The following is a 115,343-nucleotide window of genomic DNA, read 5'->3' as shown; positions in this document are numbered from 1 at the left end:
TGCCGGAGCTGCCGGAAGCGGAACTGCCGGACATCAACCCGGCGGATCTGCGCATCGACACCTTCCGTTCCTCCGGCGCGGGTGGACAACACGTTAACACCACCGATTCCGCCATCCGTATTACCCACCTGCCGACCGGCATCGTGGTGGAGTGCCAGGACGAACGTTCGCAGCACAAAAACAAAGCCAAAGCGTTGTCCGTGCTGGGTGCGCGCATCCACGCGGCTGAAATGGCGAAGCGTCAGCAGGCGGAAGCCTCTACGCGTCGTAACCTGCTGGGCAGCGGCGATCGCAGCGACCGTAACCGCACCTACAACTTCCCGCAGGGCCGCGTGACCGACCACCGCATCAACCTGACCCTGTACCGTCTGGACGAGGTGATGGAAGGGAAGCTGGATATGCTGATTGAGCCTATCGTGCAGGAATACCAGGCCGACCAGCTGGCGGCGCTGTCCGAGCAGGAATAATGGATTTTCAGCGCTGGTTACGCGAGGCGGCCGGTGAGCTTTCAGAAAGCGAAAGCCCGAAGCGTGATGCCGAAATTTTGCTTGAGCATGTGACGGGTAAAGCCCGCCCGTACCTGCTGGCATTCGGTGAGACGCTGCTGACCGCTGAGCAGGAAGTACGGCTCGCCGCGCTGCTTGCCCGCCGTAAAACGGGCGAGCCGGTGGCGCACCTGGTCGGTGAGCGCGAGTTCTGGTCGCTACCGCTTTACGTCTCGGCGGCAACGCTGATCCCGCGTCCGGACACTGAATGTCTGGTGGAGCAGGCGCTGGCGCGTTTACCAACAGCTCCCTGCAGCATTCTCGATCTCGGGACGGGAACAGGTGCTATCGCGCTGGCGCTCGCCAGCGAGCGCCCCGATTGCGATGTGACGGCGGTGGATGTGATGCCCGACGCGGTGGCACTGGCGCAGCGTAACGTGGAACGTCTCGGTCTCCGCAACGTGACGGTGCTGCAAAGCAGCTGGTTTGCCGCGCTGGAGAATCGCTCATTTGCGATGATTGTCAGCAATCCTCCTTACATCGACGAACATGACCCACACCTTGCGCAGGGAGATGTTCGCTTCGAACCGCTGACGGCGCTCGTTGCCGCCAACGCGGGATTAGCCGATCTTGATCACATTGTGACAATGTCACGGAAACATTTACTTCCTGGCGGCTGGCTGCTCGTGGAGCATGGCTGGACGCAGGGAGAAGCCGTGCGGTCACTGTTTACGCAAGCAGGCTACGCCGCAGTCGAAACCTGCCGCGACTACGGCGGCAACGAACGCCTGACGCTGGGGCAGTGGGCTTGAATGCCGGGTATCTGCCATTTACTGATAAAGGCGTAAGGCTGACTGAAAGGCAGTTTGGCGTTATCATCTACATCGTTTTGAGTTTTATCGCGCCTGAGCGTCCTTGTTCGCTCAGTCGTAACTGGGGTAAGTCATGAAGTCCTTAGCCGATTTCGAATTTAATAAAGTGCCGCTTTGCGATGGCATGATCCTGATTTCGGAGATGATACGCGACGATTTTACGTCGCAGTACGTCTACGATGAGCTGGAGAATCTGGTCAGCCTGGCGCGTGAAGAGATCAATCAGGCGCGCCCGCAGGACTGGCAATTAGAGAAGCTTCTGGAACTTTTCTACGGCGAATGGGGTTTCTGCGACACGCGTGGCGTGTATCGCCTGTCTGACGCATTATGGCTGGACCAGGTCTTAAAAAATCGTCAGGGCAGCGCTGTTGCGCTGGGCTCTATTTTGCTGTGGGTTGCGCACCGGCTGGATATTCCGCTGGTGCCGGTCATTTTTCCGACGCAGATGATCCTGCGTGCGGAGTGGCTGGACGGTGAGATGTGGCTCATTAATCCGTTTAATGGCGACACGCTGGATGAGCATACGCTGGACGTCTGGCTGAAGGGCAACATCAGCCCGGTGGCCGAGCTCTTTAACGAAGATCTCGACGAAGCCGACAACGCCGAAGTCATCCGCAAGCTGCTGGATACGCTGAAGTCAGCGTTGATGGAAGAGCGTCAGATGGAGCTGGCCTTGCGTGCCAGCGAAGTGCTGCTGCAGTTTAATCCGGAAGATCCGTACGAGATACGCGACCGCGGGCTTATCTATGCCCAGCTCGACTGCGAGCACGTGGCGCTGAACGATCTGAGCTATTTCGTCGAGCAGTGCCCGGAAGATCCGATTAGCGAAATGATTCGCGCGCAGATCAACGCGATCTCGCACAAACAAATTACACTGCATTAATCTTAATTCCGATTCACACCTGAATAAGGCGATCCTATGAAACAAAAAGTGGTTAGCATTGGTGATATCAACGTGGCAAACGACCTGCCGTTCGTGCTGTTTGGCGGTATGAACGTGCTGGAATCCCGCGATCTCGCCATGCGTATCTGCGAGCACTACGTGACCGTGACCCAGAAGCTGGGCATTCCGTACGTGTTTAAAGCCTCTTTTGACAAAGCCAACCGCTCCTCCATCAACTCTTACCGCGGCCCGGGCCTGGAAGAGGGGATGAAAATTTTCCAGGAGCTGAAGCAGACGTTTGGCGTGAAAGTGATCACCGACGTGCATGAGTCCTGGCAGGCGCAGCCTGTGGCAGACGTGGTAGACGTGATTCAGCTTCCGGCGTTCCTGGCTCGCCAGACCGATCTGGTTGCCGCAATGGCGAAAACCGGTGCCGTGATCAACGTGAAAAAACCGCAGTTTGTGAGCCCAGGCCAGATGGGCAATATCGTTGATAAGTTTATCGAAGGCGGTAACGACAAAATTATTCTGTGCGATCGTGGCGCTAACTTCGGTTACGACAACCTGGTTGTGGACATGCTGGGCTTCAGCGTGATGAAAAACGTCTCTAACCAGTCCCCGGTGATCTTCGACGTGACCCACGCGCTGCAGTGCCGCGACCCGTTTGGCGCCGCGTCCGGCGGTCGTCGTGCCCAGGTGACCGAGCTGGCGCGTGCCGGTATGGCGACCGGCCTGGCGGGTCTGTTCATTGAAGCGCACCCGGATCCGGCTAACGCGAAATGCGATGGTCCTTCCGCGCTGCCGTTGGATAAGCTGGAGCCATTCCTGAAGCAGATCAAGGCGATTGACGATCTGGTGAAGAGCTTCGACGAGCTGGATACCAGCAACTAATAAAAAAACCCGCTTCGGCGGGTTTTTTTATGGGGCATATTGCCGGGTGGCGCTGCGCTTACCCGGCCTACAAAACCCGTAGGCCCTGCAAGCGAAGCGCCGCTGGGCAAAAAGGCTACGCAAAAATCGTCATCAAATACGCTACAAACAGCGCCATATGCGCAGCGCCGTTCAGCACATTGGTGCGGCCAGTGGAGAATGAAATCTGGCACAGCAGCAGCGAGGCCACCATCACAATCATCTCCGGCGCGCCCAGCGCAAACTGCAGATCGTTACCCGTCATAAAGGCAATCAGCGTCACCACCGGTACGGTGAGGGAAATGGTGGCCAGCACGGAGCCGAAGAACAGGTTCATTGCGCGCTGCACCTGATTGTTCAGCACCGCCTTGAGTGCGCCCAGCCCCTCAGGAGACAGGATCAGCAGCGCCACCAGGAAACCGGTAAAGGCCACCGGGGCGTTCAGCTCGGTTAACAGCGTCTCCAGCGGGTTGGCGTTCATCTTGGTGACCGCGATAACCGCGATCAGATGCACGATCAGCCAAACCGTATGCCACGCGCTGCTGTGGGCCGACGGCTTACCGTGGTGCGGGTCATCATCGTCGCCGTCATCTTCATGCTCGTACACAAACAGGCTCTGGTGCGTTTTGGTTTGAATCAACAGAAACACGCCGTACATGGCGGCGGAAATCAGCGCGACCAGCAGTGCCTGACCGGTAGAAAAATTCGCGCCCGGCAGCGCCATCGGAAAGACCAGCACGATAATGGCCAGCGGGAAGAGGGCAATCAGATACTGTTTAATACCGAACAGGTTCATATACTGGGTCGCAAATTTGCCTCCGCCCAGCAGAAGGGAAAAGCCCACCAGGCCGCCCGTCACAATCATAATGATGGAGTAGAGCGTGTCGCGCATCAGCGTTGGGGCGGCATCGCCGGTCGCCATGAGCGCGGAAATCAGGCTGACTTCGAGAATAACGACAGAAAGGCTGAGAATTAACGAGCCGTACGGCTCGCCCAGACGGTGGGCCAGGACGTCCGCATGGCGAACGACGCTAAATGCGCTGGTTAAGATGCCGACCAGAGCAAGAATATTGATACCAACCACCACTGGCAGTGACTGACTGCTTCCCCAGAAGAGCAGCACAGCCAGTGCCAGAACCGGGAAAATGAGTGACGTCTCCTTGTGGCGGGTCTTTACCGCCTCGTGTGTTGCTGTCATGTGCTTCTCCATCAATGCAGGTGCTTGTAATTATAGATAGATTTTGAGGGCATTAAACTAACAGAAATCTGTTAAACACCCTTTATTTTTTACTTAATTTTACCCTTTGCCATAGTTTTCATGCTTGATGCCTGTAATAAGATATTTAATTTAAATAGTAATTAAATAACAATGGATTATGAATTTAGTTTAATCAGTATCTATTGCCGGGTGGCACCATGGCGTATCGTCGTCCACAATTACTCTTTAGCCAAAAGAGAGGTTAGTGATGCCATATAAAACGAAACGGGAATTACCCGATAACGTGAAAAACGTCCTGCCCGAACACGCACAGGATATCTATAAAGAAGCGTTTAACAGCGCATGGGATCAGTACAAAGATAAGGACGATCGGCGGGATGATGCCAGCCGGGAAGAGACGGCGCACAAAGTCGCCTGGGCCGCAGTAAAACATGACTATGAGAAAGGAGACGATGATAAATGGCATAAAAAGAAATAGCCGTGAAATTATTCGCTGCCTTCATTTTGACTTTTCAGGCGGTTAAACTTCCGTTGTATTGCAACTGGTCCGCTAATTGCTTATCGTTATTTGACTGCTGGCAAAATGACCAGCACAGAATGTCGGGAAGGCGAATTACAGATGTCGCAAGGAAGCATGCAGTGGCGGAGGTGTAAAGTGTTAACGCGTGATTTCTTAATGAAGGCAGATTGTAAGACGGCATTTGGTGCTATTGAGGAATCGCTTCTCTGGTCAGCTGAACAACGTGCGGCGTCGCTCGCTGCCACGCTTGCCTGCCGCCCGGATGATGGCCCGGTATGGATTTTTGGCTACGGTTCACTGATGTGGAACCCGGCTCTCGAATTTGTTGAATCGGCAACGGGTACGTTGCCCGGCTGGCACCGCGCATTTTGCCTGCGCCTGACGGCCGGACGCGGCAGCGCCTGTCAGCCAGGGCGCATGCTTGCACTGAAAGAGGGCGGGCGCACCACGGGCGTGGCGTATCGCCTGCCGGATGCCACGCTCGAAGAGGAGCTGACGCTGCTCTGGAAGCGCGAGATGATCACCGGCTGCTATATGCCGAGCTGGTGCAAGCTGGAGCTTGACGACGGACGCACCGTAAACGCGCTGGTGTTTATTATGGATCCGCGCCATCCGCTGTATGAAGCGGACACCCGCACGCAGGTGATTGCCCCGTTAATTGCCGCCGCCAGCGGGCCGCTCGGCACCAACGCGCAGTATCTCTTCTCCCTCGATCAGGAGCTGACCCGCCTCGGCATGCAGGACGATTGTCTGAATGAGCTGGTGGTAAAGGTGAAGGCGTTGCTGGAAGGGAACCCGCTCAGCAGCACGCTGCGACCGGGTTTTGCCTGAGAATACGCCCGGCTCGCCGGGCGTTTAAATTACGCTGCCACGTAACTGACCGAATGTTCCAGCGACTGGCTGTGGCTGTCGATCAGAACATCCCACGTGCCGGTATACGGCACGGTTAGCCAGGCCTTATCATCCTGAACGGTCAGAATATCCGCCTGGGACTGCTTCTGTGCTTTCGCACTCATCAGATGAATACGACAGCGCTCTGAGCAACGCACCACCACCGTATCCCCGCCAAAGAGTTTCAAACTTGTTTTCACCAGTGCCATTTATTTACCCCGTCGATTTTGCCCATCCCGAGCGTGATATTGTTCACAAAATACTCATTGCATAACACCAAAGAGGGAGGCGAGGGATGCTGATTTTGATCAAAAAATGGCATAACGTTTAAACAAAAATGACAAAATGCCTGAAAGCATTCAGCTGGCGCGGGTTTTACCCGGTAAACCCGCGCGGAAATAAAATTAAATGCGGAAATGGCCGGCAGTTTCAGCAAGGTCGCCCGCCTGGCTTTGCAATGCGCTGGCGGCCGCGGCGGACTGCACCACCAGCTCGGCGTTCTGCTGCACCATCCGGTCGAGATGGGTTACCGCGTGGTTGATCTCGTGAATGCCTTTCATCTGTTCGCTGGTCGCAATAGATATTTCGCGCATGATGCCGGAGACGCTGCCGATGCTGGATCGGATCTCATCCATGCTTTCCCCGGCCAGATGCACGTAGCGCGAGCCGGTGGCCACGCTGTCGGTGGTAGAGTCGATAAGCGATTTGATCTCTTTCGCCGCCTGGGCGCTGCGGCTGGCGAGGTTCCGCACTTCGCCGGCCACCACAGCGAACCCGCGCCCCTGCTCACCGGCACGCGCCGCCTCGACGGAGGCGTTCAGCGCCAGAATGTTGGTCTGGAAGGCGATGCCGTCGATCACACTGGTGATATCGCCAATTTTTGCAGAAGCCACTTCGATGGACTGCATGGTGCTGATGGCCTGCGAGACCACTTCACCGCCGCGCGCTGCGGCCGCAGAGGCCCGGCTTGCCTGGTCGTTGGCTTCTGCTGCCGATTCATTCGACTGGGTGACGGAGGCGGTTATCTCTTCCACGGCGCTGGCGGTTTCGCGAAGGCTGGACGCGGCCTGCTCGGTACGTCCGGAGAGATCCTGGTTGCCTGCCGCAATCTCCTGCGCGGCGTTTTTCACCGAGGCGCTGGCGTCGCGAAGCTGGACCATCACCACCGAGAGCTTATCGCTGAAGGCGTTAAACGCCTGCGCAATTTGCGCCACTTCGTCATCGCCGCTGTCCGGCAGGCGCTGGGAAAGATCGTTGGTGCCGTTGGCAATGCTGTGCATCGCGTCGCGAATGTCGGACAGGCGCTTAAGCAGGCGTGCAATCAGGACGTGAACAATAGCGCCGCTCAGGAGTGCCAGGATCACCAGCGAAATCGCCGACGCTTTCAGCAGGGAACGCATGCCGGAGGTGGCGTCGCTGCTGTCGAGGGCGACGACCAGCAGCCAGTTCGTGCCCGGCACGGCTGAGGCGATAAAGGTTTTTTCCTCGTCATTCAGCGTTCCGTCGACCGGGTTACCACTTTTCAGCGCTGCAAGGTCGATGCCTTTGATCGTCTCGGCAAACGGCTTCAGCGTCAGGGCCGGCTCGTTGGCGGCAATCACCGTGCCGTCGGTGTTCAGGAGTAACCCGCTGCTGGCAGGCGTGGGGTGGATACCGCGCACGTTCGCCACCACGCTATCCATGGCGACATCGCCCGCCACCACCGCTTTCAGAGCGCCATTCTCCTTCACCGGCACGGCAAATGTCACCACCAGCTTCCCGGTCCCGGCATCAACGTAGGGCGCCGTCACAACCGGGCCGTCCGTGCTCACCACCTGCTGGTACCAGGGGCGTATGGTCGGGTCATAATCCGCCGGGACGCCCGCCGGGTCGGAGAATTTCGCCGTCTTGCTGGCGTAGCCCACGTAGACGTTGGTGAAGCCGCCAGCCTGGGCAAGCTGCTTAAATACCGGAACGGGATCGTCAGCCAGCGCGATGCTCTGCGCGGAGGCAATCACCGTCATTTTGCTTTTGACCCAGTCGGCAATCGCCATGTTGTGGCTGGCGCTGGTGCTGGTCAGAATATCGCGCTGGGACTGCTGGTTATCCTGGCGCGTCACCTGGAAGTTAATAACGGTATTGAGAAGAAGGGCGACGACAAGGCAGCCTGTCGTCGCGGCGATAATGCGTGCGCGAATGGATCTGAACATAAGTGAAATACCTGCTGTGTTGTTTCCATGCCTATCGGCAACCCCGCAGGTAAACTTGATGCTGAAACCGCGTCCATAAGAAAATAATATTTTTACGGGTTTATTATTAAAAAGTTAATACTTTATCCGCGGTCAGCGTCCATTCGGCCAGTTCCACCAGCGTACCGATTTCCACGCCATCGATCAGCGGCAACCCGGTAATACCTCGCCCGTCGGTGCAGGTCTTGCACAGTTTCACCGGTACATTTTGCGCGGTCAGGATCTCCAGCATCTGCTGAATGTTATAGCCCTCTGCCGGTTTTTGCCCCTTCAGCCCGGCGGTGACGGCGTCCGACATTAAAAAAAGCCGTAACGCCAGGTCGCTCTCTTTTTCGCGTAGCGCGATCGCCAGGCGCAGGCTGTTGAAAAGGGATTCGCTGCCGTAGGCCGCACCGTTGGCGACGATCACAATCTTCTGCATGTTGACTCCTGTTCTTTAAAAGGCACGAATATTGCTTAATTCCCCGGAGTTTCGCTGTCCGGGAGAGTAAGCATGACATTAATGGCCGGCATTTCGCCAGGTGCAACCGAATGGCTCCAGCGAGCAAGGCGTATGCGCCGGGAGCAGCTCAGCAGGCTGGCGCAGCTGAACGTGCTGGTGCACGGCATTAGCCAGCTGGTGCATATGCTCCAGTGCGAGCGCGGGGCGTCCAACGTCTGGCTCTGCTCACAGGGTAAGCTCTACGCGCCTGAATGCAAAGCCAGCCGGGCGCTGGTGGACGAAAACCTTGCTGCACTGAATGACATTCTTGGAAAGCACTCCGCCTTCCCGGGAAGCGCCGTTTGCGAACGTATCGGCAATGCGCTGCTCACGCTGGAGACGCTTCCCGCGCTGCGCGACGGTGTAAGTCGGCAAACGCTGACGGCTCCGCAGGCAATGGAGCACTACTCCCGTATGCTGCGCCACCTGCTCAGTATCGTGCCTCAGCTTAATGACAGCATTGACGACCCGCAAATCGCGGGCCGTTTCGTCGCGCTTTATAGCCTGATGCAGGGGAAAGAGCTGGCAGGACAGGAGCGGGCCCTGGGGGCGATTGGCTTTACGCAGGGCTTTTTCGACGATGTGACGCGCCAGCGGCTGGTTGACCGCATTGACGGGCAGCAGGCCTGCTTTGAGATCTTTCTCTCCCACAGCCAGGCTGACGTGCAGACTATATTCTCACTCAACTGCCAGCCCGATCGTGAGACGGAGCAACTCCGGCGCGTGGCCTGTACCCGCCAGCCTGCCGCAGACAATGGCCATACCGCGCTCGCCTGGTTTGCGCTGCAAACGGCGCGGCTGGAGCATCTGCGCGCGCTGGAAGAGACGATCATCGCCGATCTGATGGTCGCGGTGGATGAGCGTATTCAGCGCGACGAGGCGTACCCGCTTCCTGGGGATGAAGAGGACGATCCGCTTGCACACTACCCGGATAAACCGCTGCTGACCCTGGTTCGCCAGCAGGCGCGTGAAATAGAGCAGCTGTCCCGCCAGCTCGCGTCGCTGCGCGATACGCTTGAGGAGCGCAAAACCATTGATAAAGCCAAAAGCGTGCTTATGACCCATCAGCATATGAGTGAAGAGCAGGCCTGGACGACGCTGCGCAAAATGGCGATGGACAAGAACCAGCGCATGGTGGATATCGCCCGCGCGCTGCTTACGGTGAAGAGCGTGTGGCAGGTAACACCTAAGGAGTAGCTGCACAATCAGCGGGCATTTTATGCCTGATTGAGGTGCGTGGTCGCGCGCAAAACCCGGCTTCAGGCCCTGAAACAGAGTCTTCAGACCTGGCATTAGCTTTGCATTATTCAATTAACCATTTTTGACGGTGCGCCAACGGCGGTGCATCAGTCTTCGGGATAAAGGCGTCCAGCGGTGCTTCGGCACGGCGGGCGCTTTTTTTTGGCTTTTTTTGGGAGCGGTTATGGCGGATTTGTCGAGACGGCGATTTTTGCAGGCCAGCATGCTGGCGAGTGGCGCAGTGCTGTTACCGGGTGTAATGCAGGCCGCCTGGGCGGCAGGCTCGGATAAACCGGAACAGGAGACGGTGCGCGTCGGGTTTATCCCGCTGACCGACTGCGCGCCGGTGGTTATCGCAGCCCTGAAAGGCTTTGATAAAAAATACGGTATCACCCTTGTTCCCACCAAAGAGGCGAGCTGGGCGGCGGTGCGCGACAAGCTGGTGGCGGGGGAACTTGATGCCGCACACATTCTTTACGGCCTGCTGTACGGCCTGGAACTGGGCATCGCCGGCAAACCGCAGCAGATGGCGAACCTGATGACCCTCAACCAGAACGGTCAGGCCATTACGCTCTCCAGCGATCTGGCAGAGAAGGGCGTTCGCGACCTCGATGGGCTGAAAACGCTGATCGGGCAGCAAGCGCCGGGAACCTATACCTTCGCGCACACCTTCCCGACCGGGACGCACGCCATGTGGCTCTACTACTGGCTGGCCAGCGCGGGTATTAATCCGTTTGAGGACGTGCGCACGGTCGTCGTGCCGCCGCCGCAGATGGTGATGAACATGCGCATTGGCAACATGGTGGGCTTCTGCGTCGGCGAGCCGTGGAACGCGCGGGCGATTAACGACCGCATCGGTTTTACCGCCGCCACGTCGCAGTCTATCTGGGCCGATCATCCGGAAAAAATCCTCGGTACGCGCCGTGACTGGGTGGAGAAAAATCCGCACACCGCGCGGGCGCTGGTGAGCGCGGTGCTGGAGGCCGCGCGCTGGATCGAGGCGTCCCCGGAAAACAAACGCGAAACCGCGCAGATCCTCTCCCGCCGGGCGTGGCTCAACTGCAAAGAACAGTATCTTACCGGACGGATGCTCGGCGAGTACGACAACGGCCTGGGCCAGCGCTGGCAGGACGCGCACCCGATCCGCTTTTTCAACGAGGGGGCCGTCAGCTACCCGTACCACTCCGACGGTATGTGGTTCTTAACCCAGTTCCGCCGCTGGGGCTTGCTCAAAGCCGCGCCGGACTACGCGGGCATCGCGCAGCGCATTAACCAGACCTCGGTCTGGCAGGATGCCGCCGCCGCGGTCGGCGGCATGTCCGCACCGTCATCACCGTACCGCAGCAGCACGCTGATGGACGGCACCGTCTGGAACGGCACCGATCCGGAAGGGTACGCCAGCCGTTTCGCTATTCACCGTAAAGGGGCCTGATTATGCCGCATCTGCAAAATACGAAACCACAACAGACGTCAGAGAGCGGGGAAGTGATTGTCCTGCCTCCGGTACAGGTTCGCCGCCGCCCGCCCGCATTTGCGCGCCGGATGAACGATTTTTTACAGCGCGTGATTCCGGCGCTGCTCGGTCTCGGGCTGCTGGTGGTGCTCTGGCAGCTGGCAGCGATAAACAGCAAAGGTTTCCCGACGCCGCTCAGCACGCTTGATTCCGCTATTACCCTTTTCGCCGATCCGTTTTATCGCGACGGGCCTAACGATATGGGCATTGGCTGGAACGTGCTTGCTTCACTGCAGCGCGTTGCCATCGGCTTTGGCCTGGCGGCGCTGGTGGGCATACCGCTGGGTTTTTTGATTGGCCGCTTCACCTTTTTCGCGCGCATGTTTAACCCGCTGATTGCGCTTCTGCGCCCGGTCAGCCCGCTGGCCTGGCTGCCCATCGGCCTGCTGCTGTTCCAGAAGGCGGAGCCCGCGTCGAGCTGGACCATTTTTATCTGCTCCATCTGGCCGATGGTCATCAACACCGCCGAAGGCGTGCGCCGCATTCCGCAGGATTACCTCAACGTCGCCCGCGTATTGCAGCTTTCCGAGTGGACCATTATGCGCCGCATTCTTTTTCCGGCGGTGCTGCCCGCTGTATTGACCGGGGTGCGCCTCTCCATCGGCATCGCCTGGCTGGTGATTGTCGCCGCCGAGATGCTTACCGGAGGCCTCGGCATCGGCTTCTGGATCTGGAACGAGTGGAACAACCTCAACGTCGAAAACATTCTCATCGCCATCGTCATCATTGGCGTGGTCGGGCTGCTGCTGGAGCAGGGGCTGATGCTGATCGCCCGTCGCTTTAGCTGGCAGGAAAAATAAGGAGCGAACATGAAACCATTAATTCAGGTCCAGGCCGTGAGCCAGCGTTTTTCCACCGCCAGCGGCGAGTTTCTGGCGCTGCAAAACGTCTCTTTTGATATCCACGAGGGCGAAACCGTCAGCCTGATCGGCCACTCCGGCTGCGGCAAATCAACGCTGCTGAATCTCATCGCCGGCATTACGCTGCCGACGGAAGGCGGGCTGATTTGCGACAACCGCGAAATAGCCGGGCCGGGGCCCGAGCGCGCGGTGGTGTTCCAGAACCATTCGCTGCTGCCGTGGCTGACCTGTTTCGACAACGTGGCGCTGGCGGTGGATCAGGTGTTCCGCCACACCATGAGCAAGGCCGAGCGCAAAGCGTGGATAGAGCACAACCTTGACCGCGTGCAGATGGGCCACGCGCTGCACAAGCGTCCGGGGGAGATCTCCGGCGGCATGAAGCAGCGCGTCGGCATTGCCCGCGCGCTGGCGATGAAGCCGAAAGTGCTGCTGATGGATGAGCCGTTCGGCGCGCTGGATGCGCTGACGCGCGCCCACCTGCAGGACTCGGTGATGCAGATCCAGCAGGCGCTGAACACCACCATCGTGCTCATTACCCACGATGTGGACGAGGCGGTGCTGCTTTCCGATCGCGTGCTGATGATGACCAACGGCCCGGCGGCCACCGTCGGGGAGATCCTCCGCGTAGACCTGCCGCGTCCGCGCAACCGGGTTCAGCTGGCGGACGATAGCCGCTATCACCACATGCGTCAGCAGATCCTTCATTTCCTCTACGAAAAACAGCCGAAAGCGGCGTAGCGAGGGGGCTTTGATGCGACTGGTCATTATCGGGAATGGCATGGCGGCAACCCGGCTGATTGCTTCGCTCACCGGGCGTGCTTCCGGTCGGTTCGCTATCACCGTCATCGGTGATGAGCCGGAGCATGCCTATAACCGTATCCAGCTTTCGCCGGTGCTGGGCGGTGAAAAAACGGCTGCGGGCATCTGCCTTCAGGATGACCGCTGGTACCAGGAGCGGGGCGTAACGGTGCTGCGGGGCGAAAAGGCGCTCGCTGTGGACCTGGACGCGCGGGAAGTGCAAACCACCGCCCGCACGCTGGGCTGGGATGCGCTGGTATTTGCTACCGGGTCAACGCCCTTTGTGCCGCCGATCCCTGGCGGTGATGCGCCGCATGTCTTCACGTTCCGTACCCTGGAGGATACCCGGGCCATTCAGGCGATCGCCGGTCCGGCGGTGGTGCTGGGGGGAGGCGTGCTCGGCGTAGAGACGGCGGCAGCGTTGGCGCGTTCAGGTGACAACGTCACGCTCGTTCATCGCGGTCCGTGGCTGATGGAGCAGCAGCTGGACCAGCAGGCGGGAATGCTGCTGGAAGAGGCGCTGGCGGCGCGGGGCGTTAGTTGTGAACTCGCCTCCGGTATCGCGGCGATTGACGGGAATAGCGTGACGCTGCTGAACGGACGCCTCGTCACCGCCGCGCGCGTGGTGCTGGCGACCGGTGTGCAGCCCAACGTCGCGCTGGCGCAGGCCAGCGGCATTCGCTGCGCGCGCGGCATCGTGGTGGATCACCAGATGCGGACTTCCAGGCCGAACGTCTACGCCATTGGCGAGTGCTGTGAGATTGACGGCCAGACGTTTGGCCTGGTCGCCCCCTGCCTGGCGCAGGCGGATATTCTCGCCGCGCGGCTGGGCGGGGACGTTACCGCGCCGTTTGCCCTGACCGACAACGGCATGCGCCTCAAGGTGACCGGCGTGGAGCTGTTCAGCCTCGGGCGTGCGGAAGCGCTGGAGAGCGATGTGGTCTGGAGTTCATGGGATCCGCTGACCCGTCACTATCGGCGTTTACTGATCCATCAGGGGGCGCTGGCTGGCGTGCTGCTGATGGGCGACTGCCGCAGCGCGGCAACATTTACCGATTTACTGGCAACGGCTGCGCCCGCCCACGCGGACTGGCTGTTCGATCGTTTCACTACGCAACCGCAGGTTGCAGGACAGAACGCTATGACAAAACCTACTCTGGTGGTGGTTGGACACGGTATGGTCGGCCATCATTTCCTCGAAGACTGCGTTAACCGCAATCTGCATCAGCAGTATCAGATCGTTGTCTTTGGCGAGGAGCGCTATGCGGCCTACGATCGCGTGCATCTCTCGGAATATTTTGGCGGACGCAGCGCGGCGTCACTCTCGCTGGTGGAAGGGGATTTCTTTGCCAACAACGGCATTGAGCTGCGCCTGTCGCAGCAGATCGTCGCTATCGACCGCGACGCGCGCGTGGTACGTACCGCCAGCGGGCATGAAACGCACTGGGATAAACTGGTGCTGGCGACCGGCTCATACCCGTTCGTCCCGCCCGTGCCGGGCAACGATCTGCCGGGCTGCTTTGTCTACCGCACCCTTGACGACCTGGACAACATTGCGGCCCACGCCGCGGGCTCGCGCCGCGGCGTGGTGATTGGCGGCGGCCTGCTCGGGCTGGAGGCGGCGAATGCCCTCAGGCAGCTCGGGCTGGAAACCCATGTGGTGGAGTTTGCGCCCAACCTGATGGCGGTGCAGCTTGATAATGACGGCGCGGCGATGCTGCGCAGGAAAATCGAGGCGCTGGGCGTCGGCGTTCACACCAGTAAAGCCACCACGGAAATTGTCTCGACGGTCGACGGGCTGACGCTGCGCTTTGCCGATGGTGAACAGCTGGAAACGGACATGGTGGTCTTTTCTGCCGGCATTCGTCCGCAGGACGCACTGGCACGCAGCGGCGGGCTGGCTGTCGGCGAGCGCGGCGGGATCTGCATTGATGACGGCTGCCGGACCTCCGATCCGGACGTGCTGGCCATCGGTGAATGCGCGCTGTGGGAAGGGAAAATCTTCGGCCTGGTGGCGCCGGGCTACCAGATGGCGCGCGTGGCCGCCGCCGCGCTCGCGGGCGAAAATAAAACCTTCACCGGGGCAGATATGAGCACTAAGCTCAAGCTGCTCGGCGTGGACGTGGCGTCCTTTGGCGATGCCCACGGGCGCACGCCGGGAGCGCTAAGCTACCAGTGGACGCACGGCCCGCAGCAAATCTACAAGAAAATTGTGGTCAGCCACGACGGCAAAACGCTGCTGGGCGGCGTGCTGGTGGGTGATGCCAGCGAATACGCCACGCTGGTGCAGATGATGCTTAACGGCATCAGCCTGCCGAAAGAGCCGGAATCACTGATTTTACCCGCGTTGTCAGGCAGCGCGCCGAAAGCGCTGGGCGTGGCGGCGCTCCCGGAAAGCGCGCAGATCTGTTCGTGTCATAACGTCAGTAAAGGCGATATCTGCCGGGCGGTGAGTGCGGGCGCAGCGGATATCGGCGCCGTTAAGCAGTGCACCAAAGCGGCAACCGGCTGTGGCGGATGCAGCGCGCTGGTGAAGCAGGTGATGGAGTTCCAGCTTGCCGAGCAGGGCGTGGAGGTAAAAAAGGATATCTGCGAACACTTCCCGTACTCGCGTCAGGAGATTTACCACCTCGTGCGCGTCAACCATATCCACACCTTCGACCAGCTCATCAGCCGCTACGGTCAGGGCCACGGGTGCGAAATCTGTAAGCCGCTGGTGGGATCGGTGCTGGCCTCCTGCTGGAACGAGTACCTGCTGAAGCCGGCGCATCTGCCGCTGCAGGACACTAACGACCGCTACTTCGCCAACATCCAGAAAGACGGAACGTATTCCATTGTGCCGCGTATGCCCGCAGGGGAAGTGACGGCAGACGGACTGATCGCTATCGGTCAGATTGCCAAACGCTACGGCCTGTACAGCAAAATCACCGGCGGGCAGCGTATCGATCTGTTTGGCGCCACTCTGGAACAGCTGCCGGAAATCTGGCAGGCGCTGGTGGAGGCCGGGTTTGAAACCGGGCACGCCTACGGGAAATCCCTGCGCACGGTGAAATCCTGCGTCGGGTCGACCTGGTGCCGCTACGGCGTGCAGGACTCCACCGGCCTCGCGGTCCGGCTGGAACACCGCTACAAGGGCCTGCGCGCGCCGCACAAAATCAAAATGGCGGTTTCCGGCTGCACCCGCGAGTGCGCGGAGGCGCAGAGCAAAGACGTGGGGGTGATTGCCACAGACAAAGGCTGGAACCTCTATCTGTGCGGCAACGGCGGCATGAAGCCGCGGCATGGGGATCTCTTCGCCAGCGATCTGGACGACGAAACACTGATCCGCACCGTCGACCGTTTCCTGATGTTTTATATCCGCACTGCGGATCGCCTGCAGCGCACCAGCACCTGGATGGACAACCTGGAGGGCGGCCTCGACTATCTTCGTGAGGTGATCCTCAACGACAGTCTCGGCATCGCCCACGAGCTGGAGCAGGAGATGGCCCGGGTAGTAGAGACGTACCAGTGCGAGTGGCAAACCACGCTCAACGATCCTGATCGCCTGGCGCTGTTCCGCACCGCGGTGAACCACGCACCGTCGGACGAAAGCAAGCGCTGGCAGGAGATCTGCGGCATTGACGATATCCCGGAGCAGGCGGGCATCGGCGCGCGGCTTGGCCGAAAACCGATTGCGCTGTTCCGCTTTGGAACGTCCGTTTATGCCCTGGACGATCTGGAGCCGGGCAGCAGCGCGAACGTGCTTTCGCGCGGCATCCTTGGCGATGCGGCGGGCGAGCCGGTGGTAATTTCCCCGCTCTACAAGCAGCGCATTCGTCTGCGCGACGGTTGTCAGGTGGAGAACGGTGAACCCGCGGTGCGCGCCTGGCCGGTAAAAATTGAAAACGGCCAGGTGTGGGTCGGAAACGAAGAGCTGGTAATGCGTGCGGAGGCCTCATGACGGATACCCGGACAACGTGCCCCTACTGCGGGGTAGGCTGCGGCGTGGTCGCCAGCGTGGAGGATGGCGCGGTCAGCGTTCGTGGGGATGAAACCCATCCTGCGAACTTTGGCCGCCTGTGCGTGAAAGGATCAGCCCTGGGGGAGACGATGGGTTTGCAGGGGCGGCTTTTGCGCCCCGTTGTCGACGGAATTGAGGTTGACTGGGCGCAGGCGCTGAACGCGGCGGGTGAGCGGCTGCGGGAGATCGTCGACACATGGGGGCCGCAGGCGGTGGCGTTTTACGCCTCCGGCCAACTGTTAACCGAGGATTACTATGCCGCCAACAAGCTGATGAAAGGGTTTATCGGCGCGGCGAACATTGATACCAACTCCCGGCTCTGCATGTCCTCGGCGGTGGTGGGCTACAAGCGTGCCTTCGGCGAAGACGTGGTGCCGTGCAGCTATGAGGATGTGGAAAACAGCGATCTGGTGGTGCTGGCTGGCTCGAACGCGGCCTGGACGCATCCGGTGCTCTATCAGCGCCTGGTGCAGGCAAAGCATAACAACCCGCAGATGAAGGTGGTGGTGATTGACCCGCGTAAAACCGCTACCTGCGATATTGCCGACTTGCATCTGGCGCTTAAACCCGGCAGCGACGCCGGGCTGTTTGTGGGGTTGCTCAATCTGATTCAGGGCACCGATGAGTGGCCGGTTGCCCGCGTGGCGGCGTTTTGCGACCTTCCTTCAGAGAAGGTGGGGACTTTTTATGACTGGTTTGTCACCGCACCGCGGGCGATAACGCTCTACACCATGGGGATCAACCAGTCCATCAGCGGCAGCGACAAGTGCAGCGCCATCATTAACGTTCATCTTGCCAGCGGGAAATTTAATCGTCCGGGCTGCGGCCCGTTTTCGCTGACCGGACAGCCAAACGCCATGGGCGGCCGGGAAGTGGGCGGGCTGGCGAACCAGCTGGCGGCGCATATGAACTTCGAGCCGGACGATCTCTCTCGGGTGGCGCGTTTCTGGGGAACGGAACGGCTGGCGCAGACGCCGGGCCTGATGGCGGTGGAGCTGTTTGACGCCATCGCCCGCGGCGAGGTGAAGGCTGTGTGGATCATGGGCACCAACCCTGCCGTGTCGCTGTCGGACAGCCACGCGGTGTGTCAGGCGCTGGCAATGTGCCCGCTGGTGATGGTTTCTGAAGTGATGAAAGATACCGACACCAGCCGGTTTGCCCATATCCGTTTTCCGGCGCTGGGCTGGGGGGAGAAGGACGGCACGGTGACCAATTCCGAGCGGCGCATTTCGCGCCAGCGCGCGTTTCTGCCCGCGCCGGGCGAAGCGAAGCCTGACTGGTGGATCGTGGCTCAGATTGCAAAACGGCTGGGCTACGGCGAGGCTTTTGCCTGGGAGCATCCGCACGAGATTTTTTGCGAGCATGCGGCGCTGACGGCCTTTGAAAACGACGGCGCGCGGGCATTGAACCTGCATGAGCTGGCCGGGCTAACCCGTGAAGCGTGGGAGCGACTTGAACCTTATCAATGGCGAACGGGGGATTTCCCGCGCCGAAACCTGGTGCCGGTCGAGCCGCTGCCGCACGGCGCAACGACCACCGCGCTCTACCCGCTGATCCTTAACTCCGGGCGCATCCGCGACCAGTGGCACACCATGACCCGGACAGGATACGTACCCCGGCTGATGCAGCATATCGCGGAGCCGTTTGTTGAGGTCTGCGCCGCAGACGCGATCCGATTTGCCCTGTGTGACGGCCAGCTGGCGCGCATCAATTCCCCGCGCGGCGTCATGGTTGCCAGAGTGCGAATCAACGATGGAATACGGGAAGGCGAAGCATTTGCCCCGATGCACTGGAACGCTGAGTTTGCCCGCCAGGGTAAGGTGAACGCGCTGGTGGAAGGGCGCTGCGATCCGGCTTCGGGCCAGCCGGAGAGTAAACAAACCGCCGTCAGAATCATGCCCTGGCAGCCCGGCTGGCAGGGGGAGCTCTATGCCCGGGAATGGCCGGAAATACCCTCTTCGGTTCACTGGTGGCGTAAACCCTCGCGAATGACGATAGCAGGTGATAAGCCGCTGCTCCTGTGGGTCATGGATTATGCCAGCGGGCGCGGCTGGCAGCTGCAGGTTGCGCAAACCGGGGAACGCAGCAGCGTGCTGGCCTGGCACGAAGGCCATCTGATGCTCGGCTTCTGGGAAGGCACCGCGTTGCCCGAGCTGGCGCACCCGGTGATTGACGCCGCATTTCAGTCGCCACCCTCGACGCCCGCAGCGCGGCATGCGCTGCTGAACGGGCAGGGCGCGGGGAAGAGTGCCGATCCGGGGCGCATCATCTGCAGCTGTTTCAGCGTGGGAGAAAACGCGATACGGGAAGCGATTGCCGGAGGGTGTGATTCCGTAACCATGCTGGGGGCGCGGTTACGCTGCGGAACGAACTGCGGTTCGTGCGTGCCTGAGCTCAAAACAATGTTTCAGGAAATTCCGGAAAATTCCCCTTAAAGCTGCAAATGGGGAGAAATCGCGTTAAGGTAACTGGTGTTCTTACGTAAGCACCGGGTAATTCTTACGACATTGATGACTGTTTCTCCCCCTTTCCGAACGCTTGTTTTACTCTCCCTTGTTACTGTCGGAGCCGTTCATGGTGCTCCGAATTCCTTTATCCAGCAGGCACAAAATCCCTTTGATAATAACGGGGACAGTCTGCCCGATCTCGGCATGGCCGCCCCAACCGGGGAAGGGGAAAAGCATCTGGCCGAAATGGCGAAAGCCTTTGGTGAAGCCAGTATGACCGACAACGGCCTGACAACGGGCGAGCAGGCGCGGCAGTTTGCCTTTGGTCAGGTGCGCGACGCGGTGAGCGGCGAGGTGAACCAGCAGATTGAATCCTGGCTGTCACCGTGGGGGAATGCCAGCGTCAATTTGCTCGTGGATAACGAGGGCAAATTCAACGGCAGCAGCGGGAGCTGGTTTATCCCCTGGAACGATAACAACCGTTATCTGAGCTGGAGCCAGCTAGGCCTGACGCAGCAGACGGATGGCCTGGTCAGTAACGCCGGAATCGGCCAGCGCTGGGTGGCCGGGAAATGGCTGCTGGGCTACAACACCTTTTACGACAACCTGCTGGATGAGAACCTGCAGCGTGCCGGGCTGGGTGCGGAGGTGTGGGGAGAAAATCTGCGGCTGTCGGCTAACTACTATCAGCCTTTTGCCAGCTGGCGCGACAGCTCTGACGTCCAGGATCAGCGCATGGCGCGGGGATATGACGTTACCGCCAAAGCCTGGCTGCCGTGGTTTCATCACCTGAACACCAGCGTCAGCGTCGAGCAGTATTTTGGCGAAAACGTCGACCTCTTCAACAGCGGAACTGGCTATCACAACCCGGTAGCGGTCAATCTCGGGCTTAACTATACCCCCGTGCCGCTGGTGACGCTGACCGCCGGGCATAAGCAGGGCGAAAGTGGTGAGAGCCAGAATAACCTCGGGCTGAAGCTTAACTACCGCTTCGGCGTGCCGCTGGTGAAGCAGCTCTCCGCCGGGGAAGTCGCCGCCACGCGTTCCCTGCGCGGTAGCCGCTATGACTCCCCCGAGCGCAACAGCCTGCCGGTGATGGAATTTCGCCAGCGAAAAACGCTCTCCGTCTGGCTGGCAACCCCGCCGTGGGACCTGAAGGGGGGCGAAACCGTTATGCTGAAGCTACAGGTGCGCAGCACCCACGGCATCCGCCAGATCCACTGGCAGGGTGATACCCAGGCCTTAAGCCTGACGTCACCGGGGAAAAGTAACAGCACCGACGGCTGGAGCGTGATTATGCCGGCCTGGAATGACGGCGAGGGGTCGACAAACCGTTGGCATCTTTCGGCGGTGGTGGAAGATGAGAAGGGCCAGCGCGTCTCGTCCAATGAGATCACGCTTGCTGTGGTGCAGCCGCTGGCCGCATTACCTGACGACGACCCGCGCTGGAAGCTGCTGCCGGATGAGTAATGCTTAAAAAATGCGTTCCTGATGGACCCACACCGCGGCTTCAACGCGGGATTTTAGCTTCATTTTCTTCAGCATATGCTTCACGTGCACTTTGACCGTGCTTTCGGTGATATCCAGACGGCGGGCGATCATTTTGTTCGGCAGGCCCTGAGCGATCAGTTTAAGAATATCGCGTTCGCGCGGCGTTAACTGGCTGACGTCACGGTCAGACGTGGCGCGGTTCGCCCGCAGGCTGGCGGCCAGCACCGGCGTCAGGGCCTCGCTCAGCACCATCTCGCCTGCGGCCGCCTGCTGCAGCGCCTTCAGCAGGTCTTCCGGCTCCATATCCTTCAGCAGATAGCCATCCGCGCCGCGCTTCAGCGCCGTGACCACATCCTCTTCGTGATTGGAGACGCTAAAGACCACCACGCGACCGGAAAGGGATTTCTCGCGCAGCTTGTCGAGCGTTTCCAGACCGTTCATGCCGGGCATGTTGAGATCGAGCAGGATCAGATCGGGATCGAGGGATTCGGCAAGCTCAATGCCCTGTTCACCGTTACTGGCTTCGCCAACCACGGTAATATCGGGTGCCATGCTGACCAGCTGTTTTACGCCAGTACGCAGCATCGGATGGTCGTCGATCAACAGGATGGATGCCGGTTCCTGATTAGTCATGGGTTTCTCCTTGAGCAGTTGTAAGCGGTTTTTCGGGAATGAAGGTGACCACGACTTCCGTGCCCCCCGTCTCTCTCCGGCGAACCTGGCAATCACCGCGCAGGCTTTGGGCGCGGTCTCGCATAATGATTAAACCGTAGTGGTTAGTGCGTTCGGCGTTTTCCGGCACGCCGCGGCCGTTGTCGTAAACCGTCAACCTGACCTGGTTAGCGTGCTGGCTGACGGTAACCGTAACCGCAGTCGCTTCAGCGTGTTTAAGCACGTTGCTCAGTGCTTCGCGGGCGATCTGCAGCAGATGAATCGCCTGATGGGAAGGGACAAACCGCGGGGGGAGCTGGTAATCCAGCTTCACCGGGAAGCCCAGCCGGGCGCTAAATTCCTGGCAGCTGGATTCCAGCGCCGGGCGCAGGCCCGGCTCGGTCAGCTGCAGGCGGAAGGTGGTCAGCAGCTCGCGCAGCTGTACCCAGGAGGTGTTCAGCTCGTTGCGGATCTGGCTCAGCAGCTGTTTATTGCTTTCCGGCATCTCCGCGTCCTGCATCTGCAGGCAGCTCACCTGCATTTTCATACAGGAGAGCGACTGGGCGATAGAATCGTGGAGCTCGCGGGCAATGGTCGCACGCTCTTCCATGACGATCAGCTGCTGCTGCTTTTCCTGATGTCGGTCAAGCGCCAGCGTGGCCGTTAGCTGTTCAACCAACGTATCAACCAGCTGCTGCTGGTCATGGCTCAGATGGCGCCCGGCTGGCAGCGTTGCCAGCAGAATACCGTACTGGGTATGGCTGTCCGTCAGCCGCCACTTCAGGGTAGTTCCGCCAGACGTCTGCAGCGGCAGGCCGCGCGGGCACAGGTGACAGCCTTTATCATCGCAGGACATGTCGGACTGACAGGTAAACTCCTGATGATTATCTTCATCTTCCACATCGTAAACCCGCAGCTCCAGACCATGCAGCAGGGTCAGATTTTGCAGGCCGTTCAGCACCGGCGAAAGGCGTTCACATAACGGCACCTGCATGTGCAGCCGACGGTTGGCCTGCCACAGGAAGGAGAGGATTTCGTTTTTCTGCTCCAGCCCGGCCGTTTTTTCCTGCACGCGCTGCTCCAGCACCGCATAGCTTTCAGAGAGCTCCGCCGACATGGTGTTCAGTGCCTGGCCGAGCATTGCCATCTCGTTGCGACCGCTGATGTGCGTACGCTGGGTAAAATCTCTGTTCGTCACGGCGCGCGCCATCGCCAGCAGTTGTTTCCACGGATTCAGCAGCCGCGCCCGGAGCCAGATAATGGTAAAGATCAGCAGCAGGCCCATAAACAGCGCCATGGCACGGTGTACCATCACCACCCGGTCGATGCGTAATTCGGTGGTTTGGTCGAAAGAGGAGACCAGCGCGTCAATACGGGATACGAAACCCGCTACGTCCTGCGCAACGGTTTCGGCGCTGCGCGCCTGTTTCAGGCCGGGTTCCAGTTGGGTGTGCCAGTAGCCCTGCAGGGCTTTAAGCTGGGATTGCTGGCCGGCGCGGATGGCGGCGTTTTCCAGTTCAGGGCTGAAGGCCGTGCGCTCCATTTCATCAATCAAGGGCCGATCGTCCTGCGTCAGGGGGACCGACGCCAACAGACGATAACTCTGCATGCGTAGCGAGCCTGCCTCGTTGATGGCATGTGCATTACCCTGTACTCCCTGTACCAGCCAGCCGGAAATCGCCATGCCGGTCACGCCAAGGGCGGTAGACAGCAAAACAATCAGGGCTAACTGATTCACGAGAGTCAGCGGTGATAAACATCTTTTTAACATAGAGTTGCCGGGCTCCTGACGTGGCCTGCTTGCAGGAATGGCGTTATTCTGGTGCATACCCTGGAGTATACCCATACCAATAAAGGATTACCCCTAAATTGCCAACGGAGTATAGGCGAAGAAGCGGTGGTAGCAAGGAACCGTCAGTACAGTGAAAAACCACGTCTTTTTTACCGAATTATTCTACTCACTAAGGATAAGCCCTTTTTTTGCGCCGCAAATCCCCGAACTTTTCCTTTGATTTATATCAACTTACCGCCGCCCTAAAACCCTAATGTTTGCAGCATCATTCGAGAATCAGAGGTGTCTATGAGTCACTCATCCGCTCCCGAAAGGGAAAATGGTGCCGTTATTACAGACTGGCGTCCAGAGGATCCGGCGTTCTGGCAACAGCGCGGCCATCGTGTAGCAAGCCGGAATCTTTGGATTTCCGTTCCGTGTCTGCTGTTAGCGTTTTGCGTATGGATGTTGTTTAGCGCGGTCGCGGTAAACCTGCCGAAAGTTGGGTTTACATTTACGACCGATCAGCTGTTTATGTTGACCGCATTGCCGTCGCTGTCTGGCGCGCTGCTGCGTGTTCCATACGCGTTTATGGTGCCGGTCTTCGGCGGCCGCCGCTGGACGGCGTTCAGTACGGGCATCATGATCGTCCCTTGCGCGTGGCTTGGCTTCGCGGTGCAGGATACCTCCACGCCGTTCAGCGTGTTCGTGATTATCTCCCTGCTGTGCGGTTTTGCGGGGGCTAACTTTGCCTCCAGCATGGCGAACATCAGCTTCTTCTTCCCGAAAGCGAAGCAGGGCGGCGCGCTGGGCATTAACGGCGGTCTGGGCAACATGGGCGTGAGCGTGATGCAGCTGATTGCGCCGCTGGCGATCTCTGTTTCTATTTTTGCCGCCTTCGGCGGCGGTGGCGTCGAGCAGGCGGATGGTTCTTCCCTCTACCTGCAGAACGCGGCCTGGATTTGGGTCCCGTTCCTGGTGGTCTTCACCCTGGCAGCCTGGTTCTTTATGAACGATCTGAGCGCGTCGAAGGCCTCTTTGAGCGAGCAGCTGCCGGTGCTGAAGCGTGGACACCTCTGGGTGATGGCGCTGCTGTATCTGGCTACCTTCGGTTCGTTTATCGGCTTCTCAGCAGGCTTTGCGATGCTGTCGAAAACCCAGTTCCCGGACGTTCAGATCCTGCAGTTCGCCTTCTTCGGCCCGTTCATTGGCGCACTGGCGCGCTCGCTGGGCGGTATGATCTCTGACCGTCTGGGCGGTACCCGCGTGACGTTGGTGAACTTTATTGTGATGGCGGTCGTCTGTGCGCTGCTGTTCCTGACGCTGCCTGCTGACGGGCAGGGCGGTAGCTTCATCGCCTTCTTCGCCGTGTTTATGGTGCTGTTCCTGACCGCCGGACTGGGGAGTGCTTCCACCTTCCAGATGATCTCCGTGATCTTCCGCAAGCTGACAATGGATCGCGTGAAAGCACAGGGTGGAAGCGAAGAGCAGGCCATGCGTGAAGCGGCGACAGATACGGCTGCGGCGCTGGGCTTTATCTCTGCGATTGGCGCCATTGGCGGCTTCTTTATCCCGAAAGCGTTCGGTATCTCGCTGGACCTGACCGGCTCTCCGGCAGGCGCCATGAAAGTCTTCCTCGTCTTCTATATCGCCTGCGTTGTGATTTCGTGGCTGGTATATGGCCGTAATACCAAGAAAAATAAGTAAGTGTGATTATCCGTTTGCGCGGCCTTCGGGCCGCGTTTTTTTTGGTCGAATAATAGTTACAACATACTGAAAGCTTTTACAGCAGTCACCTGCGGGTAACATTGTGATCGCCATCGCGTTGCAGGCAGGTCTACCCCTTAATACCTGAGATGTTAAATTTTGCCCGGGTTATTGTACGATGAATGAAAAATGTCTTTATAAATCATTTATTTATTCATTTTAAAAATATACCGCTTTGGTGGTATTTAGTCTAACCCCTCCTTTTAAAGTCCCTCTTCGTCTTGATCGTTATCAATTCTCCTCCTCTTTCAGGGCGTTACCTTCGCTGCAAATCAGCAATGTCGATTTAGAGAGCCACAGGCTCCATACAGGAGATACCCGATGAGCAAATTTTTGGACCGGTTTCGCTACTTCAAACAGAAGGGTGAAACGTTTGCCGATGGGCACGGCCAGGTTCTGGATACCAACCGGGACTGGGAAGACGGTTACCGCCAGCGCTGGCAGCATGACAAAGTCGTCCGTTCTACCCACGGCGTAAACTGCACTGGCTCATGTAGCTGGAAGATTTTCGTTAAAAACGGTCTGGTGACCTGGGAAATGCAGCAGACCGACTATCCGCGCACCCGCCCGGATATGCCAAACCACGAACCGCGCGGCTGCCCGCGTGGCGCCAGCTACTCCTGGTATCTCTACAGCGCTAACCGTCTGAAATACCCGCTGATGCGTAAGCGCCTGATGAAAATGTGGCGTGAAGCGAAAGTGCAGCACAGCGATCCGGTGGATGCCTGGGCGTCCATCGTTGAGGACGCCGACAAAGCGAAAAGCTTCAAGCAGGCTCGCGGTCGCGGTGGCTTCGTTCGCTCTTCCTGGAAAGAGGTGAACGAGCTGATTGCCGCCTCCAACGTCTACACCGTCAAAACCTACGGTCCTGACCGCGTGGCGGGCTTCTCGCCAATCCCGGCGATGTCGATGGTCTCTTACGCCTCCGGGGCTCGCTATCTGTCACTTATCGGCGGTACCTGCCTGAGCTTCTACGACTGGTACTGTGACCTGCCGCCTGCGTCTCCGCAGACCTGGGGCGAGCAGACCGATGTGCCGGAATCCGCGGACTGGTACAACTCAAGCTACATCATCGCCTGGGGCTCTAACGTACCGCAGACCCGTACCCCGGACGCGCACTTCTTTACCGAAGTTCGTTACAAAGGGACCAAAACCGTTGCGGTCACCCCGGACTACGCCGAAATCGCCAAGCTGTGCGACCTGTGGCTGGCGCCGAAACAGGGTACCGACGCCGCGATGGCGATGGCGATGGGCCACGTCATGCTGCGTGAATTCCATCTCGACAAGCCAAGCCAGTACTTTACCGACTACGTGCGTCGCTACACCGACATGCCGATGCTGGTGATGCTGGAAGAGCGTGAGGGCTACTATGCCGCGGGCCGCACGCTGCGCGCTGCCGATCTGGTGGATTCGCTGGGCCAGGAAAATAACCCTGAGTGGAAAACCGTTGCGTACAACAGCAACGGCGAGCTGGTAGCGCCAAACGGCTCTATCGGCTTCCGCTGGGGCGAGAAGGGCAAGTGGAATCTTGAGCAACGCAACGGCACCACCGGCGAAGAGACGGAGCTGCGTCTGAGCATGCTGGGCAGCCAGGACGAGATTGCCGAGGTCGGCTTCCCGTACTTTGGTGGTGAAGGTTCCGAGCACTTTAACAAGGTCGAACTGAAAAACGTTCTGATGCACAAGCTGCCGGTTAAGCGCCTGCAGCTGGCCGACGGCTCAACTGCACTCGTCACCACCGTTTATGACCTGACCATGGCGAACTACGGCCTGGAGCGCGGTCTGAACGATGAAAACTGCGCAACCGGCTATGACGACGTGAAGGCGTACACCCCGGCCTGGGCGGAGCAGATCACCGGCGTACCGCGCGCGCAGATCGTTCGTATTGCCCGCGAGTTTGCGGAAAACGCCGACAAGACCCACGGTCGCTCCATGATCATCGTCGGCGCCGGTCTGAACCACTGGTATCACCTCGATATGAACTATCGCGGTCTGATCAACATGCTGATCTTCTGCGGCTGCGTTGGTCAGAGCGGCGGCGGCTGGGCGCACTACGTGGGCCAGGAAAAACTGCGCCCGCAGACCGGCTGGCAACCGCTGGCGTTTGCCCTCGACTGGCAGCGTCCGGCACGCCACATGAACAGCACCTCCTACTTCTATAACCACTCCAGCCAGTGGCGCTACGAAACGGTCACCGCGCAGGAGCTGCTGTCGCCGATGGCGGATAAATCCCGCTACAGCGGCCACCTGATTGACTTCAACGTGCGCGCTGAGCGTATGGGCTGGCTGCCTTCTGCGCCGCAGCTGGGCACTAACCCGTTGCGCATTGCACAAGAGGCGAAGCAGGCGGGGATGTCGCCGGTGGATTACACCGTGAAATCACTGAAGGATGGCTCAATCCGCTTCGCGGCAGAACAGCCTGAAAACGGTAAAAACCATCCGCGTAACCTGTTCATCTGGCGCTCCAACCTGCTGGGCTCGTCCGGTAAAGGCCACGAGTACATGCTGAAATACCTGCTCGGTACCGAAAACGGTATTCAGGGTAAAGATCTCGGCAAGCAGGGCGGCGTGAAGCCGGAAGAGGTGGAGTGGAAAGATAACGGTCTCGACGGCAAGCTGGATCTGGTGGTGACCCTCGACTTCCGTCTGTCCAGCACCTGCCTGTACTCCGACATTGTGCTGCCAACTGCGACCTGGTACGAAAAAGACGATATGAATACCTCGGATATGCATCCGTTTATTCATCCGCTGTCTGCGGCCGTTGACCCGGCGTGGGAATCGAAAAGCGACTGGGATATCTACAAAGACATCGCGAAGAAATTCTCCGAAGTCTGCGTGGGGCACCTGGGCAAAGAGACCGACGTGGTGACGCTGCCAATCCAGCACGACTCCGCCGCCGAGCTGGCGCAGCCGCTGGACGTGAAGGACTGGAAAAAAGGCGAGTGCGACCTGATCCCGGGCGTAACCGCGCCGCACATTATTCCGGTTGAACGCGACTACCCGGCAACCTACGAGCGCTTTACCTCTATCGGCCCGCTGATGGAGAAAATCGGCAACGGCGGGAAAGGGATCGCCTGGAACACCCAGAGCGAAATGGACCTGCTGCGCAAGCTCAATTACACCAAAGCGGACGGCCCGGCGAAAGGCCAGCCAATGCTAAACACGGCGATTGATGCGGCAGAGATGATCCTGACCCTGGCCCCGGAAACCAACGGCCACGTGGCGGTGAAAGCCTGGGCGGCACTGAGCGAGTTCACCGGCCGCGACCATACGCACCTGGCGACGAATAAAGAGGAAGAGAAAATCCGCTTCCGCGATATTCAGGCGCAGCCGCGCAAGATCATCTCCAGCCCGACCTGGTCAGGTCTGGAAGATGAGCATGTGTCCTATAACGCGGGCTACACCAACGTTCACGAGCTTATCCCGTGGCGCACCCTGTCCGGCCGTCAGTCGCTGTATCAGGATCACCAGTGGATGCGCGACTTCGGCGAAAGCCTGCTGGTGTATCGTCCGCCAATCGACACCCGCTCCGTGAAAGCGGTGATGGGCGCGAAATCCAACGGTAACCCGGAGAAGGCGCTGAACTTCCTGACGCCGCACCAGAAGTGGGGTATCCACTCCACCTACAGCGACAACCTGCTGATGCTGACCCTGTCTCGCGGCGGTCCGATTGTCTGGATGAGCGAAACGGACGCCAAAGATCTGGGTATTGAAGATAACGACTGGATCGAAGTGTTCAACAGCAACGGTGCCCTGACGGCGCGTGCGGTGGTGAGCCAGCGCGTACCGGCCGGGATGACCATGATGTACCACGCGCAGGAGCGTATCGTTAACCTGCCGGGGTCCGAGATCACCGAGCAGCGCGGCGGTATTCACAACTCCGTGACGCGTATTACGCCGAAGCCGACCCACATGATCGGCGGCTATGCGCAGCTGGCATACGGCTTTAACTACTACGGCACCGTAGGATCGAACCGCGATGAGTTCGTGGTGGTACGTAAGATGAAGAATATTAACTGGTTAGACGGCGAAGGTAATGACCAGGTACAGGAGAGCGTAAAATGAAAATTCGTTCACAAGTCGGCATGGTGCTGAATCTGGATAAATGCATCGGCTGCCACACCTGCTCGGTCACCTGTAAAAACGTCTGGACCAGCCGCGAAGGTATGGAGTACGCCTGGTTCAACAACGTGGAAAGCAAGCCGGGCACCGGCTTCCCGACCGACTGGGAAAACCAGGAGAAGTGGAAGGGCGGCTGGATCCGTAAAATCAACGGCAAGCTGCAGCCGCGCATGGGCAACCGCGCGATGCTGCTGGGTAAAATCTTCGCTAACCCGCACCTGCCGGGCATCGAGGATTACTACGAGCCGTTTGATTACGACTACCAGAACCTGCACAACGCGCCGGAAAGCAAACACCAGCCGATCGCCCGTCCCCGTTCGCTGATCACCGGGAAGCGCATGGACAAAATTACCAGCGGTCCTAACTGGGAAGAAATTCTGGGCGGCGAATTCGAAAAACGCGCCAAAGACCAGAACTTCGAGAACATGCAGAAGACGATGTACGGCCAGTTCGAAAATACCTTCATGATGTACCTGCCGCGCCTGTGCGAGCACTGCCTCAACCCGGCGTGTGTGGCGACCTGCCCAAGCGGCGCCATCTACAAGCGTGAAGAAGACGGCATCGTGCTGATCGACCAGGACAAGTGCCGCGGCTGGCGCATGTGCATCACCGGCTGCCCGTACAAAAAAATCTACTTCAACTGGAAGAGCGGTAAATCAGAGAAGTGCATCTTCTGCTACCCGCGTATCGAAGCCGGTATGCCGACCGTTTGCTCTGAGAGCTGCGTAGGCCGTATTCGCTACCTCGGCGTGCTGCTGTACGACGCGGACGCGATTGAAAATGCCGCGAGTACCGAGAACGAGAAAGACCTGTACCAGCGTCAGCTGGACGTGTTCCTCGATCCGAACGATCCGAAGGTGATTGAGCAGGCGCTGAAAGACGGCATTCCGCAGAGCGTGATTGACGCGGCGCAGCAGTCTCCGGTGTACAAAATGGCGATGGACTGGAAGCTGGCCCTGCCGCTGCACCCGGAATACCGCACCCTGCCGATGGTCTGGTACGTGCCGCCGCTGTCACCGATTCAGTCTGCCGCTGACGCGGGCGAACTGGGCAGCAACGGCATTCTGCCGGACGTGGAAAGCCTGCGTATCCCGGTTCAGTACCTGGCTAACCTGCTGACCGCAGGGGATACCCAGCCGGTACTGCTGGCGCTGAAACGTATGCTGGCGATGCGTCACTTCAAACGTGCGGAAACCGTTGACGGCGTTAACGATACCCGCGCGCTGGAAGAGGTGGGCCTGACCGAAGCGCAGGCGCAGGAGATGTACCGCTACCTCGCGATTGCCAACTACGAAGACCGTTTCGTGGTACCGAGCAGCCACCGCGAGCTGGCCCGCGAGGCCTTCCCGGAGAAAAATGGGTGTGGCTTTACCTTCGGTGACGGTTGCCACGGGTCTGACAGCAAATTCAACCTGTTCAACAGCCGCCGCATCGACGCTATGGATGTGACCAGCAAAACGGAGCCGCACCAATGATTGAACTCGTCATTGTTTCGCGTCTGCTAGAGTACCCGGATGCTGCGCTTGCGCAGCATCAGCAGGAACTCTTTGATGCACTCGCGTCATCTGAAAACCTGGACAAAGAGGACGCCCAGCGGCTTGGCGTTTTCCTCCGCGATCTGCTGGCGCGCGACCTTCTGGATGCCCAGGCGGACTATAGCCAGCTGTTTGACCGCGGGCGCGCGACGTCGCTGCTGCTTTTTGAACATGTTCACGGGGAATCCCGCGACCGCGGTCAGGCGATGGTGGACCTGATGGCTCAGTACGAGCAGCACGGCCTGCAGCTCGACAGCCGCGAGCTGCCGGATCACCTGCCGCTGTACCTTGAGTATCTGGCACAGCTGCCGAAAGAAGAGGCGCTGGGCGGTCTGCAGGACATCGCGCCGATTCTGGCGCTGCTCGGCGCGCGTCTTCAGCAGCGCGAGAGCCGCTATGCGGTACTGTTCGACCTGCTGGTGAAGCTGGCTAACGCCTCTGTAGACAGTGAAAAAGTGGCGGAGAAAATCGCGGATGAAGCCCGCGACGATACCCCGCAGGCGCTGGATGCGGTCTGGGAAGAAGAGCAGGTGAAATTCTTTGCTGACCAGAACTGCGGGGAGTCTGAAATCTCGGCTCACCAGCGTCGTTTTGCCGGCGCGGTTGCCCCGCAATATTTGAATATCTCTAACGGAGGACGGCACTAATGCACTTCCTGAATATGTTCTTCTTTGACATTTACCCGTATATTGCGGGCACCGTGTTCCTGGTGGGAAGCTGGCTGCGTTATGACTACGGCCAGTACACCTGGCGTGCTGCCTCCAGCCAGATGCTGGATCGTAAGGGGATGCACGTCGCGTCTAACCTGTTCCACATCGGGATCCTGGGGATTTTTGCCGGTCATTTCCTGGGGATGCTTACGCCGCACTGGATGTACGAAGCGTGGCTGCCGATTGAGGTGAAGCAGAAGATGGCGATGATCGCCGGCGGTGCCTGCGGCGTGATGACCCTGGTAGGTGGCCTGCTGCTGCTGAAGCGTCGTCTGTTCAGCCCGCGCGTGCGTGCGACCACTACCGCAGCGGACATCCTGATCCTCTCCCTGCTGATGGTGCAGTGCGCGCTGGGCCTGCTGACCATTCCGTTCTCGGCGCAGCATATGGACGGCAGCGAGATGATGAAGCTGGTGGGCTGGGCGCAGTCCGTGGTGACCTTCCACGGCGGAGCGTCTGAGCACCTGGACGGCGTGGCGTTTATCTTCCGCGTTCACCTGGTGCTGGGGATGACGCTGTTTGTGCTGTTCCCGTTCTCCCGCCTGGTGCACATCTGGAGCGCGCCGGTGGAGTACCTGACGCGCAAATACCAGATTGTGCGTGCCCGCCGCTAATTCAGCGTTTTGATACTCACCCCGCATTCGCGGGGTTTTTTTTCGCCCCAGCCCAGGTTATTGCCCGCCGCAGCAAACAGGATCAACGCGCCGCCCGCCAGCTGCGTCAGGTTCAGCGAGTGTCCGAACACCAGATTATCGACAACAATCGCCACCACCGGATAGATAAACGACAGGGAACCTGTTATGGGGGTAGGCAGCTTCTGAATCGCGCTATACAGCAGCTGGTACATTATGCCGGTATGGACGATGCCGAGCGTAAGCAGGATCGGCCAGGGGAAATCACCGGAAAAAGTCGGCAGGCTGGCAAACGGCAGAAGCATCACGACGCCCGTCAGCACCTGAATAAAGGCAATATGCTTCGGTGCGATGGTTTTCAGTTTGCGCGCAATGATTGCCGTCAGCGCGTAGAAGAAGGCCGCGGCCATGGCCAGACCGATACCGGTGAGCCATTCAGTGCCGTGGGCACCGGTCAGTTCGCTGGAGAGCAGTATTACCACACCGCCAAAGGCGAGGAACAACCAGCCCCATTTCACCAGGCTGACGCGCTCGCCTAAAAACATCCCCATCAGGACCAGCATAAACGGCTGGGTGTTATAGACCACGGTAGAGAGGCCAATAGAGATGCGTTCATAGGCTGCGAAGAGCAGCAGCCAGTTCACTACTAAAGCCACACCGCCGAGAATCGCCAGCAGCAGCGTGGTGCGGGTAAGGGGACTAAAGGGCTTTTGACTTACCCGGATAAAAATAAAAAGCGCCATTGCCCCAATAAGGCAGCGCCAGAACACCACTTCCGCTACCGGCAGACCGCTGAGCAAAACAAACGCCCCGATAGAGCCGGAAATTAACATCGCCAGGCTCATTTGCCAGACGCCTTTATGGAAATCGCGCATCATCCACCTCCTGATTGAATGACGCTATTGTCGAAAAATGCTGTCGGGTTTTACAGGGGTGATATAAGGTTGAAAGTGTTAACTGCTTTTTAAAATTAGGTGAAACGAGTGGAATACCTTATTGATGATATCGACCGGCAAATTTTATCCTGCCTGGTAGAAGATGCGCGCATGTCTTTGAAGGTGCTCAGTGGCCGCATCGGTCTGACCTCACCCAGCACGGCAGAACGTTTGAAGCGGCTGGAAGAGCGGGGCGTGATTCAGGGATATGGTGCGCGGGTGAATCTGGCCGCGCTGGGGTATACGCTGCAGGCGCTGGTGCGCGTGCGGCCTCTGCCGGGGCTGTTGCATAAGGTGGATAAATACATTCAGGCGATGCCGGAGTGTATTGAGAGCGACAAGGTGACCGGGGAAGACTGCTTTGTGATTAGGCTGGTGGTGCGATCGATAGAGCAACTGGATGCGCAGCTGGACGGGCTGGCGGAGCATGCCCAGTGTAATACGTCGATTGTGAAGAGTTCTCCGGTGAAGCGCCGGTTGCCGCCGATGTAGATTTCTGTTGCCGGGTGGCGGCTGCGCCTTACCCGGCCTACGAAGGCGGACGCGGTTTAGTTTTAAAATGATTTTTAAGGTTATTCGGGAAATGATGGTGGTGGGGGAAGGATTACTCGGCGCGTTGCGCCTCGCCCTTCGGGTCGTTGCCTGCGGCAACGCTTTCTCGCTACGCTCGAATCGAACCTTAGTCGAAGCTTCTCATCCTTCCCCGTTATGGGAATACATGATGTCCGGTGCGAATGGAAAGTTTAGAGTTATTTGAAAGCGATGGTGGTGGGGGAAGGATTCGAACCTTCGAAGTCGATGACGGCAGATTTACAGTCTGCTCCCTTTGGCCGCTCGGGAACCCCACCAGGGGTAATTCAAATTTTGAGGTCGTGCTGAGAGATGGTGGTGGGGGAAGGATTCGAACCTTCGAAGTCGATGACGGCAGATTTACAGTCTGCTCCCTTTGGCCGCTCGGGAACCCCACCACGGGGTAATGCTTTTTAACTGGCCTGCTTCCTGCTGGAAGCGGGGCGCATCATATCAAATGAGACGCCCCTGTAAAGCATTCCTTTAGGGAAATGAAGTTGTTTGCCTGCTTTTTATCCGTAAAGGCGCAAAGCTAATCAATTCATTTTCCGAAAGATTAAAGAATGATGGTTCTGTTACCGTAGACAAAGACACGCTGCGCCAGCACCTGATACAGGGCACGACTCAGTACGTTCTTCTCAACGTCACGTCCGGCGCGCATCATATCTTCCGCGGTATAAGTGTGATCCACGTGAATCACGTCCTGCATGATGATTGGGCCTTCGTCCAGATTATCATTCACGTAGTGTGCGGTAGCGCCAATGATCTTCACGCCGCGCTCGTACGCCTGATGGTATGGGCGGGCGCCAATGAAGGCCGGCAGGAACGAGTGGTGGATGTTGATAATCTTGTTCGGGAAACGCGCCACGAAGGAAGGCGTCAGCACGCGCATATATTTCGCCAGCACCACGTAGTCCGGGTTATGCGCTTCAATGGCAGCAGCCATCAGGTTGTCATGTTCTTCACGGGTATGGCCTTCATGGCTCACCAGCTCAAACGGAATATCAAAACGCTCAACCAGCGTGCGCAGGGTTTCGTGGTTGCCGATAACAGCGGCGATTTCAACGTCAAGACCGCCGTAATTGGCCTTCATCAACAGATCGCCCAGGCAGTGAGCCTCTTTCGTCACCAGAATCACAATGCGACGACGGCCCGCTGGATTCAGCTCACGCACGGAACCTTCCGGCAGCGCGCTGTCCAGATCGGCCAGCAGGGTGGTGTCGTTGAAAATGCCTTCCAGCTCGGTGCGCATGAAGAAGCGACCGGTACGGTGGTCAACGAACTCGTTGTTCTGCACGATATTCAGTTCATGCTTGTAGCAAATGTTGGTAATTCGTGCGATCAGCCCTTTTTGATCGGGACAGATAGTGCGCAGAACTTTACGTTGTAATGATTGCATCGCCGGGAAATCCTGTTTGTATTTGCGAAGTCTGGGTTGTCAGGCGTTACTGCCCGCAACACTTTTTGAATTTTTTTCCTGAACCACAAGGGCAGGGATCGTTACGACCAAACTGTGGGCGCGTACCGTCAATATAATACCATTGCCCGCTTTCCTTTAAGAACCGGGAACGCTCGATAATGGCGCCAGGCCTGGCGTTCTCGGTAAAACGGGCAACAAAGCTGACAAAGCCTTCGTCGTCGTGGCTGCCTGGTGACGATTCAAACACGGTAAGCCCAAGCCAGTGGGTGTTGGCGAACCCGGTTTCGATCTCCTGTCTGAAATCGGCGGCGTGGCAGGACGGGTGCCAGGTTTTTATCAGGTAGTCTGCGTCTTTGATCACAAAAGCAGTATACCGTGAACGCATGAGGTGTGACGGGTCCGGTGCAACCTGATTGCCAGAAAGATATCGCTGGCAACATAGGCTATACTCCAGAGCGCTACCACAAGGGCAGAGTTGAGACACGATTCTCTTCCTGGAAAAAAATAAGGGCGTAAAACGCTTCGGGTAGCACTATGTTAACTGAGCAGTTGCGTTGACGCTATGTCAGGAATCCAGGGGAAGTAAAACAGGGCTAATGAGAAAGGTTAAAATTGGACTGGCGCTGGGCTCAGGTGCAGCCCGCGGATGGTCTCATATCGGCGTGATTAATGCCTTAAACAAAATGGGTGTTGACGTTGATATCGTTGCAGGATGTTCAATAGGATCGCTGGTCGGCTCCGCTTACGCGTGCGGCAAACTCCCTGAACTCGAAACCTGGGTACGCTCCTTCAGTTACTGGGACGTGCTGCGTCTGATGGATCTCTCCTGGCAGCGCGGTGGGCTGCTGCGCGGTGAACGCGTCTTTAACCAGTTCCGCCGGGTGATGCCTCTCGAAGATTTTACTGACTGCCGGATGCCTTTTGGCGCCGTCGCGACGAATCTCAGCACAGGCCGTGAACTCTGGCTGACCGAAGGGGATATTCACCTTGCGGTGCGTGCTTCATGCAGTATTCCAGGGCTTATGGCGCCCGTGCCTCATAACGGCTACTGGCTTGTCGATGGTGGCGTCGTGAACCCGGTTCCCATCTCTCTGACGCGTGCCATGGGGGCCGACATCGTCATCGCCGTGGATTTGCAGCACGATGCTCATCTGATGCAGCAAGACCTTATGCCGGTCAATCTCCAGAGCGAAAGTGCCGAAGTCGAAAAGCTTGCCTGGCATGAGCGCCTGCGCGGAAGAATCGGGCGTATGGCCGCACGGCGATCGGTTGCCGCGCCGACAGCCATGGAAATCATGACCACCTCAATTCAGGTTCTTGAAAATCGCCTCAAACGTAACCGTATGGCCGGCGATCCACCGGATATTCTTATTCAGCCTTACTGTCCGCAAATCTCTACCCTTGATTTCCATCGGGCTGAGGCCGCCATCGCAGCGGGCTCGCTAGCCGTCGAAAAGAAAATAGACGAGTTGCTGCCGTTTGTGCGAACAGCACGTTAAGCACCTTTTTTTGACTACTTCAGCAAAATCTGACAGGCGATAGTGCCGATAGCATGCCACTATTTAGTAACTGTCAGCCAGGGGAGGAACCATGACGCAGCCATTGGCCGGAAAACACATTTTGATTGTTGAAGACGAGCCCGTTTTCCGATCGCTACTGGATTCGTGGTTATCCTCGCTGGGAGCAAACACTTTACTGGCCGAAGATGGTGTCGACGCGCTGGAAAAAATGACCGGTATGACGCCCGATCTGATGATTTGCGACATCGCGATGCCGCGAATGAATGGGCTGAAACTGGTTGAACATTTGCGCAACGAGGGTGACCAGATGCCCATTCTGGTGATCTCCGCGACTGAGAATATGGCGGATATTGCCAAAGCATTACGTCTTGGCGTTCAGGATATTCTGCTTAAACCCGTCAAAGATCTGAGCCGGTTACGTGAAACGGTATTAGCGTGCCTTTATCCGAATATGTTTAATTCTCGCGTTGAGGAAGAGGAACGTCTTTTTCAGGACTGGGACGCGCTGGTGAGTAATCCGCCAGCGGCGGCGAAATTGCTGCAAGAGCTTCAGCCTCCCGTTCAGCAAACTATTTCCCACTGTCGCGTAAATTATCGCCAGCTGGTGGCGGCCGATCAGCCTGGGCTGGTGCTGGATATTGCACCTCTGTCTGATTCCGACCTCGCATTTTATTCTCTGGACGTAACCCGGGCAGGGGATAATGGCGTATTAGCTGCGTTGTTACTTCGTGCGCTCTTTAATGGATTATTGCAGGAACAGTTATCACATCAGGGACAACGGCTCCCTGAGTTAGGCAGTTTACTCAAACAGGTAAACCAGCTTTTTCGTCAGGCTAATTTACCCGGACAGTTCCCGCTGCTGGTTGGTTATTACCATAGCGGTTTGAAGAATCTTATCCTCGTTTCAGCAGGTCTCAACGCGTCATTGAATACCGGGGAGCACCATATTCAGGTGAGTAACGGTGTGCCGCTTGGAACACTGGGAACGGCGTATCTCAATCAAATTAGCCATCGCTGTTCTTCCTGGCAGTGCCAAATTTGGGGTGCCGGGGGAAGGCTACGCTTAATGTTGTCCACGGAATAAGCAATTGGATCTTAATTTTAAGATTGCTTTACCTGTGTTTTCTCGGGAGTGCTACTATCGCTGCCCAGATTCATGCGTATTTGTCCTAATTGATCGGCAACGCGTTCTTTTCAGACCCGGACTGCGGGGCGAGGCTGATATACTCAACGCGTTATTTATTGCATAAAAGTTCAAAACTTGAACAGCTCAGGAGAATTTGAATGGCTGCCCTAAATTCGAAAGTCAGAAAGGCCGTCATCCCGGTAGCGGGATTGGGGACCAGGATGTTACCAGCAACTAAGGCGATTCCTAAAGAGATGCTGCCTCTGGTTGATAAGCCATTAATCCAGTATGTCGTTAATGAGTGTATCGCGGCCGGCATCACTGAAATTGTGCTGGTTACGCATTCATCTAAAAACTCTATCGAAAACCACTTCGATACAAGTTTTGAACTCGAAGCCATGCTGGAAAAACGCGTTAAGCGTCAGCTGTTAGAAGAAGTTCAGTCTATTTGCCCTCCGCACGTTACCATCATGCAGGTCCGTCAGGGGCTGGCTAAAGGTCTGGGCCACGCGGTTATGTGCGCACACCCGGTTGTGGGTGATGAGCCTGTCGCGGTTATTCTGCCTGACGTTATTCTGGATGAATACGAATCCGATCTTTCCCAGGATAACCTGGCTGAGATGATCCACCGCTTCGACGAAACGGGCTGCAGCCAGATCATGGTTGAGCCTGTTGAAGATGTGACCGCTTACGGTGTGGTTGACTGCAAGGGTGTGAACCTTGAGCCTGGCGAAAGCGTGCCAATGGTTGGTGTCGTAGAGAAGCCTAAAGCCGACGTAGCGCCGTCTAATCTGGCGGTGGTGGGTCGCTATGTCCTGAGCGCTGAAATCTGGCCTCTGCTGGCGAAAACGCCTCCAGGAGCAGGGGATGAAATCCAGCTGACGGATGCCATTGATATGCTGATCGAGAAAGAGACCGTTGAGGCTTACCACATGAAAGGTAAGAGCCATGACTGCGGTAATAAGCTCGGTTATATGCAGGCGTTCGTTGAATATGGCATTCGCCATAATACGCTGGGTGAAGAATTTAAAGGCTGGCTCAAAGAGAGTATGGGTATTAAGAAATAACCCGGGCGTAAATCTCTGAAACCGGTGTGGCGCTGCCCACCGGTTTTTTTATGCCCATGAAACGCCATCACGAGCCTGTTTGTAAGCAAAACTAAATAGCCGAATAACGCTTTATGACGGAGTGTAAGAGGATGTTTGTGATAAATTGCGGGCAAAAAAAATCCCGCCAGAGGCGGGATTTTTCTGAATTCGGCGTGATTAATCCTTGATCAGGAAGTCATCCAGCTGTTTACCTTGCTCATCCATGGCTTTCTTGATTACAGCAGGAGTACGGCCCTGGCCGGTCCAGGTTTTAGTTTCGCCGTTCTCATCAACATAGCTATATTTAGCAGGACGGGCAGCGCGTTTTGCTTTGGTACCGGTTTTTGCAGCAGCCATGCTGTTCAGCAATTCATTTGGATCGATACCATCAGCAATCAGCATTTCACGATATTGCTGCAGTTTACGCGTACGTTCTTCGATTTCAGCAGCAGCAGCGCTTTCTTCTTCGCGACGTTCATTAACTACAACTTCTAATTTTTCCAGCATTTCTTCGAGCGTTTCAAGGGTACATTCTCTTGCCTGCGCACGAAGAGTACGGATGTTGTTCAGAATTTTAAGTGCTTCGCTCATTGTAGTAATCTCAAACTTATAATGGGGGGTGGTTTGTTGACCTAATAATAGAGCCATAAATTCAGATGTGCAATAGCCAGGAATGTAAGGAATTCAAAAAATACTAAATAAAGCCGCTATTATTAATTACGCTAACTTAAATTTCCTCTTCGACAGTCTCGCTTGTTATCACGATAACCTGCTTAACCCCGCCGCTTGCATCTTTTTTTGTGACATTTACCGCAGGAATTATAGTTTCGGCGGATAAATATCAGCCTTTTGTATTAGTTCCAGGCTACGGCGCTAAGGCAGGAATAGTTAATAAATAGTGAATTTTAATGAACGCGGATTCCACTATAAAAAGAAGTGTTATGTTTGGCTAACCATATAACCTATTCATCAGCATGAGCTCCATTACTCTCTGTTTTAACGTATTATTTTTGCGAAAAGAAGGTGTTTTACACCTTTCAGCACGGCATCGTTTGTGCGGCGTGTCGCTGATGACCAGACAAAATATGGTACAATGAATCATCGGGAATATTACACATTGATTAGGGTTTGACGGCCAATGGCACAACTTTATTTCTACTATTCGGCAATGAATGCCGGTAAATCCACCGCGCTGCTGCAATCCTCATACAATTACCAGGAACGAGGAATGCGTACCGTTGTTTATACTGCTGAAATCGACGATCGCTTCGGTGCAGGGAAGGTGAGTTCCAGAATAGGCCTCTCTTCGCCAGCCAGACTTTTTAACCCGCAAACTGACCTGCTGGAGGATATCCGCGCTGCGCATGCGTCAGAGCCTATTCACTGCGTTCTGGTTGATGAAAGCCAGTTCCTGACGCGTGAACAGGTGCACGCGCTCTCTGAAGTGGTTGATGAGCTCGATATCCCCGTCCTGTGCTACGGGCTGCGTACAGACTTCCGCGGGGAACTGTTTGCCGGAAGCCAGTATCTGCTTGCCTGGTCAGATAAGCTGGTTGAACTGAAAACTATCTGCTTCTGCGGACGCAAGGCCAGCATGGTGCTTCGTCTCGACCAGGCCGGAAAACCTTATGCGGACGGTGAGCAGGTGGTGATTGGCGGCAATGAACGCTATGTGTCGGTCTGTCGTAAGCATTATAAGGAAGCGTTGTCCGTAGGCTCGCTCACGGCGATCCAGCACGACAACAGAAAATAATATCTGCCGTTGTTCAGACATAAAAAAACCCGCCACGAAGGCGGGTTTTTTCATCAGGCTGTCAGTTAAGCGCTTTTCTTCGCTTTCTTGTCAGCTTTAATGACCGGAGCTTCTGTTTTCACAGCAGCAACGTCACCTTCCTTGAACTCACGACCGTAGTAGGTATCCAGCAGGATCTGTTTCAGCTCGGAGATCAGTGGGTAGCGCGGGTTAGCACCAGTACACTGGTCATCGAAGGCATCTTCAGACAGCTTGTCTACGTGAGCGAGGAAGTCAGCTTCCTGAACGCCTGCTTCACGGATAGATTTAGGAATACCCAGTTCAGCTTTCAGGCTTTCCAGCCATGCCAGCAGTTTCTCAATCTTCGCAGCAGTACGGTCGCCCGGTGCGCTCAGACCAAGGTGGTCAGCGATTTCAGCATAACGACGACGCGCTTGCGGACGGTCGTACTGGCTGAAAGCAGTCTGCTTGGTTGGGTTGTCGTTAGCGTTATAACGGATAACGTTGCTGATCAACAGGGCGTTCGCCAGACCGTGAGGAATGTGGAACTGTGAACCCAGCTTGTGCGCCATAGAGTGGCAAACACCCAGGAAGGCGTTCGCAAAAGCGATACCGGCGATGGTTGCTGCACTGTGGACACGTTCACGTGCTACAGGGTTTTTAGAACCTTCGTTGTAGGACGCTGGCAGGTTTTCTTTCAGCAGTTTCAGAGCCTGCAGAGCCTGACCGTCAGAGAACTCAGACGCCAGTACAGAAACGTAGGCTTCCAGGGCGTGAGTGACCGCATCCAGACCACCGAATGCACACAGAGATTTCGGCATCTCCATAACCAGGTTGGCATCAACGATAGCCATATCTGGGGTCAGCGCGTAGTCAGCCAGCGGATATTTCTGGCCTGTTGCGTCATCCGTTACCACCGCAAATGGTGTCACTTCTGAACCGGTACCGGAAGTGGTAGTGACGGCGATCATTTTCGCTTTCACGCCCATTTTCGGGAACTTGTAGATACGTTTACGGATGTCCATAAAGCGCAGCGCCAGTTCTTCGAAGTGGGTTTCCGGATGCTCGTACATAACCCACATGATTTTCGCGGCGTCCATTGGGGAACCACCACCCAGTGCGATAATCACATCTGGTTTGAATGAATTCGCCAGCTCAGCACCTTTGCGTACAACGCTCAGGGTCGGGTCAGCTTCAACTTCGAAGAACACTTCAGTTTCGACGCCAGCCGCTTTCAGTACAGAGGTGATCTGATCAGCGTAGCCGTTGTTGAACAGGAAACGGTCAGTCACGATGAGCGCACGTTTGTGGCCATCAGTAATCACTTCATCCAGCGCGATTGGCAGAGAGCCACGGCGGAAGTAGATAGATTTCGGAAGTTTGTGCCACAACATGTTTTCAGCTCGCTTAGCAACGGTTTTCTTGTTGATCAGGTGTTTTGGACCAACGTTTTCAGAGATGGAGTTACCACCCCAGGAACCACAACCCAGAGTCAGGGAAGGTGCGAGTTTAAAGTTATACAGGTCGCCAATACCACCCTGAGAAGCAGGGGTGTTAATCAGGATACGGGCTGTTTTCATCATCTGACCGAAGTGGGCAACACGCTCTGGCTGGTTATCCTGGTCGGTGTACAGACATGAGGTATGACCGATACCGCCCATGGCAACCAGCTTCTCGGCTTTCTCTACCGCGTCTTCGAAATCTTTCGCACGGTACATAGCAAGCGTTGGAGACAGTTTTTCGTGAGCAAACGGCTCGCTTTCGTCGACAACTTTAACTTCACCGATCAGGATTTTGGTGGTTGCCGGAACGGTAAAGCCTGCGAGTTCAGCGATCTTATAGGCTGGCTGACCCACGATAGCGGCGTTGAGCGCGCCATTTTTCAGGATAATGTCCTGAACCGCTTTCAGCTCTTTACCCTGCAGCAGGTAGCCACCGTGGCTGGCGAAACGTTCGCGTACTGCGTCGTACACGGAATCGACAACAACAACAGACTGTTCAGATGCACAGATAACGCCGTTATCGAAGGTTTTAGACATCAGAACAGACGCCACAGCACGTTTGATGTCAGCGGTTTCATCGATAACAACTGGGGTGTTACCTGCACCCACACCGATAGCTGGTTTACCGGAGCTATATGCCGCTTTAACCATGCCAGGACCACCGGTCGCCAGAATCAGGTTAATGTCCGGGTGATGCATCAGTGCGTTGGACAGCTCAACAGAAGGTTGGTCGATCCAGCCAATCAGATCTTTTGGTGCCCCAGCGGCAATTGCAGCCTGCAGAACGATGTCTGCTGCTTTATTTGTCGCGTCTTTCGCACGTGGATGTGGAGAGAAGATGATTGCGTTACGGGTCTTCAGGCTGATCAGTGATTTGAAGATAGCCGTTGAAGTTGGGTTAGTGGTTGGAACAATACCGCAAATGATACCGATAGGTTCGGCGATGGTGATAGTCCCGAAGGTGTCGTCTTCAGACAGAACGCCACAGGTTTTCTCATCTTTATAGGCGTTGTAGATATACTCAGAAGCAAAGTGGTTTTTGATCACTTTATCTTCAACGATACCCATGCCAGATTCGGCAACGGCCATTTTAGCGAGAGGGATTCGAGCATCTGCAGCAGCCAGAGCGGCCGCGCGGAAGATTTTATCAACCTGTTCTTGGGTGAAATTGGCATATTCACGCTGGGCTTTTTTAACGCGCTCGACGAGGGCGTTCAGTTCAGCGATATTAGTAACAGCCATAATGCTCTCCTGATAATGTTTAAACTCTTTTAGTAAACCAGCGCTCGATACGTCAGACAGTATAGACAGTGCCAATACGACTTGCGTTACATAAAGTAAAACAAAGGGTTACTTTATGCTCCAGTACACTAATTTACTAAAAGAGCCTTACCTTAGCATCATCCCTTTTTGTCAGGTGACCTCCCTGGGGGCGTAATCAAGATTACTCACTTCTGAGTACAGAAATCATGATCTGCGTCAATTTTCCACTAAGCTGATACCTTTCAGCAGGGTTATTTAATGGATATATTTCCACTGTTAATTAATTAAGTAACTATTGGAAGTGGCGCTATCATTGTCTCAACATATGTTTAACATTATGAAATGCTAACGTTTTGGCACAGATTTCTGGTGAAGTATGCTAATAAAAAGCGTATCTTCAGCGCGATTTTTCATGACAACGTACCAGTCCCGGGCATACGCAAAAGCGGAGCAAAACGTGATCCAATCGCTCTTTGATTTTCCTACGTATTTCAAATTTTTTATTGGTTTGTTTGCCCTGGTCAACCCGGTGGGGATCATTCCTGTCTTCATTAGTATGACCAGTTACCAGACGGCGGCGGCCCGGAACAAAACAAATCTCACCGCTAACCTGTCTGTGGCGATCATTTTGCTCACCTCGCTTTTCCTGGGAGATGCCATTCTCCAGATCTTTGGCATCTCGATTGACTCCTTCCGCATTGCGGGCGGAATCCTGGTGGTGACCATTGCCATGTCCATGATCAGCGGTAAGCTGGGAGAGGATAAGCAGAACAAGCAGGAAAAGTCAGAAACCGCTATTCGCGAAAGTATCGGCGTGGTTCCGCTGGCGTTACCCCTGATGGCCGGGCCGGGTGCCATCAGTTCGACGATTGTCTGGGGCACGCGTTACCATAGTCTCATGCACCTGATTGGCTTTTCCGTCGCAATTGCCGTTTTCGCGCTCTGTTGCTGGGGTGTATTCCGCATGGCGCCGTGGCTGGTGCGCTTGCTGGGGCAGACGGGCATTAACGTCATTACGCGTATCATGGGGCTGCTGTTGATGGCACTCGGGATCGAGTTCATTGTAACGGGTATTAAAAGCATTTTCCCCGGCTTGTTGCATTGATATTTCATATGAAAGAACGGCGCTGCGGCGCCGATTTTTTTATGTAATTATCAGCAAATCATATAAATAAAGTTGAAATGCTCACATATCATAATAAATTCTACTAATAATGTTCATTGCTTGTATTTCATAGAGTTATGAATTCCCCTCCAGTCCACCTGCGCAGAAAATCTTCGAACGCTCTGTTATTTTACTCACACGATAGTCTGGGGCTTGCTGAGTGATAACCGAAATGATATTAGTAATTTCAACATTCATGTAGATGAATGTGCTAAATAATAACCAGTTGTTAAATTTTTGTACAAAATCACGCGACGATAGCGCAGCGACGCGCTTGTAGAGAAAACTTTCTCTATCATTTTGAATATTATTGGTTTTTCTTAATGTTCAACGTCTGGCAGGGCCGCCACCAAAGATACGGCACTCACCGTAAAAGAGAATTGCTTAACAAATTTGCAAAATGTATTGGCGCGTGTTTACGCCATTTGATACTTTCCGGCCTAATATTTTGCAGCATAAAACAACCAGATGAGAATTATTTTCATATAGTCCTCTTCTCAGATATCCGGCACAGGTCTCAAACAGGGGAGGCCTGGCAAGAATCGACGCAAGACGGCCATACGAGCGGTCAGTAATAAAAAAGTCGGTGATAGCAAGAAGTAAAAAAAGAACCTGACAGCAGCAAAAAAAAACTCCTGCGCTGTACAGGCCCCAACAGGGGATTAAACAGCTGGCGAAAGCCAGTAATTATAATGAGTGGAGTACCAACACAATGTCCATCATCACAAAAAAAAATCTGGTAGCGGCGGGGATTTTAACTGCGCTAATCGCGGGCAACGCTGCAATGGCTGCGGACGTTCCGGCAGGTGTTCAACTGGCGGAGAAACAGACGCTGGTTCGTAACAATGGTGCGGAAGTGCAATCTCTCGACCCGCACAAAATTGAAGGCGTTCCTGAGTCGAACGTTAACCGCGACCTGTTCGAAGGCCTGCTGGTGACTGACGTAGACGGCCACCCGGCACCGGGTGTGGCAGAAAAGTGGGAAAACAAAGATTTCAAAGTCTGGACCTTCCATCTGCGTAAAGATGCCAAATGGTCCGACGGTACACCGGTTACCGCCGAAGATTTCGTGTATAGCTGGCAGCGTCTGGCGAATCCAAACACCGCTTCTCCGTATGCGAGCTATCTGCAGTATGGCCACATCGCCAATATCGATGACATCATCGCTGGTAAAAAGCCGGTCACCGACCTGGGCGTGAAGGCGATCGATGCTAATACCTTTGAAGTGACGTTGAGCGAACCTGTTCCGTACTTCTATAAGCTGCTGGTTCACCCGTCCGTATCGCCTGTACCAAAATCCGCTGTCGAAAAATTTGGTGAAAAATGGACACAGCCTGCCAATATCGTGACCAACGGTGCCTATAAGCTCAAAGACTGGGTGGTCAACGAACGTATGGTGCTGGAGCGTAACCCGCAGTACTGGGATAACGCTAAGACCGTTATTAATCAGGTCACCTACCTGCCAATCTCTTCCGAAGTGACCGACGTTAACCGCTACCGCAGCGGCGAAATCGACATGACCTATAACAACATGCCGATTGAACTGTTCCAGAAGCTGAAGAAAGAGATCCCGAAAGAAGTTCACGTCGATCCGTATCTGTGCACCTATTACTACGAAATCAACAACCAGAAAGCACCGTTCACCGACGTGCGCGTTCGTACTGCGCTGAAGCTGGCACTGGATCGCGATATTATCGTGAACAAAGTGAAAAACCAGGGCGATCTGCCAGCGTATAGCTACACGCCTCCGTATACCGATGGGATGAAGCTGGTTGAGCCTGAGTGGTTCAAGTGGTCACAGGAAAAACGAAACGAAGAGGCGAAAAAACTGCTGGCTGAAGCAGGATACACCGCAGATAAACCGCTGACGTTTAACCTGCTGTACAACACATCAGATCTGCATAAGAAACTGGCGATTGCGGTCGCGTCTATCTGGAAGAAAAACCTGGGCGTGAACGTTAAGCTGGAAAACCAGGAGTGGAAAACCTTCCTCGATACGCGTCATCAGGGGACCTTCGACGTGGCGCGTGCGGGCTGGTGTGCGGACTATAACGAACCGACCTCATTCCTGAACACCATGCTCAGCGACAGTTCCAACAACACGGCGCACTATAAGAGCCCGGCGTTCGACAAGATCATCGCCGAAACGCTGAAAGTGTCTGACGATGCGCAGCGCGCAGAGCTGTACGCGAAATCAGAAGAGCAGCTCGATAAAGACTCTGCAATTGTACCGGTTTACTACTACGTTAACGCCCGTCTGGTGAAACCGTGGGTAGGGGGTTATACCGGTAAAGACCCGTTGGATAATATTTCCGTTAAGAATCTCTATATTATCAAGCATTAATGGCAATACGTGGGGCGAGCCTGGCTTGCCCCACTGTGTCTACTTTGTAACATTCATCAGGCACACGCCAGAAGGTACGGGCAATGTTGAAATTTATCCTGCGTCGCTGTTTAGAAGCGATACCAACGTTATTTATTCTAATTACGATTTCCTTCTTTATGATGCGTCTCGCGCCGGGGAGTCCATTTACCGGTGAACGCACGCTGCCGCCGGAAGTTATGGCGAACATCGAGGCGAAGTATCACTTAAACGATCCCATCACCACCCAATACTTCAACTATCTGAAGCAGCTGGCGCACGGTGATTTTGGACCGTCATTTAAATATAAAGACTATTCCGTTAACGACCTGGTGGCCTCCAGCTTCCCGGTGTCGGCAAAACTGGGTGCTGCAGCATTCATTCTGGCCGTCGTTCTCGGGGTCACCGCAGGCGTTATCGCCGCGCTCAGACAAAATACCAAATGGGATTATGCCGTAATGGGGGTGGCAATGACCGGGGTAGTGATACCCAGTTTCGTTGTCGCGCCATTGCTGGTGATGATATTTGCCATCACGCTGAAATGGCTGCCCGGGGGCGGCTGGAACGGCGGGGCATTGAAGTTCATGATTTTACCGATGGTGGCATTATCGCTGGCATACATCGCCAGTATTGCGCGTATCACCCGTGGTTCTATGATCGAAGTGCTGCACTCAAACTTCATCCGTACCGCACGCGCGAAAGGGCTGCCGATGCGCCGGATCATCTTCCGCCACGCGCTCAAGCCGGCGCTGCTGCCAGTGCTTTCCTATATGGGACCGGCATTCGTCGGCATCATTACGGGTTCAATGGTTATCGAAACGATCTATGGCCTGCCGGGCATTGGTCAGCTGTTCGTTAACGGGGCGCTTAACCGTGACTACTCGCTCGTTCTGAGCCTCACGATCCTCGTGGGCGCGCTGACCATTCTCTTTAACGCCGTTGTCGATGTGCTGTATGCCGTTATCGACCCGAAAATCCGTTACTAACGCTGGAGCACGCCATGATGTTGAGTAAGAAAAACAGCGAGGTGCTGGAAAACTTCAGTGAAAAACTGGAAGTAGAAGGTCGTAGCCTCTGGCAGGACGCGCGCCGTCGCTTTATGCACAACCGTGCCGCGGTCGCCAGCCTGGTGGTTCTGGTGATCATCGCGCTTTTTGTGACCCTGGCACCTATGCTGTCGCAATTTACCTATTTCGATACGGACTGGGGCATGATGTCCAGCGCGCCGGATATGGAGTCTGGCCACTATTTTGGTACCGATTCATCCGGCCGTGATTTGCTGGTGCGCGTGGCGATTGGTGGTCGTATTTCCCTGATGGTCGGTATCGCCGCTGCGCTGGTGGCGGTGATTGTGGGGACGCTTTACGGTGCGCTCTCCGGCTACCTTGGCGGCAAAGTAGACTCAGTGATGATGCGTTTGCTGGAAATCCTGAACTCCTTCCCGTTTATGTTCTTCGTGATTTTGCTGGTGACCTTCTTTGGCCAGAACATCCTGTTGATTTTCGTGGCTATCGGGATGGTTTCCTGGCTGGATATGGCGCGTATCGTGCGCGGCCAGACGCTGAGCCTCAAACGCAAAGAGTTTATCGAAGCGGCGCAGGTAGGGGGCGTATCAACCAGTAATATCGTGGTTCGTCATATCGTGCCTAACGTGCTGGGCGTGGTGGTGGTCTATGCATCACTGCTGGTGCCAAGCATGATCCTGTTTGAATCCTTCCTCAGCTTCCTGGGGCTGGGTACGCAGGAGCCACTGAGCAGCTGGGGCGCGCTGCTGAGCGACGGCGCAAACTCGATGGAAGTTTCACCGTGGCTGTTGCTTTATCCGGCGGGTTTCCTGGTCGTCACCCTGTTTTGTTTTAACTTTATCGGCGATGGCCTGCGTGATGCCCTCGACCCGAAAGACCGTTAAGGAGCGCCGTCATGACAATAATTGAAACGGCCACCGCGCCTCAGGCGCAACAGCAGAGCAACCTTCTGCTGGATGTGAAAGACCTCCGCGTGACCTTTAAAACGCCGGACGGGGATGTGACCGCAGTCAACGATCTCAACTTTAACCTGAGCAAAGGTGAAACGCTGGGGATCGTGGGGGAATCAGGTTCCGGAAAATCCCAGACCGCCTTTGCGCTGATGGGCCTGCTGGCCGCGAACGGCGTGATTGGCGGTTCGGCAAAATTCAACGGCCGTGAAATCCTCAACTTACCGGAGCACGAGCTGAACAAGCTTCGCGCCGAGCAGATCTCAATGATTTTCCAGGATCCGATGACTTCGCTGAACCCGTATATGCGCGTCGGCGAGCAGCTTATGGAAGTTCTGATGCTGCACAAAGGCCTGGGCAAAGCGGAAGCCTTTGAAGAATCCGTCAAAATGCTGGATGCGGTGAAAATGCCGGAAGCGCGCAAGCGCATGCGCATGTTCCCGCACGAGTTTTCCGGCGGTATGCGTCAGCGCGTGATGATTGCGATGGCGCTGCTGTGTCGGCCGAAGCTGCTGATTGCCGATGAACCGACTACCGCGCTGGACGTGACCGTTCAGGCGCAAATCATGACCCTGTTGAACGAGCTTAAGCGTGAGTTCAACACGGCGATTATCATGATCACCCACGATCTCGGTGTCGTGGCAGGTATCTGTGACAAAGTGCTGGTGATGTATGCCGGGCGCACCATGGAATACGGCAAAGCGCGTGACGTGTTCTATCAGCCTGCCCATCCTTACTCCATTGGCCTGCTGAACGCGGTGCCGCGTCTTGATGCGGAAGGGGAATCCCTGCTCACCATTCCTGGCAACCCGCCAAACCTGCTGCGTCTGCCGAAAGGCTGTCCATTCCAGCCGCGCTGCCCGCACGCAATGGAAATCTGCAACAGCGCGCCGCCGCTGGAAGAATTTGCCCCAGGCCGTCTGCGCGCCTGCTTTAAGCCGCAGGAGGAGCTGGTATGAACGCAGTAGATGAAAAACGCAACGTGCTTCTCGAAATCGCTGACCTTAAGGTGCATTTCGACATCAAAGACGGCAAGCAGTGGTTCTGGCAGCCTCCGAAGACCCTGAAAGCGGTGGATGGCGTCACGCTGCGCCTGTACGAAGGGGAGACCCTGGGTGTGGTGGGAGAGTCTGGCTGCGGTAAATCCACCTTTGCGCGTGCGATTATCGGACTGGTGAAAGCCACCGGCGGCAAAGTAGCCTGGCTGGGTAAAGATCTGCTGGGCATGAAGCCCGACGAGTGGCGCGACGTGCGCAGCGATATCCAGATGATTTTCCAGGATCCGCTGGCGTCATTAAACCCGCGCATGACCATCGGTGAGATTATCGCCGAGCCGCTGCGCACCTATCATCCTAAGATGTCGCGTCAGGAAGTGCGCGACCGCGTGAAGGCGATGATGCTGAAAGTCGGCCTGTTGCCTAACCTCATCAACCGTTATCCGCACGAATTCTCCGGCGGCCAGTGCCAGCGTATTGGTATTGCTCGTGCGCTGATCCTCGAACCTAAGCTGATAATCTGTGATGAGCCGGTTTCCGCGCTGGACGTGTCTATTCAGGCGCAGGTGGTGAACCTGCTTCAGAAGCTGCAACGAGAAATGGGGCTGTCGCTGATCTTTATCGCGCACGACCTGGCGGTGGTAAAACACATCTCAGACCGCGTGCTGGTGATGTATCTCGGCCATGCCGTGGAGTTAGGTACCTACGATGAGGTGTATCACAACCCGCTGCACCCTTACACCAGAGCGCTGATGTCGGCGGTGCCGATCCCTGACCCCGATCTGGAAAAGAATAAAACGATTCAGCTTCTGGAAGGGGAATTGCCGTCGCCAATTAACCCGCCGTCGGGCTGCGTGTTCCGCACGCGATGCCCGATGGCGGGGCCGGAATGTGCGAAAACGCGACCGGTTCTGGAAGGCAGTTTCCGACATGCGGTTTCCTGCCTTAAAGTAGACCCGTTATAATCGTAAGGGCTGACATGATGTCAGCCCTTATTTTTTTGCGAGGTTATCGTGTCGCGTTTATTCACCTCAGCCCGTCGTCGGCTCTATCATCTTTTATTCGATCCCGAAACGGTATCAGGACGCCGTTTTGAAGGTCTCTGCGCGCTCTTTGCGCTACTCAGCGTAGTGGTCATATTTATTGAATCGGGTGTTGGTACGCAGTATCACCTGACATTTGAGGAATGGCATGCCTTTGTCTGGCTGGAGCTGATCATCACCCTGGTTTTTACCGCTGAGTATATTTTGCGGGTAGTTTGTTGGCCCAACCCGGCAAAGTACGTCTTCAGCTTCTGGGGCTTCATTGATTTAGCCACTATCCTGCCGCTCTATGTGATGTGGTTGTGGCCGGAGATCAGCCTCAACTATGTTTTCGCCTGGCGAGCGATGCGCGTTATTCGGGTATTACGTATCCTGAAATTGCTGCGCTTTATGCCGTCGCTGCGGGTATTCTGGAGCGCGATCGTCAGCGCACGACACCAGCTTATTCTTTTCTATTCGTTTATTGCCATTGTCATGATTGTTTTCGGCGCGCTGATGTATTTGATAGAAGGGCCGAAATATGGCTTCGCGACGCTCAATGCGTCCGTCTACTGGGCGATAGTGACCGTTACGACCGTGGGGTATGGCGATATCACGCCCCATACGCCGCTGGGGCGGATAGTGGCATCCGTGCTGATTCTGATTGGGTACTCGGTTATTGCCATCCCGACGGGGCTTATCACCACGCACATGAGCAGCGCGTTTCAGAACCATAAACAGCGGCGCAAATGTCCGAACTGCCACCAGGCCGATCATGAACACAGCGCGCGGTTTTGCAACCGCTGTGGAAGTGCGTTACCGGATTAAATAAAAAAGGCTGCCATCGCAGCCTTTTTTATTATTCGCGCCAGAGTATATGGCACAGCTTGTGGTCTTTCTCGCGACACAGCAGGACGCGGGCGAAGATGTCGTTAATTTCCCCACCGTCTTCATCAGCCAGCCCAATTACCACTTCGGCAAAGAAGTCAGGATTCAGGTCGAAATCCACATGTTCGGCCCAGTCCTCTGAAGGGTCGAACAATTCGGCACCGCCGCGCTCTTCGAACTGCAGATTAAAGAGGATCACGTCTGCGGGATCGAGGTTATCAACCGCCAGTTCGAGAAAAATGTCATAGGCCTGCTCGAGCGTTTCGTCTTCGGTCAGGCGATTGTTCAGATCCATTTCCATGATGACTACCTGTTTAACATCGTTGGGCACGTTTTACAGCAACGGACTAAAGAAGTAAAACAGTCGTTCAGCTATTCGCTGCCATAGCGGACGTTTTACCCAGAGCCTGGCATCCAGCAGCCGCGAGCGGGAGATATAGTCATCCTGAACCGCCGCCAGGTCACCGCCAAAGCCGGCGTCATCAATCACCAGGGTGATTTCAAAGTTTAGCCACAGGCTGCGCATATCAAGGTTAACCGTGCCCACCAGGCTTAACTCGCCGTCAACCAGCACGCTCTTGGTGTGCAATAGCCCGCCTTCAAACTGATAAATTTTCACCCCGGCAGCCAACAGTTCGCTAAAGAAGGCACGGCTGGCCCAGCCCACCAGAAGGGAGTCATTTTTGCGCGGCAGAATGATACTCACATCGACACCGCGCTGCGCTGCGGTACAAATCGCGTGCAGCAGGTCATCGCTGGGGACAAAGTAGGGCGTCGTCATGATCAGATATTCACGCGCGGAGTAGGTTGCCGTCAGCAGCGCCTGATGAATCAAGTCCTCCGGGAAGCCTGGTCCGGAGGCGATGGTATGAATTGTATGGCCGCTGGCCTCTTCAAACGGCATGATATTGCCATCCGGCGGCGGCGGCAGGATACGCTTGCCGGTCTCTATCTCCCAGTCGCAGGAGTACACGATGCCCATCGAGGTGGCAATCGGCCCCTCCATTCGCGCCATCAGATCCACCCATTGCCCGACGCCGGAATCCTGTTTAAAGAAGCGCGGGTCAACCATGTTCATACTGCCTGTGTAGGCAATATAGTTATCGATCATGACCATTTTACGATGCTGGCGAAGGTCCATCCGGCGCAGAAACACGCGCAGGAGATTAACCTTCAGCGCCTCAACCACCTCGATACCGGCGTTACGCATCATGCCCGCCCAGGGGCTACGGAAAAATGCCACGCTGCCCGCGGAGTCCAGCATCAGACGGCAGTGGATCCCCCGGCGTGCGGCCGCCATCAGCGACTCAGCGACCTGGTCAGCCATGCCGCCGGGCTGCCAGATATAAAACACCATCTCAATATTATGGCGAGCCAGCTGAATATCGCGAATCAACGCTTGCATGACATCATCGGACGACGTCAGTAGCTGGAGCTGATTGCCCTTCACGCCGCCAATCCCCTGGCGGCGCTCGCAGAGCTTAAACAGCGAGGAGGCGACGCTACTGTTCTCCTCGGCAAAGATATGCTTGCAGGCTTTGAGATCGTTAAGCCATTTCGCGGTGGAAGGCCACATGGCACGCGCCCGCTCGGCCCGGCGTTTACCCAAATGAAGCTCACCGAAAGAGAGATAGGCAATAATTCCCACCAGTGGGAGGATATAAATGATCAGAAGCCAGGCCATGGCAGAGGGTACGGCTCTGCGCTTCATCAGGATGCGTAACGTCACACCCGCGATTAACAGCCAGTATCCCAGAATGACCAGCCAACTCACCACGGTGTAGAAGGTTGTCATAGTTAAAAAAATCCTTTTGAAAGCGTATTGTTATGAGTGTACGCATCAGGATTCATCTGGCAAATAAAAACGCCAGGTAAAAGCGCTGGTTTGCTGCCGGGTTGGGTTTATAATGGCGACTCTGTTTGAGAAAGAGTTGTAGACATGAAGCGCAGTAGAACAGAAGTAGGGCGCTGGCGCATGTTGCGACAGGTGAGTCGTCGTAAGGCTCGTTGGCTGGAAGCACAATCCCGCCGCAATATGCGTATCCACGCCATCAGAAAATGTGGATTGACCCGGCACCGCAATGCGTTGCTGTTCGCAGTCCAGGATATCTGAAACCCATGAGGGCACCGCAAGGTGCCCGCTGATTATATAGTGTCTGATTTTGCGAATATCGTTATTGCGGCGATATTCCGGTTATTTTTAGCAAAAGGAGGGAGAGGTGTTTGCGGAGTTTGGTGTACTGAATTTCTGGACGTATGTTGTTGGCGCATTTTTTATCGTGCTGGTTCCCGGGCCAAACACCCTGTTTGTGCTGAAAACCGGGATTGGTCACGGAGTGAAAAAAGGGTATCTTGCCGCGACCGGTGTGTTTATCGGTGATGCGGTTTTGATGTTTCTGGCCTGGGCGGGGGTTGCGGCATTGATCCAGACGACCCCCGTACTCTTTAATATCGTGCGCTATCTTGGGGCCTTCTATCTGCTGTGGCTGGGGGGCAAAATGCTCTGGTCGGTAATTACCCGTCAGAATAACGCTCAAGAAAGCGGAACCGAGCCGGCCAGCACGATCATGAAACGCTCCCTCGTCCTGAGCCTGACCAATCCAAAAGCGATTCTGTTCTACGTTTCGTTCTTTGTGCAGTTTATTGACGTGAATGCGCAAAATACCGGGACCTCTTTCCTGATTCTTGCCACCACGCTTGAGCTGATTAGCTTTATGTACATGAGCTTCCTGATCTTCTCCGGGGCGTTTGTCACGCGTTATCTGAAAACCAAAAAGAAGCTGGCAAAGTTGGGGAACGGGCTGATAGGGCTGCTGTTTGTCGGATTTGCGGCGCGGTTAGCGTCGCTGCATTGATGTGAAAAGAGGCTCCTCCCGGAGCCTTTTTACATCAGAACACTTTCTTATATGGTCGCACCGTCACTTTCGCATACACACCCGCCGCAACGTATGGGTCTGCGTCAGCCCAGGCCTGCGCCGCTTCCTGAGACTCAAACTCCGCAATGACCGTGGAGCCAGAGAAACCGGCGGCGCCAGGGTCATTGCTGTCAACAGCAGGCATTGGACCTGCGGTCAACAAACGGCCTTCGTCCTGGAGCAGCTGCAGGCGAGCCAGATGGGCAGGGCGAACCGAGAGACGTTTTTCGAGGGAATCAGCGACATCTTCAGAGTAGATCACGTAAAGCACGGTGAAGCTCCTTAAGCGTAATAAAGTGTCAGTTACGTTATGTGAAAGGGCAATTAACTGCAATGTAAAGATAAAAGCAACGTTAATCCCCCGATCTGAGTGCCCCTTTTTTGACCACTCCAGCGCTTAAATTGCGCCAGAACAAAGTGTCTTATTGAATATGATTGCTATTTGCATTTAAAATCGGAGTTCGGTTTTTTAACGTTGATGATTATGACTTCGATGACCCTTGATTTACCTCGCCGCTTTCCCTGGCCGACGCTGCTGTCCGTCGTGATTCACGGTGCCGTCGTGGCGGGTTTGCTCTACACTTCGGTTCATCAGGTTATTGAAATGCCCGCACCCGCCCAGCCGATCTCGGTGACCATGGTCTCGCCAGCGGATCTCGAACCGCCGCAGGTTGCGCCGCCCCCGCCACAGCCTGTTGCTGAGCCTGAGCCGGAACCCGAGCCTGTCCCGGAACCACCGAAGGAAGCACCGGTGGTGATCCATAAACCTGAACCAAAGCCAAAACCTAAGCCGAAGCCAAAGCCGGTTAAGAAGGTTGAAGAGCGTCCAAAACGTGAAGAACGCCCGGTTGAACCGCGCGCGACCCAGCCGGTCGAAAATGCGGCGCCTTCGCGTCCGGTTATGAATAACAGCTCGCCGGCCGCAAAGCCGACGGTTGCCGCACCGGCAGGCCCACGAGCGTTGAGCCGTAATCAGCCTCAGTACCCGGCGCGAGCTCAGGCCTTACGCATTGAAGGCCGCGTACGGGTGAAATTTGACGTCACTGCGGATGGCCGCGTTGATAACGTGGAAATCCTGTCTGCTCAACCTTCTAATATGTTTGAGCGCGAAGTGAAATCGGCGATGCGCAGATGGCGCTACGAACCCGGTAAACCGGGTAGCGGACTGATCGTGAACATTGTTTTCCGCCTGAATGGCGGGGCGCAGATGGAATAAGAAAAGCCTCCGGAAGGAGTAATGCCGATCAGTTAAGGATCGGTTGACCGATCCAGTGGCTGTGTAAGAATCCGGAAATGCTCACCCGTTTCCGGATTTTTTTATGCACATTGGACAGGCTCTTGATCTGGTATCCCGTTACGATTCTCTGCGTAACCCTCTGACTTCTCTGGGCGACTGTCTTGACCCGGAACTGATTTCCCGCTGCCTTGAAAAATCCGGCACCGTCACGTTACGCAAACGGCGCCTTCCTCTGGAAATGATGGTCTGGTGCATTATCGGTATGGCCCTTGAGCGCAAGGAGCCGCTTCATCAGATAGTTAACCGGCTGGATATCATGTTACCCGGCAATCGTCCGTTCGTTGCCCCCAGCGCCGTGATCCAGGCCCGTCAGCGGCTGGGAAGCGAAGCCGTCCGCCGCGTGTTCACGCAAACAGCGCAGCTCTGGCATAACGCCACGCCGCATCCGCACTGGTGCGGCCTGACCCTGCTGGCCATCGATGGTGTGTTCTGGCGAACACCGGACACGCCGGAAAACGACAGCGCCTTTCCCCGCCAGACGCATGGCGGAAACCCGGCACTCTACCCGCAGGTAAAAATGGTCTGCCAGATGGAGCTGACCAGCCATCTGTTGACGGCAGCGGCCTTCGGCACGATGAAAAACAGTGAAAATGAGCTCGCGGAGCAACTGATAGAGCAGACCGGCGATAACACCCTGACGTTAATGGATAAAGGCTATTACTCGCTGGGGTTGCTGAATGCGTGGAGCCAGGCGGGAGAACACCGTCACTGGATGCTCCCTCTCAGAAAGGGAGCACAGTATGAAGAGGTCAGAAAGCTGGGTAAAGGCGACTATCTGGTGAAGCTGAAAACCAGCCCACAGGCACGAAAAAAATGGCCGGGTCTGGGAGATGAGATGACAGCCCGCCTGCTGACCGTAACACGCAAAGGAAAAGTCAGCCATCTGCTGACGTCGATGACGGACGCCATGCGCTATCCCGGAGGAGAAATGGCAGACCTGTACAGCCATCGCTGGGAAATAGAGCTGGGGTACAGGGAGATAAAACAAACGATGCAACTGAGCAGGCTGACGCTGAGAAGTAAAAAGCCGGAGCTTGTGGAGCAGGAGTTATGGGGCGTGTTACTGGCGTATAATCTGGTGCGATATCAGATGATTAAAATGGCGGGCCATCTGAAAGGATACTGGCCGAATCAGCTGAGCTTCTCAGAATCATGCGGCATGGTCATGAGAATGCTGATGACGCTGCAGGGCGCTTCACCAGGGCGTATCCCGGAGCTGATGCGTGATCTTGAAAGCATGGCGCAACTGGTAAAGTTGCCGACAAGAAGGGAAAGGGCCTTCCCGAGGGTGGTAAAGGAAAGGCCCTGGAGATACCCCACAGCCCCGAAAAAAAGCCAGTCAGTTGCTTAACTGACTGGCATTACTCCGGAAGGAGGCTTTTTTTTGCCTGTCGTTCAGGCTGGCGGAAGCTGACGAGGTTTACCCTCGCTATCGACTGCCACATAAATAAACAGCGCTTCAGTTGCTTTATAGCGCTGTCCAATCGGTTCAGAAGAGACTTTCTTCACCCAGACTTCAATGTTGATGGAGATGGAGGTATTGCCGCGTTTTACGCAACGGGCGTAACAGCAAACCACATCACCTACCGCAACCGGGCGCAGGAAGGTCATTCCATCCACCCGCACGGTCACCACGCGCCCATGAGCAATCTCTTTTGCCAGAATTGCGCCGCCCATATCCATCTGCGACATCAGCCAGCCGCCAAAAATATCGCCATTGGCATTGGTGTCTGCGGGCATTGCCAGTGTGCGTAAAACCAGTTCGCCCTGAGGGGCGTTATTTGTTGTCATTGTTTTAACTCATAACGGAAGACTTCAGGCGGGATGCTACTATGATTTCACAGCGGAGAGAATAGACCAGAACGCCTGTCGAACACGTTCTGGTCAGTCAGCAATCAGTGCTTATCGTCCTGCGGCATGTGGCGATAAATATAAACGCCGCTTAGCAGGGTGAAAATCAGCGTCAGGGCCGTCAGGCCGAAGACCTTAAAGTTGACCCAAATGTTTTGCGGCAGCCAGAAGGCAATATAGATATTGGCAAGACCGCAAAGGATAAAGAACACCGCCCAGGCGATATTCAGGCGAGACCAGACCTCCTGAGGCAGCGTCAGCTCTTTGCCGAGCATGCGCTGAATCAGAGGCTTTTTCATCACCCACTGGCTGATCAGTAAGGCACCCGCAAACAGCGCATAGATCACCGTAACTTTCCACTTAATGAATTCATCATTGTGGAAGAAAAGGGTTAGTCCACCGAATACGGCGACCAGGACGAACGTCACCAGCGCCATTTTTTCAACTTTACGGTAGCGCACCCAGCTGTAGATCAGCACAACCGCAGTCGCAATAATCAGCGCCGTGGTCGCAGCATAAATGTCATACAGCTTATAAAATGCGAAAAAGACAACCAGCGGTAAAAAATCAAGAAACTGCTTCATTCTGTGATTCCATCTTCTCTGTTGAGCCGGGAAAGTTCATCCTCCCGGCATCAGGATTACTGACGAATTAACATATACAGGCGGAACAGATAGACCAGCAGTACCGCTGAAATCAGGTTGCTCAGCGTATTCGCGACCACCGCGCCAACATTCGGGGTTAATACCGCAAAATTGGGTGCAAACAGGAGCAGGAGCGTTTTTGCCAGCAGCCAGCCGATCACGGCGGGCGCTACCAGACGCATGTTCGCCCATGCCAGCCTGATGCTGCTGCGCATCGCGGTAAAAATCCCCATTTTATCCTGCACGACCATCACGGGAGCAAAAGCAAGCACGATAGCCAGTAACACACCCGGCACCACGACCAGCATAATCCCCATCTGCACCAGCATGGTGGTTAAAAAGATCAGGATAAACAGCTTAGGTAAGACCGGCGCGCTGGCTCCAATCGCCCGTAAGGCGCTGACCCGGTGGCCCGCCGACACCAGCTGAATCATCAGCAGAACGCCACCTGCCAGAATCGCATTACCAATGAGCCCGGAGAAAGTCGATGCGGCAGATGCCCGCAGCAGAATCTGTTGCTGCTCCGGCGTCATGTTTTGCACCAGTTCAAACAGCCCCACGCTTCCTGCCAGATGGTCGCCCTGGCTCAGGCTGGCAATCTGTTCTTCACTCGGTGAGAACGCATGACCCAGCACCACAGTGATAAAGGCGCAAAGCAACGCGATCAGTAAAAAGGTAATGAACTGATTGCGGAAAAAATTTCCCGTGTCACGGTAGACAGACTTCGCCGTGATAGACATGCACTCTCCTTGAGTATTGCAGGTGTTAATTAGCCGGCAATTGTACACCGGATGTACCTGCTGTGGCAGCATCAAGGCTTGTATGGAAAAGCATATCTTTGTAAAGCGGCGGTAATCCAAAGCGTGCCCGGGCACGATTACAGGCTTCATTAACCTGCCCATCTTCGCCGGACATGGCAAATTCCCGGCACGGGCTGGGGCGATCTTCATAGATAGCGCACCGGGTAGAGATACCCGGCTCCCCCTGTAAGGCCGCGCAGCGGCTCTGCTTTTGGTTTGTGCCGCGCATACACCGCAGAAAAGGAGTGACAGGCTCAGTGAGATGAACCGGAACGGTACCGCCGCCATCGCTGGCTTCGGCCCATTAGAAAGAGACTCGAAAATACGCACAACAGGCTCCGCACGTCATGCACGGGTTAACTTCACTCATGGCACACCTGCAAAAGAAGAACGCATCAAATCAACTTGTGAGAACGATAAATTATCCAGCCGCCAGAGGAAGAGCAAGAGGGAGAAAAGAGAAAATTTTGTAACTGTGAAATGCTAAAAATTGACATAGAAACAACTTATTGCTTTTCAGGGCGCCACAAAAAATTAACCCAGATCAATGAATGTTAACTTACTGGTTTTAATGTGATCTGTGGCAGATCACTTATTACTCTTTTGTGAGTATATTCTCATCCGCGATTAAAACCACAACGATGGAGCGGATATGAAAAAATTAGCGGTGGCAGCCCTTGTATTAAGCAGTCTCTCTGGCGGCGCGTACGCGCATGAAGCAGGCGAGTTCTTTATTCGTGCCGGTTCGGCCACGGTTCGCCCAACTGAAGGTTCGGATAACGTGCTGGGGATGGGCGGTTTTAACGTCAGTAACAACACCCAGTTGGGGTTAACGTTCACCTATATGGCGACGGATAACGTTGGCGTTGAGCTTCTGGCGGCAACGCCGTTCCGTCACCGGGTCGGTCTTGGGGCAACCGGTGATATCGCAACGGTTCACCATTTGCCGCCAACGCTGATGGCGCAATGGTACTTTGGCGATGCAAGCAGCAAGGTGCGTCCGTATATTGGCGCAGGTGTCAACTACACCACCTTCTTCGATGAGAAATTCAACGATACCGGGAAAGAGGCAGGTCTCTCCGATCTCAGCCTGAAAGACTCGTGGGGCATGGCGGGGCAGGTTGGTCTGGACTATCTGATTAACCGCGACTGGCTGATCAACGCCTCGGTCTGGTACATGGACATTGATACGGACGTGCGCTTCAAGGCGGGCGGTGAGCAGCAAAGCATCAATACGCGTCTGGATCCGTGGGTGTTTATGTTCTCTGCGGGTTATCGTTTCTAATTCAGGCTGTTCGATGCGCCCCCGAAGGGGCGCATTTCGTATATTACTTCTGAATCAAATAGCGAATGGTTGGCCCGTCCTGCTGGATATCCAGCACCGTATAACCGTGGTTTTTCGCATCCAGCGGAATGTTGTTGATGGACTGCGGACAATCGCTGACCACCTCCAGAATTTCACCTTTTTTGAGCTGCGGTAGCGCCTCAAGCGTGGCAACCGCCGGATACGGGCAGGGTTCACCGACCATATCCAGTCGATAATCGGGGACGATCTCTTTCATGCAGCGTTCTCCTGCGTTTCAGTTTTAACGGTGGCGCGGCGGAAGAAACGTTTCTCCTGCGCAACAACCAGTAAAAAAGCGACCAGCAGCAGGGCATAGGTGACCAGCAGACCGCCAAGGGGACCGAAGGTGCTCAGCAGGTTGACCTTGTCCCAGTTCGTTGCAAGTACCGGAGAGACGTCGTCCCAGTAGTACGCCAGAATGGTTGAGCCGATGACGTTACCCAGCCCGACCCACCAGTAGTGCACCTGTCCCTCTACCGCGCGATACATCCAGCCGGTTTCACACCCGCCCGCCAGCACAATCCCGAAGCCAAACAACAGGCCGCCAATCACCGCGTTCGGGCCAGCCCACATGATTTTCGGTTCCACGCCTAACTGAACGTAGCTGAAGATGCCGATGGCGCTCACCGCCATACCGGCAATGATTGCCTTCGCCATCATCGTCCGTCCGGTGATCCACATATCGCGAAACGCGGAGGTAAAGCAGATCTGCGCGCGTTCGATCAGCAGGCCAAAACCGACACCGAACAACATCGCCAGGCCAAGCTTCGGCTGATTCATCGCCGTGCAAATGGCCCACGCGATCATGGCAAAAAAGACCAGCATACCCAGGCGGAAACGACGCTTTGCCTGGTCCGGCTTCTGGGTTAGCGGGGACGCCGCGCTGACTTTTGTTATTTTCACCGGGATGCGGAACAGCGGCAGCAGGGTGAATTTTGCCCCAAAGTAAGAGCCGATTGCCGTGGCGACAGCAAAAAACCAGGCATGAAGCGAGAACTGCGGAATCCCCGTAAAGAAAGCGGCCAGGTTGCAGCCCATCGCCAGGCGGGCACCAAACCCGGCAATCATACCCCCGACTACCGCCTGCAGAATGCGAATACGGCTTTTGGGCATGCGCAGCTTAACGTTGTTTGCCCACAGCGCCGCGGCGAAGCAGCCGCCAAACATGCCGACAATCATCATCCCGTCGATGCGGGTAAGCGGTGTGCCTTCCAGGTGAATCAGTTTGAAGTAGCCCCACTCTTGGGTATGCACGCCTGCAAGTTGCAGCAACTGACCACCCCAGCGGGTGAACTCGCCGGTGACGGCCCAGAAGGTGCCGGTAATGCCGAAATAATAAGTAGAGAGAATGCCTGCCGCGATGACGGCCGGAACAGGTGACCAGAACTTAACCAGGTAAGTCTGCTTGAAGTATTGCCATGACATGAATAAGCCTCTGAACTCAGAAGGATTAAAGATAAAAAAGAGTCCAGATCATACGCCTGCAGGCAAGAATGGGAAGCTATTCACACCGAAAATATCGAAGGGATCAATTTTGACGTGATCCTTTGTAGTGGATGGAGAAGGAGGCGTAACCGTCTGGCAGAGATGCCAGACGGTGGAGGGATTATGCTTTCCGCGTCGCTGCTTTCATTGCGGTCACGAACGCTTTCAATTCGTTCAGCATCTGCTCGGGCTTGTCCACGTTCTTCTCGATGATCTTCACTATCGCGGAGCCGGAGATGGCGCCAGCCGCCTTCGCTTCAATTGCCGCAGTGACCTGATCCGGAGAGGAAATCCCGAAGCCCTGCAGCGGAGGCGCGGCATGGTATTCGGCCAGCTTCTCCACCAGATGATGCAGCGGCAGTGCGGCTTTATTCTCGGCACCGGTCACGCCTGCGCGGGAGAGCAGATAGGTATATCCGCGTCCGTAAGAGGCAATCTGGCGCAGCAGTTCGTCATCAGCGTTTGGTGGGCAGATGAAAATCGGGGCGACATTATGGCGCATTGCCGCCTGGCGGAACGGCGCAGACTCTTCAACGGGCACGTCTGCTACCAGCACCGAGTCAACACCCACGCGCGCGCACTCGGCGTAGAACTCGTCAACACCACGGTTAAACACCAGGTTGGCGTACATCAGCAGGCCAATCGGAATGGTCGGGTGCTTCTGGCGGATCGCCGCCAGCATCTCAAAGCACTGGGTTGGGGTTACGCCTGCGGCAAACGCGCGCAGGGTGGCGTTCTGGATGGTCGGGCCATCCGCCAGCGGATCGGAGAATGGAATGCCCAGCTCCAGCGCGTCGGCACCGGCTTCGATCAGGGCGTCGATAATCTTCAGAGACTGCTCCGGGCCAGGGTCGCCCAGGGTAACGAAGGGAACGAACGCGCCTTCCTGGCGGGATTTCAGTTCAGCAAATGCATTATCGTAGCGTTCCATCAGATTTCCCCTCGTGCTTTCAGAATATCGTGAACGGTGAAGATATCTTTGTCACCGCGACCAGAAAGGTTAACGACCAGCAGCTGCTCTTTTTCCGGGTTCTCTTTCATCATTTTCAGCGCGTGCGCCAGCGCGTGTGAAGACTCAAGTGCAGGGATGATACCTTCGCTGCGGCACAGCGTTTTGAAGGCTTCCAGCGCTTCATCATCGGTAATGGAGACATAATCCGCGCGCCCCGTGCTGTTCAGAAACGCGTGCTGTGGCCCAACGGACGGGAAATCCAGTCCGGCAGAAATCGAGTAAGACTCTTCAATCTGCCCTTCATCGGTCTGCATCATCGGGGCTTTCATGCCGAAGTAAATCCCCACGCGGCCATGCTTCAGCGGCGCGCCGTGCTCGCCGGTTTCAATCCCGTGACCGGCAGGCTCGACGCCAATCAGCCCTACGCGGGTTTCGTCGATAAAATCGGCAAACATGCCGATGGCGTTAGATCCGCCGCCGACGCAGGCAATCACCGCATCCGGCAGACGACCCTCTTTTTCAAGGATTTGCGCTTTGGTTTCTTCACCGATCATGCGCTGGAATTCTCGTACGATGGTTGGGAACGGGTGCGGGCCCGCCGCGGTGCCGAGCATATAGTGCGCGGTTTCGTAACTGCCTGACCAGTCGCGCAGCGCTTCGTTACAGGCATCTTTCAGCGTCGCGGAGCCGCTGTGCACCGGGATTACTTCCGCACCCATCAGGCGCATACGGAACACGTTCGGCGACTGACGCTCAACGTCTTTCGCGCCCATGTAGATGCGGCACTTCAGGCCGAGCAGGGCGCTGGCGAGCGCAGAAGCCACGCCGTGCTGTCCCGCGCCGGTTTCGGCGATGATTTCGGTTTTACCCATACGCTTTGCGAGCAGCGCCTGGCCCAGCACCTGGTTAGTTTTATGCGCGCCGCCGTGCAGCAGATCTTCACGCTTAAGATAAAGCGTGGTTTTGGTGCCTTCGGTCAGGTTGCGGCATTTGGTCAGCGCGGTTGGACGGCCGGCATAGTTTTTCAGCAGGTCGGTAAACTCCGCCTGAAACGCCGGATCTTTCTGCGCGCTCACGAACGCTTCTTCCAGCTGGCGCAGCGCGGGCATCAGGATTTGCGGAACGTACATCCCGCCGAACTCACCAAAATACGGGTTAAGTAATGTCGTCATCTTCTCTTCCTTAATATGCACGCAGAGTTTTAAACACCGAGGCCAGCTTGCTGGCATCTTTTATACCCGGTTGCGACTCTACGCCTGAATTGAAATCGAGGCCTGCACAGCCGGTTTTCGCGGCTTCCACACAGTTATCCGGACTTAGTCCGCCCGCCAGCAGGACGTTGTCCAGCTTTTCGCCGTTCAGCAGCGACCAGTCAAAACGCTGTCCGGTGCCGCCCTGGCCGTTATCGAGCACGTATTTGTCAACGTGGTTAAGATTACGTGCGGGCAGGGTGCTGACCACGCTTTGTGCTTTCCAGATCTGAACCTGCGGTGCCAGCGCATCGCGCAGGGCATTGATATACGCCTGGTCTTCTTCGCCATGGAGCTGAACGGCACTCAGGGATAACGTCGCGGCTTTTGCCACAACGTCCGCGATATCCGCATTGCGGAATACGCCAACATAGCTCAGCGGGGCCGCTGCGATTACCTTGCGGGCCTGTTCCTCATTGACTGTGCGAGGTGAGGCGTCAACGAAGATCAAACCGCCATAGATTGCCCCAGCCTCATACGCGGCCAGTGCATCCTGTTCCCGGGTTAAGCCGCAGACTTTGTTTTCACCCAGCAGCACGCGACGCACAGCCGCGTTGAGATCGTCATGCTCCATCATGGCGGAGCCAATCAGGAAACCGTTGGCGAAGTGGCTCAGCTCGCGCACCTGGGCGTAGCTGTTAATGCCGGATTCGCTGATCACCGTGACGCCAGAACCCAGACGCGGAGCCAGCTGGCGCGTGCGGTTCAGGTCAATCGACAGGTCGCGAAGATCGCGGTTGTTGATGCCGACCACTTTGGCTTCCAGCGCAATGGCACGCTCGAGCTCTTCTTCGTTACTCACTTCGGTCAGCACGCCCATTTTCAGGCTGTGCGCCACGGCAGCAAGCTGGCGATACTGTTCGTCGTCCAGTACCGAGAGCATCAGAAGGCAGGCATCGGCCTGGTAGAATCGCGCCAGCCAGATTTGATACGGGTCGATAATAAAGTCTTTGCACAGGATCGGCTGCGGCGCGATGCCGCTGACGATCGGCAGAAAATCGAAGCTGCCCTGGAAATATTTCTCATCCGTCAGCACGGAGATAGCCGACGCATGATGCTTATAAATACCGGCGATACGCGCCGGGTCAAAATCGTCACGAATAACGCCTTTTGAGGGAGACGCCTTTTTGCACTCCAGAATAAAGGCGGTGCGTGCACCCTGCAGGGCATTATAGAAACGACGGCTGCTTGGGACGACGTCATTCTGGAAACTGGCAAGCGGCTGCTCTGCTTTGCGTGCTTCCACCCAGATGGCCTTATCGGCAACGATTTTCGCTAAAACGGTCTGCATTCTTTACCCTCTTGCCGCAAGTGCGGTAACGCGATCGTAAGCTGCACCGGAGCGCAGTACATCCAGAACTTTTTGAGCATTGGCCTTCAGGTCTTCCTCACCGTGCAAACGCATCAGCATGGCGACGTTGGCAGCCACGGCGGCCTCATGAGCGGCCTCACCTTTACCTTGTAGTAAGCGCGTCAGAATGTCACGGTTTTCTTCCGGCGTACCGCCTGCCAGCGCTTCCTGATGGTACGGCGTTAAGCCGAAATCAGACGCCTCAAGCTGATAGCTGAGCACTTCGCCATCGTTAAGCTCGGCCACCAGCGTCGGCGCATGCAGCGAAACTTCATCCATTCCGCCGCTGTGCACCACGGCGGCGCGTTTGTAACCCAGCACGCGCAGCGTTTCGGCAATCGGCAGGACCAGCTCAGGGCTATAAACGCCAATTAATGCCAGTGGCGGATGGGCCGGGTTGATCAGCGGGCCGAGCACGTTAAACAGCGTGCGGGTTTTAAGCTGCTGGCGAACCGGCATGGCGTGGCGGAAACCGGTGTGATATTTCGGCGCAAACAGGAAGCAAACGCCCAGATCGTCCAGCGCTTCGCGTGAACGCTCGGCATTCATCTCCAGGTTGATGCCAAAAGCGGCCAGCAGATCGGACGAGCCTGAACGGCTGGAGACGCTGCGGTTACCGTGTTTCGCTACCTTCAAACCACACGCCGCCGCCACGAACGCGCTGGCGGTGGAGATGTTAATACTGTTGCTGCCGTCACCACCGGTTCCGACGATATCGGCAAACTGATAGTCAGGGCGCGGGAACGGGGCGGCATTTTCCAGCAGGGCAGTGGCCGCGCCGGCGATCTCCTGCGGGCTTTCGCCGCGCACCTTCATGCTGACCAGCGCTGCCGCCAGTTGTTCAGGCTTCAGCTCACCGCGCACCACGGCGGAGAAGAGCTGGTGGCTCTCTTGCTGGCTCAGGGTCTGCGCCTGATATAGTTTTTCCAGAATCGGCTGCAGGGTGTTGGTCTGCTCCAGCTTCTGTAACGCCCAGTCAAGGGTCTGCTCCAGCAGGCGTGCGCCATTGGAGGTCAAAATAGATTCCGGGTGGAACTGCATCCCGCAGACGCGATCCGCATCGTGGCGTACCGCCATCACCATCCCTTCGAACGAGGCGTTGATGGTCAGCCCGGCCGGAATGTTGCTGCCGACCAGCGAATGGTAGCGCGCGACCGGAAGCGGATTCGGCAGCCCGGCAAACATTGCCTGGCCGTCATGTTCAATGCTGGAGGCTTTACCGTGCAGGATCTCGCCCGCCTGGCCGACGTAGCCGCCGTAGGCTTCCACGATCGCCTGGTGACCCAGGCAGATACCGATAATTGGCAGCTTGCCGCGCATGCGGGTCAGCAGCTCGGGCATACAGCCCGCTTCGCTCGGCGCGCCCGGCCCCGGGGAGAGCATCAGCACCGGGTTTTGCATGGTCGCCAGACGGTCAATCAGGGTCTGAGCCGGAACGTGGTTACGGTAGATAACGACGTTGTGGCCATTTGCACGCAGCTGATCTGCCAGGTTATAGGTAAAGGAGTCGATATTATCGAGCAGCAGAATGTCAGCCATCAGAAAATCTCCTGTGCGTGGTGTGCGGTAGCGATGGCGCGCAATACCGCGCGCGCTTTACTGCGGGTTTCGTCAGCTTCAGACTGCGGAACAGAGTCGAGAACAATCCCGGCGCCGGCCTGAACGGTAGCAATACCGTCCTCTACGTAGGCGGAACGGATCACGATGCAGGTATCGAGGTCGCCGTGGGCGGTGAAGTAACCCACCGCGCCGCCGTAGCTCCCGCGCCGACGTCCTTCCGCTTCGGCGATAAGCTGCATGGCACGCACCTTCGGCGCGCCGCTCAGGGTGCCCATGTTCATACAGGCGCGGTAGGCGTGCAGCACGTCGAGGTCGCTGCGCAGCTCACCCACCACGCGGGAGACCAGGTGCATCACGAAGGAGTAGCGGTCGACTTTGGTCAGGTCCGCCACGTAGCGGCTGCCCGGCGTGCAAATACGCGCCAGGTCGTTACGTGCCAGGTCAACCAGCATCAGGTGCTCGGAGAGCTCCTTATGGTCGGTACGCATTTCCAGTTCGATGCGACTGTCCAGATCGCGGTCCAGCGAGCCATCGGCGCGACGGCCGCGCGGACGGGTACCTGCAATCGGGTAGATCTCAATCTGGCGGCTGGTGGCGTCATATTTCAGCGAGCTTTCCGGCGAGGCGCCGAACAGCGTGAAATCGTTGTCCTGCATAAAGAACATGTACGGGCTTGGGTTGCTTTTCTTCAGCACGTCGTAAGCCGCAAGCGGCGACGGGCAGGGCAGAGAGAAACGGCGGGAAGGCACCACCTGGAAAATCTCCCCGGCGCGAATCGCCTTTTGCATTTGGCGAACCACGGCACCGTATTGATCGTCGGTCTGGTTAACCTCACAGGTCATCTTCTCGACGTGCTGCACAGGTAGCGCAGGCGGCGCTTCCGTCATTTGCTGCTGCAGTTGGGCAATGCGGTGCTCCAGACGATTTTTCTCAGCGCCAGAAGGCGTGAACAGGCTGGCCTGAATGCGGGTGTATTGTTTCTGATGGTCGATCACCAGCAGGGTTTCGGCCAGATAGAAACAGTAGTCCGGGCAGCGGTTGCCCTGCTCGGTTTCCGGCAAATCTTCAAAACCGGCAACCAGGTCGTAAGCAAACAGCCCGCCGAAGAACATGGCTTCACGCTCATCTTCCGGCACGGTCACCAGATTTTGCAGCAGTCGGAAGGCATCGAATACGGACAGCGAGCAGAGGCGCGCGTCTTCGTCCAGCAGCTGGCTTACCGGCGGGAAATGCAAAATTCGCAGGTCAGGGTGACGTTCATTGCCGATGCCCGCAGGCAGAGCCTCATCTAACAGCGGCAGCAGCGATGCGCCATTGTCAGAAAGCGCCTTAATGGTGACGGTGTCACCTAATGCGGTAATGCGCAGCGCGCTGTCGACCAGCAGCAGGCTTTTCAGATCGTCCTTGCTGTCGATATCCGCAGACTCCAGCAGCAGCGTCGCCGGACGCGCGCCGCACACCTGATGAAACAGCGCGGTCGGGTTGTGACGATAGGCCGCCTCGCAGGTCAACAGTTCAAGATGGGGTTTGGCTGTTTGCATGTTGTTGTTCTCATTTATTCTGTTCAAAAAAAAGCCCGCTGGTTAGCGGGCGGGTATCTGTTTGCATTTCGCAGACGCGTGACACTGCCCGAAGATCAGGTAGTGCGCCACCAACCGTGCAGAGTGAAATGTGCCGTCATTTTCAGATACCTTTATCGTGTGAACTTGCGTACTAGTTAACTAGTTCGGTGGCGTGTTGTCAACCCTTGATTTCAGAATTTCACGTTAAGTCGGTATCATGGCGGTTTCGGATGTCTCCAACCTGATATGGGAAGTGCTTTGAGCGATACCACCTACGCGATTATTTATGATTTACACAGCCATACTCAGGCTTCTGATGGCCTGCTGACACCCGAAGCCCTGGTTCATCGCGCGGTTGAAATGCGTGTCGGCACGCTGGCGATAACCGATCACGACACCACCGACGCCATTCCGGCAGCGCGCGCCGAGATTGCCCGCAGCGGGCTGGCGCTGAATCTGGTCCCCGGCGTCGAGATATCGACCGTCTGGGAAAACCATGAGATTCATATCGTTGGCCTGAACATTGATATAGAACATCCGGCACTTCTTGCCTTTTTGCAAGAACAAAAAACGCGTCGCAACCAGCGCGCGGAGATGATCGGCGAGCGCCTGGAAAAGGCGCATATTCCGGGGGCGCTGGAAGGAGCGCGAAAGCTGGCGAACGGCGGGGCGGTCACCCGCGGACATTTCGCCCGTTTTCTGGTTCAAGTGGGTAAAGCGACGACCATGGCGGACGTCTTTAAAAAGTATCTGGCGCGCGGGAAAACCGGATACGTTCCGCCACAGTGGTGTACAATAAAACAAGCTATTGATGTGATTCATCATTCTGGCGGTAAGGCCGTGCTGGCCCATCCGGGACGGTATAATCTTTCTGCTAAATGGCTGAAAAGACTGCTGGCGCACTTTGCCGAATGCGGTGGCGAGGCGATGGAAGTCGCCCAGTGTCAGCAGGCGCCCAACGAGCGCGCGCAGCTCGCGACTTACGCCCGCCAGTTTGGCCTGCTTGGGTCACAGGGCTCTGATTTCCATCAGCCCTGCGCGTGGATCGAACTCGGGCGCAAGCTCTGGCTACCCGCTGGCGTTGAGCCGGTCTGGCAGCTCTGGGAGCAGCCGCAGCAAATTGAAGAGAGGGAAGTATGAGTCAGTTTTTCTATATCCATCCGGATAACCCGCAGCCACGTCTGATTAACCAGGCCGTGGAGATCGTCCGCAAAGGGGGCGTGATAGTCTACCCAACCGATTCTGGCTACGCGCTGGGCTGCAAAATTGAAGATAAAGGGGCGATGGAGCGTATCTGTCGCATCCGTCAGCTGCCTGACGGCCATAACTTTACTCTGATGTGCCGCGATCTCTCTGAGCTGTCGACCTATGCTTATGTGGATAACGTGGCGTTTCGCCTGATTAAGAACAACACGCCGGGGAACTACACCTTCATCCTGAAAGGGACGAAAGAGGTGCCGCGCCGTCTGTTGCAGGAGAAGCGTAAAACCATCGGGATGCGCGTGCCGTCGAACCCGATTGCCCAGGCGCTGCTGGAGACCCTCGGCGAACCGATGCTCTCTACCTCGCTGATGCTGCCGGGAAGCGAGTTTACCGAGTCCGATCCGGAAGAGATTAAAGATCGCCTGGAGAAAGTGGTAGAGCTGATTATTCACGGCGGTTATCTCGGCCAGCAGCCGACCACCGTTGTGGATCTCACTGAAGATGCGCCGGAAGTGATTCGTGAAGGCGTGGGTGATGTTAAGCCTTTCTTGTAGAGGTGTAAGCAGATATACTACGCGGCCATCAAAGCAGGGCTCGGCCCTGTTTTGACCTGATTCGACGCCTGTGAAGGCGACACCTGAGGAAGCTCAATGAGCGAGAAGTTACAGAAAGTGCTGGCGCGCGCCGGCCACGGTTCACGCCGTGAAATCGAAGCCATTATTGAAGCGGGCCGCGTGAGTGTGGACGGTAAAATCGCCACGCTGGGTGACCGCGTTGAAATCGTACCGGGGCTGAAGATCCGCATCGACGGCCATCTTATCTCCGTAAAAGAGTCCGCAGAACAAATCTGCCGCGTGCTGGCGTACTACAAGCCGGAAGGCGAGCTGTGTACCCGCAACGATCCGGAAGGTCGTCCGACGGTGTTTGACCGTCTGCCAAAACTGCGCGGCGCTCGCTGGATTGCCGTAGGTCGTCTGGACGTGAACACTTGCGGTCTGCTGCTGTTTACCACCGATGGTGAACTGGCAAACCGTTTGATGCACCCAAGCCGCGAAGTGGAACGTGAATACGCGGTGCGCGTGTTTGGCCAGGTTGATGAGAATAAACTGCGCGATCTGTCGCGCGGCGTGCAGCTGGAAGATGGCCCTGCGGCGTTCAAAACCATCAAATTTACCGGTGGTGAAGGGATTAACCAGTGGTACAACGTCACCCTGACCGAGGGACGTAACCGCGAGGTGCGTCGTCTGTGGGAAGCGGTTGGCGTGCAGGTGAGCCGCCTGATCCGCGTTCGCTACGGCGACATTCTGCTGCCGAAAGGCCTGCCGCGCGGGGGGTATACCGAGCTGGATCTTACTCAGACTAACTACCTGCGCGAGCTGGTTGGCCTGACTCCGGAAACCACTTCTAAAGTGGCGGTGGAGAAAGATCGTCGTCGCATGAAGGCGAATCAGATCCGTCGTGCGGTGAAACGACACAGCCAGGTGAACAGCAATCGTCGCTCTGGCAGCCGGAATAACAACGGATAATTTAAAAAAAGCCCGGTGAACGTACCGGGCTTTTTTCTTTAGTAATCAATGCCAATTTGTGCTTTGATGCCTGCATCAAACGCATGCTTGACCGGACGCAGTTCGCTCACGGTATCTGCTAGCTCCAGAATCTCCCGATGACACCCGCGACCTGTCACGATAACCGTCTGATGCGCAGGTCGGTTCTTCAGTGCATCCAATACGTCCTCCAGCGGCAGGTAGTCGTAGGCGATCATATAGGTGATCTCATCCAGCAGCACCATATTTAACGCCGGGTCAGCCAGCATTCTTTTGGCGTGCTCCCAGACGGCAAGGCAGGCTGCGGTATCGGTTTCCCGGTTCTGCGTATCCCACGTAAACCCGGTCGCCATCACCTGAAACTCAACGCCGTGAGGTTCAAGCAAATTACGCTCACCGTTGGGCCATTCCCCTTTGATAAACTGGATGACCCCCACTTTTTGCCCGTGGCCGACGGCGCGGGTAGCGGTGCCAAACGCGGCAGTGGTTTTGCCTTTGCCGTTCCCGGTAAAAACGATGACGATCCCACGCTCGTCCTGGGCTGCCGCGACGCGGGCGTCAACCTGTTCCTTCAGGCGCTGCTGGCGCTGCTGATGACGCTCTTCGCTCATTGCGAAATCCCCGGTTTGCGGCCCGGCTGTGCATCAAAGGTCATTCCGGTTTTGCGACGGCTGTCGTCACCCATCAGCCAGAGATAGAGCGGCATTATGTCTGCCGGGGTTTTCAGCTTCAGCGGATCTTCTGTCGGGAACGCGCTGGCACGCATGCTGGTGCGCGTACCGCCCGGGTTAATGCAGTTTACGCGCAGATGGCGGTTCTGATACTCCTCCGCCAGCACCTGCATCATGCCCTCGGTCGCGAATTTTGAAACAGCATAAGCCCCCCAGTTTGCGCGTCCCTCTCTGCCTACGCTGGAAGAGGTGAAGACCAGAGACCCGGACTCAGATTTGAGTAATAAAGGAAGCAAGGCCTGCGTGAGGAAAAAGGTGCCGTTGACGTTAACCTGCATGACCTGCTGCCAGATATCCGGATCCTGTTCATCCATCGGACGCACTTCGCCTAACAAACCGGCATTATGCAGCACGCCGTCCAGACGTGGGTAGTGGGTACTGATACGGCGGGCAAGTTCCTGGCACTCCGCTGGCGTGCATGTCAGCAAATCGAGCGTGTACCAGGGGGCCGGCGTGCCGCCTGCGGCTTCAATTTCCTTTGCGACCCCTTTGAGCTTTTCTTCGTTGCGCCCAATCAGAATGACGCTCGCGCCATACTCAGCATACGTCAGGGCCGCTTCGCGACCAATACCATCGCTGGCGCCGGTGACAAGAATGATCCGGTTCTGCAGCAGGTTTTTTTGCGGTTGATAATGCACGGTGACTCCTCAGGCGCACGGTATCTCAATCACGCCTTCATAATGACTTTTCGGCTTTATGCCCGAATTAGCGTGAGAATTCAATCAGTCTACAGGACGTATTACTGTAAAATTAACAATTTGCAAATATTTAAACCGCGGAGCGGGGATTCCTGAAGACGGCTCGCAGAGGTAATGTCACGGGCGAGACGCAGAGGCAGGGCTGTTGTACACTGCCGTGAAAGATTCGTGGTTAAATCAAGGTGGAACGCGTGGAATTACTTTCTCAATATGGGTTGTTTTTGGCCAAAATCGCGACGGTGGTAATTGCCATTGCGGTGGTTGCCGTTCTGATTGTTAACCTGACGCAGCGCAAGCGTCAGCGTGGGGAGTTACGCATTACCCGCCTGAGCGAACAGTATAAAGAGATGCAGGAAGAGATGTCCCTCTCGCTGCTTGATAGCCATCAACAAAAGCTGTGGCTGAAAGCCCAGAAGAAAAAGCATAAGCAGGAAGCCAAAGCCGCGAAGGCGAAAGCGAAGCTCGCGACGCCACAGTCTGACGCAAAACCTCGCGTCTATGTGCTCGATTTTAAAGGCAGCATGGATGCGCATGAAGTCGCCTCGCTGCGCGAAGAGGTGACTGCCGTGCTGGCTGTGGCAACGCCTCAGGATCAGGTCGTGGTGCGTCTTGAGAGCCCGGGCGGGGTGGTTCACGGTTACGGGCTGGCCGCCTCACAGCTGCAGCGCCTGCGAGAGAAGCAGATCCCGCTTACCGTGGCGGTGGATAAAGTCGCGGCGAGCGGTGGCTATATGATGGCCTGCGTGGCGGACAAAATTGTTGCGGCGCCGTTTTCCATCATTGGTTCAATTGGCGTGGTCGCACAGATCCCTAACTTTAACCGCTTCCTGAAAAATAAAGAGATTGATATCGAACTCCACACGGCGGGTCAGTACAAACGCACCCTGACGCTGCTGGGTGAAAACACGGAAGAGGGGCGTCAAAAATTCCGTGAAGATCTGAATGAAACCCATCATCTGTTTAAAGACTTCGTACACCGCATGCGCCCAACGCTGTATATCGAACAGGTGGCCACCGGTGAGCACTGGTACGGCATTCAGGCGCAGGAAAAAGGGCTGGTGGATGAAGTGGGTACCAGCGATGACCTGCTGCTCAACCTGATGGAAGGCCGTGAACTGGTAGGCGTGCGCTTTACCCAGCGCAAACGACTGATGGACCGCTTTACCAACAGTGCGGCGGAAAGCGCGGACCGCCTGCTGCTTCGCTGGCTACAGCGCGGACAAAAACCGCTGCTGTAAACAAAAACGCGAGGCATCTGCCTCGCGTTTTGCATTAATCGACCAGGTGATATTTTTCTGAAAGCGTATGCGCCAGGTATTTGAACATATTAAACACGGCGGTGCTTTTCGGGGTCGGTAACCCCTGCTCGTCAAGGAAGTATTCGCCGCTGAAAACCAGCACGCCATTACGCTGCTCAACGCCGGTGGCTTCAATGCCTGCGAGCGTATCTTCATGGTCACGAATAAGCTTGTTTGCTTCGATAAGCAGAGAGGCTCGGTCAATAGGTTGGGTCGTATTCTGCATAATCCACTCCTTAAACAGTGACAATAGTCTACGCCGGGGGCGCTTTGGGGGCAATTTTTCCCTGTAATGTGAGGGGATAAGATGCAGAGGGCAGGTTGGCGGGATTTGCTTTTGCATGCTAATAAAGTTGCGTAACGAATTTTATCAGGTAGAGTGTGCGCTTTCGTCATTCTGGCAACAGAATTGCTTGACATTCGACCGGGAATTCGTCACGAATTATACGAGATGTGAGAAAAATACCCGATAACTCAATGACCTGGATGTCGCCATTCTGACGTTCGGTAAGACATAGGGGTTGATATCCCCTGACGCAGTCGCAATATCATTGGCTCGTCGTCAGCGGAAGGGAAATCAACGTGCGGCGTATTCCTGGAAGAATTAAATTAGGTAAAGGTGAATATGGGTAAAGCTCTCGTCATCGTTGAGTCCCCGGCAAAAGCCAAAACGATCAATAAGTATCTGGGTAATGACTACGTGGTTAAGTCCAGCGTTGGTCACATCCGCGATTTGCCGACCAGTGGCTCAGCCAGCAAAAAGAGCGCAGACTCTACCTCCACCAAAGGGGCTAAAAAGCCTAAAAAGGATGAACGTAGCGCGCTTGTCAACCGCATGGGTGTTAACCCATGGCACAACTGGGATGCACAATATGAAGTGCTGCCCGGGAAAGAAAAAGTCGTTAACGAGCTGAAGCAGCTTGCTGAAAAAGCAGACCACATCTATCTCGCAACCGACCTTGACCGCGAAGGGGAAGCCATTGCGTGGCACCTGCGGGAAGTGATCGGGGGAGATGACAAACGCTACAGCCGTGTAGTGTTTAACGAAATTACAAAGAATGCGATTCGTCAGGCGTTTGAGAAGCCGGGCGAGCTGAATATCGACCGTGTAAACGCCCAGCAGGCGCGTCGCTTTATGGACCGCGTTGTGGGTTACATGGTTTCTCCACTGTTGTGGAAAAAGATTGCCCGCGGCCTGTCTGCGGGACGCGTGCAGTCGGTAGCCGTGCGTCTTGTCGTTGAGCGTGAACGCGAAATTAAAGCTTTCGTGCCGGAAGAGTTCTGGGAAGTTGACGCCAACGTCACCACCCCGGGCGGTGACGCGCTGCCGCTGCAGGTCAGCCATCACAACGATAAGCCTTTCCGCCCTGAAAACCGCGACCAGACCATGGCCGCCGTTGCGCTGCTGGAAAAAGCGCGATATCAGGTGCTGGAACGCGAAGATAAGCCGACCAGCAGCAAGCCTGGCGCGCCGTTTATCACGTCCACACTGCAACAGGCGGCGAGCACCCGTCTGGGTTACGGCGTGAAGAAAACCATGATGATGGCCCAGCGTTTGTATGAAGCGGGTTACATCACCTACATGCGTACTGACTCAACGAACCTGAGCCAGGACGCGGTGAACATGGTGCGCGGCTATATCAGCGACAACTTTGGTAAAAAATACCTGCCGGAGAGCGCCAACCAGTTCGCCAGCAAAGAGAACTCTCAGGAAGCGCACGAAGCGATTCGCCCTTCTGATGTCTCTGTGCTTGCTGAGTCGCTGAAAGATATGGAAGCCGACGCCCAGAAGCTGTATCAGTTGATCTGGCGTCAGTTCGTCGCGTGTCAGATGACGCCGGCGAAGTACGACTCCACTACGCTGACCGTTGGCGCGGGCGATTTCCGTCTGAAAGCGCGCGGCCGTATCCTGCGCTTCGACGGCTGGACGAAAGTGATGCCTGCGCAGCGTAAAGGTGATGAAGACCGTACGCTGCCTGCGGTAAACAAAGGCGACGAGTTGTCGCTTGTCGATCTGGTTCCGGCCCAGCACTTCACCAAGCCGCCTGCGCGCTTTAGTGAAGCGTCGCTGGTTAAAGAGCTGGAAAAACGCGGAATTGGCCGTCCGTCAACCTACGCGTCAATCATCTCGACCATCCAGGACCGCGGTTACGTTCGCGTAGAAAACCGCCGTTTCTATGCCGAAAAAATGGGGGAGATTGTCACTGACCGTCTGGAAGCTAACTTCCGCGAGTTGATGAACTATGACTTCACCGCGCAGATGGAAGACAGCCTCGACGAGGTGGCCAGCCACAAGGCTGAGTGGAAGAAGGTTCTCGACAGTTTCTTCAGCGACTTTACCAACCAGCTTGAGAAAGCGGAGAAAGATCCTGAAGAGGGCGGCATGCTGCCTAACCAGATGGTTCTTACCAGCATCGACTGCCCGACCTGTGGCCGTAAGATGGGTATCCGTACCGCGACAACAGGCGTCTTCCTGGGCTGTTCAGGCTACGCGCTGCCGCCAAAAGAGCGCTGCAAAACCACCATCAACCTGGTGCCGGAGAACGAAGTTCTCAACGTGCTGGAGGGTGATGATGCGGAGACTAACGCCCTGCGCGCCAAGCGCCGCTGCAAAAAATGCGGCACGGCGATGGACAGCTACCTGATCGATCCTAAACGCAAACTGCACGTTTGCGGTAATAACCCAACCTGTGACGGGTATGAGATCGAAGAGGGCGAGTTCCGCATTAAAGGCTATGACGGCCCGATCGTGGAGTGCGAGAAGTGTGGCTCTGAAATGCACCTGAAAATGGGGCGTTTCGGTAAGTACATGGCGTGCACCAACGACGAGTGTAAGAACACGCGTAAGATACTGCGTAACGGTGAAGTGGCTCCGCCGAAGGAAGATCCGGTTCCGCTGCCAGAACTGCCGTGTGAGAAATCCGACGCGTACTTCGTGCTGCGTGATGGCGCTGCAGGAGTCTTCCTGGCCGCGAACACCTTCCCGAAATCGCGTGAAACGCGCGCGCCGCTGGTGGAAGAGCTGTATCGCTTCCGCGATCGCCTGCCTGAAAAACTGCGTTATCTGGCCGATGCGCCACAGCAGGATCCTGAAGGCAATAAGACGGTGGTCCGTTTTAGCCGTAAAACGAAGCAGCAGTACGTGGCGGCAGAGAAAGAGGGCAAAGCGACCGGATGGTCCGCCTTCTATGTCGATGGTAAATGGGTTGAAGGCAAGAAATAATCTTCCTTAACCGTAACTTACCTGTAAAAGGGCCGGACATCCGGCCCTTTTTTATTACCTTATTATTATTTTTTGTTCCGTACTATACAGTCGGGCTATAAATGATATAGTGGTTATAGTTAACCCTTTTCTTATTATCAAATCGTCTTAAGCGATTGACCGCGTGCGCTAAATCGGATGGTCTGGCATGAAATTACAGCAGCTTCGTTATATCGTTGAGGTGGTGAATCACAACCTTAATGTCTCTTCTACCGCCGAGGGGCTCTATACCTCGCAACCGGGCATCAGCAAGCAGGTTCGCATGCTGGAGGACGAATTAGGTATTCAGATTTTCGCCCGCAGCGGTAAGCACCTTACCCAGGTGACGCCAGCAGGGCAGGAAATCATCCGTATTGCGCGGGAAGTCCTCTCCAAAGTCGATGCGATTAAGTCTGTGGCGGGGGAACATACCTGGCCGGATAAAGGCTCGCTGTATATTGCCACGACGCACACCCAGGCGCGCTATGCGTTACCAGGTGTTATTAAGGGCTTTATCGAGCGCTATCCGCGCGTCTCTCTGCATATGCACCAGGGTTCGCCGACGCAAATTGCTGAGGCGGTGTCGAAGGGCAATGCAGATTTTGCCATCGCGACGGAAGCACTTCATTTGTATGACGATCTGGTCATGCTTCCGTGCTATCACTGGAACCGCTCCATTGTGGTGACTCCCGATCACCCGCTGGCGGGCAAAGGGTCGGTGACAATCGAAGAGCTGGCGCAATATCCTTTAGTCACCTACACGTTTGGCTTCACCGGACGTTCTGAGCTTGATACCGCCTTCAACCGGGCCGGGTTAACGCCGCGGATTGTCTTTACCGCAACCGATGCTGACGTGATTAAGACCTATGTACGGCTTGGCCTGGGGGTAGGGGTAATCGCCAGCATGGCGGTCGACCCGGTATCAGACCCCGACCTGGTGCGTCTTGATGCGCATGATATTTTCAGCCATAGCACGACAAAAATTGGCTTCCGTCGTAGTACCTTCCTGCGAAGCTATATGTATGATTTTATTCAGCGCTTTGCCCCGCATTTAACGCGTGACGTGGTCGATACCGCCGTGGCATTACGCTCAAATGAAGATATTGAAGAGATGTTTAAAGATATCAAACTCCCCGAAAAATAATCACACCCGGTATCTTTCCCTGAGGGAAAGATACCGAAATATCGGCTTAAAGCTAAATTAGAATTATCATCATCTGCACTTTCCCTGCCATATATTGCCATTATCCTTTTAATTTGTGTGGTTTTAATGTCGTGAATTGGCGACAAAAATAGAAACTAATTAACGGCTACGCAAATTTTTCTTTTCAAATATTTATTTCTGGTCAAAAGATTGAATATTTCATGCCTCCTGATGCGTAAATTCACTGGCTTTTCGGCTAAAGTTTCTTTAGGATTTATCTCAACAGATGATTAATTGTACCAATTGTTTGGTCCTAAATGATAAGCGATATCGATTGTATGAGGTTAGCAATGCCTTCAGGAAGTGAAGAACCGCAAAGGGATCCTGCGCTCAAGCGTAAAGCCTGGCTGGCGGTCTTTCTCGTTTCCGCCCTGTTCTGGGTGATGGTTGCTCTCCTGGCCTGGAAATATTGGGGTTGAATATGGCAGTGACGGTACGTACAGAAACGGCAAAACGGATGTGTCAGCATCATGACACTGTTCACAAAGGACGCAAAGCTCCTGCGACAGCTGTGCCAGCGTCCTGGAAACTGACGCCGCAGCAGCAGGCTTTTATTGATGTGTTCGCGGAAGACGAACCCAAAAAACAATAATTTAGTTTATTGCGTAATGATGCAGCTAGTCTGAATAATGATTGTGCACCTTTGTACTCTTTAATAAATACACATCAGCAATATAGCACGAGGACCTGCCTCGGAATGTTTAATAAATAATGCCTGGTGTCCCTATGATGAATAACATGATGTCTCAAAAATACTGGTCATGGATCGGCGTTTTTACCCTGTCGATTCTGTTCTGGAGTCAGCTCATCTGGCTGGCCATCCACTAAATGATAAAACCTCGCTGCGGCGGGGTTTTTTGTTTTGCCCTCCTCTGGACCATTCCTAAATTTATCAATTCGGGTTGTTATCAAAACGTTACGACATCTTTGTGTTATCTTTAATTACGGCCCTGATGATTGTCAGGACATCTCTGTAATTAAGGAGGAGCTTATGTCGTTAACCCTACGCGAAGCCAGTAAGGACACATTACAGGCAGAAAATAAAACCTGGCACTACTATAGCCTGCCGCTGGCTGCCAGAACGCTTGGGGACATTTCGCGTTTACCCAAGTCATTGAAAGTTTTGCTGGAAAACCTATTGCGCTGGCAGGACGGTGATTCCGTCACTCTCGACGATATTCAGGCGCTGGCGGGGTGGCTTAAGAATGCCCATGCCGACAGAGAAATTGCCTACCGCCCGGCAAGGGTCCTGATGCAGGACTTCACCGGCGTGCCTGCCGTGGTGGATCTCGCCGCCATGCGTGAGGCGGTTAAACGCCTCGGTGGCGACACGGCTAAAGTGAACCCGCTTTCCCCCGTCGACCTCGTGATTGACCACTCCGTAACCGTTGACCACTTCGGTGATGACGATGCCTTTGGCGAGAATGTGCGTCTTGAGATGGAGCGTAACCACGAGCGTTATGTCTTCCTGAAGTGGGGCCAGCAGGCGTTCAGCCGCTTTAGCGTAGTTCCACCCGGCACCGGTATCTGTCACCAGGTTAACCTTGAATATCTCGGTAAAGCCGTCTGGAGTGAATTGCAGGACAAAGAGTGGGTGGCTTATCCGGACACGCTGGTGGGCACAGATTCCCATACCACTATGATTAACGGCCTCGGTGTGCTGGGCTGGGGTGTCGGCGGTATCGAAGCGGAAGCCGCCATGCTTGGTCAGCCGGTCTCCATGCTTATCCCTGATGTTGTGGGCTTTAAGCTCACCGGGAAGCTGTCTGAGGGCATTACCGCCACCGATCTGGTGCTCACCGTTACCCAGATGCTGCGTAAGCATGGCGTAGTGGGCAAATTTGTTGAATTTTACGGTGACGGGCTGGATTCGCTGCCGCTGGCTGACCGTGCGACCATTGCCAATATGGCGCCAGAATATGGCGCAACCTGCGGCTTTTTCCCCATTGATGACGTCACGCTGGAGTACATGCGCCTGAGCGGTCGCAGCGAAGAGCAGGTGGCGCTGGTGGAGGCGTATACCAAAGCGCAGGGCATGTGGCGTAATCCGGGCGATGAGCCGGTATTTACCAGCACGCTCGCGCTCGACATGGGAAGCGTTGAGGCGAGCCTCGCCGGTCCGAAGCGTCCCCAGGATCGCGTGGCGTTAAGCGACGTGCCAAAAGCGTTTGCCGCCAGCAATGAGCTGGAAGTCAACGTGGCGAAGAAGGACCATCGCCCAATCGACTATGTTCTGAACGGACATCAGTATCAGCTCCCGGACGGCGCGGTTGTCATTGCCGCTATTACCTCCTGTACCAACACCTCGAACCCCAGCGTGTTGATGGCGGCCGGTCTGCTGGCTAAAAAAGCGGTTGAGCTGGGGCTGAAACCCCAGCCGTGGGTCAAGGCCTCGCTGGCACCGGGCTCGAAAGTGGTTTCGGATTACCTGGCACAGGCCAGGCTAACGCCGTATCTTGACGAGCTGGGCTTTAACCTCGTGGGCTACGGTTGTACCACCTGTATTGGTAACTCCGGCCCGCTTCCTGAACCTATTGAAACGGCAATCAGGCAGGGCGATCTGACGGTTGGCGCAGTCCTTTCCGGTAACCGTAACTTTGAAGGGCGTATTCACCCGCTGGTGAAAACCAACTGGCTCGCTTCGCCGCCGCTGGTGGTGGCCTACGCGCTGGCCGGGAACATGAATATTAACCTGGCGACCGATCCCATTGGTCACGACCGCAAGAATGAGCCTGTCTACCTGAAAGATATCTGGCCGTCATCGCGTGAAATTGCGATGGCCGTTGAAAAGGTTTCTACCGAGATGTTCCGCAAAGAGTATGCGGAAGTGTTTGAAGGTACGCCGGAATGGAAAGCCATCAACGTTGTGGGCTCGGACACCTATGACTGGCAGGACGACTCTACCTATATTCGTCTGTCGCCGTTCTTTGATGAGATGCTGGCCGAGCCTGCACCGCTTAAGGATATCCATGGCGCGCGCATACTGGCGATGCTGGGGGACTCCGTCACCACTGACCACATCTCTCCGGCGGGGAGTATCAAAGCCGACAGCCCGGCAGGCCGTTATCTGCAAAGCCGGGGAGTGGAGCGCCGCGATTTTAACTCCTACGGCTCGCGCCGCGGTAACCATGAAGTGATGATGCGCGGAACCTTTGCCAACATCCGCATTCGTAACGAAATGGTTCCGGGTGTGGAAGGGGGGATGACGCGCCATCTGCCGGGGACTGAAGTCGTGTCGATTTATGACGCAGCCGTCAAATATCAGCAGGAAGGTACGCCGCTGGCGGTTATCGCCGGGAAAGAGTATGGTTCCGGCTCCAGCCGTGACTGGGCGGCGAAAGGTCCACGTCTGCTTGGCGTTCGCGTGGTCATTGCCGAGTCATTTGAACGTATTCACCGCTCGAATCTAATTGGCATGGGGATCCTGCCGCTTGAGTTCCCGCAGGGCGTCACGCGCAAAACGCTGGGCCTGACCGGGGAAGAGCAGATTGATATTAGCGGCCTGCAAAACCTGCAGCCGGGCAAAACGGTGCCGGTGAAATTAACGCGGGCAGACGGGAAAACAGAGGTACTGGAATGCCGCTGTCGTATTGATACCGCAACCGAACTGACCTACTACCAGAACGACGGCATTTTACATTATGTGATCCGTAAGATGCTGGATTGATAAAAAAAGCCCGGCATTTGTGCCGGGCTTTTTACTCTCACTCTTTCAGCAGATGGCCCATTTTGGCCGCTTTGGTATCGAGATAGTGGGCGTTTTTCGGGTTGCGGCCGACAATCAGCGGCACGCGCTCGACGATGTTGATCCCCGCTTCGGTGAGGATCTCAACTTTTTTCGGGTTATTGGTTAGCAGGCGAACCTCGTCCACGCCCAGCAGCTTGAACATATCGGCGCACAGCGTGAAGTCGCGTTCATCGGCGGCAAAACCGAGCTGGTGGTTGGCTTCCACCGTATCGTAACCCTGGTCCTGCAGTGCATAAGCGCGGATTTTATTCAGCAGACCAATGTTACGACCTTCCTGACGGTGATAGAGCAGCACGCCGCGGCCTTCTTCGGCGATATGGGTAAGGGCTGCTTCGAGCTGGAAACCGCAATCACAGCGCAGGCTGAACAACGCGTCGCCGGTCAGACACTCCGAATGGACGCGGGACAGTACCGGCGTCTGCCCTGAAATGTCGCCGTAGACCAGCGCGACATGATCCTGTCCGGTTGCCAGTTCTTCAAACCCCACCATCAGGAAATCGCCCCATGGGGTTGGCAGTTTGGCTTCTGCCACACGTTTAAGCTGCATGTGATTCTCCAGAGTAGGCTGACACGTTTCGTGCCTTACGCCTGTTTTGCTTTCTGTATTTGTTCATTTTGCCACAAGCTCAGCACGTTCGCCTAATGGGCACCATGCTATATGAACGTTAAACGCACGATCCGACATATCCACCCATCGAATGAATTTCAGTTATGATTGTGAGGCTTAGCGAAAAAGGAGAAGACATGCTTTCAATCGCCAGACGTACGGCAGCAGGCGCGGCCATTTTACTGATTATGCCTTTGGCCGTGTGGGTCTCCGGCTGGATGTGGCAGCCGGGGCAGAATGCCACGTGGCTGAAAACGTTATACTGGGTAACGGAAACGGTCACGCAACCGTGGGGAATTATTACCCACGTCATCCTTTGCGGCTGGTTCTTGTGGTGCTTGCGCTTTCGATTGCGCGCGGCGCTAATGCTCTTTGCTATCCTCGGCGGCGCGATCGTTATTGGACAGGGTGTGAAGTCCTGGGTAAAGGATCATGTTCAGGAGCCAAGACCTTTTGTCGTCTGGCTGGAAAAAGCACACCATGTTCCGGTGGATGAGTTCTACAATTTAAAGCGTAAAGATCGCGGTGCGCTGGTGAAAGAACAGCTTGCGGAACAGGAAGATATTCCCAAATTCCTGCGTAAGCACTGGCAAAAAGAGACGGGTTTCGCGTTTCCTTCCGGCCATACGATGTTTGCGGCCAGCTGGGCGTTGCTGGGCGTTGGGCTGCTTTGGCCTCGACGTCGCACGATGACCATCGCGATTTTACTGGTTTGGGCGACAGGGGTTATGGGCAGCCGCTTGCTGCTGGGGATGCACTGGCCGCGGGATCTGGTGGTTGCTACGCTGATCTCCTGGATGCTGGTAACGCTGGCAACCTGGCTTGCAGAACGGTTCTGCGGCCCGCTCACGCCACCGCCTGAAGAGAAAGAAGAGATCGCCGAAAGGGAACAAAGCGACGCCTGACGGTTGATATTGTGCATTTCGCCCATAAATCCATGACGTGCGCGTTACTTTTTCCGTTTCGCGCCCGTCGCTAAAATGGTAGTTTATAAGGCTGATTGCGGTGGGTTGAACACACTTTATTCGCTTGAACCACATAACGGGAAGTAATGTGAAATATTTACTCATTTTCTTACTGGTATTGGCGATTTTTGTCATTTCAGTCACATTGGGTGCACAAAACGATCAGCAGGTGACGTTTAACTATCTGCTTGCGCAGGGCGAGTATCGCGTATCAAGTCTGCTGGCGGTCCTGTTTGCTGCAGGCTTTGCCATAGGCTGGCTGGTTTGCGGCCTGTTTTGGTTGAAGGTTCGTGTTTCTCTTGCGCGCGCTGAACGTAAAATTAAACGACTTGAGCATAATATTGCGCCTGCGTCCGACATTCCGGAAAGCTCAGGTGTGCCGGTCGTGAAGGAATAATCGACTATGCTGGAGTTGTTGTTTCTGCTTTTGCCTGTAGCCGCAGCCTATGGCTGGTATATGGGCCGCAGAAGTGCGCAACAAACAAAACAGGATGAGGCTAACCGACTCTCCCGCGACTACGTTGCGGGGGTGAACTTCCTCCTGAGCAATCAGCAGGACAAAGCGGTAGACCTGTTCCTCGATATGCTGAAAGAGGATACGGGGACCGTAGAAGCCCATCTCACTCTCGGTAACCTGTTCCGCTCTCGCGGCGAGGTTGACCGCGCCATCCGTATCCACCAGACCCTGATGGAAAGCGCGTCCCTGACTTACGAACAGCGTCTCCTGGCGGTACAACAGCTGGGCCGAGACTATATGGCCGCGGGGCTGTACGATCGCGCTGAAGATATGTTCACTCAGCTGGTAGATGAAACGGATTTCCGCATTGGCGCGCTGCAGCAGTTGCTACAGATTTACCAGGCCACCAGCGACTGGCAGAAAGCCATTGATACGGCCGAGCGTCTGGTGAAGCTGGGTAAAGACAAGCAGCGCGTTGAAATTGCGCATTTCTACTGCGAGCTTGCCCTACAGCAGATGGGCAACGACGACATGGATAAAGCCATGGCGTTACTGAAGAAAGGCGCCGCCGCGGACCGCAATAGCGCGCGTATCTCTATCATGATGGGGCGTGTTTTTATGGCCAGCGGCGACTACGCTAAAGCCGTTGAAAGCCTGCTGCGGGTTATTGACCAGGACAAAGAGCTGGTCAGCGAAACGCTTGAAATGCTGCAAACCTGCTATCAGCAGTTGGACAAGCAGGAAGAGTGGGTGGCATTCCTGCGCCGTTGCGTGGAAGAGAATACCGGCGCGACCGCTGAGCTGATGCTCTCAGACGTGGTTGAGCAATATGAGGGGAGCGACACCGCACAGGTTTATATTACCCGTCAGCTGCAGCGTCATCCCACGATGCGCGTATTCCATAAGCTGATGGATTACCATCTTAACGATGCGGAAGAAGGGCGCGCCAAAGAGAGCCTGATGGTGCTGCGCGACATGGTTGGCGAGCAGGTGCGCAGCAAACCGCGTTACCGTTGTCAGAAGTGTGGTTTTACCGCGTATACGCTCTACTGGCACTGTCCTTCCTGCCGTGCCTGGTCTACCATCAAGCCTATTCGTGGCCTTGACGGGCAGTAATTTTTTAAAACCCCTCATTTTAGTTACAACATACTAAAGTTTTACCTCTCTCTCAGCACCGTGCGGTTTGCCGGTCTGGCAGGCACGTAAATGGATTCTGTCAATTTAGGGCGGCGGCAGGTAGAATGCTGGCCGTTTATCTGTTCCGCGCCGCTGCGCGCCCATAGACGAAAAGGGCTGGTCATGACGTCTGTTACTTCTTCCACTTCCCGCGTTATTACGGATTCTCCTGTTGTTGTCGCGCTTGATTACAATAAGCGCGATGCTGCACTGGCCTTTGTCGACGGTATCGATCCCCGCGATTGTCGTCTGAAAGTTGGTAAAGAGATGTTCACGCTGTTTGGACCGCAAATCGTCCGCGATCTGCAGCAGCGCGGTTTCGATGTCTTCCTCGATCTTAAATTCCATGATATCCCGAACACCACGGCGCACGCCGTTGCCGCCGCTGCGGAACTGGGTGTGTGGATGGTCAACGTGCACGCGTCGGGCGGGGCGAGAATGATGACAGCCGCTCGCGAAGCGCTCCTGCCGTTCGGCAACGATGCGCCATTACTGATTGCGGTCACCGTGCTGACCAGCATGGACGAAAGCGATTTGCGTGACCTTGGCGTGACTTTGTCACCAGCCGAGCACGCTGAACGCCTGGCGCGTCTGACGCAGAACTGCGGCCTTGATGGCGTCGTCTGCTCCGCTCAGGAAGCGGTGCGCTTCAAGTCAGAGCTGGGCAACGCATTTAAGCTGGTTACGCCGGGTATTCGTCCGGCAGGCAGCGACGTGGGCGATCAGCGCCGAATTATGACGCCTGAGCAGGCGTTGGCCGCAGGCGTTGATTACATGGTTATCGGGCGTCCGGTGACGCAGTCTGCCCACGCGGCAGAGACGCTTAAGGCTATCAACGCATCACTGAAAAAGGGGGCGTAATGACCGATTCCAACAGTCGTCTGGTCTACTCAACGGAGAGCGGGCGCATAGACGAACCGAAAACGAAAGCGGAGCGTCCGAAAGGTGACGGTATTGTCCGTATCCAGCGTCAGACCAGCGGACGAAAAGGAAAGGGGGTCTGCCTGATCTCCGGGATTGATCTGGATGATGCGGAACTGAACAAGCTGGCAGCCGAACTGAAAAAGAAATGTGGCTGCGGCGGTGCCGTTAAGGACGGCATTATCGAAATCCAGGGCGATAAACGCGATTTAATTAAATCGCTGCTTGAAGCCAAAGGCATGAAAGTTAAACTGGCAGGTGGTTAAAATAAATAAGCCACGGCAAATGCCGTGGCTCGTGTTATATACGTGCGTTAGTCAGACCTGAAATGCGATGCTAAATCGCCATAACGGGAAGGCTTATAGAATAATTATTTGCCGACCTGGTGACCGATAATACCACCGACAGCAGCGCCGCCTAATGTACCCAGCGTACTACCATCCGTTAATACTGCACCACCGAGCGCACCAGCGCCGGCGCCAATAGCGGTGTTACGGTCACGTTTAGACCAGTTAGAGCACGCGCTCAGGGACATTGCTACAGTGATTGCCAGAACAGCGGCGGCTAATTTTTTGCTGGTTAAGGTCATAATACTTTCTCCTGAATTATCGATTCACGGAAAGATGTACACGTTAAGTATAGTCAAAATGAATACTTAATTCTTTTTCCCGTGAAAGCTGGTCGCGCAGGCGTTACGTAATCACGCAAGTGATAGTCACTTCCTGTTATATCGCTAACATTAATTTTACGACTTTACGGCAGGTTAAACAGGTAAAAACTCTTAAAGGAAGGTTAGGAATCCTCTCAGACGAAGGGGACATATGCGCCCGGCATACGGGCGCAAAAAGGAGTCAGGCGGAGGTTTTAATAATATCGACAATGAGACCGTCTTCTTCCAGTTTAATACGATGTTCGTCGCTTAACCTTTCGTCGGTAATTACGCGGCTGAAGCGCGCGGCTGGACCCATGGTGTAAGGATGAACGACACCAAATTTGGAACTGTCGGTCAACACAATGGCTTCACATTCTTTTTCCAGGACGGCATTAACCACGTCAGATCGCATCATATCCCGGCCGGTGAAGCCTGTCTCCGGCTGCCAGCCGTCAATCCCGATAAACGCCTTACTGAAATGAACCTGCTGGACATACTGCCGGGTCAGCGGGCCTACCATGCTTTCACTCTTTTTCTGGTAAATGCCGCCCAGTAAAATCACCTCGCAGCGCGTCTCTTTGAGCAAATGGGCGATATAGCTGCTGACGGTGATGATGGTAACGTCTTTTTGTTCGGCGAGCGTACGTGCCAGCAGGGCGTTGCTGCTGCCGTTTTCAATAAACACCGTCTCGCCTGGGTTTACCAGCGATGCGGCAAATTCTGCCAGTTCTCGTTTAAGCGCGTAGTTATTCATCATGCGCGTCTCAACGTCGTCGCTGTCCAGCGGCACGGCATAGCCATGCGCACGGCGCAGGTAGCTCTGTTTTTCCAGCAGATTAAGATCCTGACGGATGGTGACTTCGGAAACGCCGGTGGTTTTCGCGAGTTCGACTACGCTTACGCGCCCCTGATCGATGACCATCTGCAAAATGAGTTGTTGTCGGGAATTCATAGCATCCAATTAATAAAGCGAAACGAGGTCTGGGACAGTGGGATTAAACTTCCCACGGCGCTTTAGGCTGTCGGTTTTCGGGGGCATTGTCAGCGCCATCCTGAGCGAGGAGTTCAGACTTCAGGATCTCGAGATTACGGATCGCAGAGTGATAATCACCCGCCACCAGGATATCCAGCACGGTATCAATACGTTGTGCTACAGCTTGTGGATCAATAGTAGACATAATCTCTCCCCAGGAACGAAAAGTTAATAATTTCAATGATGCAGAAAATAGGGTCAAAAGAGAAGGGAAAAAACGCCATAACGAAATTACATAAACGAAAGTGAACCTCTTTATGGCCTTAACGCTGTTGTCGCGCTTGATATCGTTTTAGCCAGCGCTCGAATGCGGCAGCGGGCATCGGCTTAGCGAAAAGAAAACCCTGTCGTTCGTTGACGCCGTTCTTGGTCAGAAAGGCGTCCTCTTTTGCGTTCTCCACCCCTTCGGCAATCACCTGCAGATTTAGCGCCTGCGCCACTGCGACAATGGCGCGCACCAGAGACTGGGAGACAGAGTGCTTATGAATATCTCTGACAAAAGCCTGATCGAGCTTAATAGCGTCAATAGGAAAACGCGCCAGCTGTGAGAGAGAAGAGTAGCCGGTACCGAAATCGTCCAGATGAATTTGTGCCCCGAGCCGGCTGAATTGCTGGATCACAGAGAGCGCCAGCTCTTCGTTTTCGATAAGACAGCTTTCGGTCAACTCGACATCGATAGGGCAGTACTCAAAATGCAGATCCTTAAGCGCCTGCTTTAACTCACTGAAAATTGTCTGGTCGGCGAGCTGACGTGCTGAGACGTTCACCGCCACGCGCAGGTTAATTCCCTTGTCTCGCCATTTTGCCACCTGTCGAACCACATCAAGCATCACCCAGCGACCCAGCGGGACAATCAAACCGGACTCCTCGGCATAAGAGATAAATTCCAGAGGAGGGATCAGCCCGCGCTCGGGCGACTGCCAGCGGACCAGCGCTTCAAGGCTTCTGACCTCTCCGCGCCAGGTGATTTTTGGCTGGTAGTGGATCAGGAGCTGATCGTTATCCAGCGCTTTACGCAGGTTGGTGTCCAGCCACAGATACTCAAACACGCGCTGGTTCATCTCGGGGGAGAAGACGCAGAACTTGCCACGGCCGTTTTCCTTGGCGGTGTACATAGCGGTATCGGCATTGCGAATCACGCTTTCCCGATCGTTCCCGTGTTGCGGCGCGAGGGCGATTCCCAGGGAGCAACCGGTGTAAACCTCAATCAGACCGATTCTGAACGGCTGACGCAGGCGGGTCAAAATGCGCGACGCCATCGCTTCCAGAGAGCCCTGAGAGGTATGGGTGGCCATAACGATAAACTCATCGCCACCGAGCCGCGCTAAAACTTGCCCCTCATCCAGGCAACTCAGAAGGGCAAGTGCAACCGCCTGCAGCAGCTGATCGCCGAACATATGTCCGTAGGCATCGTTGACCTTTTTGAAGTTATCCAGGTCGAGGTACACCACGCCAACCTGCGTATCGCCGCGGTTGGCTATGGCGCCTGAAATCAGCTCGTGGATCGCGTTGCGGTTTGGCAAGCCGGTGATGGTATCAGTATTGGCCAACACGCGCAGGCGCTCCTGCGCCCGCCGTTCTTCGGTAATGTCGGTCCCTGAACAGATAAGAAAAATTTCATTTTTACCGCTGCCGCTGTGAACGAATTTATTTCTGAACAGAAACAAGCGTTGCCCTTTCCGCGTTTTGATCCAGCGTTCGACTTCGTAGGAGCTGCTGTTGCGAAAGATACCCGCAATGTTGCGCTTCGAGGCTGCCGCTTCGCTGCGGCTCATGAACAGTTCAAACACGTTTTGACCAATGACTTCATGTTCTTTCAGACCGGTATACTCTTCGCTCAGGCGGTTAAAACGCTGGATATTGCCGTTTTGATCGAGAATAACAATGACGGAATTCGCTTCAGAAACAACCTGTTCTGCAAAGGAGAGCCCCTGAGCCAGATCGCGTGCCACGGAGGGCGTATCGTTCCAGGCGGAGGCCGTGCCGGCCCACTCGTTGCGGGTTATTTTTCGTCCGACAAGATGGACGGGAACTTCTTCGCCATAAAGAGAAAGGTTCATAGAAAGGCTGGAGGTAATCACCGTTAGCTGGCGGATCAGTGCGGCCTGATCGTCGGTCAGCGTGACCACCTGAGTGACGTCTGCATTTTCGCTGGCAGCAAGGTGCAGAGCGTTGCTATCAGCCGACAATCGCCACCACGGGCTGTGAGTACCCGTGTAACGAAACAGCAAATTCTGCACAAGTTCGTCGATCATGATTTCTCCCGCCGCGACGTATTAGCGCACAAATTATTCATTTGCCGTCGACTTTTCCGTTGAAAATTGCGGCAAAGCCGCAGTAAACGTATTTTTTCCCTGTTTTCTTACAACATAACGCGTCAGGCAGAAAAGAATGCTGAGCGTATAAAATTCACGTGACCGAGTAGGACAGCACTCTTTTACTGTAGATAATTATGGCCATTTTGGGCGAGCCGGGACTAAAAAAGTAAGAAAAATGATGCTTTTGCGGGGGGAAAGACGGGAGAAAAAATTGTCGGCCTTTCCGAGCGGAAATGACCGACAATTTAGCAGAGGTTATCAGGCGACAGGGCGCGCAATAATACTGCGGGTTTCCATGCGAACTTCAGCGATAGTCACGTCAATCACGTCAGTGACTTTGTAAACCGTCTCGCCTTTAATTTGCACGGTGCCGCTTTCCTGACTGCAGATCAGTTCGTCACGAACGGCGTGCAGGAACGGAGCAGGGATAAAGGCTACCGCACCGTTATCCACCAGGCGTACGCGCATTCCGCCACGGCTGATATCAACGATCTCCGCCGCGAAGCGGGTATCGGTACCGGCTTTATCCTGCAGGAAGCGCGCATAAAGCCAGTCTCCTACGTCACGTTCCGCCATGCGGTTCAGACGGCGACGCTCGGCCATCTGTAGGGTCGTGTCGTCCTGAGGACGGGCAATGGTTTCACCCTTGATAATCGCTTTCAGCAGGCGGTGGTTAACCATATCGCCATACTTGCGGATTGGGGATGTCCAGGTGGCGTAGGCCTCCAGACCGAGGCCGAAGTGCGGGCCTGGCTCGGTGCTGATTTCCGCGAAGGACTGGAAGCGGCGAATACGGCTATCCAGGAAACCGGACGGCTGAGCGTCCAGCTCGCGGCGAAGCTTGCAGAAGCCTGGCAGCGTCAGCACTTCTTCCGGATCAACATGCACATCGTGATTCTTCAGCAGAGCCGCCAGCGCTTCGGTATTGGCCGGATCGAATCCGGTGTGAACGTTGTAAATACCAAAGCCCAGCCTGTCGCGCAGCACGCGTGCGGCACAGATGTTGGCGGAAATCATTGCCTCTTCAACGATGCGGTTTGCAATGCGTCGCGGTTCGGCCACGATGTCCAGCACTTCACCTTTCTCGCCCAGAACAAAGCGATAATCCGGTCGGTCTTTGAACACCAGCGCGTGGGTTTTACGCCACTCGCCGCGGTTCAGACAGATGCGGTGCAGCAGACGGAGCTGCGCGGCTATGGCGTCTGATTCAGGTTTCCAGTTGCCGGTATTTTCCAGCCAGTCGGAGACGTTATCGTAGGCCAGCTTGGCTTTGGATTCGATGGTGGCGGCAAAGAACTCGATATCGTCTTCAATCGCGCCATCGGCGGCAATGGTCATGCGGCAGGCAAGAACCGGACGCACCTCATTTGGGCGCAGCGAGCAGAGGTCGTCAGACAGTTCGCGGGGCAGCATCGGGATGTTAAAGCCCGGCAGGTAGTTCGTGAACGCGCGGATTTTCGCCGTTTCGTCCAGCTTGCTGCCTTCTACGATCCAGGCGGTGGGATCGGCAATGGCGACGGTCAAATGTAGTTTGCCATCGGCGCTCTCTTCAGCGTAGAGCGCATCGTCCATATCTTCGGTGCTGGCGCTGTCGATGGTGACAAACTCCAGCGCGGTGAGATCGCGGCGCGTCAGACCTTCATCCTGCATCTCGGTTGCCACGCCGTTCGGCGCTTCTTTTTCAAGATTATGGCGCGCCAGCGTGACCCACCACGGGACGAAATGGTCGTCGCCAAAGGTGATGAACTGGGTCAGTTCAGCATAGAAACCGCGGTCGCCTTTCAGAGGATGACGGCGCATTTCTGCTACGGCCCAGTCACCTTCTTTAAAATCATGCTCAACGCCGCGGGCGGCGCGGCACGGAATGGCATCTTTCAGCAGGGGGTGATCCGGCACGACAGAAAGACGATCGTCCTTTCTCTGCACTTTGCCCACAAAGCGGGTCAGGAACGGCTCGATCAGTTCTTCCGGCTCGGCGGATTCACGTTCTTTCTCGGTATGGATGACGGCCATGACGCGATCGCCATGCATCACTTTCTTCATCTGCGGTGGCGGAATGAAGTAGCTTTTCTGCGCGTCAACTTCAAGGAAGCCAAAGCCCTTTTCCGTGGCTTTCACGACCCCTTCTGCACGCGGCGTCTGGGAATGCAGTTGCTGTTTAAGCTGCGCTAGCAGCGGGTTGTCCTGAAACATAATGTTCTATTTTCGTAGCCATTGAGCGGCTGACAGTTTTACGCGATTCTCACTGCTACAGCAAGCGCTCTTTGGGTAAAGAGTGTGGTTATTCCGCTTTGCCGGAAGCGACTTTTAGCCGATTGAGCCAACCCTCCAGCGCGCATTGGCTCAGCAGGTTGATCGCCTGAACGGCAGTAAGTTCTTCTTCCGTTAGCGGGGTAAATTGTGCGGCACTGAAGCGGTCCGGTGAGCGTGTCAGCAATTCGGCTGCTGCCGTAAGCGCCGGAGGAGGATGCGAAATCGTTTCCCGGCTGTTTATCAGGATCTCACCCGTCAGGTCGAGCAAGGTCGGTTCATGACACAGTACCGGCGTCAGCGCCTCAAGCGCGGGCTCTGCCTGCCAGCGGGAGAGGGACTCAAGTTGATGCGCACTGGCATAGCGAAGCTCGACAACGGGCAGAAGCACTATCCACGCGTCGGAGCACGCCGGCAGGCTGTGTGGCTGAATATGATGGCCCGGCAACCAGCGAACGGGATGGCCAAGCAGCGCCTGAAAGACGGCGACCACGCGCGCCTGAAAACCGATAAAGCCGATTATCTGGTTAATCACCACTATGTCATAGATAGACAGACCTACCTCATCAAGCTCGTTTCGCGCCTTATCATCAATGACGTCAGGCGAGCTGGCGAGCTGGCGGGCGTACTGGGTGATTTGCGCCAGCCGTCGGTTACTTTCGCGGGAGGAGTCGGGACCCGGCAGCGGGGCGAGGAGGGCGGCGTAATGGTTGCAAAGCCGCTGAACGCCGCAGGCCTGCGCCACCGTCAACGCGGTACTTAACCGATCGTAGGCGCTGAGCGTTCGCAGGCGGTTTACGGGAAGTGAGAGTGGGAACAGCTGGTGGCATAAGGATCTGGCTGGAGCAAGCCAGCCGGTACAGGCGGCGACAATCTCATCTGGCAGGGCTAAATCGAGCAAAAAACGATCGTCGACGTTAGCGGCTTCGGGCACCAGAGGCAGCACATCCGGCTGCGCGTGGTTTGACTGGGTTTCGTGATACCAGTGGCCTTTGCCGGAAAAACGGCGTTGTTCCATGTGCGTTCCTTGATCTCAAAATGGCGATCAATATCCTGGCGTAAGGCAGATAAAGGGAAAAATATTGTTAGGTGATAACAAATAGCAGAACGGAATAACGAAGGGGGGAGTACGGAGGGGGAAAGCTCTCTTCCCGTGCGGGAAGAGAGCCACAGCTTATTTAATTTCCAGCTCGTTCATTGCAGCGATGTTGAAGCCGCCGTCAACGTGAACCACTTCGCCGGAGATACCAGCGGAAAGATCAGAGCACAGGAATGCAGCAGAGTTACCCACATCTTCAATGGTAACGGTACGACGAATCGGGGTAACCGCTTCGCAGTGTGCCAGCATTTTACGGAAATCTTTGATGCCGGACGCCGCCAGGGTACGGATAGGACCCGCAGAGATGGCGTTAACACGCACGCCTTCTGGACCCATTGCGTTTGCCATGTAGCGTACGTTGGCTTCCAGAGACGCTTTCGCCAGACCCATAACGTTGTAGTTAGGGATAGCACGTTCAGCGCCCAGGTAGGACAGGGTCAGCAGGGCTGCGCCCGGGTTCAGCATCGCGCGGCAGGATTTTGCCATCGCTACAAAGCTGTAGGAGCTGATGTCGTGAGCGATTTTGAAGCCATCACGGGTAACCGCGTTCACGTAGTCGCCGTCCAGCTGGTCGCCAGGAGCGAAGCCAATGGAGTGAACGAAACCGTCGAATTTCGGCCATGCTTTTGCCAGTTCAGCAAACATGCCGTCGATGCTTTCGTCTTGTGCAACGTCACATTCCAGAACAATGCTGGAACCCAGCTGCGCGGCAAACTCTTCAACACGGCCTTTCAGCTTGTCGTTCTGGTAGGTGAACGCCAGCTCAGCGCCTTCGCGATGCATTGCCTGTGCGATGCCGTATGCGATGGACAGTTTGCTGGCAACGCCAGTCACCAGAATGCGCTTACCGGAAAGAAAACCCATAGCTTTAATCCTTATATTCATTGCTTATTTTGCCTTGTAATTCATAGCGTTACAGGCAGTATTTCAAAATCATTCGAAATTAGCTCGAAATTATAGCCCACTCACGGCCCCTTGTGTCACGATATTTCTCGCCGATCTCTGAAGACGAATGCCCTAAAAGGTGAGGCGCGGGCTGGCGGGGGCTCAAAATTTCAGCATTCGTCCAGTATATCACCCGGCAGCAGCTTCGCCTCATCCAACCAGCGAGGATCCGCTATCCGTCCCTGGCGTCTTCAACGAAACGCGCAACGACAATAAAGAATACCGGGACGAAGAAGATCGCGAGAAGCGTGCCGCTAATCATGCCGCCAAACACCCCGGTGCCGATAGCGTGCTGCGTGCTGTCACTCGCGCCACGCGCCAGCATCAGTGGCACCACTCCTAACGTAAAGGCTAACGATGTCATCAGAATAGGGCGCAGACGCTGGCTTGCGGCCTGTATCGTTGCCGCCAGCAGGGATTGTCCTTCCCGGTGGAGCTGCCTTGCAAACTCGACAATCAGAATGGCGTTCTTGGCGGAGAGGCCTATCAGGGTAATAAGACCGACCTTAAAGAAAACATCATTCGTCATGCCCGCAACGGAAACGGTAGCCACCGCACCGATAAGCCCCAGGGGAACGACCAGCATCACCGCAAAGGGAATTGACCAGCTCTCATACAGGGCGGCGAGCACCATGAACACGACCAGTATCGACAGAACGATCAGACCCGGGAGTTGAGATTCGGATTTTCTCTCCTGCAATGAACTCCCGGCCCACTCGCCGGCCATCCCCTGCGGTAAATCTCGTGACAACGTCTCCATGGCCTTCATTGCGGTACCGCTGGATGTGCCCGGGGCTGCACTGCCGGTAATGCGGATAGCAGAATATCCCTGATAACGCGTCAACTGCTGCGGCGCAACGTTCCAGGAAAGCGTCGCAAACGTAGATACTGGCACCATCTGCCCCATACGGTTTTTTACCGATAATTTCAGGATCTGCTCAGGCTGCATGCGGTAAGGGGCATCGGCCTGAATAATGACCTGCTGAACGCGGCCATTGTTCGTGTAGTCATTAACGTAGTTCGACCCCATGGTGACCGAGAGCGTCTGGTTGATTTCATCAAATGAAACGCCCAGTGCTTCTGCTTTTTCCCGGTCAATGTGAAGGGCCAGGCTTGTTCCTTCCGGCAGACCGTCTATATACACGTCACTCAGTTCAGGACGCTGATTAGCCTTCACAACCAGCGCATCGGCCGCACTCTTTAACGCCTCGTAGCCCAGTCCCGCCCTGTCCTGCACGTACCAGGTGAAGCCCGAGGAGGTGCCCATATCCGAAATGGCCGGCGGGAGCAGGCTCATCGTGACGGCATCAGAGACGCTCGCCATGCTGGCCTGTATATGGTCAGCTTCATTTTGTGCCGTCGAGCCCTGCCGATCTTTCCAGTCTTTCAGCGTGGTGAAGCCCATGGCCGAATTCGGGCCCGATCCTGAAAAACCAAACCCCAGGATCATAATGTTGCTTTCAATATCCGGCCGGGCCGCAATTTCCTCTTCAAATTTTTTAACCACGTTCAGGGTGCGCTGCATGGTGGCATCGGAAGGCAGCTGAATTGAGGACATAAAATAGCCCTGATCTTCATCCGGCAGAAAGGACGAGGGCAGCGAAGAAAGCCCCAAAAACAGCGCAGCGCAAAGCGCAACGTACAGCAGCAGCATACGCCCGGTTCGTCTCAGCACCGCGCCCAGCCCGGATTCGTACCACCTCGTGAGCGTACGAAAGCGGGCGTTAAACCCTGCCGCGAACCTGCCACCACCGTGCTTCTCTGCGCTGTGAGGCTTAAGTAGCGTCGCGCAAAGCGCGGGAGTCAACGTGAGGGCAAGAAATGCCGACAACAGTATCGATACCGCCATGGAGATACAAAATTGTCGATAAATAATACCGACGGATCCTTCGGCGAAACCCATGGGAATAAAGACGGCGGTAAGCACCAGCGTGATCCCGATAATTGCCGGCGTGATTTCATTCATGGCCTCCCGGGTCGCGTCGCGCGGAGAGCGTTTTTTTTCTTCCATCAGACGCTCAACGTTCTCCACGACCACAATAGCGTCATCTACGATAATCCCTATCGCCAGAACCATGCCGAACATGGTCAGAATATTGATGGAGTATCCACTCAGTAGCATCACCGTGAAGGTGCCAAGAAGTGCGACGGGGGCAACAATCGCCGGGATAAGCGTACAGCGTATCTTGTGCAGAAACAGCAGCATCACGAGGAAGACCAGGACCATCGCTTCTACAAATGTCTGCACCACCTTCATGATGGAAAGCTTCACAAAAGGCGCGGTATCGAAGGGAACCGTAAACATCATTCCTTCCGGCAACACCTGAGAAAGTTCGTCGATGCGCGCGCGTACGCCTGCAGCCGTACTCATCGCATTGGCGCCGGGCGATAACTGGACTGCCGCAGCCGTTGCGGGTACCCCATTTTCGCGGATGCCGAAAGCGTAGCTTTGCAGGCCGGACTCAATGCGTGCGACGTCGGACAGCTTCAGCCTTGCGCCGGACGCCTCTGATTTCAGTGTAATATTCCTGAAAGCCTCTACGGAAGCGAGCTGCCCCTTGACGGCGATCGGATACGTTACGCCTTGCCCTTCAGATGCCGGTTCATCTCCCGTCTTGCCGGGTGAAACCAGGGCATTTTGCTGGCCAACAGCGGCAAGCACATCGCTCACAGAAAGTCCGTAGCTATGAAGCTTCATTGGGTCCAGCCAGATGCGTAGCGCTTTTTCGCCACCAAAAAGCTGAATTTTCCCTACTCCAGGTACGCGGCGAAGTTCGTCGCTGACATGCCGGGCGAAATAATCGCTTAAATCGGCCTCCTCAAATTTACCGGTTGGAGATTTCAATCCCACCATCATTAAAAATCCGGAATTGGCCGCCTCGACGTTGATACCATTTTGCCTGACCGCCTGTGGCAAACGCGGCTCCACAATTTTGATCTGGTTCTGAAGGTCCATCTGCGCCAGCTTGATGTCCGTGCCGGGCTTAAACGTCACGGTAATAGACGCAGAACCGGTTGTGTCACTGGATGATTCGAAGTAGAGCAAATTATCGACGCCAGATATTTCGCGCTCAATTAACGACACCACTGAAGTATTCATAATATCGGGGCTGGCACCCGGGTAGGTGACAGAAATAATGATCCCAGGCGGTGCCACCGCCGGATACTGCGCAACCGGCAGCCGGGGGATAGACAAAACACCTGCCAGGACGATAAAAAGCGCCACTACCCAGGCGAAAATTGGACGTTCAATAAAAAAATGAGGCATTAATTTAACTTCCAGATACGTGAATTTCGTCGTCGGTTGACACGCGCTAGCCGGTATCCCTGAGGAGAACGACGGTTATTAGTGAGGTTTATCATTATGGGTAACAGGTATATGGCTATTTCAGTGAGTTATTTTTGTTCAAATGGTGTGATGGAAACTCTACAGCTCGCCTGTTTAGCGGACATGGGCGGTTTATGGAGAGAGTGTGGAGCGAAACAGCGCGGTTGTTTAAATCATTCTCATGATGAGGTAAAGCGGTGCACCGCCAAAAAACAGAATTAAATAACACTCGTAGTAAAACACCAGATCGTTAAAATCTGGCGTAGCGTTCAGCAGAACAGTGAACGTAATAATGAGATAAACAAAAATCACCATCAGCCAGAAGGCGATGAGAAGTAATTCTGTGAACGCACCTGCTTTGTTTTGTATTATCAGAGAGACAACCGACAAGGCAATGCAGCCATAGATAATGGGGGAAGAGGGCAGCGTTGCGGCGACTTTTTCATCCATTTTATGCATCAGTATCAGCCACGTATAAAGTAATCCCCACGTTAGCAGCAGGAACAGGGAGAATATGCCGATTTTTTTAGGAGAGAGGTATTTCGAAAGTTCCATGTTCATTATCTCAACCAAATTCAGAAAGCCTTTAAGCGACAGGGTTATTTACTACGTTAAACGGAAGATGGTTTAACTCCGAATAACTATTCTGGACTGTCATTGTCGAGCCTTTATTGACTGAATGTGTAGGCTGTATGGAGAAATTGCCGGACACTTAAATTAACCCAGGAAATTTTCGCGGCCACGGCACTTTTTCCCGGAGCCTGTGTCTTATTGTGCTAAAGATATCTGATAGCGTGCTCAAAGGGATTTCACCCGCGGAGATAAAATGAACAAAAATACTCTAATCCTTGTTGTTGAAGATGAAGACGAAATTGCCGATATACTGATGAGTTACTTAGAGCGTTCAGGGATGAAAACGCTGAGAGCCCGGCAGGGCGAACAGGCGATAGCGCTCAATCGACTCCATAAACCGGATCTTATCTTGCTGGACATCCATTTGCCCCTGTGCGATGGCTGGAGCGTACTCACGACGCTCCGCCAGGAAAGTACCGTGCCTGTTATTATGGTGTCCGCTCTCGATCAGGACGTGGATAAGCTTATGGGGCTGCGGCTTGGCGCGGATGATTACGTCATCAAACCTTTCAACCCATCCGAAGTGGTCGCGCGGGTTGAAGCGGTGCTGCGCAGAACCAAACCGGCTCTCCAGCAGGCGGGGGCCGTGCCTCTCAGGACGCCTTTTATTACGGTCTATCCGGACGATTTCTACGTTGAGGTCACCGCTGGCGAAGAGGTGGTCTCGCCGGTATTAACGACGACGGAATTTAAACTTCTTACTTATCTGGTGAGATACCCGCGTAAGGTCTGTTCCAGGGAAGAGTTACTCAACGCATGTCTGCCGGAGGGCGATACGCTCGACAGAACGGTAGACAGCCATATGAGCAAGCTGCGTAAAAAGCTGGAGCTTGCGGGCCTTTATGGCATTCCTGAAAGTATTCGGGGGATGGGCTATCGGCTTGGGGAGAAAAAATGAACAGAGATTCTGTCCTGAGTCGGCAGATCTTAACGTATATGCTGCTGCTGACGTTTACGATAATTGCCATTGCGGTACTGGGCTCCTGGTTTTTTTACTCTTTTATTCTCGATCACCTCCCCGGCGGCGCCGTTGCGGGTGATGATGAGCAGATGACGATGTGGGACTGGGTGTGGATCGGGACCGCCACAACAATCAGTCTGATAACCGCGATATTTTTAACGATCAAACTTTCTTCGCGAATACTCACCCCGTTAAACGCGGTAGCGTCCAGCCTGAGAAAAATTTCTCAGGGTCAACTGGACGCCCGGGCTTATTGTGCCAGCTCCCGGCTCGGAGAGGTCAATCATCTGGTCACGGATTTCAATGAAATGGCGGAAAAACTCCAGACGCTGGATATTCAGAGGAAATCCTGGAATGCCGCCATTGCCCATGAGCTGAGAACCCCGGTTACGATTTTACGCGGTCGGCTTCAGGGGCTGGTTGACGGCGTCTTTGAGCCAGATCCGCAGCTCTTTAATAACCTTCTCAGGCAGACTGAGGGGTTAACCCGTTTGATTGAAGATCTCCGGGTGATCAGCTCGGACGGCGGGGCGGGTTATACGTTGTATAAATCCAGAACAGACCTCAAAGGCACAATCCAGGATGCGCTTGATACTTTCATGCCCGAGTTCAAACGCAACCAATTTACGCTTAAGACTGAGCTGAGAGAACAGCGATGCGTGTTCGACCCCTTGCGCATCAATCAGTGTCTGGCCGTTCTGTTTGACAACGCATTACATTATTCAACTTCGCGGAAACTCATCGTAAAAAATGGCGTCTCTGATAAAGGCAATTTTATTCTTATTCAGGATGGCGGGCCGGGCATCCCCAGAGAATTTCATGATTTCTTATTTCAACCCTTCCAGCGGGATAATGGTGCCAGAGAGTTGAATCCTGAAGGATGTGGTTTAGGCTTATCGGTGGTAAAAGCCATCATGCTGGCTCATGGTGGCGACGTAACGTATACCTTATCGAAGCAAAACCACTCCCTGTTCAAGCTGACCTGGCCCGATGCCTGAGCCCTGGCGGGAGATCAGCCTGGCCTGTCCGCCGATAGCGGCAACTGCCATATAGCGCCTAATTTTGTATCCCACTCCAGCGGGGTAATACGCAGTTTGCCTCGTTTTGGGCTTAAGGTTATTTCACTGAAGTAAATTTCATTGCTTTTTAGCATGAGGTCAACGCGGCAGTAGTCAAGGCCATTCGCCAGCTCCTGAGCGGCCAGCAAAGCCTCACGGAACAACCCTGGCTCGCCGGGCGCTACCGGCGTATTAGGGTATTCCATCCGGAAAGGCTGTAAATTCCAGTATCTGTCGTAAACGTTGATAAACTCTCTGCCGCGGTCATCCGTAAAATCGGCCTCAACATAGTGGGCGATGCCGTGAAAACAGTGAATTCGCAGCATTTCCGGCGTGCTGTTCCTGTCCGCATTATTGAAAAGATCGACATAAGGCTCACACAGTATAACGGGTATAATATTTTTGTACTGCCACTCGCGCGTGGTGTAATACAAATTCTTCTTTAATGCGAGATTGAGCTTTTTTCGGGCCTGCCGGTAATTGAACTGGTCTTTGTTTGTACAGATTATTGTGCTACCACTATCATGATTGCACTTAAGGACGAATTGATCGGGCAGTGTTGAAAAATCAATATGCGAAAACCTGCGGTATACTCCAATCAGTGGCACCGCTTTTACTCGCGTTGTTCTGGACGCAACGTATTCACGGACTGCGAGTTTATCGGCAAGCATTGTGTAGAGATTATTATGGTCATAGACCAGTCGATGGCAGATTTTTTCACTCAACGTAGTGGGTGATTTAATGTCAGGGGTTTTCCCTGATGTCTTTTCGAGCCTTGCAGTATGAAAATTAAGGTCCGTCATTAAATATGAACGGCATTTTCTGATGAGATACTCTGCGTATTTCAGAACATAAGTGGCGGTGTTCATTTCTTCTCCTCCGTAATATCCGGATATTCTGGAGAAGAACTGTTGATGGATAGTGCTTAAACTATGGAGCAGGGATGGAGACAAAAAATTAAAGGATTAAATAGCGCGTGCAGACTATTTAATCCTTATTTAAGCGGAGCAATCTGTGTTTACCGCGGCACTTAACGGTCCTTTCTCCACGCATCGGCGGTCAATGCTTCACCGAAATGACCGGCAATCAGCCTTTTCGTCAGCTCATGAAGCGGGGAGGCCATCACATCCGCCGTGCTGCCGCGCTCGACGACTTCCCCCTGGTGCATAACCATCACCTGGTCGCTGATGTGCTTCATCATTCCCAGATGCTGGGTGACGTAGATATATGAGATCCCCTGTTTTTCCTGCAATTCCAGCATCAGGTTAATCAGCTGCGAACGCATCGACATATCCAGCGAGGCAAGCGCTTCGTCAGCAACGATCACTTTCGGGCGCAGAATCAACGCGCGCGCCAGGCCCAGACGCTGTTTCTGACCCGGGGCCAGCATATGCGGGTAGTAGCTTTCATGATCCGGTAACAGCCCAACCATACGCAGGGTTTCGAAGATACGCTTGCGGCGCGCCTCTGGCTCCAGTTCGGTATTCAGACGCAGAGGGAAATCAAGGATCTGCGAAATGCGCTGGCGTGGATTAAGCGAGGTTGACGGATCCTGGAAGATCATGCGGATGCGCTGGCTGCGGAAAGAGTAATCGCCAAACTGCAGAGGATGATCGTCAATCAACACTTCTCCAGCGGTGGGCTCGACCATGCCGGCAAGCATCTTCGCCAGCGTGGATTTGCCGGAGCCGTTTTCGCCAATGATCGCCAGCGTCTGTTTTTCACGCAGGGTAAAACTCAGCGGCTTCACCGCTTCGACAGTCTGACGATGAAACAGCCCCGTGCGGTAGCGAAAGGTCTTACTCAGATTGCGGACTTCCAGCAAGGTTTCGACCATTTCACTCTCTCTCCATGTTCAGCGGGAAATGACAGGCGTAAAGATGATTTTTGGCGCCGGTCAGGCGCGGTGTTTCGATACATTTACGCTGAGCATACGGACAACGCGGCCCCAGACGACAGCCTATTGGCAATGATTCCAGCAGCGGAATCGCCCCGGGCAGGGTATTCAGACGGCTCTTGTGCGGCATGGCGCTGCCAAAATCCGGAATGGCGCGGATAAGCGCCTGCGTGTACGGGTGGTGCGGCGCGGTGATCAAGTCTTCACTGGGGGCAGTTTCGACCGTTTGTCCGCAGTACATCACGTCAATTTTATCCGCCCACTTGCTGAGCATTTGCAGGTCATGGCTGATCAGCAATATGGTGGTGTTGTTGTTCTGGTTCAGGCGCGACAGCAGGCGGAAAATTTGCGCCTGCGTGGTTGGCTCCATTGCGTTCGTCGGCTCATCCGCAATCAGCAAACGCGGCTGATTAGCCAGCGCGATGGCAATCATCACTTTCTGGCACTCGCCATCGGTCAGCTCATACGGGAAGCTGCGCATCGCGTCTTTATGATCTTTGATCCCGACGCGGTGCAACAGCTCAATGGCGCGGCGTTTGCGCCAGCCGAAACGCTGCCACCACCGGCCTTTATAGGTCCAGCCGGGAATGTTCTGCATCAGCTGTTTGCCTACGCGCTCGGACGGATCGAGGCAGGACTGTGGCTCCTGGAAAATCATCGAGACGTTATGGCCGACCAGCTTACGCCGCTCGCGCGGGGAGAGGCGCAGCAGGTCGATATCGTCAAATCGCATACGGTCGGCGGTCACGCGCCAGTTATCTTTCGCCACGCCGCAGATAGCTTTGGCGATCAGGCTTTTGCCCGAGCCGGATTCCCCCACCAGCCCGCGAATCTCGCCCTCGGCGAGGGTGATGCTGATGCGATCGACGGCTTTTACCCAGCCTTCACCGGTTTTGAATTCAATAGTGAGGTTGCGAATATCAAGAAGCGGCATTATTGCACCCCCGCGTTAATTGCACGGCGAATACCGTCGCCCAGCAGGTTGATCAGCAACACGCTTACCATAATCGCCGCCCCCGGCAGCATAACCGTCCACGGTGCCACGTAGATCAATTCCAGCGCGTCACCGAGCATCGCGCCCCATTCAGGGGACGGCAGCTGCGCGCCGAGGTCGAGGAAGCCGAGCGCAGCGATGTCCAGGATCGCCATCGACAGCGCCCGGGTGATTTCGGTGACCAGCCCGGCAGCGATGTTTGGCAGAACGGCAAACCACAGAATGTTGAAGGTCGTCGCACCGTCCAGACGGGCCGCAACGACATACTCTTTTTCCAGCTCGTCATGCACCATGCTGTAAACCGAGCGCACGATGCGGGGCAGGATAGCCAGCCAGACGGCGAACATGGCATGTGACAGATGCGGGCCGGCAAAGGCAACCACGATGATTGCCAGCAGCAGAGAAGGAATCGACAGCAGCGTGTCCAGAATGTGGTTCAGCACCGCCGAGCGAAGGCCATGCGTGGAGCCCGCGAAAATACCGAGCGCCAGTCCACAGATCGTCGCCGCGAGCGTCACGACAAACGCGCCGCCCACCGTCGGGGCGGCCCCGCTTAACAGACGGCTTAACACGTCGCGTCCGAGGTCGTCAGTGCCGAGGAAGAAAGAGACTTCGCCGTAGCGAGACCAGGAAGGCGGCAGCAGCTGATAGCCAAGGAACTGCTGATCGATGCCATAAGGCGCAAACCACGAGCCAAAGAGGCAAAGCAATACCAGACCGGCACAGCCATAAAGACCAATCATTGCCGTGGTGTCACCATAGAACTTACGCCACACGGTACGCAGCGCACCGGGCGTGCGCTTTTCACTGTATACGTTATCGTAAGGCATACCATTCCTTATGCTTCAATGGGTTAGCCATCGCACCCAAAATATCGGACAACACGTTAACAATAATGACCAGCGAACCAATCACCATCACACCCGCTGAGATAGCGGCGTAATCCTGCTGGCGGATGGCGTTAATCAGCCAGCGTCCCAGCCCTGGCCAGCTAAAGACCATCTCGGTGATCATGGCCAGCGTAAGCATGGTGGAGAACTGCAGCCCAAGACGCGGAATCACCGGCGGCAAAGCGTTGTGCAGGACGTTGCGGCGCAGTATGGTCAGGCGCGATAATCCGCGCGTGGCAGCAGCTTTGACATAGTTCTGCTCAAACACCTCGATGGTGCTCAGGCGCATCAGGCGGATCACCTCGGTCGTCGGCGCAACCGCCAGCGTCAGCACCGGCAATACCATATGGCGCAGGGCGCTGACGATCATCTCATGGCGCCACACCGAATCGGAAAGCCACGCGTCAATGATGGCAAAACCCGTCACCGTTTTAACCGTATAGAGCAGGTCAAAACGGCCAGAGACCGGCAGCCAGCCCATCGTCAGCGAGAAGAATAGCGTCAGCAGCAGCGCCAGCCAGAATACCGGGATAGAGAAGCCGAGCAGGGCGAGGGCGCTGATAAACTTATCCTGCCATTTGTTGCGGTAGATCCCGGCCAGCATGCCCACGGGGATACCCACCATCAGGGCAAAGCCGAAGGCCAGAATGCACAGCTCCATCGTGGCCGGGAACACCTCTTTCAACTGCTCGGAGATAAGCTGCCCATTTATGCTCGACACGCCGAAATCCCAGTGCAGCAGACCGTTAAACCAGAACAGCCAGGCATCCCACAGCGATGAGCCCTGAAGCGGGGCGTGCGGCGTAAAATAGCTCAGGCTGAAGCCGACAAAGGTCAGCAGAAAGAGCGTCACCAGCAGCAGCAGGAGTCGACGTAAGGTAAAAATAATCATGGTTTTTTCACCTCTTGTTCTTTTTCGCGCGACACGCCGGCGAACGAGGCGTTGCCGAACGGACTCAGCACCAGACCTATAATATCGTAGCGATAGGCCTGAAGACGCAGGGAAGAGGCCAGCGGTAGCACGGGCAGTTCCTGAGCGAGGATCTTCTGCGCTTCATCATAGGCGTCAATGCGCGAGGCCAGCTGTTGGGAAGAGAGCGCTTTTTGCAGCACTGCGTCAAACTCCCGGTTACACCAGTGAGCGTAGTTAGTCTGCGAATTTATCGCCGCACAGCTCAGCAGCGGCCGGAAGAAGCTGTCCGGGTCGTTACTGTCGGTGGCCCAGCCTGTTAGGGTGAGATCGTGATTCATGTCCATCAGGCGCGCCTCCTGGAAACGGCCCTCAACCGGTACAATGATCACTTTGACGCCCACCTGCGCCATATCCGCCTGCAGCAGCTCGGCGGTTTTCAGCGGGCTCGGGTTCCACGCCTGGGAACTGGTTGGCACCCAAAGCTGGAGCGTCAGGTTTTCTGCGCCAAGCGCCTTCAGCTGTTCACGCGCTTTTGCCGGATTGTATTCCGTAATTTTAGCCTCACCGTCGTAGGCCCACGAGGCGCGCGGTAAAATTGATGCTGCGGTTTCTGCCGTGCCGTAGTAGATCGACTGCATCAGGCGCTGATTGTTAATTGCCAGCGCCAGCGCGTGGCGAACGGCAGGGTTGTTCAACGGCGGCTTATCGGTGTTAAAGGCCAGATAAGCGATGTTCATACCCGGGCGTAACGTCAGACGCAGACGCGGATCGTCGCGTAAAATCGTGAGCTGGCTGGCGGCAGGCCAGGCGAGCACGTCACATTCCCCGGTGAGTAGTTTCGAGAGCCGTCCCGTTCCGCCAGAACCGAGATCGACCACCACCTGCGGCATCAGCGGCGTGCCGCGCCAGAAATGTTCGTGACGCTGCAGGCGAATATATTGCCCCGCGCGGTATTCGGCCAGCTGGAACGGCCCGGTACCGACCGGCTGGCGGTCGAGCAGCTCCTGGCGATCTTTTTTCGTCAGCTTCGCCGCGTATTCGGCGGACATGACGGATGCATAGTGGGTCGCCAGGTGCCAGAGGAAGGAGGCATCCGGGCGCGCCAGCGTAAATTCAACCGTCCGGCTGTCCAGCTTGCGCACGCTTTTAACGGTGTCTGCAAACTGCAGGCTGTCGAAATAGGGGAAATTATCCCCGTTAACGTTATGCCACGGGTGGTTACGGTTAAAGATGCGCTGGAAGGTGAAGACAACGTCATCCGCGTTCAGCTTTCGCGTGGGGGTAAACCACGGCGTGCGCTGAAACGCGACATCGTCGCGCAGGCGAAAACGGTAGGTTGCACCGTTGTCCAGGACTTCCCAGCTTTCCGCAAGTTCAGGCACCAGGCGGTAAGTATACGGGTCGACATCAAGCAGGCGGTCGTACAGCTGCGCGGCGAGCGTATCCACAATCAGGCCGCTGCCCGCTTTTTGCGGGTTAAAGGTATCTACCTGGCCGCTCACGCAATAAACGAAGCCGCTGTCACGGATGTCAGGCTGCGTAGTTTGCCCGGGCGCAGCAAACGCCAGGCCGCTGAACAGACCGAGTGCAAAAAAGGACGATAAAACCAGACGCATAATTTTTAAGGTTTTTAGGTTCGATCTGCAAAGTGTATCGCACTTACGCCTGCTTCGTAAAAATGTCTGCGGGCAAGTGTCGATATTGTCAGCGCATTTGATGCTTTTTGAGCAATGCCCGTAACTGATGGTAGGTCAGGCCCAGAAGTTCAGCCGCCCGTTTCTGGTTATATTTCGCCGCCTTCAGGCTTTGCTCCAGCAGCTGTTGCTCCTGGTCGTGCTGGAACTGGCGTAAATCCAGCGGGAGAGTTGGGGCGTCGCCTGAAGACGATGGCATGGGTAGCGATGGCGCATTGCGCTGAAAAGGATCGATAATGATATTGTCCAGCTCCGTCTCGCTGCTGCCGTGGCGGTATACAGAACGCTCCACAACGTTCTTCAGCTCGCGGATATTTCCCGGCCAGCGGTAGGCCAGTAGCGTCTCCCGCGCATAATCGCTGAAGCCGGGGAACAGGGGGAGGCCGAGCTCGCGGCACATCTGGATCGCAAATTGTTCAGCCAGCAGCATGATGTCGCTTCTCCGATCGCGCAGGGGCGGAAGCTGAACGACGTCAAAGGCCAGACGGTCAAGCAGATCGGCACGGAATTTCTCCTCCGCAACCATCTCCGGCAGATTGGCGTTGGTGGCGCAGACCAGGCGCACGTTAACCTGCAGCGGTTGGCTGCCGCCGACGCGTTCCAGTTCGCCATACTCAATGACGCGCAACAGTTTTTCCTGCACCAGCATCGGCGCGGTGGCGAGTTCATCAAGGAACAGGGTACCGCCGTCGGCGCGCTCAAAACGCCCCGGATGACGCTTCTGAGCGCCGGTAAATGCCCCCGCCTCGTGGCCGAACAGCTCGGTGTCGAGCAGGTTTTCATTCAGCGCCGCACAGTTAAGAGAAATGAAGGGGCCGTCCCAGCGTCCGGATAAGTAGTGCAGACGGTTGGCAATCAGTTCCTTACCCGTGCCGCGCTCGCCGATAATCAGCACCGGTTTGTTGAGCGGCGCAAGGCGAGAAACCTGTTCCAGCACCTCAAGAAAACTGTTGGCTTCGCCGAGTAAGTTATCTTTATATTGAGCCATGATGAAATTAACCACTCCTTAGCGATATTCACCAGGTCAGCATAGTTCTGCAATGAATAAAAATCAATCACTCTCTGATAAATCAATAAGATAAAAAATTGGCACGGGAATTGTATTATCAGTACAGCAGGGCATAGCCCGATAACAGAACTATGAGGATTTGATTATGGGTATTTTTTCTCGTTTTGCCGACATCGTGAACGCCAACATCAACTCGCTGCTGGAGAAAGCGGAAGATCCGCAGAAGCTGGTGCGCCTGATGATTCAGGAGATGGAAGACACGCTGGTTGAAGTGCGTTCTACCTCCGCCCGTGCGCTGGCTGAGAAAAAACAGTTAACGCGCCGTATTGAGCAGGCCACCGCTCAGCTCAATGAATGGCAGGAAAAAGCGGAACTCGCCCTGCGCAAAGATAAAGAAGATCTGGCACGCGCGGCGTTAATTGAAAAGCAGAAGCTGGCGGAGATGATCGCTACGCTTGAGCATGAAGTAACGCTGGTGGACGACACGCTCACCCGCATGAAGAAAGAGATTGGTGAGCTGGAAAATAAACTGAGCGAAACCCGGGCGCGTCAGCAGGCGCTGACCCTGCGTCATCAGGCGGCAAGCTCTTCTCGCGACGTGCGTCGTCAGCTGGACAGCGGCAAGCTGGATGAGGCCATGGCGCGTTTTGAGTCATTTGAGCGTCGTATCGACCAGATGGAAGCGGAAGCAGAGAGCCACAGCATGGGTAAGCAAAAGTCGCTGGATCAACAGTTTGCCGACCTGAAAGCGGACGATGAAATCAGCGAGCAGCTGGCGGCATTGAAAGCCAAAATGAAGCAAGATAACCAATAATAATGTTGCGGCACCTGAGCGTGCCGCTAAGCATACTACGACAAGGAGTACACATGAGCGCGCTTTTCCTGGCCATTCCCCTGACGATTTTCGTGCTGTTTGTTTTGCCGATTTGGTTATGGCTGCACTATAGCAATCGGTCATCGCGGGACGATTTATCCCAGAGTGAACAACAACGTCTGGCGCAGCTTACCGAGCAGGCGAATAAGATGCGCGATCGCATTCAGGCGCTGGAAGCTATCCTGGATGCAGAACATCCTAACTGGAGGGACCGTTAATGTCAGGACTGAATCTGAATAAAAAATTGTGGCGAATTCCACAGCAGGGCATGGTGCGCGGCGTTTGCGCCGGGCTGGCCCATTATCTTGACGTTCCGGTCAAACTGGTTCGCGTGGTCACGGTGCTGTCGATATTTTTTGGCCTGGCGTTTATCACTTTTGTGGCATACATCGTTCTGTCGTTTGTACTTGACCCGATGCCGGAAGGAGAGCTGGCTGCCGAAGGCGCGCCTACCAGTAACGATCTTCTCAATGCGGTTGACGATCAATTGGCAGCCGGTGAGAAGCGGTTGCGTGAGATGGAGCGTTATGTCACATCCGATACCTTTACGCTGAGAAGTCGTTTTCGTCAGCTTTAAGAGAGAACATACATGAAGAAAAACTGGCAGCAGGCCGGTCAGAAGGTAAAACCCGGCCTGAAAATCGCAGGTAAACTGGTTCTGATGACGGCGTTGCGTTACGGCCCGGCAGGTGTGGCGGGCTGGGCGATCAAATCTGTTGCCCGCAAGCCGGTCAGAATGTTGCTGGCCGTAGCCCTTGAACCCCTGTTGCAAAAAGCGGCAAAGCGCCTGTCACGCCGCTACCTATCCCGATAATTTACGCTCGCGTTAGCCCTTTCTCTCCCTGGAAGGGCAACGACATTTCATCCTTTCCCCTCACTTTCTTTGCGGCAGCTCACATTACTGCACAGAGCTGCTTTGTAATTGCGTTTTTCAGCCTCCCGGTTCGTTGACAGATATTTTTCAGGGGAGTAGATTGCCCTTCGTGGGACCGCTACCATGGAAAATAATGTGAACGCAAAAATTAAAAATATTATCAATCATATTTACGGTGAATCATTTTCTGAAGCACATTTTAAAATGTTATTAACAAAGCTTGAACAAGCTGCTGTTGATATTACAGAAAAGCGTAAATCAGGCTGGGATGAAAAAGACGTTGTTCTGATTACCTACGCCGATCAGTTCTCCGCGAAAGGGGAGAAAGCGTTGCCGGTATTTACCCGCTTTTATAATGAGTGGCTTGCTCGCACGTTTTCCCATGTCCACCTTTTACCTTTTTATCCGTGGTCCTCTGATGACGGGTTTTCCGTTATTGATTACCACAACGTTGCGCCTGAAACCGGAACCTGGCAAGACGTTGCTGATTTAAAACAGTCCGCCAGTTTAATGTTTGATTTCGTGTGCAACCATATGTCAGCAAAAAGTGAATGGTTTGCTAATTATCTTGCGCAGAAACCTGGCTACGAAGATTTCTTTATTGCTGTCGATCCTGAAACCGATTTATCTGCGGTAACGCGTCCTCGCGCATTACCGTTGCTGACGCCATTTACGCTGCATGATGGCAGCGTGCGTCATCTTTGGACCACCTTCAGTGATGACCAGATCGATCTCAACTTCGCCTCGCCTCAGGTGCTGATTGCGATGGTTGACGTGCTGCTCCATTACCTGGCGGAAGGGGCGCGTTATATCCGTCTGGATGCCGTCGGGTTTATGTGGAAAATCCCTGGAACAAGCTGCATCCACCTGGAACAGACCCACTGTCTTATCCAGCTTTTCCGTGCCATTACCGAGGCCGTGGCACCAGGAACGGTGATCATTACTGAGACTAACGTTCCTCATAAGGACAATATCTCTTACTTCGGTGACGGTGAAAATGAAGCCCAGATGGTCTATCAGTTCTCCTTGCCACCGCTGGTGCTGCATGCAGTGCACCGTCAGGATGTTAAAGCTCTCTGTCAGTGGGCGGGATCGCTGGCGCTGCCTTCAACAAAAACAACCTGGTTCAACTTCCTGGCGTCTCATGACGGTATCGGTCTGAACCCGCTGCGCGGCATTTTGCCGGAATCAGAAATCTTCGCACTGGTTGAGAAACTTCAGCAGGAAGGGGCACTGGTCAACTGGAAAAATAATCCTGACGGAACGCGCAGTCCTTACGAAATCAATGTGACCTATCTTGACGCGTTAAGTGCGCAAAACAGTTCCGATGATGAACGCATTGCGCGCTTTATTCTGGCGCATGCGGTGCTGTTAAGTTTCCCAGGCGTACCTGCCGTGTATATTCAAAGCATTCTTGGCTCCCGTAACGATTATGAAGGGGTCGAGCGCCTCGGCTATAACCGCGCGATAAACCGCAAGAAATATACCGCGGGTCAGGTTGATCTTGAACTTAATAATAAAAATAGCATTCGTCATAAGATTTATTCCCGTTTAAGCGAATATATTGCGATCCGACGTGGGGAAAGTGCGTTTCACCCTGATGCACAGGCAATTTTTGAATCACTGGATGAACAAATTCTTAAAATTGTTCGCGTGGCTGAAAATGGTGAGAGAATTACAGCGCTGTTTAATTTTAGTAATAACGTTCATACCGTTTATGGGGACACGCTTACTGGTATGGAATTACTATCAGGACAAGCTGTTAGCGGTAAAGAACTGACCCTCAATCCATGGCAGGTTATGTGGATTAAAGAAAACTAAAAAGGACCCTAAAATGAAAATGCCCAAAATTGTGCTGTTATCAGCGCTGGTTTCGTGCGCCCTGTTATCAGGCTGTAAGGATGATAAAGCGTCTGCTGTGACCATTGAGTTCATGCACTCGTCAGTAGAGCAGGAGCGTCAGGCGGTTATTACGAAACTGATCGAAAAATTCGAGAAAGAAAACCCTGGCATTACGGTGAAGCAGGTACCGGTGGAAGAAGACGCCTACAACACCAAGGTGATTACGCTCGCCAGAACGGGCGCGCTGCCTGAAGTGATTGAAGTCAGCCATGATTACGCGAAAGTCATGGATAAGGAACAGCTGCTGGATCGCAAGGCTGTCGGCGACGTCATTAAAGCGGTAGGCGAAAAGTCCTTCTATGACGGGATCCTGCGCGTTGTGCGTACCGAAGACGGTACAGCCTGGACGGGGGTGCCGATGAGTGCCTGGCTGTCCGGCGTCTGGTATCACAAAGATGTGCTTGCTGCCGCGGGTATCCAGGAGCCGCATAACTGGGAACAGCTGCTGAACGCCAGCCAGAAACTTAACGACCCGGCCAGGAAACATTACGGCATTGCGCTGCCCACAGCGGAAAGCGTCATGACCGAGCAGGCGTTCTCTCAGTTTGCGCTGTCCGGCGGCGCGAACGTTTTTGATGCCAACGGAAACGTTGAAATTGATACCCCTGAAATGGCGAAAGCACTGGCGTTCTATAAAACGCTGGCCGCGACCACCATGCCGGGCTCGAACGACGTCATGGAGATCAAAGATGCCTTCATGAACGGTTCTGCACCGATGGCTGTCTATTCCACCTACATCCTGCCGGCAGTATTCCAGGATGGTAACCCTGCCAACCTTGGCTTCGTCGTGCCTACAGAAAAGTCCTCTGCCGTTTACGGCATGGTCACGTCGCTGACGATCACCACCGGCCAAACCGAAGAAGAAACGCAAGCGGCTGAAAAGTTTGTGACGTGGATGGAGCAGGCTCAAAACGCAACCGACTGGGTCATGATGTCGCCGGGCGCGGCGCTGCCGGTGAACACGCTGGTGGTAGGCACGGACACCTGGAAAAACAACGACGTGATTAAAGCGTTTGGGCAACTGCCTTATGAGCTGATCGCCCAGTTCCCGAACGTGCAGGTATTTGGCGCTGTCGGCGACAAAAACTTCACGCGCATGGGCGATGTGACAGGCTCCGGCATTATCAGCTCCATGGTGCATAACGTCACTGTGGGTAAACAAGATCTCAGCGCAACGCTTAGCAAGAGCCAAAAGCGACTGACTGACCTGATTTCACAACGATAGGAGCGCTCTGCGGAAGGAAATTATGAAGACGTTGTTTTCTGGTCGTTCAGATATGCCTTTCGCCATGCTGCTGTTGGCCCCCAGCCTGATTTTGCTGGGGGGCCTGGTGGCCTGGCCAATGATTTCCAATATTGAAATCAGTTTCTTACGTCTGCCGCTTAACCCGCGTATTGATGCGGTGTTCGTCGGCCTGGATAACTACATCCGCATTCTGGGGGATGCTGCGTTCTGGCATTCACTGTGGATGACGTTCTGGTATACGGCGCTGGTCGTGCTCGGCAGCACCGGGCTGGGGCTTGCCGTCGCCATCTTCTTTAACCGTGAGTTTCGTCTGCGTAAGACGGCGCGTTCGCTGGTGATTTTATCCTACGTGACGCCGTCTATTTCCCTGGTGTTTGCCTGGAAATACATGTTCAACAACGGCTACGGCATTGTGAACTATTTGGGCGTCGATCTGCTGCATCTGTATGACCAGGCGCCGCTCTGGTTCGACAACCCTGGCAGCAGCTTTGTGCTGGTGGTGCTGTTCGCCATCTGGCGTTACTTCCCGTATGCCTTTATCTCATTCCTGGCAATTTTGCAGACCATTGATAAATCGTTGTACGAAGCGGCAGAGATGGATGGGGCAAACGCCTGGCAGCGTTTCCGTATCGTCACGTTGCCCGCCATCATGCCTGTGCTGGCAACGGTGGTCACGCTGCGAACTATCTGGATGTTCTACATGTTTGCGGATGTTTATCTGCTGACCACGAAGGTCGATATTCTGGGCGTGTATCTCTATAAAACCGCCTTTGCATTCAACGATCTGGGTAAAGCAGCCGCCATTTCCGTTGTGCTGTTTGTGATCATCTTCGCCGTCATTCTGCTGACCAGAAAAAGGGTAAACCTCAATGGCAACAAATAAACGCATACTGGGCCGTATTGGTTTCTATCTGGGGCTGGCGGTATTTCTGATTATCACGCTGTTCCCGTTCTTCGTGATGCTGATGACGTCATTCAAGAGCGCGAAAGAGGCCATATCGCTGAATCCGACTATTCTGCCGCAGGCGTGGACGCTTCAGCATTATGTCGACATCTTTAACCCGCTGATCTTCCCGTTTGTGGATTACTTCCGCAACAGCATGGTGGTGTCGCTGACGTCGTCGGTAATTGCGGTGTTTCTCGGCACGCTGGGCGCTTACGCCTTGTCCAAGCTGCGTTTTAAAGGACGCACGACGATCAATGCGAGCTTCTACACCGTCTATATGTTCTCCGGGATATTGCTGGTGGTGCCGCTGTTCAAAATCATTACCGCGCTCGGCATTTATGACACTGAACTGGCGCTAATCATCACCATGGTGACCCAGACATTGCCTACGGCGGTATTCATGCTGCGCAGCTATTTCGACACCATTCCGGACGAAATAGAAGAGGCCGCGATGATGGATGGTCTGAACCGACTGCAAATCATCTTCCGCATTACCGTGCCGCTGGCCATTTCCGGTCTCGTGTCGGTGTTTGTTTACTGCTTCATGGTGGCATGGAACGACTACCTGTTTGCCTCCATTTTCCTGTCCAGTGCCAGCAACTTTACCCTGCCGGTCGGGCTGAACACGCTCTTTAGTACGCCAGATTATATCTGGGGTCGCATGATGGCGGCATCGCTGGTGACGGCGCTTCCGGTGGTCATCATGTACGCACTCTCTGAACGTTTTATTAAAAGTGGTTTGACCGCCGGTGGCGTCAAGGGCTAAGGCGGCCAATTTTTTTATCAGGAGCAAGTTATGAAGAAGTTAGTTGCGACAGCGCCACGCGTGGCGGCGCTGGTGGAATATGAAGACCGTGCTGTGGAAGCACATGAAGTGAAAATTCGCGCCCGCTTTGGCGCCCCGAAGCACGGAACGGAAGTCGTGGATTTCCGCGCGGCAAGCCCGTTTATTGATGAAGAGTTCAACGCAGAGTGGCAGATGTTCACGCCGCGTGAAGAGGGCGCTGCGCGCGGTATCGAATTCGGTAAGTTCCAGCTGGGTAACATGATCGTTGGCGACATTATTGAATGCGGTGCAGACGTGACGGAATACCAGGTCGGCGACAGCGTCTGCTGCTACGGCCCGCTGCAGGAAACGGTCATCGTTAACGCGGTGAACAACTATAAGCTGCGTAAAATGCCGCAGGGCGCGTCCTGGAAGAATGCCGTTTGCTACGATCCGGCGCAGTTCGCCATGAGCGGCGTGCGTGATGCCAACGTCCGCGTGGGCGACTTTGTTGTCGTGGTCGGTCTGGGAGCCATCGGGCAGATTGCAATTCAGCTGGCGAAAAAAGCCGGTGCGTCAGTGGTTATCGGCGTTGATCCGATTGAACACCGCTGTGAGATCGCTCGTCGTCACGGTGCGGACCACTGC

General features: G+C 55.3%; 106 protein-coding genes, 2 tRNA genes, 1 other RNA gene, 2 pseudogenes and 1 other annotated feature (2 of these 112 running past the window's edge). Of the genes and pseudogenes, 62 read left to right on the top strand and 49 right to left on the bottom strand.

Annotated features, from left to right (window positions below; translation table 11 throughout):
• The 5 genes and pseudogenes from prfA to kdsA all read left to right on the top strand — a co-directional run.
• Positions 1–467, top strand: partial view of a peptide chain release factor 1 gene (gene prfA, locus AC4ICF_RS13325; RefSeq protein WP_021240360.1) — the final stretch only. The gene continues 616 nt to the left of window position 1, outside the view; 467 of the gene's 1,083 nt are visible here — the last part of the coding sequence; the start codon falls outside the window, past its left edge; it ends in the stop codon at positions 465–467.
• Complete coding sequence (prmC, locus tag AC4ICF_RS13320; protein WP_316379641.1) at positions 467–1,297, top strand: peptide chain release factor N(5)-glutamine methyltransferase; 831 nt, start codon at positions 467–469, stop codon at positions 1,295–1,297. The genes prfA and prmC overlap by 1 nt, the downstream gene beginning before the upstream one ends.
• Before the next feature lie 8 nt (positions 1,298–1,305).
• Positions 1,306–1,389 (top strand): annotated as a pseudogene (locus tag AC4ICF_RS13315) (siroheme synthase); the annotation flags it as partial.
• A gap of 41 nt (positions 1,390–1,430) precedes the next feature.
• On the top strand, positions 1,431–2,240 hold the full coding sequence (sirB1, locus tag AC4ICF_RS13310) for an invasion regulator SirB1 (protein ID WP_008499515.1): 810 nt from the start codon (positions 1,431–1,433) through the stop codon (positions 2,238–2,240).
• Positions 2,241–2,276: 36 nt separating this feature from the next.
• A complete protein-coding gene (gene kdsA, locus AC4ICF_RS13305) occupies positions 2,277–3,131 on the top strand; it encodes a 3-deoxy-8-phosphooctulonate synthase (protein WP_116339376.1) in 855 nt (284 codons plus the stop codon).
• A gap of 115 nt (positions 3,132–3,246) precedes the next feature.
• Here the strand turns inward: kdsA and chaA are convergent, their stop codons facing one another.
• A complete protein-coding gene (gene chaA, locus AC4ICF_RS13300) occupies positions 3,247–4,347 on the bottom strand; it encodes a sodium-potassium/proton antiporter ChaA (protein ID WP_316379643.1) in 1,101 nt (366 codons plus the stop codon).
• A 268-nt stretch (positions 4,348–4,615) separates the two neighbouring features.
• Here chaA and chaB point away from each other — a divergent pair, with 268 nt between their 5' ends.
• Positions 4,616–4,846: a putative cation transport regulator ChaB gene (gene chaB, locus AC4ICF_RS13295; protein ID WP_014884191.1), complete on the top strand. Its 231-nt coding sequence runs from the start codon at positions 4,616–4,618 to the stop codon at positions 4,844–4,846.
• Positions 4,847–5,023: 177 nt separating this feature from the next.
• Entirely contained in the window at positions 5,024–5,719 is a 696-nt protein-coding gene (locus AC4ICF_RS13290) for a gamma-glutamylcyclotransferase (RefSeq protein ID WP_227441613.1), read from the top strand.
• A gap of 29 nt (positions 5,720–5,748) precedes the next feature.
• Here AC4ICF_RS13290 and AC4ICF_RS13285 read toward each other — a convergent pair whose 3' ends face one another.
• The 3 genes from AC4ICF_RS13285 to AC4ICF_RS13275 form a co-directional block, all read right to left on the bottom strand.
• Positions 5,749–5,988, bottom strand: a complete 240-nt coding sequence (locus tag AC4ICF_RS13285; protein WP_013096243.1) for a DUF1883 domain-containing protein — start codon at positions 5,986–5,988, stop codon at positions 5,749–5,751.
• Positions 5,989–6,183: 195 nt separating this feature from the next.
• Positions 6,184–7,968 carry a methyl-accepting chemotaxis protein gene (locus AC4ICF_RS13280; protein WP_316379645.1) on the bottom strand — a complete coding sequence of 595 codons (1,785 nt, stop codon included), beginning with the start codon at positions 7,966–7,968 and terminating at the stop codon, positions 6,184–6,186.
• Positions 7,969–8,074: 106 nt separating this feature from the next.
• Positions 8,075–8,428: a DsrE/DsrF/TusD sulfur relay family protein gene (locus AC4ICF_RS13275; protein ID WP_116339382.1), complete on the bottom strand. Its 354-nt coding sequence runs from the start codon at positions 8,426–8,428 to the stop codon at positions 8,075–8,077.
• A 72-nt stretch (positions 8,429–8,500) separates the two neighbouring features.
• Between AC4ICF_RS13275 and nasR the strand changes: the two genes are divergently transcribed.
• The 7 genes from nasR to AC4ICF_RS13240 all read left to right on the top strand — a co-directional run bounded on the left by nasR (position 8,501) and on the right by AC4ICF_RS13240 (position 20,815).
• Positions 8,501–9,685, top strand: coding sequence for a nitrate regulatory protein NasR (gene nasR / locus AC4ICF_RS13270; protein WP_192985093.1), 1,185 nt, complete (start codon positions 8,501–8,503; stop codon positions 9,683–9,685).
• Positions 9,686–9,911: 226 nt separating this feature from the next.
• Entirely contained in the window at positions 9,912–11,159 is a 1,248-nt protein-coding gene (locus AC4ICF_RS13265) for a CmpA/NrtA family ABC transporter substrate-binding protein (RefSeq protein ID WP_316379647.1), read from the top strand.
• Between the two features lie 2 nt (positions 11,160–11,161).
• Positions 11,162–12,040, top strand: a complete 879-nt coding sequence (gene ntrB / locus AC4ICF_RS13260) for a nitrate ABC transporter permease (RefSeq protein WP_166711447.1) — start codon at positions 11,162–11,164, stop codon at positions 12,038–12,040.
• Positions 12,041–12,049: 9 nt separating this feature from the next.
• A complete protein-coding gene (locus AC4ICF_RS13255) occupies positions 12,050–12,838 on the top strand; it encodes an ABC transporter ATP-binding protein (RefSeq protein WP_015570359.1) in 789 nt (262 codons plus the stop codon).
• A 13-nt stretch (positions 12,839–12,851) separates the two neighbouring features.
• Positions 12,852–16,838: a nitrite reductase large subunit NirB gene (gene nirB / locus AC4ICF_RS13250; RefSeq protein ID WP_316379649.1), complete on the top strand. Its 3,987-nt coding sequence runs from the start codon at positions 12,852–12,854 to the stop codon at positions 16,836–16,838.
• Positions 16,835–19,333 (top strand): nitrate reductase, encoded by a 2,499-nt coding sequence (locus tag AC4ICF_RS13245; RefSeq protein ID WP_316379650.1) that lies wholly within the window; start codon positions 16,835–16,837, stop codon positions 19,331–19,333. The genes nirB and AC4ICF_RS13245 overlap by 4 nt, the downstream gene beginning before the upstream one ends.
• 75 nt (positions 19,334–19,408) lie before the next feature.
• Positions 19,409–20,815 carry a YchO/YchP family invasin gene (locus AC4ICF_RS13240; protein WP_316379652.1) on the top strand — a complete coding sequence of 469 codons (1,407 nt, stop codon included), beginning with the start codon at positions 19,409–19,411 and terminating at the stop codon, positions 20,813–20,815.
• A gap of 3 nt (positions 20,816–20,818) precedes the next feature.
• Here the strand turns inward: AC4ICF_RS13240 and narL are convergent, their stop codons facing one another.
• A complete protein-coding gene (gene narL / locus AC4ICF_RS13235; protein WP_003856701.1) occupies positions 20,819–21,469 on the bottom strand; it encodes a two-component system response regulator NarL in 651 nt (216 codons plus the stop codon).
• The gene (gene narX, locus AC4ICF_RS13230) at positions 21,462–23,258 is read right to left on the bottom strand and encodes a nitrate/nitrite two-component system sensor histidine kinase NarX (protein ID WP_316379654.1); all 1,797 of its coding nucleotides are present in this window, start codon (positions 23,256–23,258) and stop codon (positions 21,462–21,464) included. Before narX ends, narL begins: the two co-directional genes overlap by 8 nt.
• 309 nt (positions 23,259–23,567) lie before the next feature.
• Here narX and AC4ICF_RS13225 point away from each other — a divergent pair, with 309 nt between their 5' ends.
• The 5 genes from AC4ICF_RS13225 (at position 23,568) to narI (ending at position 32,006) form a co-directional block, all read left to right on the top strand.
• Entirely contained in the window at positions 23,568–24,965 is a 1,398-nt protein-coding gene (locus AC4ICF_RS13225) for a NarK family nitrate/nitrite MFS transporter (protein ID WP_491466093.1), read from the top strand.
• 381 nt (positions 24,966–25,346) lie between these two features.
• Positions 25,347–29,090 (top strand): nitrate reductase subunit alpha, encoded by a 3,744-nt coding sequence (locus AC4ICF_RS13220; protein WP_316379656.1) that lies wholly within the window; start codon positions 25,347–25,349, stop codon positions 29,088–29,090.
• Entirely contained in the window at positions 29,087–30,622 is a 1,536-nt protein-coding gene (narH, locus tag AC4ICF_RS13215) for a nitrate reductase subunit beta (RefSeq protein WP_316379657.1), read from the top strand. The genes AC4ICF_RS13220 and narH overlap by 4 nt, the downstream gene beginning before the upstream one ends.
• Positions 30,619–31,329, top strand: coding sequence for a nitrate reductase molybdenum cofactor assembly chaperone (gene narJ / locus AC4ICF_RS13210; protein ID WP_028013443.1), 711 nt, complete (start codon positions 30,619–30,621; stop codon positions 31,327–31,329). The genes narH and narJ overlap by 4 nt, the downstream gene beginning before the upstream one ends.
• Positions 31,329–32,006, top strand: coding sequence for a respiratory nitrate reductase subunit gamma (narI, locus tag AC4ICF_RS13205; protein WP_021240339.1), 678 nt, complete (start codon positions 31,329–31,331; stop codon positions 32,004–32,006). Before narJ ends, narI begins: the two co-directional genes overlap by 1 nt.
• Here narI and AC4ICF_RS13200 read toward each other — a convergent pair.
• The gene (locus AC4ICF_RS13200) at positions 32,003–32,899 is read right to left on the bottom strand and encodes a DMT family transporter (RefSeq protein WP_316379676.1); all 897 of its coding nucleotides are present in this window, start codon (positions 32,897–32,899) and stop codon (positions 32,003–32,005) included. The genes narI and AC4ICF_RS13200 overlap by 4 nt on opposite strands.
• Positions 32,900–33,007: 108 nt before the next feature.
• Here AC4ICF_RS13200 and AC4ICF_RS13195 point away from each other — a divergent pair, with 108 nt between their 5' ends.
• Positions 33,008–33,451 (top strand): Lrp/AsnC family transcriptional regulator, encoded by a 444-nt coding sequence (locus AC4ICF_RS13195; RefSeq protein ID WP_316379658.1) that lies wholly within the window; start codon positions 33,008–33,010, stop codon positions 33,449–33,451.
• A 95-nt stretch (positions 33,452–33,546) separates the two neighbouring features.
• Here AC4ICF_RS13195 and AC4ICF_RS13190 read toward each other — a convergent pair.
• The 5 genes from AC4ICF_RS13190 to AC4ICF_RS13170 all read right to left on the bottom strand — a co-directional run bounded on the left by AC4ICF_RS13190 (position 33,547) and on the right by AC4ICF_RS13170 (position 35,433).
• Positions 33,547–33,677: non-coding RNA, RtT sRNA (locus AC4ICF_RS13190), on the bottom strand.
• A 45-nt stretch (positions 33,678–33,722) separates the two neighbouring features.
• Positions 33,723–33,807: transfer RNA gene (locus tag AC4ICF_RS13185), tRNA-Tyr, on the bottom strand.
• 35 nt (positions 33,808–33,842) lie between these two features.
• Positions 33,843–33,927, bottom strand: a tRNA-Tyr gene (locus tag AC4ICF_RS13180).
• Positions 33,928–34,085: 158 nt separating this feature from the next.
• Positions 34,086–34,928: a formyltetrahydrofolate deformylase gene (gene purU / locus AC4ICF_RS13175; RefSeq protein ID WP_003856715.1), complete on the bottom strand. Its 843-nt coding sequence runs from the start codon at positions 34,926–34,928 to the stop codon at positions 34,086–34,088.
• A gap of 46 nt (positions 34,929–34,974) precedes the next feature.
• Positions 34,975–35,433, bottom strand: a complete 459-nt coding sequence (locus AC4ICF_RS13170) for a YchJ family protein (protein WP_116339404.1) — start codon at positions 35,431–35,433, stop codon at positions 34,975–34,977.
• A gap of 112 nt (positions 35,434–35,545) precedes the next feature.
• On the opposite strand from AC4ICF_RS13170, the gene rssA reads away from it, so the two are divergent.
• The 3 genes from rssA (at position 35,546) to galU (ending at position 38,662) form a co-directional block, all read left to right on the top strand.
• On the top strand, positions 35,546–36,448 hold the full coding sequence (rssA, locus tag AC4ICF_RS13165) for a patatin-like phospholipase RssA (protein WP_192985105.1): 903 nt from the start codon (positions 35,546–35,548) through the stop codon (positions 36,446–36,448).
• A gap of 91 nt (positions 36,449–36,539) precedes the next feature.
• Positions 36,540–37,553, top strand: a complete 1,014-nt coding sequence (gene rssB / locus AC4ICF_RS13160) for a two-component system response regulator RssB (RefSeq protein ID WP_116339408.1) — start codon at positions 36,540–36,542, stop codon at positions 37,551–37,553.
• Positions 37,554–37,753: 200 nt separating this feature from the next.
• Positions 37,754–38,662, top strand: coding sequence for a UTP--glucose-1-phosphate uridylyltransferase GalU (gene galU / locus AC4ICF_RS13155; protein ID WP_028013435.1), 909 nt, complete (start codon positions 37,754–37,756; stop codon positions 38,660–38,662).
• A 198-nt stretch (positions 38,663–38,860) separates the two neighbouring features.
• On the opposite strand, the gene hns is transcribed toward galU, so the two are convergent.
• A complete protein-coding gene (hns, locus tag AC4ICF_RS13150; RefSeq protein WP_008502781.1) occupies positions 38,861–39,274 on the bottom strand; it encodes a histone-like nucleoid-structuring protein H-NS in 414 nt (137 codons plus the stop codon).
• A gap of 547 nt (positions 39,275–39,821) precedes the next feature.
• On the opposite strand from hns, the gene tdk reads away from it, so the two are divergent.
• The gene (gene tdk, locus AC4ICF_RS13145; RefSeq protein WP_028013433.1) at positions 39,822–40,436 is read left to right on the top strand and encodes a thymidine kinase; all 615 of its coding nucleotides are present in this window, start codon (positions 39,822–39,824) and stop codon (positions 40,434–40,436) included.
• A 65-nt stretch (positions 40,437–40,501) separates the two neighbouring features.
• On the opposite strand, the gene adhE is transcribed toward tdk, so the two are convergent.
• Positions 40,502–43,180, bottom strand: coding sequence for a bifunctional acetaldehyde-CoA/alcohol dehydrogenase (gene adhE / locus AC4ICF_RS13140; RefSeq protein ID WP_028013432.1), 2,679 nt, complete (start codon positions 43,178–43,180; stop codon positions 40,502–40,504).
• A 478-nt stretch (positions 43,181–43,658) separates the two neighbouring features.
• Between adhE and AC4ICF_RS13135 the strand changes: the two genes are divergently transcribed.
• The 7 genes from AC4ICF_RS13135 (at position 43,659) to AC4ICF_RS13105 (ending at position 51,548) form a co-directional block, all read left to right on the top strand.
• On the top strand, positions 43,659–44,306 hold the full coding sequence (locus AC4ICF_RS13135; RefSeq protein ID WP_316379678.1) for a YchE family NAAT transporter: 648 nt from the start codon (positions 43,659–43,661) through the stop codon (positions 44,304–44,306).
• 772 nt (positions 44,307–45,078) lie between these two features.
• Positions 45,079–46,710: an oligopeptide ABC transporter substrate-binding protein OppA gene (gene oppA, locus AC4ICF_RS13130; RefSeq protein WP_028013430.1), complete on the top strand. Its 1,632-nt coding sequence runs from the start codon at positions 45,079–45,081 to the stop codon at positions 46,708–46,710.
• An 83-nt stretch (positions 46,711–46,793) separates the two neighbouring features.
• A complete protein-coding gene (gene oppB, locus AC4ICF_RS13125) occupies positions 46,794–47,714 on the top strand; it encodes an oligopeptide ABC transporter permease OppB (protein WP_028013429.1) in 921 nt (306 codons plus the stop codon).
• A gap of 14 nt (positions 47,715–47,728) precedes the next feature.
• Positions 47,729–48,637 carry an oligopeptide ABC transporter permease OppC gene (gene oppC, locus AC4ICF_RS13120; RefSeq protein WP_116339411.1) on the top strand — a complete coding sequence of 303 codons (909 nt, stop codon included), beginning with the start codon at positions 47,729–47,731 and terminating at the stop codon, positions 48,635–48,637.
• Between the two features lie 11 nt (positions 48,638–48,648).
• Positions 48,649–49,662 carry an ABC transporter ATP-binding protein gene (locus AC4ICF_RS13115; RefSeq protein ID WP_061097981.1) on the top strand — a complete coding sequence of 338 codons (1,014 nt, stop codon included), beginning with the start codon at positions 48,649–48,651 and terminating at the stop codon, positions 49,660–49,662.
• Positions 49,659–50,663, top strand: coding sequence for a murein tripeptide/oligopeptide ABC transporter ATP-binding protein OppF (oppF, locus tag AC4ICF_RS13110; RefSeq protein WP_116339415.1), 1,005 nt, complete (start codon positions 49,659–49,661; stop codon positions 50,661–50,663). Before AC4ICF_RS13115 ends, oppF begins: the two co-directional genes overlap by 4 nt.
• A 48-nt stretch (positions 50,664–50,711) precedes the next feature.
• The gene (locus AC4ICF_RS13105; RefSeq protein WP_116341102.1) at positions 50,712–51,548 is read left to right on the top strand and encodes an ion transporter; all 837 of its coding nucleotides are present in this window, start codon (positions 50,712–50,714) and stop codon (positions 51,546–51,548) included.
• Positions 51,549–51,579: 31 nt separating this feature from the next.
• Here AC4ICF_RS13105 and AC4ICF_RS13100 read toward each other — a convergent pair whose 3' ends face one another.
• Together AC4ICF_RS13100 and cls are read right to left on the bottom strand one after the other, a co-directional pair.
• On the bottom strand, positions 51,580–51,909 hold the full coding sequence (locus AC4ICF_RS13100; RefSeq protein ID WP_006810881.1) for an HI1450 family dsDNA-mimic protein: 330 nt from the start codon (positions 51,907–51,909) through the stop codon (positions 51,580–51,582).
• Between the two features lie 33 nt (positions 51,910–51,942).
• The gene (cls, locus tag AC4ICF_RS13095; RefSeq protein WP_028013424.1) at positions 51,943–53,403 is read right to left on the bottom strand and encodes a cardiolipin synthase; all 1,461 of its coding nucleotides are present in this window, start codon (positions 53,401–53,403) and stop codon (positions 51,943–51,945) included.
• A gap of 144 nt (positions 53,404–53,547) precedes the next feature.
• On the opposite strand from cls, the gene AC4ICF_RS13090 reads away from it, so the two are divergent.
• Both AC4ICF_RS13090 and leuE read left to right on the top strand, forming a co-directional pair.
• A complete protein-coding gene (locus AC4ICF_RS13090; RefSeq protein ID WP_086379783.1) occupies positions 53,548–53,721 on the top strand; it encodes a YciY family protein in 174 nt (57 codons plus the stop codon).
• A 106-nt stretch (positions 53,722–53,827) separates the two neighbouring features.
• Complete coding sequence (leuE, locus tag AC4ICF_RS13085) at positions 53,828–54,463, top strand: leucine efflux protein LeuE (RefSeq protein WP_028013423.1); 636 nt, start codon at positions 53,828–53,830, stop codon at positions 54,461–54,463.
• Positions 54,464–54,497: 34 nt separating this feature from the next.
• Here leuE and AC4ICF_RS13080 read toward each other — a convergent pair whose 3' ends face one another.
• Complete coding sequence (locus tag AC4ICF_RS13080) at positions 54,498–54,794, bottom strand: YciI family protein (RefSeq protein WP_049006872.1); 297 nt, start codon at positions 54,792–54,794, stop codon at positions 54,498–54,500.
• 222 nt (positions 54,795–55,016) lie between these two features.
• On the opposite strand from AC4ICF_RS13080, the gene tonB reads away from it, so the two are divergent.
• Together tonB and AC4ICF_RS13070 are read left to right on the top strand one after the other, a co-directional pair.
• Positions 55,017–55,739, top strand: a complete 723-nt coding sequence (gene tonB, locus AC4ICF_RS13075) for a TonB system transport protein TonB (protein ID WP_316379679.1) — start codon at positions 55,017–55,019, stop codon at positions 55,737–55,739.
• A 103-nt stretch (positions 55,740–55,842) separates the two neighbouring features.
• Positions 55,843–57,171, top strand: coding sequence for an IS4 family transposase (locus tag AC4ICF_RS13070; RefSeq protein ID WP_491466092.1), 1,329 nt, complete (start codon positions 55,843–55,845; stop codon positions 57,169–57,171).
• Between the two features lie 44 nt (positions 57,172–57,215).
• Here the strand turns inward: AC4ICF_RS13070 and yciA are convergent, their stop codons facing one another.
• From yciA to AC4ICF_RS13050, 4 genes and pseudogenes are all read right to left on the bottom strand, one after another.
• A complete protein-coding gene (gene yciA, locus AC4ICF_RS13065; RefSeq protein ID WP_028013420.1) occupies positions 57,216–57,611 on the bottom strand; it encodes an acyl-CoA thioester hydrolase YciA in 396 nt (131 codons plus the stop codon).
• A 104-nt stretch (positions 57,612–57,715) separates the two neighbouring features.
• Positions 57,716–58,255: a septation protein A gene (locus tag AC4ICF_RS13060; RefSeq protein ID WP_061097985.1), complete on the bottom strand. Its 540-nt coding sequence runs from the start codon at positions 58,253–58,255 to the stop codon at positions 57,716–57,718.
• Positions 58,256–58,311: 56 nt separating this feature from the next.
• The gene (locus AC4ICF_RS13055) at positions 58,312–59,055 is read right to left on the bottom strand and encodes a YciC family protein (protein ID WP_023292236.1); all 744 of its coding nucleotides are present in this window, start codon (positions 59,053–59,055) and stop codon (positions 58,312–58,314) included.
• Between the two features lie 25 nt (positions 59,056–59,080).
• Positions 59,081–59,485: pseudogene (locus tag AC4ICF_RS13050) on the bottom strand (YkgJ family cysteine cluster protein).
• 282 nt (positions 59,486–59,767) lie between these two features.
• Between AC4ICF_RS13050 and ompW the strand changes: the two are divergent.
• On the top strand, positions 59,768–60,400 hold the full coding sequence (gene ompW, locus AC4ICF_RS13045) for an outer membrane protein OmpW (RefSeq protein WP_116339472.1): 633 nt from the start codon (positions 59,768–59,770) through the stop codon (positions 60,398–60,400).
• 43 nt (positions 60,401–60,443) lie between these two features.
• On the opposite strand, the gene yedF is transcribed toward ompW, so the two are convergent.
• The 8 genes from yedF to trpL form a co-directional block, all read right to left on the bottom strand.
• Positions 60,444–60,677: a sulfurtransferase-like selenium metabolism protein YedF gene (yedF, locus tag AC4ICF_RS13040; protein WP_003856774.1), complete on the bottom strand. Its 234-nt coding sequence runs from the start codon at positions 60,675–60,677 to the stop codon at positions 60,444–60,446.
• Positions 60,674–61,885: a selenium metabolism membrane protein YedE/FdhT gene (yedE, locus tag AC4ICF_RS13035; RefSeq protein ID WP_316379292.1), complete on the bottom strand. Its 1,212-nt coding sequence runs from the start codon at positions 61,883–61,885 to the stop codon at positions 60,674–60,676. Before yedE ends, yedF begins: the two co-directional genes overlap by 4 nt.
• A 181-nt stretch (positions 61,886–62,066) precedes the next feature.
• Positions 62,067–62,876 carry a tryptophan synthase subunit alpha gene (gene trpA / locus AC4ICF_RS13030; protein WP_116339476.1) on the bottom strand — a complete coding sequence of 270 codons (810 nt, stop codon included), beginning with the start codon at positions 62,874–62,876 and terminating at the stop codon, positions 62,067–62,069.
• A complete protein-coding gene (gene trpB / locus AC4ICF_RS13025; RefSeq protein ID WP_028013413.1) occupies positions 62,876–64,069 on the bottom strand; it encodes a tryptophan synthase subunit beta in 1,194 nt (397 codons plus the stop codon). The genes trpA and trpB overlap by 1 nt, the downstream gene beginning before the upstream one ends.
• A gap of 10 nt (positions 64,070–64,079) precedes the next feature.
• Entirely contained in the window at positions 64,080–65,438 is a 1,359-nt protein-coding gene (trpCF, locus tag AC4ICF_RS13020; protein ID WP_491466091.1) for a bifunctional indole-3-glycerol-phosphate synthase TrpC/phosphoribosylanthranilate isomerase TrpF, read from the bottom strand.
• 3 nt (positions 65,439–65,441) lie between these two features.
• Positions 65,442–67,037, bottom strand: coding sequence for a bifunctional anthranilate synthase glutamate amidotransferase component TrpG/anthranilate phosphoribosyltransferase TrpD (gene trpD, locus AC4ICF_RS13015; protein WP_028013411.1), 1,596 nt, complete (start codon positions 67,035–67,037; stop codon positions 65,442–65,444).
• Positions 67,037–68,599 carry an anthranilate synthase component 1 gene (locus AC4ICF_RS13010; protein ID WP_316379289.1) on the bottom strand — a complete coding sequence of 521 codons (1,563 nt, stop codon included), beginning with the start codon at positions 68,597–68,599 and terminating at the stop codon, positions 67,037–67,039. The genes trpD and AC4ICF_RS13010 overlap by 1 nt, the downstream gene beginning before the upstream one ends.
• Positions 68,600–68,624: 25 nt before the next feature.
• Positions 68,625–68,718 (bottom strand) — a sequence feature (Trp leader region).
• The gene (trpL, locus tag AC4ICF_RS13005) at positions 68,695–68,739 is read right to left on the bottom strand and encodes a trp operon leader peptide (RefSeq protein WP_116341108.1); all 45 of its coding nucleotides are present in this window, start codon (positions 68,737–68,739) and stop codon (positions 68,695–68,697) included. Its footprint overlaps the feature before it by 24 nt.
• A gap of 139 nt (positions 68,740–68,878) precedes the next feature.
• On the opposite strand from trpL, the gene rnm reads away from it, so the two are divergent.
• From rnm to rluB, 3 genes are all read left to right on the top strand, one after another.
• Positions 68,879–69,760: an RNase RNM gene (gene rnm, locus AC4ICF_RS13000; RefSeq protein WP_163330847.1), complete on the top strand. Its 882-nt coding sequence runs from the start codon at positions 68,879–68,881 to the stop codon at positions 69,758–69,760.
• Entirely contained in the window at positions 69,757–70,377 is a 621-nt protein-coding gene (locus AC4ICF_RS12995) for an L-threonylcarbamoyladenylate synthase (RefSeq protein ID WP_003856793.1), read from the top strand. Before rnm ends, AC4ICF_RS12995 begins: the two co-directional genes overlap by 4 nt.
• Before the next feature lie 96 nt (positions 70,378–70,473).
• The gene (rluB, locus tag AC4ICF_RS12990) at positions 70,474–71,349 is read left to right on the top strand and encodes a 23S rRNA pseudouridine(2605) synthase RluB (RefSeq protein ID WP_028013408.1); all 876 of its coding nucleotides are present in this window, start codon (positions 70,474–70,476) and stop codon (positions 71,347–71,349) included.
• A gap of 38 nt (positions 71,350–71,387) precedes the next feature.
• On the opposite strand, the gene cobO is transcribed toward rluB, so the two are convergent.
• Both cobO and AC4ICF_RS12980 read right to left on the bottom strand, forming a co-directional pair.
• Positions 71,388–71,978, bottom strand: a complete 591-nt coding sequence (cobO, locus tag AC4ICF_RS12985; RefSeq protein WP_316379288.1) for a cob(I)yrinic acid a,c-diamide adenosyltransferase — start codon at positions 71,976–71,978, stop codon at positions 71,388–71,390.
• On the bottom strand, positions 71,975–72,736 hold the full coding sequence (locus tag AC4ICF_RS12980; protein ID WP_166711418.1) for a YciK family oxidoreductase: 762 nt from the start codon (positions 72,734–72,736) through the stop codon (positions 71,975–71,977). The genes cobO and AC4ICF_RS12980 overlap by 4 nt, the downstream gene beginning before the upstream one ends.
• Before the next feature lie 251 nt (positions 72,737–72,987).
• Here AC4ICF_RS12980 and sohB point away from each other — a divergent pair, with 251 nt between their 5' ends.
• A complete protein-coding gene (gene sohB, locus AC4ICF_RS12975; RefSeq protein ID WP_316379287.1) occupies positions 72,988–74,034 on the top strand; it encodes a protease SohB in 1,047 nt (348 codons plus the stop codon).
• Positions 74,035–74,068: 34 nt separating this feature from the next.
• On the opposite strand, the gene AC4ICF_RS12970 is transcribed toward sohB, so the two are convergent.
• Positions 74,069–74,320, bottom strand: coding sequence for a YciN family protein (locus AC4ICF_RS12970; RefSeq protein WP_003856804.1), 252 nt, complete (start codon positions 74,318–74,320; stop codon positions 74,069–74,071).
• 399 nt (positions 74,321–74,719) lie between these two features.
• Here AC4ICF_RS12970 and topA point away from each other — a divergent pair, with 399 nt between their 5' ends.
• The 6 genes from topA to acnA all read left to right on the top strand — a co-directional run bounded on the left by topA (position 74,720) and on the right by acnA (position 82,206).
• The gene (gene topA / locus AC4ICF_RS12965) at positions 74,720–77,317 is read left to right on the top strand and encodes a type I DNA topoisomerase (RefSeq protein ID WP_316379286.1); all 2,598 of its coding nucleotides are present in this window, start codon (positions 74,720–74,722) and stop codon (positions 77,315–77,317) included.
• 187 nt (positions 77,318–77,504) lie between these two features.
• Complete coding sequence (gene cysB / locus AC4ICF_RS12960; RefSeq protein WP_061097998.1) at positions 77,505–78,479, top strand: HTH-type transcriptional regulator CysB; 975 nt, start codon at positions 77,505–77,507, stop codon at positions 78,477–78,479.
• A 338-nt stretch (positions 78,480–78,817) separates the two neighbouring features.
• Positions 78,818–78,958 (top strand): YmiA family putative membrane protein, encoded by a 141-nt coding sequence (locus AC4ICF_RS12955; RefSeq protein ID WP_213743510.1) that lies wholly within the window; start codon positions 78,818–78,820, stop codon positions 78,956–78,958.
• A 2-nt stretch (positions 78,959–78,960) separates the two neighbouring features.
• Positions 78,961–79,131 (top strand): YciX family protein, encoded by a 171-nt coding sequence (locus tag AC4ICF_RS12950; RefSeq protein ID WP_032644881.1) that lies wholly within the window; start codon positions 78,961–78,963, stop codon positions 79,129–79,131.
• 137 nt (positions 79,132–79,268) lie between these two features.
• Positions 79,269–79,367, top strand: a complete 99-nt coding sequence (ymiC, locus tag AC4ICF_RS12945; protein ID WP_226857662.1) for a small membrane protein YmiC — start codon at positions 79,269–79,271, stop codon at positions 79,365–79,367.
• A 163-nt stretch (positions 79,368–79,530) separates the two neighbouring features.
• Complete coding sequence (gene acnA, locus AC4ICF_RS12940) at positions 79,531–82,206, top strand: aconitate hydratase AcnA (protein ID WP_116339493.1); 2,676 nt, start codon at positions 79,531–79,533, stop codon at positions 82,204–82,206.
• A gap of 37 nt (positions 82,207–82,243) precedes the next feature.
• On the opposite strand, the gene ribA is transcribed toward acnA, so the two are convergent.
• On the bottom strand, positions 82,244–82,834 hold the full coding sequence (gene ribA / locus AC4ICF_RS12935; RefSeq protein ID WP_028013401.1) for a GTP cyclohydrolase II: 591 nt from the start codon (positions 82,832–82,834) through the stop codon (positions 82,244–82,246).
• A 197-nt stretch (positions 82,835–83,031) separates the two neighbouring features.
• Between ribA and pgpB the strand changes: the two genes are divergently transcribed.
• The 5 genes from pgpB to yciH all read left to right on the top strand — a co-directional run bounded on the left by pgpB (position 83,032) and on the right by yciH (position 86,679).
• Complete coding sequence (pgpB, locus tag AC4ICF_RS12930) at positions 83,032–83,799, top strand: phosphatidylglycerophosphatase B (protein ID WP_116339495.1); 768 nt, start codon at positions 83,032–83,034, stop codon at positions 83,797–83,799.
• Positions 83,800–83,947: 148 nt separating this feature from the next.
• A complete protein-coding gene (locus AC4ICF_RS12925) occupies positions 83,948–84,256 on the top strand; it encodes a LapA family protein (RefSeq protein WP_014884085.1) in 309 nt (102 codons plus the stop codon).
• Between the two features lie 6 nt (positions 84,257–84,262).
• Complete coding sequence (lapB, locus tag AC4ICF_RS12920) at positions 84,263–85,432, top strand: lipopolysaccharide assembly protein LapB (RefSeq protein ID WP_151413139.1); 1,170 nt, start codon at positions 84,263–84,265, stop codon at positions 85,430–85,432.
• A 183-nt stretch (positions 85,433–85,615) separates the two neighbouring features.
• A complete protein-coding gene (pyrF, locus tag AC4ICF_RS12915; RefSeq protein WP_316379313.1) occupies positions 85,616–86,353 on the top strand; it encodes an orotidine-5'-phosphate decarboxylase in 738 nt (245 codons plus the stop codon).
• Complete coding sequence (gene yciH, locus AC4ICF_RS12910; protein WP_045630534.1) at positions 86,353–86,679, top strand: stress response translation initiation inhibitor YciH; 327 nt, start codon at positions 86,353–86,355, stop codon at positions 86,677–86,679. Before pyrF ends, yciH begins: the two co-directional genes overlap by 1 nt.
• A gap of 104 nt (positions 86,680–86,783) precedes the next feature.
• On the opposite strand, the gene osmB is transcribed toward yciH, so the two are convergent.
• The 9 genes from osmB to crrC all read right to left on the bottom strand — a co-directional run bounded on the left by osmB (position 86,784) and on the right by crrC (position 98,593).
• Complete coding sequence (gene osmB / locus AC4ICF_RS12905) at positions 86,784–87,002, bottom strand: osmotically-inducible lipoprotein OsmB (protein ID WP_008501216.1); 219 nt, start codon at positions 87,000–87,002, stop codon at positions 86,784–86,786.
• A gap of 262 nt (positions 87,003–87,264) precedes the next feature.
• Positions 87,265–88,017 (bottom strand): DNA-binding transcriptional regulator YciT, encoded by a 753-nt coding sequence (yciT, locus tag AC4ICF_RS12900; protein WP_316379285.1) that lies wholly within the window; start codon positions 88,015–88,017, stop codon positions 87,265–87,267.
• Between the two features lie 43 nt (positions 88,018–88,060).
• Positions 88,061–88,243, bottom strand: coding sequence for a YciZ family protein (locus AC4ICF_RS12895; protein WP_041909652.1), 183 nt, complete (start codon positions 88,241–88,243; stop codon positions 88,061–88,063).
• Positions 88,244–88,361: 118 nt separating this feature from the next.
• The gene (gene pdeR, locus AC4ICF_RS12890; RefSeq protein WP_116339503.1) at positions 88,362–90,353 is read right to left on the bottom strand and encodes a cyclic di-GMP phosphodiesterase; all 1,992 of its coding nucleotides are present in this window, start codon (positions 90,351–90,353) and stop codon (positions 88,362–88,364) included.
• A 321-nt stretch (positions 90,354–90,674) separates the two neighbouring features.
• Positions 90,675–92,609, bottom strand: coding sequence for an exoribonuclease II (locus tag AC4ICF_RS12885; RefSeq protein ID WP_316379284.1), 1,935 nt, complete (start codon positions 92,607–92,609; stop codon positions 90,675–90,677).
• An 88-nt stretch (positions 92,610–92,697) separates the two neighbouring features.
• Positions 92,698–93,684, bottom strand: coding sequence for a CMD domain-containing protein (locus tag AC4ICF_RS12880; RefSeq protein WP_316379283.1), 987 nt, complete (start codon positions 93,682–93,684; stop codon positions 92,698–92,700).
• 156 nt (positions 93,685–93,840) lie between these two features.
• Entirely contained in the window at positions 93,841–94,629 is a 789-nt protein-coding gene (gene fabI, locus AC4ICF_RS12875; protein ID WP_003856831.1) for an enoyl-ACP reductase FabI, read from the bottom strand.
• A gap of 253 nt (positions 94,630–94,882) precedes the next feature.
• Complete coding sequence (locus tag AC4ICF_RS12870) at positions 94,883–97,978, bottom strand: multidrug efflux RND transporter permease subunit (RefSeq protein WP_439209811.1); 3,096 nt, start codon at positions 97,976–97,978, stop codon at positions 94,883–94,885.
• Between the two features lie 228 nt (positions 97,979–98,206).
• Entirely contained in the window at positions 98,207–98,593 is a 387-nt protein-coding gene (crrC, locus tag AC4ICF_RS12865; protein WP_166711410.1) for a colistin resistant protein CrrC, read from the bottom strand.
• Positions 98,594–98,864: 271 nt separating this feature from the next.
• On the opposite strand from crrC, the gene AC4ICF_RS12860 reads away from it, so the two are divergent.
• Both AC4ICF_RS12860 and AC4ICF_RS12855 read left to right on the top strand, forming a co-directional pair.
• The gene (locus AC4ICF_RS12860) at positions 98,865–99,569 is read left to right on the top strand and encodes a response regulator (protein WP_116339513.1); all 705 of its coding nucleotides are present in this window, start codon (positions 98,865–98,867) and stop codon (positions 99,567–99,569) included.
• A complete protein-coding gene (locus tag AC4ICF_RS12855) occupies positions 99,566–100,630 on the top strand; it encodes an ATP-binding protein (RefSeq protein ID WP_316379281.1) in 1,065 nt (354 codons plus the stop codon). Before AC4ICF_RS12860 ends, AC4ICF_RS12855 begins: the two co-directional genes overlap by 4 nt.
• 14 nt (positions 100,631–100,644) lie before the next feature.
• Here AC4ICF_RS12855 and AC4ICF_RS12850 read toward each other — a convergent pair whose 3' ends face one another.
• The 7 genes from AC4ICF_RS12850 to pspF form a co-directional block, all read right to left on the bottom strand.
• Entirely contained in the window at positions 100,645–101,559 is a 915-nt protein-coding gene (locus AC4ICF_RS12850; RefSeq protein WP_316379280.1) for an ATP-grasp fold amidoligase family protein, read from the bottom strand.
• A 161-nt stretch (positions 101,560–101,720) separates the two neighbouring features.
• Positions 101,721–102,527, bottom strand: coding sequence for a putrescine export ABC transporter ATP-binding protein SapF (sapF, locus tag AC4ICF_RS12845; RefSeq protein ID WP_028013385.1), 807 nt, complete (start codon positions 102,525–102,527; stop codon positions 101,721–101,723).
• 1 nt (position 102,528) lies between these two features.
• On the bottom strand, positions 102,529–103,521 hold the full coding sequence (gene sapD / locus AC4ICF_RS12840) for a putrescine export ABC transporter ATP-binding protein SapD (protein ID WP_047958816.1): 993 nt from the start codon (positions 103,519–103,521) through the stop codon (positions 102,529–102,531).
• Positions 103,521–104,411: a putrescine export ABC transporter permease SapC gene (gene sapC, locus AC4ICF_RS12835; protein ID WP_061098012.1), complete on the bottom strand. Its 891-nt coding sequence runs from the start codon at positions 104,409–104,411 to the stop codon at positions 103,521–103,523. The genes sapD and sapC overlap by 1 nt, the downstream gene beginning before the upstream one ends.
• On the bottom strand, positions 104,398–105,363 hold the full coding sequence (sapB, locus tag AC4ICF_RS12830; protein WP_061098013.1) for a putrescine export ABC transporter permease SapB: 966 nt from the start codon (positions 105,361–105,363) through the stop codon (positions 104,398–104,400). The genes sapC and sapB overlap by 14 nt, the downstream gene beginning before the upstream one ends.
• Positions 105,360–107,000 carry an ABC transporter substrate-binding protein SapA gene (gene sapA / locus AC4ICF_RS12825; protein ID WP_316379279.1) on the bottom strand — a complete coding sequence of 547 codons (1,641 nt, stop codon included), beginning with the start codon at positions 106,998–107,000 and terminating at the stop codon, positions 105,360–105,362. The genes sapB and sapA overlap by 4 nt, the downstream gene beginning before the upstream one ends.
• 88 nt (positions 107,001–107,088) lie before the next feature.
• Positions 107,089–108,081, bottom strand: coding sequence for a phage shock protein operon transcriptional activator (pspF, locus tag AC4ICF_RS12820; protein WP_163330862.1), 993 nt, complete (start codon positions 108,079–108,081; stop codon positions 107,089–107,091).
• Between the two features lie 151 nt (positions 108,082–108,232).
• Between pspF and pspA the strand changes: the two genes are divergently transcribed.
• The 9 genes from pspA to ycjQ all read left to right on the top strand — a co-directional run.
• The gene (gene pspA, locus AC4ICF_RS12815) at positions 108,233–108,901 is read left to right on the top strand and encodes a phage shock protein PspA (RefSeq protein WP_116339523.1); all 669 of its coding nucleotides are present in this window, start codon (positions 108,233–108,235) and stop codon (positions 108,899–108,901) included.
• A 53-nt stretch (positions 108,902–108,954) separates the two neighbouring features.
• A complete protein-coding gene (pspB, locus tag AC4ICF_RS12810) occupies positions 108,955–109,179 on the top strand; it encodes an envelope stress response membrane protein PspB (RefSeq protein ID WP_116339525.1) in 225 nt (74 codons plus the stop codon).
• A complete protein-coding gene (gene pspC, locus AC4ICF_RS12805) occupies positions 109,179–109,538 on the top strand; it encodes an envelope stress response membrane protein PspC (protein ID WP_116339527.1) in 360 nt (119 codons plus the stop codon). The genes pspB and pspC overlap by 1 nt, the downstream gene beginning before the upstream one ends.
• 12 nt (positions 109,539–109,550) lie before the next feature.
• The gene (pspD, locus tag AC4ICF_RS12800) at positions 109,551–109,775 is read left to right on the top strand and encodes a phage shock protein PspD (RefSeq protein ID WP_028013376.1); all 225 of its coding nucleotides are present in this window, start codon (positions 109,551–109,553) and stop codon (positions 109,773–109,775) included.
• 183 nt (positions 109,776–109,958) lie between these two features.
• Entirely contained in the window at positions 109,959–111,656 is a 1,698-nt protein-coding gene (locus tag AC4ICF_RS12795; protein ID WP_439209810.1) for a sugar phosphorylase, read from the top strand.
• 13 nt (positions 111,657–111,669) lie between these two features.
• Positions 111,670–112,962 carry an ABC transporter substrate-binding protein gene (locus AC4ICF_RS12790; RefSeq protein WP_316379277.1) on the top strand — a complete coding sequence of 431 codons (1,293 nt, stop codon included), beginning with the start codon at positions 111,670–111,672 and terminating at the stop codon, positions 112,960–112,962.
• Between the two features lie 22 nt (positions 112,963–112,984).
• Positions 112,985–113,866: a carbohydrate ABC transporter permease gene (locus AC4ICF_RS12785; RefSeq protein WP_028013373.1), complete on the top strand. Its 882-nt coding sequence runs from the start codon at positions 112,985–112,987 to the stop codon at positions 113,864–113,866.
• Entirely contained in the window at positions 113,853–114,695 is an 843-nt protein-coding gene (locus tag AC4ICF_RS12780) for a carbohydrate ABC transporter permease (protein ID WP_151413656.1), read from the top strand. The genes AC4ICF_RS12785 and AC4ICF_RS12780 overlap by 14 nt, the downstream gene beginning before the upstream one ends.
• A 30-nt stretch (positions 114,696–114,725) precedes the next feature.
• Positions 114,726–115,343 carry the 5' portion of a D-guloside 3-dehydrogenase gene (ycjQ, locus tag AC4ICF_RS12775; protein ID WP_116339535.1) on the top strand. It continues 435 nt past the right edge of the window, so only the first 618 of its 1,053 coding nucleotides appear in the window; it begins with the start codon at positions 114,726–114,728; its stop codon lies beyond the right edge, outside the window.

This window comes from Enterobacter sp. ECC_219_Taxon_10 (assembly GCF_058354905.1).
This window is presented reverse-complemented; position numbering and strand designations above follow the sequence as displayed.

Bases quoted from the DNA above. Each gene is read 5' to 3' on its own strand.
- prmC (WP_316379641.1), top strand. From the start codon at position 467: ATGGATTTTCAGCGCTGGTTACGCGAGGCGGCCGGTGAGCTTTCAGAA.
- sirB1 (WP_008499515.1), top strand. From the start codon at position 1,431: ATGAAGTCCTTAGCCGATTTCGAATTTAATAAAGTGCCGCTTTGCGAT.
- kdsA (WP_116339376.1), top strand. From the start codon at position 2,277: ATGAAACAAAAAGTGGTTAGCATTGGTGATATCAACGTGGCAAACGAC.
- chaA (WP_316379643.1), bottom strand. From the start codon at position 4,347: ATGACAGCAACACACGAGGCGGTAAAGACCCGCCACAAGGAGACGTCA.
- chaB (WP_014884191.1), top strand. From the start codon at position 4,616: ATGCCATATAAAACGAAACGGGAATTACCCGATAACGTGAAAAACGTC.
- AC4ICF_RS13285 (WP_013096243.1), bottom strand. From the start codon at position 5,988: ATGGCACTGGTGAAAACAAGTTTGAAACTCTTTGGCGGGGATACGGTG.
- AC4ICF_RS13280 (WP_316379645.1), bottom strand. From the start codon at position 7,968: ATGTTCAGATCCATTCGCGCACGCATTATCGCCGCGACGACAGGCTGC.
- AC4ICF_RS13275 (WP_116339382.1), bottom strand. From the start codon at position 8,428: ATGCAGAAGATTGTGATCGTCGCCAACGGTGCGGCCTACGGCAGCGAA.
- nasR (WP_192985093.1), top strand. From the start codon at position 8,501: ATGACATTAATGGCCGGCATTTCGCCAGGTGCAACCGAATGGCTCCAG.
- AC4ICF_RS13265 (WP_316379647.1), top strand. From the start codon at position 9,912: ATGGCGGATTTGTCGAGACGGCGATTTTTGCAGGCCAGCATGCTGGCG.
- ntrB (WP_166711447.1), top strand. From the start codon at position 11,162: ATGCCGCATCTGCAAAATACGAAACCACAACAGACGTCAGAGAGCGGG.
- AC4ICF_RS13255 (WP_015570359.1), top strand. From the start codon at position 12,050: ATGAAACCATTAATTCAGGTCCAGGCCGTGAGCCAGCGTTTTTCCACC.
- nirB (WP_316379649.1), top strand. From the start codon at position 12,852: ATGCGACTGGTCATTATCGGGAATGGCATGGCGGCAACCCGGCTGATT.
- AC4ICF_RS13245 (WP_316379650.1), top strand. From the start codon at position 16,835: ATGACGGATACCCGGACAACGTGCCCCTACTGCGGGGTAGGCTGCGGC.
- AC4ICF_RS13240 (WP_316379652.1), top strand. From the start codon at position 19,409: ATGACTGTTTCTCCCCCTTTCCGAACGCTTGTTTTACTCTCCCTTGTT.
- narL (WP_003856701.1), bottom strand. From the start codon at position 21,469: ATGACTAATCAGGAACCGGCATCCATCCTGTTGATCGACGACCATCCG.
- narX (WP_316379654.1), bottom strand. From the start codon at position 23,258: ATGTTAAAAAGATGTTTATCACCGCTGACTCTCGTGAATCAGTTAGCC.
- AC4ICF_RS13225 (WP_491466093.1), top strand. From the start codon at position 23,568: ATGAGTCACTCATCCGCTCCCGAAAGGGAAAATGGTGCCGTTATTACA.
- AC4ICF_RS13220 (WP_316379656.1), top strand. From the start codon at position 25,347: ATGAGCAAATTTTTGGACCGGTTTCGCTACTTCAAACAGAAGGGTGAA.
- narH (WP_316379657.1), top strand. From the start codon at position 29,087: ATGAAAATTCGTTCACAAGTCGGCATGGTGCTGAATCTGGATAAATGC.
- narJ (WP_028013443.1), top strand. From the start codon at position 30,619: ATGATTGAACTCGTCATTGTTTCGCGTCTGCTAGAGTACCCGGATGCT.
- narI (WP_021240339.1), top strand. From the start codon at position 31,329: ATGCACTTCCTGAATATGTTCTTCTTTGACATTTACCCGTATATTGCG.
- AC4ICF_RS13200 (WP_316379676.1), bottom strand. From the start codon at position 32,899: ATGCGCGATTTCCATAAAGGCGTCTGGCAAATGAGCCTGGCGATGTTA.
- purU (WP_003856715.1), bottom strand. From the start codon at position 34,928: ATGCAATCATTACAACGTAAAGTTCTGCGCACTATCTGTCCCGATCAA.
- rssA (WP_192985105.1), top strand. From the start codon at position 35,546: ATGAGAAAGGTTAAAATTGGACTGGCGCTGGGCTCAGGTGCAGCCCGC.
- rssB (WP_116339408.1), top strand. From the start codon at position 36,540: ATGACGCAGCCATTGGCCGGAAAACACATTTTGATTGTTGAAGACGAG.
- galU (WP_028013435.1), top strand. From the start codon at position 37,754: ATGGCTGCCCTAAATTCGAAAGTCAGAAAGGCCGTCATCCCGGTAGCG.
- hns (WP_008502781.1), bottom strand. From the start codon at position 39,274: ATGAGCGAAGCACTTAAAATTCTGAACAACATCCGTACTCTTCGTGCG.
- tdk (WP_028013433.1), top strand. From the start codon at position 39,822: ATGGCACAACTTTATTTCTACTATTCGGCAATGAATGCCGGTAAATCC.
- adhE (WP_028013432.1), bottom strand. From the start codon at position 43,180: ATGGCTGTTACTAATATCGCTGAACTGAACGCCCTCGTCGAGCGCGTT.
- oppA (WP_028013430.1), top strand. From the start codon at position 45,079: ATGTCCATCATCACAAAAAAAAATCTGGTAGCGGCGGGGATTTTAACT.
- oppB (WP_028013429.1), top strand. From the start codon at position 46,794: ATGTTGAAATTTATCCTGCGTCGCTGTTTAGAAGCGATACCAACGTTA.
- oppC (WP_116339411.1), top strand. From the start codon at position 47,729: ATGATGTTGAGTAAGAAAAACAGCGAGGTGCTGGAAAACTTCAGTGAA.
- AC4ICF_RS13115 (WP_061097981.1), top strand. From the start codon at position 48,649: ATGACAATAATTGAAACGGCCACCGCGCCTCAGGCGCAACAGCAGAGC.
- oppF (WP_116339415.1), top strand. From the start codon at position 49,659: ATGAACGCAGTAGATGAAAAACGCAACGTGCTTCTCGAAATCGCTGAC.
- AC4ICF_RS13100 (WP_006810881.1), bottom strand. From the start codon at position 51,909: ATGGAAATGGATCTGAACAATCGCCTGACCGAAGACGAAACGCTCGAG.
- cls (WP_028013424.1), bottom strand. From the start codon at position 53,403: ATGACAACCTTCTACACCGTGGTGAGTTGGCTGGTCATTCTGGGATAC.
- AC4ICF_RS13090 (WP_086379783.1), top strand. From the start codon at position 53,548: ATGAAGCGCAGTAGAACAGAAGTAGGGCGCTGGCGCATGTTGCGACAG.
- tonB (WP_316379679.1), top strand. From the start codon at position 55,017: ATGACCCTTGATTTACCTCGCCGCTTTCCCTGGCCGACGCTGCTGTCC.
- AC4ICF_RS13070 (WP_491466092.1), top strand. From the start codon at position 55,843: ATGCACATTGGACAGGCTCTTGATCTGGTATCCCGTTACGATTCTCTG.
- yciA (WP_028013420.1), bottom strand. From the start codon at position 57,611: ATGACAACAAATAACGCCCCTCAGGGCGAACTGGTTTTACGCACACTG.
- AC4ICF_RS13060 (WP_061097985.1), bottom strand. From the start codon at position 58,255: ATGAAGCAGTTTCTTGATTTTTTACCGCTGGTTGTCTTTTTCGCATTT.
- AC4ICF_RS13055 (WP_023292236.1), bottom strand. From the start codon at position 59,055: ATGTCTATCACGGCGAAGTCTGTCTACCGTGACACGGGAAATTTTTTC.
- ompW (WP_116339472.1), top strand. From the start codon at position 59,768: ATGAAAAAATTAGCGGTGGCAGCCCTTGTATTAAGCAGTCTCTCTGGC.
- yedF (WP_003856774.1), bottom strand. From the start codon at position 60,677: ATGAAAGAGATCGTCCCCGATTATCGACTGGATATGGTCGGTGAACCC.
- yedE (WP_316379292.1), bottom strand. From the start codon at position 61,885: ATGTCATGGCAATACTTCAAGCAGACTTACCTGGTTAAGTTCTGGTCA.
- trpA (WP_116339476.1), bottom strand. From the start codon at position 62,876: ATGGAACGCTACGATAATGCATTTGCTGAACTGAAATCCCGCCAGGAA.
- trpB (WP_028013413.1), bottom strand. From the start codon at position 64,069: ATGACGACATTACTTAACCCGTATTTTGGTGAGTTCGGCGGGATGTAC.
- trpCF (WP_491466091.1), bottom strand. From the start codon at position 65,438: ATGCAGACCGTTTTAGCGAAAATCGTTGCCGATAAGGCCATCTGGGTG.
- trpD (WP_028013411.1), bottom strand. From the start codon at position 67,037: ATGGCTGACATTCTGCTGCTCGATAATATCGACTCCTTTACCTATAAC.
- AC4ICF_RS13010 (WP_316379289.1), bottom strand. From the start codon at position 68,599: ATGCAAACAGCCAAACCCCATCTTGAACTGTTGACCTGCGAGGCGGCC.
- AC4ICF_RS12995 (WP_003856793.1), top strand. From the start codon at position 69,757: ATGAGTCAGTTTTTCTATATCCATCCGGATAACCCGCAGCCACGTCTG.
- rluB (WP_028013408.1), top strand. From the start codon at position 70,474: ATGAGCGAGAAGTTACAGAAAGTGCTGGCGCGCGCCGGCCACGGTTCA.
- cobO (WP_316379288.1), bottom strand. From the start codon at position 71,978: ATGAGCGAAGAGCGTCATCAGCAGCGCCAGCAGCGCCTGAAGGAACAG.
- AC4ICF_RS12970 (WP_003856804.1), bottom strand. From the start codon at position 74,320: ATGCAGAATACGACCCAACCTATTGACCGAGCCTCTCTGCTTATCGAA.
- topA (WP_316379286.1), top strand. From the start codon at position 74,720: ATGGGTAAAGCTCTCGTCATCGTTGAGTCCCCGGCAAAAGCCAAAACG.
- cysB (WP_061097998.1), top strand. From the start codon at position 77,505: ATGAAATTACAGCAGCTTCGTTATATCGTTGAGGTGGTGAATCACAAC.
- AC4ICF_RS12955 (WP_213743510.1), top strand. From the start codon at position 78,818: ATGAGGTTAGCAATGCCTTCAGGAAGTGAAGAACCGCAAAGGGATCCT.
- AC4ICF_RS12950 (WP_032644881.1), top strand. From the start codon at position 78,961: ATGGCAGTGACGGTACGTACAGAAACGGCAAAACGGATGTGTCAGCAT.
- ymiC (WP_226857662.1), top strand. From the start codon at position 79,269: ATGAATAACATGATGTCTCAAAAATACTGGTCATGGATCGGCGTTTTT.
- acnA (WP_116339493.1), top strand. From the start codon at position 79,531: ATGTCGTTAACCCTACGCGAAGCCAGTAAGGACACATTACAGGCAGAA.
- ribA (WP_028013401.1), bottom strand. From the start codon at position 82,834: ATGCAGCTTAAACGTGTGGCAGAAGCCAAACTGCCAACCCCATGGGGC.
- pgpB (WP_116339495.1), top strand. From the start codon at position 83,032: ATGCTTTCAATCGCCAGACGTACGGCAGCAGGCGCGGCCATTTTACTG.
- lapB (WP_151413139.1), top strand. From the start codon at position 84,263: ATGCTGGAGTTGTTGTTTCTGCTTTTGCCTGTAGCCGCAGCCTATGGC.
- pyrF (WP_316379313.1), top strand. From the start codon at position 85,616: ATGACGTCTGTTACTTCTTCCACTTCCCGCGTTATTACGGATTCTCCT.
- yciH (WP_045630534.1), top strand. From the start codon at position 86,353: ATGACCGATTCCAACAGTCGTCTGGTCTACTCAACGGAGAGCGGGCGC.
- osmB (WP_008501216.1), bottom strand. From the start codon at position 87,002: ATGACCTTAACCAGCAAAAAATTAGCCGCCGCTGTTCTGGCAATCACT.
- yciT (WP_316379285.1), bottom strand. From the start codon at position 88,017: ATGAATTCCCGACAACAACTCATTTTGCAGATGGTCATCGATCAGGGG.
- AC4ICF_RS12895 (WP_041909652.1), bottom strand. From the start codon at position 88,243: ATGTCTACTATTGATCCACAAGCTGTAGCACAACGTATTGATACCGTG.
- pdeR (WP_116339503.1), bottom strand. From the start codon at position 90,353: ATGATCGACGAACTTGTGCAGAATTTGCTGTTTCGTTACACGGGTACT.
- AC4ICF_RS12885 (WP_316379284.1), bottom strand. From the start codon at position 92,609: ATGTTTCAGGACAACCCGCTGCTAGCGCAGCTTAAACAGCAACTGCAT.
- AC4ICF_RS12880 (WP_316379283.1), bottom strand. From the start codon at position 93,684: ATGGAACAACGCCGTTTTTCCGGCAAAGGCCACTGGTATCACGAAACC.
- fabI (WP_003856831.1), bottom strand. From the start codon at position 94,629: ATGGGTTTTCTTTCCGGTAAGCGCATTCTGGTGACTGGCGTTGCCAGC.
- AC4ICF_RS12870 (WP_439209811.1), bottom strand. From the start codon at position 97,978: ATGCCTCATTTTTTTATTGAACGTCCAATTTTCGCCTGGGTAGTGGCG.
- crrC (WP_166711410.1), bottom strand. From the start codon at position 98,593: ATGGAACTTTCGAAATACCTCTCTCCTAAAAAAATCGGCATATTCTCC.
- AC4ICF_RS12860 (WP_116339513.1), top strand. From the start codon at position 98,865: ATGAACAAAAATACTCTAATCCTTGTTGTTGAAGATGAAGACGAAATT.
- AC4ICF_RS12855 (WP_316379281.1), top strand. From the start codon at position 99,566: ATGAACAGAGATTCTGTCCTGAGTCGGCAGATCTTAACGTATATGCTG.
- AC4ICF_RS12850 (WP_316379280.1), bottom strand. From the start codon at position 101,559: ATGAACACCGCCACTTATGTTCTGAAATACGCAGAGTATCTCATCAGA.
- sapF (WP_028013385.1), bottom strand. From the start codon at position 102,527: ATGGTCGAAACCTTGCTGGAAGTCCGCAATCTGAGTAAGACCTTTCGC.
- sapD (WP_047958816.1), bottom strand. From the start codon at position 103,521: ATGCCGCTTCTTGATATTCGCAACCTCACTATTGAATTCAAAACCGGT.
- sapC (WP_061098012.1), bottom strand. From the start codon at position 104,411: ATGCCTTACGATAACGTATACAGTGAAAAGCGCACGCCCGGTGCGCTG.
- sapB (WP_061098013.1), bottom strand. From the start codon at position 105,363: ATGATTATTTTTACCTTACGTCGACTCCTGCTGCTGCTGGTGACGCTC.
- sapA (WP_316379279.1), bottom strand. From the start codon at position 107,000: ATGCGTCTGGTTTTATCGTCCTTTTTTGCACTCGGTCTGTTCAGCGGC.
- pspA (WP_116339523.1), top strand. From the start codon at position 108,233: ATGGGTATTTTTTCTCGTTTTGCCGACATCGTGAACGCCAACATCAAC.
- pspB (WP_116339525.1), top strand. From the start codon at position 108,955: ATGAGCGCGCTTTTCCTGGCCATTCCCCTGACGATTTTCGTGCTGTTT.
- pspC (WP_116339527.1), top strand. From the start codon at position 109,179: ATGTCAGGACTGAATCTGAATAAAAAATTGTGGCGAATTCCACAGCAG.
- pspD (WP_028013376.1), top strand. From the start codon at position 109,551: ATGAAGAAAAACTGGCAGCAGGCCGGTCAGAAGGTAAAACCCGGCCTG.
- AC4ICF_RS12795 (WP_439209810.1), top strand. From the start codon at position 109,959: ATGGAAAATAATGTGAACGCAAAAATTAAAAATATTATCAATCATATT.
- AC4ICF_RS12790 (WP_316379277.1), top strand. From the start codon at position 111,670: ATGAAAATGCCCAAAATTGTGCTGTTATCAGCGCTGGTTTCGTGCGCC.
- AC4ICF_RS12785 (WP_028013373.1), top strand. From the start codon at position 112,985: ATGAAGACGTTGTTTTCTGGTCGTTCAGATATGCCTTTCGCCATGCTG.
- AC4ICF_RS12780 (WP_151413656.1), top strand. From the start codon at position 113,853: ATGGCAACAAATAAACGCATACTGGGCCGTATTGGTTTCTATCTGGGG.